This window comes from Corynebacterium stercoris, from assembly GCF_024160105.1.
GTDB classification, from domain to species: Bacteria; Actinomycetota; Actinomycetes; order Mycobacteriales; family Mycobacteriaceae; genus Corynebacterium; species Corynebacterium stercoris.
The window spans coordinates 1-114,359 of sequence record NZ_JAMFTQ010000003.1 but is presented as its reverse complement, the minus strand read 5'-3'; the positions used below and the strand labels follow the sequence as shown (position 1 = coordinate 114,359).

Here is a 114,359-nt window from a genome sequence, read left to right as displayed (position 1 = left end):
CAACCTGGCGCAGTCGAATGCGGAGGCCGGCTCGCCCTACTTCTGGGCGGGGCGCGAGCTGCCGGCGCTTCCCAACCCGAAAGTCGCCCCGATGATCGACGATTCCGATCTCCAGCTCCTGCGCGCCGCCATGGGGTCCGTGAGCTTCACCAACATCGACCAGATGTTCGCAGTTTCCGACATTGAAAAGCTCTACGACATGCTCGTCGACGGGGAGTAGGTGAGCTTTTTACTCTGGCTCCGGTGGGGTTGCTGGGGTAGCGTGGAAGTAAACGTCGTTAATGCACGCAAAGGAGGTTTCCAGTTGAAAACCACATCAACCGGAGAGCGGCTGCTCGATGCCTTCACGGAGATACGGCGCCACGTTGCGGCACGCGGGCAGATGCTGAGCGAGGACGAAGCGATGCGTGTGGCGCTTGAAGAAATAACTCTCGCTCGAGACGAAGGGCAAGTGCACTCGCAAGAGCGAGCGGTGTAGAAACAAGGGGGCTACTCGGGGTGGGGGTTGAAGAGGGGCGGCTGGTAAGGATGGAGACCATGGCGCACGCTGTCACCTTCATCCACACCTCCGACCTGCAGATCGGCATGACCCGCAGTTTCCTGCCCGCCGAAGCGCAATCGCGTTTCGACGATTCCCGCCTCCGCGCGGTTGAGAAACTCGGCGCTTTGGCCACGGAGCACGGCGCCGAGTTCATCGTCGTCGCGGGCGATGTGTTCGAGCACAACGCGCTGGAGCGCGCCACGCTCGGCCGCGCGCTTGAGGCGCTTCGCAAGCTGCCCGTGCCGGTGTACCTGCTGCCCGGCAACCACGACCCGCTGGTGGCGGACTCCATCTTCGCTTCGACGGAGGGCATCGAGGGCGTGACCGTGCTGGGTTCCTCCGAACCGATCCAGGTGCGAGAGGGCGTGGAGATCGTGGCGGCGCCGCTGATGACGAAGTACCCCTCCGAGGACCTCTGCGCCCGCGCGATCCGCGACCTTAAGCCGAGCGAAAACATCCGCATCCTGGTCGGCCACGGCCAGGTGGAGGGCTATGGCAAGGAAGAGACCGCGGCGCTGATCAACCTGCCGTGCCTGGAGGCGGCGCTTGATAACGGCACCATTGACTACGTCGCGCTCGGCGACACGCACTCGTCCCAGTCGCTGGGGGTATCGGGGCGCGTCTGGTTCTCGGGCTCGCCGGAGACGACGGATTTTCTGGAGCGCGAATCCGGCGGCGGTGAGGCGGATTCGGGCAATGCTCTGGTAGTAGGCGTCGAAAAGCAAGGGCTCTCGTCGGATGTGCGGGTGGAGAAGGCGCCGACCGGGGCGTGGGCGTTCGAGGCGCGCGCGTGGGAGGTCGCGGACGCGGCGGACGTTGAGCAGCTCATCGCCGACCTGCGCGAGTACCCGAACAAGGACCGCACCGTGGTGAAGTACGCCATCACCGGCACGCTGGGGCTGGAGGCGAACGCGACGCTGCAGCGCGAGCTCGCCGCGCTGGAGCCGGTGTTCGCGGCGCTGTACGAGCGCGAGCGCCTCGCCGACCTGCGCCTGGCGCCCAGCGACGAGGAGCTGGAAAACGTGCCGCTTTCCGGCTACGCGCGCGAGGCGATGCACGAACTTGTGCAGCGCTCCGCAACTGGTGCCGATCCCGCCGCGCGCGACGCGGTGAACCTGCTGTTCCGCTTGTCGACGGAGGTCTAACCCATGCGCATCCATTCCTTGAACGTTGCGAATTTCCGCGGCATCGAGCACCTGGAACTGAGCGATCTGCCCGAGACTGGCGTGGTGGTGATCCACGGCTGCAACGAGGCGGGCAAGTCGAGTGTGCTCGACGCGCTCGACCTGGTGCTGCGCGAGCGCTCCACCTCGAAGAAGAAAGAGGTGAAAGCGTGCGCGCCGGTGGGGCGCGACGTCGCCCCCGAGGTGACACTTGCGGCCACGGTGGGGGAGTACGACTTCACCATTCGCAAGCGGTGGCTGAAAAGCCCGCAGTCTGAGCTGACGATCACCGCGCCGCGGCCCCGCAAACTCACCGGCCGCGAGGCCGACGACGAGCTGGAGCGCATCCTCGAAACCTCCATGGACCGCGACCTCGCTGCCACCCTATTTCTGCGCCAGGGCCAGCTGGATCCGGGGATCGCGGCGGCGGGAATCCCCTCCATCAGCAAGGCCCTCGAGGCAGCCGCGGGGGACGGCGCGGGCGCCGAGGACACCGAACTCATGGCCGCGGTGGAGAAAGAGTACGCTCGCTACTGGACACCGGGTGCCGCGCCCAAGGCCGGGTACAAGGAGCTGTTTCACGCGGTGGACGCGGCACGCGAGGACCGCGACCGGCTGAAAACCCAGGTGGCGGAGCTGGCGCGCTATGTGGACGAGCACGCCCGCCAGGTGGAGCAGGTCGCCGCCGCCGAGGCCGAGCTGCCCCAGGCCCGCGAGGAGGCCGCGGCGCGCGCCGCGGAGGCCGCCGAGGCCGCGCAGCTGCTCCAGCGCGCCGAGTCAGCGGGGGAGCAGCTCGCCCGCGAGCTGGTGACCTTGCAGCGCGCGGAACAAGACATCGCCGCGCGCGAGACCGTGCGCGAGCGCGCCACGGAGCTTGAGCGCCAGGCAGGCGAGCTGCAAGGGCGCGTGGCACCCGCGCGCGAGGCGGCGGCCGCGGAGGAGACGAAAGCCGCGGAGCTCACTACTGCCCGCGACACCGCAAAAGAGGCCGTGGCCACCGCCCGCGAGGAGGCCCGCCGCGCCGGGCGGGTGCGCGAACTGGTGCGCGTGCGCCGCACGCTTGCGAGCGCCACCGAGCAGCTCCGCCGCGCGGAAGAGGCCGATGCGGAGGTAACCGAGCTGACGGCGGCCGCGCCCGAGCGGCCGGTGAGCGACAAGGACGTGCGCGCCCTCGAAGCGGCCGAGACTGAGGTGGCGCTGCGCCGCACGCTGCTCGACGCCGCCGCCGCGCGCCTTGAGGTCGCCGGCCCAGACGGGGCTTTCGTGCGTGTCGACGGCGCCGAGGTAGCCCTCGACGCGGGGAAGGCCTCAGTGCCTGTCGTGGACGGGACTGAGCTGGCGCTCGGCGATTTCACGGTGGTGTTCAGGCCCTCGCGCGCGGACCGTGGCGGCCAGGATGCCGCCGAGGCGCTCACCAAAGCCGAGCGGGAGCTGCAGGAACTGTTGGAGGCCGTGCGCTGCGCGAGTGTTGCCGAGGCCCGCACCCAGCGCGACCTGCACGCCGAACACGCCGCCGCACTTACCGCGGCGCGCCGCCGCCGGGACGACCTGCTCAGCGGCAAGGACGTGGCGATGATGCGCGCCGAGGTGGCCGCACTCACCGCCCGCGTAGCGGAACTGGCTGAGGCCGCCCCGGGTGTAGATGGGGTGGACGAGGCGGCGGCTGAAGCAAACGTCGATACGCAGGAAGTTGCGCTGAGCAACGCCGAGCGCGAGCTGGAGCAGGCCGAGGCCGCGCTGCGCCCCTACCTCGAGCGTCCCGCGGCGGCCGAGCTCGCGCGCGTGGACGTGCTCGCCGAGGCGAAGGACGCGGAGCTCGCTGCCGCGCGCGCCGAGCTGGCCAAGGCCGAGGAGGCGCAGCCGGGCGACGCGCTCAAGGCTGCGCTGGAGGCGGCGCGCGCTGCGGTGGCGGAGGCGAAGCAGGAGGCGGACGCGCTCGCGGAGGCGGCGCGCGCCGCGCACCCTGAGATTGCGGACGGCCTGGCGCAGGGTGCGGCGAACCGGGTGGCGAGCCTGGAGCAGCGCCACGCGGATGCGCGCAGCAAGATTACGGAGCTTGCCGGGCGCATCGAGATCGCCGCTGGCGTGGCTGAGCGTGCCGACCGTGCCGAGGCCGCGTTGGAGAAGGCGAAGTCCGAGCTCGAGCGCACCACGCGGCGCGCCGAGGCGGCGAAGCTGTTGTACGAGACGATGCGCACCCACCGCGACGCAGCGCGCGCGAAATACGCCGCCCCGTTCAACCAGGCGCTGCGCAAGCACGCGCGGGTGCTCTACGGCCCGAGTGTGGACTTCACCTTTGGCGACGCGTTGGACATCACCGAGCGCACTGTGGACGGCACGCCGATTCCGCTGGCGGAACTCTCCGGCGGCACGAAGGAGCAGCTGGCAATTCTCGCGCGGTTCGCAATCGCGGACGTTGTGAGCGCCAGCGGTGATACCGCGCCCGTGCCGGTGGTGGTGGACGATGCCCTCGGCGCCACGGATCCGGAGCGCTTGCGGCGCATGAACGTGCTGTTCGGGGACGTGGGCAAGCGCGCGCAGGTGTTGGTGTTCACGTGCTTCCCGCAACGCTTCGATATGGTCGATGCAGCGCAGCGCGTGGCCATCGACGATTTGAAGCTCCCGCGGGGGTAGCGGGGGCGAAGTTAGGCAACCCTGAAGAAGTGCTTATTGACGGGACGTGTCAATAAGCGCCTGCCCGGTGTTATATTCTCCGCATGGCAAACACGGCACACTGGCTGACCGACGAAGAGCAGGAGCTTTGGCGGCTCATGATCACTGCGGCGGGCAAGATCTCCCGCACCATCGACGACGCGCTGCAGACCACCTCGAATCTCAGCAGCTCCGAGTTCGCTGTTTTGGTCGTGCTCTCCGAAGGCGAGGATCGGGAGTGCCGCCTCCGCGACCTGTGCACCGCGCTCTCGTGGGACCGCTCCCGCGCCTCCCACCTCGTCTCCCGCATGGAGCGCCGCGGGTTGGTGACGAAGGGCCCGTGCCCGGATGACGCGCGCGGCGTGCTGGTCACCCTTACCGACGAAGGCATGGAGCGCATCGTCGACGCCGCTCCCGACCACGTCGAGGTTGTGCGCCGCCTGGTGTTCGACGGCCTCGAGCTGGTCAACGTCGACGACGTGAAGCGGCTCCTGAACAACATCCTCGAGACGGACGTCTCCGACCTTCTGGCGAAGAACGACGAGACCGACGACGAGGTTGAGGCCGGAAAATCAGGGTGCGTATCGGGGTAAACCCCGTTGCCGTGATCCGTATTACTGCGGACAATGGGGAGTGAAAGCTAAACAAACCCCATTGAAAGGTGAACCACCATGAGCACCCCGTACCCCGCTCCGCAGCCCGAGAAGAAGCTCACCCGCTCCATGACCGACAAGAAGATTGCCGGTGTCTGCGGCGGCATCGCCAACTACCTCGGTGTGGACTCCACGCTGGTCCGCATCGTCTTCGTCATCCTCGCCCTCGGCGGTGTCCTGCCGGGCGTGCTGGCATACGGCATTTCCTGGTTGATCATGCCGGCGGAGTTCTAGGACTTCGCTTTCCGACGACACAAACGCGGCGACCATGTACCGGTCGCCGCGTTTGTTGTTTTTGGGGTCTGAGCACCCCAGTTGGAGTGGCTACTGCTTGATGCCGGATGCCTCGATCTCGATCTCGACCTTCTCGCTGACCAGCATACCGCCAGAGTTCAGCGGGGCCTGGAAGTCGATGCCGAACTCGGTGCGGTTGATGGTGGTGCGAGCCTCGAAGCCGATGCGGGTGTTGCCGAACGGGTCCTCCTCGACACCGAAGGTCTCGACATCGAAGGTGACCGGCTTGGTGGTCTCCTTGATGGTGAGGTCGCCGGTGACGGTGCCGTTACCTGCAGCGTCGACATCGAAGCCGGTGGCGTTGAAGGTCATCTCCGGGTACTGCTCGACGGCGAAGAAGTCCTCGCCGCGCACGTGGGCATCGCGGTCCTCATTGCGGGTATCGATGCTGGCGGTGCGGACGGTGCCGGATGCGGAGCTCTCGGCCGGGTTCTCGGCGATGGTCAGCGTTGCGTCGAAGTCGGAGAACTCGCCACGGACCTTGGTCACCATTGCGTGGCGGACGATAAAGCCGATGGAAGTGTGGGCCGGATCGATGGTGTAGGTGCCGGTCAGGTTGGACATGGGATTCCTCTCGTTACTTGTTGACATGCCACATACGTGCGGCGGCACCGATGCTAGTGCTGGTTCAAAGCTGCGTCAACAAAATCGCCGAGCGAAAATATGTGCTGTTGTCGCAACTTTGCCGGAATCTCTGCCATTGCTGCTACTTCCACTGCTCTCTTGAGCAGCACACACAGCTGCAGCGCTACCCGGAACTTGACTAGTTCAGTGCTCACTGTATAGTTCAGCACATGCTGACTATTGCTTCGCGTCTCGACGTGATGAACCGCCTGGGTCGTGCACTGGCCGACCCCACTCGATCCCGGATCATCTTGACCCTGCTCGACCATCCCGCTTATCCGGCGGAACTGGCTCGAGCTCTGGACCTGACACGCCCGAATGTGTCCAACCACCTGGCATGCCTGCGCGATTGCGGGATCGTCGTCTCCGAGCCCGAGGGTCGTCGGACACGATATGAGATCGCCGATCCGCACCTGGCGCAGGCGCTGACGACACTGGTCGATGTCACCCTGGCAGTAGACGAAGACGCCCCGTGCATGGATCCTGCCTGCACGCTTCCCGGATGCGACGTAGCTGGGGAGAGCGCGTAATGCTCACCACGGTCTTGCAGGCGATAGGCCTGTTCGCAGCTACCAACATCGACGACATCATCGTGCTCTCCCTCTTCTTCGCGCGAGGGGCAGGCCAGAGCGGCACCACCGCCCGTATTCTGGCCGGCCAGTACCTCGGATTTGCCGGCATCCTCGTCGCCGCGATCCTTGTGACCATCGGCGCCGGAGCATTTCTGCCCCCGGCAGCCATTCCATACTTTGGTCTCATCCCTCTGGGCATCGGCCTCTGGGCCGCATGGGAGGCCTGGCGCGGAGACGATGACGACGATGACGACGAGGCCAAGGTTTCCGGCAAGAAGGTCGGCGTAGGGACAGTCGCAGGCGTCACTTTTGCCAATGGCGGCGACAACATCGGTGTCTACACCCCTGTCTTCCTCAGCGTGGAACCTCTCGCAGTAGTCGCCTACTGCGTTATCTTCCTCGCGCTCGTTGCGGTCTTGGTGGCCCTGGCAAAATTCGTCGCCACCCGCCCCCCGATCGCGGAAGTGCTCGAACGCTTTGAGAACATCCTCTTTCCCATCGTTCTCATCGGCCTCGGCATCGTGATCCTCGTCAGCGGCGGAGCTTTCGGGCTCTGACGTAGCGACAGTGTTCCAAACGGCCTCGACCGGGCGCACCCCTCTCGGTTTAGGCCCCAACAACTACCCGCAGCCAGTCCTGCGTGATCGCAGCAACAAGACCGCCATAGAGCGCTGCAAAAACCGCGCCACCAGTTGAACGAGGCCACAGCTTCTGAGTGCACGCGCCCCTACTGGTTTGCCACGGGTTTAGTGGAGGGTGGGAATTTGGGAAAGGAACCCTACATATGCCCTCGAAGTACACCCCTGAGTTGAAGCAGCGCACCATCGAATTGGTGCTGCACGGGCAAGCTCACCCTCACACGTCTCGCGGTGCGATATCCTGCATCGCCGGCGAGCTCGGAATGAGTACGGAAACTCTTCCGCGGCTGGGCCCGCGCTCATAAACAATCCGGCGCGACAACCCGAGCAGGAACGCAGTATTACGACCCCGGCCCTCACGGCACTAAGCGAGGAGGTAATGTTGGCGCTTTTCCCAGGTTATGGTTATGGGACGAAGCTCTAGATAGATTTTTCCCCATACCGCACCTTCCCTGTCTAGCAGTACCCGTTATCATTCGAAGCGTGAACCCACTGCCAAAGCTTGACGGGAGAACGTTGCACCCTCTCGATGCTGCTATCGGCATGACTGCGCGTTCCGAAGAGTTTTCTGCTGCCTACGTAGCCCAGGTTTGCGCCCAGGATGGGTTCCAGTTCATCACGCACCGCCAGGACTATCAGGCAATTGACGGGGACATCGTCTTTCGAGAGACTAACCTGCGTGTGCAGCTGAAAAGCACAACTCAGGAGAAATATTGGAAGGACAATTTCTCGTTCCCTCTCTACAAGGAGTGGCTTGAGAAATGGGCCGTGTCGAAAATCCCAGTAATTCTGGTTCTGGTGGTTATCAACTCGCCGGACGGGATATGGGCAAACCATGATAACGACTTGCTGAGTTTCCCTGTCCGCGGGTATTGGACCCGGGTCGATGACTTCGCGAAGAACAACCTGTATATGGAAGCCCAGTCCAAAGTCGTGAGTTTGGGTACGGAAGATCGCGTGACATCTCATTCCATTCGTGACTGGCACGATGTCGCTATGAGCGCTTTTGGGGGAGGTGTTTAAGCCATGAGCTTCACATTTGAGCGTTCCAACCTTATGGAATGGCTGGCCCAACATGAGTGGTCCGCTGTTTCCCGGGGTGAACTTGGCGAGTTGTGGTCTCGTAAAGGTCAGCCAGAAACCCAAGTGGCAGTACCAAAGTCATTTGACGATGATCCCGGGGCACTTGAAGCGACTGTCGAGCGCTTGGCGTATTGGGAACAGCTGAGTCCTGACATTCTGCGACGCAGTCTACTGCTATGGAATGTGGATGTCAGCGAGTTTCGCTCCAACGTCGGAACCGATACCGACTTCGGTGTATCCGCGGCCCAGCTTAAGGTTGTTAACGACCTGCTCTCTGGGGCAGACCGGATCTGGCGAGCTGTCGCGCATACCGCAATAAAGCAAACGGCTCAGGTTGGAAACTTGTCTGCCGCTGATGAGGTTCGCTACGAATCAGTCATGGCGGGCTTCACGGAGAAAGGTTCCTATAAACTCCCAGTGTACGTCAAGCTGGGCAAACCTACTGTTGACAACGCACTGCCTGTGATAGTTCCGGACGAAAAGCGCGTGATGACGTCTTCCCTAGCCAAGGCGCTTCAGGCAGTCAACGAGTTCGTTATCAAACCACCGACGTTCAACCTCCAAGACGACGACCTACGCGAAATGGTCAATCAAGGCGTAAGCAGAGAACTCATCGTAGGAATCGCTGAAATTCTTTCTGAAGGCTCCAATGATGCAACAACCGAGTTCGAGTGGGCTCCTTCCCACAGTCAAACCGTCGGTGCGAACAGCCTCCCACGTCACTTTGAGTTCTCCGCGTCCTGCCACGACTTGCTCACTGAGACAGCCAATCGACTGACAGTGCAAATTGAACCGGAAAAGAACACATTTGTTGGCAAGCTTCTCGGTGTAGAAAAAGAAGCTCTGGACTCCGACTTGTACCAAATCACACTAGCGGTTCCGAAGAATAGTGAACGGCTCAACCCGGATGCCGAGATGAACTACAAGCTTCAGGTGTCCGTGTCGGAGCAGAACTACGACTTGCGACAGATTTTCAACTGGCTGGAGCAGAAGACCACGGTAAGGGTTCGCGGGGTAGTCAATCGAAATACCACGCCCCGGCACATGGAAAGTCCGGAGAGCTTCGCTCCGATGGGGATTCAAAGCTCGACGGACGACGAACTCAACTCCTGACGCAGACTCGCGAAACGAATCACGCAGCGAAAACGCTACGTGGTGTCGAGGCCCCTTAGTGGATCGAACCGTCCTGTCATCCCCCATCGAATCGCTTACCGCCCCGAGACCCGCTACGAGGTCCGGGGCGATAACCTGCCGGAGCACACAAGTTAGAGCCTCGGCATCCGCTCCGTCACCGAACCGGCAACCAAGTCGGCCCACGAGTCGGAAGAGGCAATGTCGTCCTCGTAGGCAATGAGGTAGCCCCAGGTCTGGTCCTCGTATTCAGGCATGCCAACGAGTTGGCGCACCACGCGCTCGGCGGCTGCACGCTTGACCTGGACCCGCTCGTCGTCTCGGCCGCGGTTCTCTTTCGCTTCGACAATCCAGTGGGTGCCTTCCTTGTCGAAAACAACGAAGTCGGGCACGTATGAGTTGTGCGGTGTGTAGGCCACCCTTGCGCCTTCGTGGGCGTAGATACGTTTCCACCACACGACATTCGGGTCAAGGTCGAGCAAAGCCGCCAGGCGGTATTCACCGGTAAACGAGTCGAAGCGGGCCGCCTCGAACAACCCCTTCTTCCAGGTGCCGTAGAACTCGGCGTCGCTAAAGCCTGCCTTACTCGCGCTCTTCGCTTGCCGGTCAAGCAGTTGCAGCACCTTCTTGTCGAGCTCCAAAACGAACGAGTCGTCAATGGGCAAAGTAACCGGGTGGATAGTCACCGTCGTTCCGGTCTGGGCGTGCGCCTTTTTGGACTCTTCGACCACGAGTTCTTGAAGGTGCCGGGCCGCAGACTCCTTGGCTTTCTCCGTCCATTGGTCAATCTTGGCTGCGTCCATAAAGGCCGGCACAATACGGCGCTTGAGTTGGCTCGTATTTTCTGCCGTTGCGGCAACCGCTCCGGAACCCATCACGCGGCGGATAAGTTCCGCAGCGACTTGGGAGGGAGTCTGCTTGAAACTCGGAACTGCAATGCGTTCGTCGTTGTCGAGTTCGATTTTGTTTCCCTCGTCTGCGACACCAATCTTGGTGCGGGCCAAGTATTCGTTGGTGTCGGTGACTTTGCGTGCTTGCTCGATCACGGCAGCGTTTGTGATGTCAACCAGTTCAAACTGCTTCTTCGTCTTCGTCATTGTCGAGGACGGGAAGTCGAAGGTGGTGCCAGCGAACTCTTTGTTGACGTTGACAACGACCGGTGTGAACACCTCAACGCCCTTTGTAATGTCGTCTTCGTCGGTGAGTGCTCGCGTGCCCACGGTCCGGCCGCCTGGGGCAACAGTCACTTCGTCAGAGGTAAACGTGCCCTCGCCAGCTTGTACCGCCGTGCTGCCAGTCTCGCCGGTGGCAGTGGAGGTACCACCGGCGGTGCCGGTGCCAGGACTTACTTGCGGTGGGTTGGTCGTTCCAGGTGGGGTGATGATTTCTGTGCCGTCGCCGTCTCGCACCGCGTCTTCGATACCGAACTGATTGAGCACGTTCTCCGATTCCAGGAGTTTGACGAAGGACTCGTGCGACAAGATGTCTAGTTCGTCAATGGCAGGAACGCCGGTCAGCGCTCCGAACGGCAGGCGAAGGCCTCGGCCCATGACCTGCTGGGTCAGCACCTCCGAGCCCATTGTGCGCAAAGTACACATCACGGCAATGCGTTTTGTGTCCCAACCCTCGCGCAGCTTGTTGACCGAGACGATAACCCGAACCGGAGAGTGGTCCGTGTCGAGGTAACGAAGGAAGGACTGAGTGGTGCTGTCGTTGTGCTCGTTGTCCACTTGGAGCACCGCCAGCGGGTCGCCCACGAAGCCGGGACCGCGAAGTCGCTCGGCAACCTCGGTGGCGTGAGGCACGCCGGAGCAGACCACGAACAGCAGTGGCTTGGTCTGCTTGCCGTTCGGGTGCGCGGCCCTGTAGTTCGCGTACGCCTCCTCCTTGGCAGCGAGCAACGACAATGCGTCTTGGAGTTGGCGGTCTTCCGAGTCGTAGCCCGAGTCGCGGTAGACCAGCACCGGTTGTTTGACGTAGCCGTCTTGGATGGCACGCCATAGCGGGTAGCGGTAGACAATGTCGTCGCCCTCGTCCGGTGAAGCTGTAAGACCCACAGTCACGGCCGGCTTCAGCGCGGTCAGCGACTTTCTAAACGTCTTTGCGGTGGTACCGAACAAGTGGGACTCGTCGGCAATGATGACCAAGTCTTCCGTGTCAATGAGACGTTGCGCGAGCGCTCCGGAGTCCTCCTGGAATTTCCAAGTTCTGCGGCGAGCCGCTTCGTCGCCAGTTGCGACATTCTTGCCGCCCTCCTTCGGAGGGAAGAGCTGGTGGACGTTGAAAACGTAGAGTGTCGAGGCACCTTCGCCCACAAACAGGTCAGCCGCTGCGTCGTTGACCCTGAGATTCGACACGTCACCCGGAGTGACAAGCCGGGGCGGCACGTCGAAGCCGCCGATGTAGCGGTGAGAGCCTTGCGTGAAGTCGAGGACGGTCTTGTCCTGCACGACTTTCGTCGGTGTGACCACCATGACGTTCGAGTGGCCTTGGCGCCGTAAGTACTCGATAAACGCAGCCATGACGTAGGTCTTGCCGGCGCCCGTTGCGAGGTTGAGCACCAGTGGTTCTAAAGCATCGTAGTTGCCCTCTTCGATTCGCTTCACCAACTCGGTGAGCGTTTCGGCGTTCGGTGCGCGGAGGTCGAACTTGGCGGTTAACTCTGCAACGAGGTTCTCGTCAAAGGAGAGGTTCAATCTCTGTGTCATGGTTACTTCTCCTCATCTGCAACGTCGGAGTACGGGAAGATGTCGAGCGGGACGTGAACAACGCGCGAGCCGTTCCTGAATGACCGGACATGCTCGCGGGCGGCGTCGTCGACCACGGTCGCGGCGAACAGGACGGAGTGGCCGGTTGGAAGGTGGGCCATGACCTCGTCGACCTTCTCTTGGTCGAGGACGCCTTCGACGACGACTAGATGCTCGCGGCCGCGTTTGCCGTCAAAATGCAGGTCGTTCGGGGTGAGTGCAAATCGAAGTTGCGCGGCTACAGAACGCACGAGTAGGTCGCCGGTGGCTTCCTCCGTCAGGGTGGTGAGTGCTACCTCGGGGTCGTAGTCGTAGCAGGCCGGCTCAAGGTGCGCGACAGAGAAGCCTCCGCCGCCTCGCCAGTTGACCACGCCCTTGATCGGCTTGGTCTTGGTCATGGCCTTGAGTTGCTTGACCGCGGGGTTCTTCTTCAGTTCGTCGTTGTCCTTGATGGCCTTGTTGAGCAGTGAGGTGAACTGTTGAGCTTCTTCCGGGGTGAGTCCCTCGGGCAAGCCGTCCTCGGTAGCGTCGGCCCGCTCTTCCTTCTGGAGCGTGATACCACCCTGGTCTTCGCCGTTTACGACCTTCTCCAAGCGCGGGCGGGTAAAGCGGTCAAAGGTGTCCTCTACGAGTTCGCACGTGACCCAGCGGCGGCCCATTTTCTGGGCTACCGCGGCGGTGGTTCCCGAACCGGCGAACACGTCGAGGACAATGTCGCCGGGGTTCGTGGCGATGTGGATGATGCGTTCGAGGAGGCGTTCGGGTTTCGGGGTGGCGAAGGCTGTGGTGCCGGGGAAAAGCGCCTTGATTTCAGACTTTGCAGCGCGGTTGTGTCCAACGGCCTCGTTCCTCCACCAAGTACGTGGCGGTTGACCTTCTGTCGGAGGATATGCCTTAAAACCAAAAGACTTCTCGGTTACGAAGAACTCCGGCCAGTTGCCTTGCTTGATTCGGTCATAAGCACTCGTCGCTCGCTTATCTGGGTCTTTCTCGACGAGGACGTAGTCGGGAACATCTTTTCGTAGTTTTTCAATCGGAATGCCGGACTCTATGCTACGGCGCTGCAAATCGGGTTCTACTGCTACGTACTTTCCGAACTCGTTTAGCGCAGTAAGGTGCCTATCCGTTCCAATAGCCCAGCAACGCCCCTTAGCTGGGTAAACTATCTCACCAGTAATCGGGTGCTGAATCCCATAGACGCTAGGGTGTTGTCGTGACTTAAGCGCTGCGGGCGCGGTTCTGTTATCCGAAAACCAAATTCCGCGTTCGTCCCCGTCTGGGTTGGAAAACCGTGCGTTGTCTGTTGCTGTACGCTCCATTCGATGAAAAGAAGTGTCTTGCGACTTTCCGTACACCAAAATCACATCATGGTCCGCAGAGAAACCAGTTGAATCGTTCCTGGCGGAGTCCGCCTTTTGCCAAACAACCTCGGCCGCGAAGTTGGCGCTCCCAAACACCTCATCAAGCAGCACTCTCATCCTATGGTTTTCCACGTCATCCAGGTGAACCCAGATCGAGCCGTCCTCGCTTATCAAGTCCCGTAGATGCAGCAGCCGGTCTCGCATCATGGTGAGCCAGACGGAGTGCTCTAGGTTGTCCTCGTAGTTCGCGAAGGTCTGAGCGGTGTTGAACGGCGGGTCAATGTAAACGCACTTGACCTTCCCAACGTACTTCTCAGACCACTCCGGCACGCGGGTGAGCGCCTCCAGTACGTCTCCGGACTCGCCCAGAATAAGCAGGTTGTCTGTTTGCGGCTCTAGGTCTGCCCGCTCGGAGTAGGTGGTGCCTTCCTCCCTCTCCGCCCTCGTCCCGGTGACCGTTTCGTCAACCGTTAAGACCCTCGTTTCGCAGTACCGCGGGTCCCGGGGGTCAACCCAGGTGTAGCCGTAACGGCCCTGCTCAGTGGGAATGAGCGCCTTGTCTTTGTTTGTCCAGGTCAGTTCAAGACGTTGCTGTCTGCCCACTTGTGTCTCCTTGGCATTATTCGCGAGTGGTTTCGTCGTCTAACAGGGTAGCCGGGGGCGCGTCATGGGCCAGAGAAAATGGGCTATTGGGGCGAACCTGCTTTCGAATCTCGCACCACCGCAGCTTTTCGGCACCCGACCCTTAAAGGGGACGTTTGGCCACGACTCGGGTGTTCGGCGCCGAGGGCTGCAAGGAGTCTGCACTTTCCCACACTCGAACAAAGCCGGCGTGATGTGTGACGCCCCGAGGCGAGATACGACCAAGCCGGCTTGCGGCTTCACCTACCGTTGATGAAGCCCAATATGACAATGGTGTCCCCGACAGGATTCGAACCTGCGACCTTCGGTACCGGAAACCGATGCTCTAATCCACTGAGCTACGAAGACGCGCTGGCCTCGGGCCGCCATGCGGCGATCATGCCAACGAGGAGAGACTACCACCGGGCGTTGGCAGGCTTGCAATCGCACCCGGCCGCAAGGGCGGGCACAGGGGTTAGCGCTCCAGCTGCTCCACCACGGCCTCGCCGACGCCGGAGGCGCTCATCGGGTTCTGGCCGGTCACCAGGGTGCCGTCGACCACGACGTGCTTGGTCATAGGCACGGTGGCAGTGGAGTACTCGCCGGCCTCGGCCTTGAGTTTGTCTTCGAGGCTGAAGGGGACTTCGTCGGCACGCATGGCCAGCTTTTCCTCGGCCCAGGAGTAGCCGGTGACTTTGAGCCCGGAGAGGAGAGAAGTGCCGTCGGCAAGCGTGACGCCCAGGAGCCCGCACGGGCCGTGGCACACGGCGGAGACGACCTTGCCTGCGTCGGCGAAGTGGGCGACGGCGCGGGAGAGGTCTGCGGAGTCGAAGTCGTACATGGTGCCGTGGCCGCCGTTGAGGAAGATGCCGTCGTAGGCATCGAGGTCCACGTTGGCAATGGCCGGGGTATCGTCGAGCAGGGACATGAACTCCGGGTCCTCGTAGCGCTTGTTCGTGCCACCCATCTGGATAACCGGGGTTTTCAGGCTCACCGGGTCGATCGGGACGACGCCACCGGCGACGCTGGCCAGGTCCACCTCGTGCCCGGCCTCGGTGAGCACGTCGTAAAAGTGGGTGAACTCGCCCAGCCACATGCCGGTGCGGATGCCGGAAGTGGCGTAACGGTGGACGCTTGTTGATACTGCAAGGATCTTCATGCGGCCCATTACAGCACAGCTCGGACTGTGCCAGCTTTCTCGTAAGGAACCGTCCACCAACACACAGCGCAAGGTCATTGCGTCCAAGGGTTGGTCCGCCATAATCACTCTTGCGCGCGATGACAAGCGTGGCACGGGAAACAATGACAGCGAAACGGCCAGTCACTTCCATTCAAGGAGGTGGCTGGCCGCTTCGTTTGCGCCGAAGTTACTGCGCCGCGGTCACTTCACCGACCGGAGCGGTGTCCGGGGTGGCCTCCTCGGCGACCTCGGCCGGCACCTCCGGCTGCATCGCGGGCTGCTGGAAGAAGCCCGGCAAGTCGAGCGGGCCGAAGATGGCGTTGCGCAGGTACTCCACCACGGCCTGGTCGACCGTCTTGTTGCCGGTGCCCACGTGGCCGTGGCCCGGGCCGTGCACGGTCACGAGGTGGGCATTCATCGGCTCGGCGATGCCGAAGCGGCCCTCGAAGATGGTCTGCGGGTCACCGGTGCCGTTGAACTGCAGCGGGCGGGTTGCCAGCTTAGAGCCGTCGAGAGGCACGGTGCCCGTGATCGGGGCGGCGCCGTTGCACTGTAGGCCGGACGCCATGGTGGCGAACGGCGCCTCGAAGGCGTTGCCGGTCTGGCGGGCCCACAGCGCCTTCGGCAGCTGGGTCAGGTCCGGATTTGCCACACCCTCGTTGCACGCCTGGACGGACATGAGCATCACCTGGGCGATGGACTGGCCCTCGTACTCCTCGACCAGCGCCGGATCCGGCTCCGGCATGGTCTCGCCGCGGGCCTCCATCTCCTCGGCCAGGGCCTTGTTCTCCTCCTGCAGGGAACCGTTGGTGGCGCGGGCGATCTGCTCCCACATCATCGGCACGGGCAGGAGCTGGTACGTCATCAGGTACAGCTCGGAATTCGCCTGGTTCGCGCCCGGCTTGAGGAAGCGGGTGGCCACGCCCTCAGCCTCCACGCGCGCCTTGCCGGTGGCGGTGATGGCGTTCGCACCGGCCTGGCCGGTGAACTCGAAGCCCGGCGGCAGGTCACCGATGCGCGCTGGCGGGGGAGTGACGGTCGGGTTCGTGCCGGTCTCGGCCAGGATCTGGTTGTACCAGTACTGGTAGGCCTTGAGCGGGGTGTCGCCCATGTGCAGGGTGTCGTCGTTCGCCGCGACCCACTCGAAGTAGTCGTTGAGCGCGCGCTGGAAGCCCAGCTCCTGGCTCGCGCCGATCTCAGTCCACATCATCGCCGGATCAGCGGCGGAATCGAGCACTAGGCGATCGGTGTGCTCCGGGTACGCGGTGGCGTAGGCGGAGCCGAGGTAGGTGCCGTAGGAGGCGCCGATGATGGAGATTTGCTCCTCGCCGAGCGCCTGGCGCACCTGCTCCCAGTCGCGGACGTTGTTCTCGGTGGTGATGGTGCGGGTGTAGCCCGGACGGCCCTGCTCGCACTGGGTGCGGATGAAGCCGCCGGGGCGGACCATCACGTCGTACTGCAGCTGCAGCATGGCCTGCGGGTTCGCCGGCTCTTCCGGGTCCGGGCACTCCAGCGGGGTGGAGTGGCGCAGGCCGCGCGGCTGCACCGCGACCATGTCGAACTCCTGCAGCACCTCCTGCGGCCACAGCGCGTTCGAGTCGGCGTCGGAGATGTAGCCGTAGGCGTCCACGCCCGGGCCGCCCGGGTTGGTGAAGATGGTGCCGCGGCGGGCAGCCGGGTTCTTCGCCGGCACGCGTACGAAGCCGATGGTGATCTTTTCGCCCTCCGGGTTGGCGTAGTCCATCGGGACCTCCACGCGGCCGCACTGGGCGCCCTTCTCCGTCACGTGCGGCGGGCACTTTTCCCAGGCGATGGGACTTGCGCTTGCCGACGCCGCACCCAGCGGCGCCGCGAGCACAGTCAAACCAGTTGCGAGTGCAGTGCACATGCGGAGGAGTTTGGAGGCCACAGTGGATCCCTTTCGCGTACGTGATATTCCCGCGCGTGATGCTATCGGAATTCTTGGTAAGACGCTGTCAATTCGATCGGAAACGCCGAAGCGGCCGCTCAGCCCCGAATCGTCGGGGCCGAGCGGCCGCTTGAGCTGCGTAATTAGTGGACGACCATCACGATGAGGTCGCGCGGGCCGTGGACGCCCTCGACACGCACGAGCTCAATATCGGAGGTCGCGGAACCGCCGGAAATCATGGTGTTCGGCTTCAGCGGATCCAGGCGGGCCACCAGCTCGGGCACGCCGAAGACCACGGAATCCGGGCGCACGACGACAACGTGGCGGTCCGGCACCAGGGACAGGGAGCGGCGGCCACAAGCGTCGCCCGCCTCGAGCACGATGGTGCCGGTCTGTGCGGAGGTCACCTTCGACTCGGTCACGGCGGCACCGATGTCGTTGAGTTCGCGCGGGTCGCTCGACGGATCGTCGGCACGCGCCTCGCCCTCAAACGCCTCGAAGAGGGAGGCATCCATGCCCGGGGCGTAGACGATGTCGGTCGCACCGCGCTCGGCGAGGATGCCGGCGATGTCCTTCGCCAGGTTCTCCTCGCTCGTCTCAACGACGGTCGCTTTGTAGTCCACGAGGCGGTCGATGAGGATCTCGCGCAGCTCCTCCGTGCTCAGGTCGGACTCGGTGCGGTACTCGCGGATCGCCTCGACGTGGGACGGCGTCTCGGAGAGCTGCTGCGCGTTGCGGATGCGCTGCAGGATCTCCTTCTTCGCGTCCGCGTTCCGACGCTCCTCAGTTGCGTTGTTGCCCGTCACTTTGGTGGTCATAGCTACTGCTCCTCTCCGAGCGTATCCAGGCGGTCAGGGGCATTGTTGGGCTTCGCATCCGGGATGCCCTCGCGGCGGGCCTCGGCGAGCAGCTCCTCGCGCTCCTCAGAATCCCACCACTGGCGGAAGGACTTCTTCGGCGGCACGGCCACATCGCGGTACTCGGTCCAGCCGCTGATCGGCGGCGGCATGGTGCTGATCTCGCCGTTGAAGCCGCCCAGCAGGCGGCCGGCGGCAACCATGCGCACCACGCGGTTCCACAGCGCGCTGTTACCCCACAGGAGGCTGATCATGCCGAATGCCTTGGACTCGAAGAACGGGGTCTCGTTCTTCACCTTCTGGTGGCGCAGCTCCAGCAGGATGTCGGTGATCGGGATGCGCACCGGGCACACCTCGTCGCAGCGGCCGCACAGCGAGGACGCGAACGGCAGGGAGCCGTTCGGGTCATCGGTGGAGTCGATGCCGGTGAGCTGCGGGGTGAGGATGGCACCGATCGGGCCCGGGTAGGTGGAGCCGTAGGAGTGGCCGCCCGCGCGCTCATACACCGGGCACACGTTCAGGCAGGCGGAGCAGCGGATGCACTTCAGTGCCTCGCGGCCGATCTCGTTGGACAGGGCAGCGGTGCGGCCGTTGTCCAGCAGAACGATGTGGAAGTTCTGCGGGCCGTCGCCCTCAGTCACACCGGTCCACAGGGAGGTGTACGGGTTCATGCGCTCGCCGGTGGAGGAACGCGGCAGGAGCTGGAGGAACACGCCGAGGTCGTCGAACGTCGGCAAGAGCTTCTCAATGCCCATCACAGAGATGAGCGTCTCCGGCAGGGTGAGGCACATGCGGCCGTTGCCCTCGGACTCCACGATGGAGACGGTGCCGGTCTCGGCGATACCGAAGTTCACGCCGGAGATGGCCACCTTGGCCTTCATGAACTGCTCGCGCAGGTACTCGCGGGCGGCGGCTGCCAGCTCCGGCGGGTTGGAGGTCAGCGTGTCGTCCGTGTTCGGCATCTTGTCCACGAAGATGTCGCGGATCTCGGCGCGGTTGCGGTGAATCGCCGGCACGAGGATGTGGGAGGGGAAGTCCTCACCGAGCTGCACAATGAGCTCGGCCAGGTCAGTCTCCTGCGCGAAGATGCCGCGCTTCTCCAGCTCCTCGTTGAGCGCGATCTCCTGGGTGGCCATCGACTTGATCTTGACCACGTTCTTCTCGCCGGTTTCCTCGATGAGGCGGGCGATGATTTCGTTGGCTTCCTTGGAGTCGCGTGCCCAGTGCACGTGGCCGCCGCGGGCGGTGACGTTGCGCTCGAACTCCTCGAGCAGCTCCGGCATGCGGGCGGCGACATCCTGCTTGATGGTGGAGCCCGCGGTGCGCAGCTCCTGCCAGTCCTCGCACTCGTCCACCACTGCCTGGCGCTTCACGCGGATGGTGGTGGTGGCGTAGTTGAGGTTGCGGCGCTTGGTTACGTTGTCCAGCTCGCGGTGCGCGGCCTTCTGGAACTTCTGCTCGCCGCGCAGGTGGTTCGGGCCCACTGCGTGCGGCGGCATGGTCGGCTTGCCCAGTGCAACTTTCACAGCATCTTCTCCTTCGAGTACGCGGCCGACGTCGGCGTCCACGGGTGCTCCTTGGTCGACGCCAGGATCTCAGCCATGTGCACGGCGCGGATGCCGCTGTGCTGGCGGCTCATCGCGCCGGCGATGTTCATCAAGCAGGAGGAGTCACCCGCGGTGACGTACTCCGCCTTGGTGTCCTTGATGTGGCGGGTCTTGTCCGACACCATGGCGGCGGAGACCTCGCTCATCTTCACCGCGAAGGTGCCGCCGAAACCGCAGCACTCCTCCTCGTTCGGGAGGTCGACGAGCTCCAGGCCCTCGACAGCGCGCAGCAGGTCCTTCGGGCGCTCGCCCACCTTGATGAAGCGCTTGGAGTGGCAGGAGGCGTGGTAGGTGACGCGGTGCGGGAAGAATGCGCCCACATCGGTCGTGCCCATCACGTCCACGATGAACTCGGACAGGTCGTAGGTCTTGTCTGAGGTCGTCTTCGCGCCGTCGGCAAGCGAGGAGCTGCCGTAACGTTCAGCGATGCGCACGTGCTGCTCGCGCACGGCGCCGGTGCAGGAACCGGACGGGACAACGACGTAGTCAATGGACGGATCGGAGAACGTGTCCACGTACGTCTCAATGATGGGCACCGCCTGCTTCTGGTAGCCGGTGTTGACGTGCATCTGGCCGCAGCAGGTCTGCGACTCCGGGAACACCACTTCGCAGCCGAGGCGCGAAAGCACAAGCGCGGAAGCCTTGTGTGCGTCGGGGAAGAGTGCGTCGCCGATACAAGTAGAGAACAGCGCTACTCGCATGTGGGCTCCTTCATGGTTGGTAATGAGCGGTGGTATGCGGTTTTACAGTCGGTCAAAACTAGCGTGTCCCGCCCACCTGCTGGCGGAGCGGGACACCAACGGCACAGGTGTGATTTTACCCGTTATGTATGCCGAATTGTTGGAGATGGTGGGGTTAGACCACCGGCGCGAGCCCGGAGAGGATGTTCGTCTGCAGGAACACCAGGACACACACTGCGATAAGGAACCCGAAGGACCACGGGAAGACCTTCTTGAAGATCTCGGACTCCTTGCCCTCCATGTTCACCGAGGTGGCGGCGATAGCGAGGGACTGCGGGGAGATCATCTTGCCCACCACACCACCGGTGGTGTTGGCGGCGAGCATGAGGTCCGGGTTGAGGCCGAGGCGATCCGCCGCGGTGACCTGGAGGTTGGCGAACAGCGCGTTGGCGGAGGTGTCGGAGCCGGTGACGGCCACGCCGACCCAGCCGAGGACCGGAGCGAAGAACGCGAAGGCCGGGCCGAGGTTGGCGAAGAACTCACCAATGGTGACGGTCTGGCCGGAGTAGTTCATCACGAACGCGAGCGCGAGGACCAGGAAGATGGTCGCAGCGGACCAGCGCATGCGGTAGGCGGTGTCCACCCACTCCTTGCCAACCTGGCCCCAGGTGAGCTTGTAGCGGCCGTTCTCGTTGAAGATCATGTAGATGATCGCCACGATCAGCGCAGAGATGACCAGCAGGGAACCCGCGTTGTTGATGTAGGCGAAGGAGTAGTCCGTCTTCACTTCGCCGCCGGCGTCGTTGAGCAGCTTGCCCGTCTCGATGCCCGGCCACGGGAAGGAGATCTTGAAGCTCTTCAGCCAGGTCGGGATGGTCGTGCCCAGGTTGGCGATGCCGAAGATCACCACGACGATTGCGTACGGCAGCAGGGCCATGAAGACACGGTTGCCCGGCAGGTGGATCTCGTTGGCGGAGTGGCCCTCAACCTCGAGGCCGAGGCGCTGGCGGGACTCCGCAACACCCTTCGGCTGCCAGAAACGCAGCAGGATGAACGCGGCGCCGAGGGCGACGATGCAGGCCACGACGTCGGTGAGCTGGTACTGGAAGAAGTTCGAGGTCCACCACTGAGCGATACCGAAGGACAGGCCGATGACGGTTGCCGCCGGTGCGGTGTCCTTAACACCCTTCCAGCCATCGACCAGGAAGGCGATGATGAACGGCACGAAGAACGCCAGGAACGGGGTCTGGTGACCAACGATGGCAGCGATGTTCTCGGTCTGCTCGAGGGTCCGGCCACCCACTTCACCAGCGGTGGTAATCGGGATAGCCACGGCACCGAAGGCCACCGGAGCGGTGTTGGCGATCAGCACGATGGTTGCGGCGCGCAGCGGCGGGATGCCCAGGGTGAGGATCATCGTCGCGGTAATGGCAACCGGTGCACCGAAGCCGGCGAGCGCCTCGAGCAGGCCACCGAAGCAGAACGCGATGAGCATTGCCTGGATGCGGACGTCGCCGTTACCCATCTTGTCGAAGACCAGGCGCAGGTCCTCGAAGCGGCCGGATGCCACGGTGATCTGGTAGAACCAGATCGCGCTGAGGATGGTCCAGACGATGGGGAAGAGGCCGTAGAGGCCGCCGCGCAGCGCGGAAGAAAGCGCCATCGCGGTGGGCATGTGGAAGCCGAAGATGGCCACCAGGATTGCCACGACCAGGGCGACGAGCGCCGAGGTGTGGGCGCGGGCCTTCACGCCCAGCAGCATGATGAAGAAGGTGATGAGCGGCAGGGTTGATACCAGTGCCGACAGGCCGACGCTGCCGCCAACAGCGTCGGTGAACACCTGGAATTGGTTCATGAACACGCTCCTTACAAGCGAGTCGGGGGAGCGTGCGGGAGCGCGCTCTCGGGACTTGAAGTCATGGAAATCAGTGACGGCCGGAACGTTCGTGTGGTCCACACCATCCAGGCTCGGCTCCTGTGATCCATGGCGAATTATGTCAGCACATGCAACGTATTCGGAAGCTGTAGCAAACTTTCGCCACGAGATCTTCAACACTTTTCCCAGCAAACACTCATAGCTGGCGTTTTCCGCGCTGGTCGGGGGTAGCCGTGCGGTTCATCCGGGGGTAGGGGGAGGGGCCCCGCCGCCTGAATTACACTTGGCCGTCATGACACCAGCGGACCTTGCAACCACTATCCGGCAGATCACCGTGGACGTCCTGCGTGATCGCGAGTTGGACCACGAGGCGGTCCCGGAGGTGGTCACCGTCGAGCGCCCCCGCAACCCCGAGCACGGCGATTACGCCACCAACGTGGCGCTCCAGGTGGCTAAGAGGGCGGGCATGAACCCGCGCGAGCTGGGGCAGTTGCTTGCCGACGCTCTGTTGGCCCACCCCGCTGTCGAATCCGCCGAGATCGCCGGCCCGGGCTTTATCAACCTGCGCCTGGCAAGTGACGCGCAGGGCCAGCTCGTCGCCCAGATCCTCGAGCAGGGCGAGGCGTACGGCACCTCCGAGCTCTACGACGGGCAGAAGATCAACCTCGAGTTCGTCTCCGCGAACCCGACGGGCCCGATCCACCTGGGCGGCACCCGCTGGGCTGCCGTGGGCGACTCTCTCGGCCGCGTGCTCGAGGCGTCCGGCGCCGACGTGACCCGGGAGTACTACTTCAACGACCACGGCGGCCAGATCGACCGTTTCGCCCGCTCCCTGGTGGCCGCGGCCAAGAACGAGCCGACCCCGGAGGACGGCTACGGCGGCGGATATATCAAGGAGATTGCTCAAGCGGTCGTCGATAAGCGTGGGCCCGAGGTGCTCGACGGTGAGGCTGCCGAGGTGCAGGAGCGCTTCCGCGCGGACGGCGTGGAGATGATGTTCGCGCAGATCAAGGAGTCCCTGCACGATTTCGGCGTGGATTTCGACGTGTACTTCCACGAGAACTCCCTGTTCGAGACAGGCGCGGTGGATAAGGCGATTCAGACGCTGAAGGACAACGGCAACCTCTACGAGGCCGACGGCGCGTGGTGGCTGCGCTCCACCGATTTCGGCGACGACAAGGACCGCGTCGTGATCAAGTCCGACGGCAACGCCGCCTACATCGCCGGCGACATCGCGTACGTGGCCGACAAGTTCGACCGCGGCCACAACCTCGCCATTTACATGCTGGGCGCGGACCACCACGGCTACATCGCGCGCCTCCGCGCGGCGGCTCAGGCGCTGGGCTACGACCCGCAGGCGGTTGAAGTGCTCATCGGCCAGCTGGTGAACCTGGTGCGCGACGGCCAGGCGGTGAAGATGTCCAAGCGCGCCGGCACCGTGATCACGCTCGAGGACCTCGTCGACGCGATCGGCGTGGACGGCGCGCGCTACGCGCTCGTGCGCTCCTCCGTGGACACCAGCCTGGACATCGACCTCGACCTGTGGACGAAGCAGTCCTCCGACAACCCCGTCTATTACGTGCAGTACGGCCACGCGCGCCTGTGCTCCATCGACCGTCGCGCCGCGGAGGCGGGCGTCGGAGGCGACGGGGCGGACGTGGACTACGGCCTGCTCACCCACGAGAAGGAGGGCGACCTGATCCGCACCCTCGGCGAATACCCGGCCGTGGTCAAGGCCGCCGCCGAGTTGCGTGAGCCGCACCGCATCGCCCGCTACGCCGAGGAGCTGGCCAGCGCCTTCCACAAGTTCTACGACTCCTGCCAGATCCTGCCGAAGGCAGGGGAGGACCCGCAGCCGATCCACGCCGCCCGCCTCGCTTTGGCGCGCGCAACGCGCCAGGTGCTGTCCAACGCCCTGGGACTTATCGGCGTCAGCGCGCCGGAGCGGATGTAGGAGTTGTCTCGGTGACTGTATTTATTTCCACTCCGTACGCGGAGGACAAAGGCACCTTCAACGACCTGCCCGCCCACGTGTGGCCGCGCGGTGCCCAGCGCGAGGAAGACGGCGTGATCACGATTGCCGGCGTGCCCCTGCCGGAGATCGCCGAGGAATACGGCACGCCCGTCATGGTGGTTGACGAGGACGACTTCCGCTCCCGCTGCCGTGACATGGCCGAGGCCTTCCGCGGCCCGGAGAACGTGCACTATGCCTCGAAGGCGTTTCTCACCAGGCGCATCGCCACCTGGGTGGACGAGGAAGGTTTGGCGCTTGACGTCGCCAGCGAGAACGAGCTGCGCATCGCGCTCGCCGCGAACTTCCCGCCGGAGCGCATCACCGTGCACGGCAACAACAAGTCGGACGCCTTCCTGCGCCTGTGCGTGGAGTCCGGCGTGGGCCACGTTGTCATCGACTCCCACCAGGAGCTCGCGCAGCTCGAGGCCGTCGCCGGCGAGGTCGGGCGTACCCAGGACGTGTTCATCCGCGTGAAGCCGGGAGTGGACGCGCACACGCACGAGTTCATCGCCACCAGCCACGAGGACCAGAAGTTCGGCATCTCGCTGGCCTCCGGCGAAGCGTACAAGGCAGCCGTCGCCGCGATTGAAGCGGAGCATCTTGAGCTCACCGGCCTGCACTGCCACGTCGGTTCCCAGGTGTTTGACGCCGACGGCTTCAAGCTGGCCGCCGAGCGCGTGCTTGGCCTGTACGCGCAGATCTTCCGCGAGCGCGGCGTGGCGCTTGGGTACCTGGACCTCGGCGGCGGCTACGGCATCGCCTACATGCCGGGCGAGGAGCCGCTGGACGTGGGCCTCGTCGCCCAGGACCTGCTGCACGCGGTGCAGGAGACTGCCGACGAGCTGGGGATCACCGCTCCGACCGTTGTCGTCGAGCCGGGCCGCGCGATTGCCGGCCCCGCCGCCGTCACCGTCTACACCGCGGGCGTGATCAAGGACGTGGACACCTCGTACACCACATCGAGGCGCTACATCGCCGTCGACGGCGGCATGAGCGACAACGTCCGCCCCTCCCTGTACGGCGCGCTGTACGATGCCCGCGTGGCAAACCGATTCACAGAGGGGCAACCGACGGCCACCCGCCTCGTCGGCTCGCACTGCGAGAGCGGCGACATCCTCATCGAGGACGCGAAGTGGCCCGACGACATCGCCCCCGGCGACCTGATTGTGCTGGCAGCGACGGGTGCCTACTGCTACCCGATGGCGTCGAACTACAACTCCTTTGGCCGCCCGGCGGTGGTCAGCGTCCGCGCTGGCCGCGTCACACCGATGGTGCGCCGCGAGACGGTGGAGGACATCCTCGCCCGCGAGTACTAGTCGCGGAGCTCCTCCAAGAGCTCTTCGTGGCTCACGAGATCACCAACCTCAGCATTGCGGGCATCACGGAGATCGAGTGAATCTTCCAGCGCCTCCATTGCCCTGTCGAACAGTTCTGGCGAGATGAGTACTGCCCGGCGGACGGCCCCGCGGGAAAGAATTTCAACAGGCTCGCGTTGCGCAGAGGCAATGTAGAGGCTCTGGTTGGCCCTGAACTCGGAAAGCGAGGCGGAAGTCATGCATGCAATGTTACAAGTTGTACAACTCGGGGGCAAGGGCCGACTGTCAGGATCCGCACAACGCTTACAGGCTAAACTAGCGCGGAGCTGTGCCACTACTGCATCACTGCAAGGAGAACACCACCCATGACCGCCGCTGAAAGCAACGGAAACTTCCCCGGCAAGGGCGCCGGCGCGCCGGTCGGCGTCGCCATCCTCGGCAAGGGCACTGTGGGTACTGGCGTGCTCCAGCTGCTCAGCGAGTTCTCCTACAACTTGGAGCAGCGCATCGGCGGCCCGATTGAGGTGCGCGGTGTGGCTGTGTCGAACGTCGATAAGCACAAGGATGCCCCGGAAGTCCAGGGCCTGTACCTGACCGGCGACGCGACCGAGCTTATCGAGCGCGACGACGTCGACGTTGTCGTCGAGGTGATCGGCGGCATCGATTACCCGCGCGAGCTGGTGCTCAAGGCACTGCGCTCCGGCAAGTCTGTGGTCACCGCGAACAAGGCGCTGGTGGCGGCGCACGGTTCCGAACTTGCCGACGCCGCGAATGAGGCCGGCGTCGACCTCTACTACGAGGCTGCGGTGGCCGCCGCGATTCCGGTTGTGGGCATGCTGCGCCGCTCACTCGCCGGCGACCAGGTGCAGCGCATCTCCGGCATTGTCAACGGCACCACCAACTTCATCCTCGACGCGATGGCGACCACCGGCGCGAGCTACGAGGAGGCGCTGGCGGAGGCGACCCGCCTGGGCTACGCCGAGGCCGACCCGACCGCGGACGTGGAGGGCCACGACGCCGCGTCGAAGGCCGCGATTCTCGCCTCCATGGGCTTCCACACGCGCGTGACCTTCGACGACGTGCACTGCGAGGGCATCACGCAGATTACTGCCGACGACATCGCTGCCGCCAAGCGCGCGAATCAGACCATCAAGCTGCTGGCTATTTGCGAGCGCCTCTTGGACGAGAACGGCAACACCCGCGCCGTGAACGCCCGCGTGCACCCGACGCTGGTGCCCAACGACCACCCGCTGGCCACCGTGGACAAGAGCTACAACGCGATCTTCGTCGAGGCTGAGGCCGCCGGCCGCCTGATGTTCTACGGCAACGGCGCCGGCGGTGCCCCGACCGCGTCCGCTGTGCTCGGCGACCTGGTCGGCGCCGCGCGCAACAAGGTGCACGGCGGCCGCGCCCCGGCCGAGAACCTCTACGCCGACTACCCGGTCGTGGGCTTCGAGGAAGTAGAGACGCGCTACCACATCAACATGACGGTCAACGACCGCGTCGGCGTGCTCGCCGACTTGGCGCGGCAGTTCGCCGACTCCGACGTGTCGCTGTCCGCCGTGCGCCAGGAGGAGTCCGGCGACGAGGCGCACCTCATCGTGGTCACGCACGCCGCGCAGGAGCGCAACCTCCAGGAGATCGTCGAGCGCCTCAAGGGCCACGAGGATGTTCGCAGCGTCAACTCCGTGATCCGCCTCGGCGCGTAGAGGAGGGGCTGAGATATGGCAACTGACCTGCAAGTTGGCCTGAAGGCGACGGTGAAGGTGCCGGGTTCCTCGGCGAACCTGGGCCCGGGATTTGACACCCTCGGCCTCGCCGTGGGTATCTACGACACCGTGGAAGTCGAGGTCACCGCGAGCGGCCTCGAGGTGGAGATCTTCGGCGAGGGCGCGGACGACCTGCCGCGCGACGGCTCCCACCTGGTGGTCAAGGCGATCCGCTCCGGCCTGAAGGCGGCGGACGTCGAGGCACCGGGCCTGCGCGTGGTCTGCCACAACTCGATCCCGCAGTCCCGCGGCCTCGGTTCCTCCGCGGCCGCCGCGGTGGCAGGTGTCGTCGCCGCTAACACGCTCGCGGGCTCCCCGCTTGATAGCGACGCCGTGGTCCAGCTCTCCAGCGAATTCGAGGGCCACCCGGACAACGCGGGCGCTTCTGCGCTCGGCGGCGCCGTGGTGTCCTGGACGGACATCCCCGTCGACGGCCGCTCCAAGCCGCAGTACCGCGCCGTGCGCATCCCGGTCGACTCCTCGATCCACGCGATCGCTCTGGTCCCGGACTTCCACGCCTCCACGAATGCGGTGCGCAAGGTGCTGCCCTCGCACGTCACGCATGTGGATGCGCGCTTCAACGTGTCGCGCACCGCGGTGATGACGGCAGCGCTGCAGTCCCACCCGGAGCTGCTTTGGGAGGGCACCCGCGACCGCCTGCACCAGCCGTACCGCGCGGATGTCCTGCCGGTTACTGCAGAGTGGGTCAACCGCCTGCGCAACCGCGGCTACGCGGCCTACCTCTCCGGCGCCGGCCCGACCGCAATGGTGCTCACCACCGGCGAGACCGACGAGAAGCTCCGGGCCCTGCTTGACGACGCCCGTTCCGCCGGCCTCAAAGTCCACGAGCTCGAGATCGCCGGCCCCGTCACCGCGGAGCTGGTCCGCGACTAGCGCGCCATGCCGCCGCGGAGGCTCGCGATGCCGGTAACGCCGCGGGCTTGAAGCACCGCGACGGCCTCGGCGGATCGCACCCCGGAAGCGCAGACCACGACGGTGCCCGGTGCCGGCTCGGCACGAGTCTCGCCCGCGATAATCTGCCCGAGCGGCACGTTCACTGAACCGGGCAGGTGGAAGGCGGCGAACTCCTCCGGCTCACGCACGTCGAGCACAGGCGCGCCCGGCGGGATTTCAGATACCTCCGGTACTGCCCCGGGCGGGTCGTCGTTCCGCACCCGTTCGGCGACGGCGGGATCGGCGACCAAGGGCACGTATTCCCACGTGCCGGCGAGGCTGTCGTAGTAGCCGATCCTGCCGACTAGCGGCTCGCCCATGCCGGTGACCAGCTTCAACGCTTCGACGGCCATCGCGGAGCCCACCACGCCGACGAGCGGCCCCAACACTCCGGCCTGCGCGCATGACGGCACTGACCCGGGGGCAGGAGGGGCGGGGTAGAGGTCCTCGTAGACCGGGCCGCGGCCGGCCCAGAAGACGCTGAGCTGCGCCTCAAAGCCCAGGATCGAGCCCCACACGTGCGGTACCCCGAGGCGCGCGCAGGCGTGGGAGACCGTGTGGCGGGTGGCGAAGTTGTCGGACCCGTCGAGCACCACGTCGGCGCCGCGCAGGACATCGACGGCATCGGGCCAGGTCAACCGCTCGCGCACCACGTCGACGGGCACCTCGGGGTTCAATCCAGCGAGCCGCTCGGCGGCGGAGTCAACCTTCGCGCGTCCTACGTCGGCGGTCGAGTGGACGATTTGGCGGTGGAGGTTGGTGAGGTCGATGGAATCGTCGTCGATAAGCGTGATGCCCCCGATACCAGCGGCCGCGAGGTAGAGGAGCGCGGGGGAGCCGAGGCCGCCGGCGCCGACGACGGCGACACGCGCGGCGCGGATGCGCGACTGGGCCTCGGCGCCGATGAGCGCGACCTGGCGGGCGTACCTATCCATTGAGCCCCACCCACTCGGTGGTGCCGTCCGCCATGGTCTGCTCCTTCCAGATCGGCACCTCGGCCTTCACGCGGTCGGCGGCGGCCTGGCAGGCGGTGAAGGCGTCGCCGCGGTGGGCGGCCGCAGCCACGACCACGAACGCGAGTTCACCGATCGGGACCGGGCCGACGCGGTGCGCGGCGCCGATGCGCACGGGGTGCACGGCGGCGACCTCGGTAAGCACGCGGGTGAGCTCGACCTCCGCGCTTGGGTGGGCCTCGTAGGTCAGTGCTGCAACAGGGTCGCCGTGGTCGTGGTTGCGGACGATGCCGTCGAAACGCACGAGCGCGCCCATCGCTTGGGTCACGGCATCGGCGGCCAGCGCCTCGGGGTCGAGCGGCGCATCGGTGACCACGCCGCCCACCACCTGGCCGGTCTGCGCGGCGACGTAGTCCGGGTCCGGCTTCGGGTGGGCCGCGGTGCCGTGGGCGAGCTCCACGATGTGCTCGAGGATCGGCTCGAGCACAGTGCAGCCGTCGCGCACGCCGCCGGTGGAGCCGGGCAGCGTCATCACGAACGTCGACCCGGCCATCCCGGCGACGGCGCGGGAAAGTACTGCCGTCGGCACGTGCTGCGCTCCGTGCGCGTAGAACGCGTGGACCACGCCGGGCAGCTCGCGGTCGATGAAGGGGGTGACGGCCTCGACGGTGGCGTCGTCAGGCGAAATGCCTGTGCCCCCGGAGGTGAGCAGCACGGCGGGGCGGCGGGCGAGTGCGGCGCGCACGGCAGCACCGATCTCGGCGTCCGCGACCACGGTGGCGTCAGGCGTGTCGAAGCCCATCCGGCGCAGGAAGTCGACGGCGATGGGGCCGGAGCGGTCCTCGTAGATGCCGGCGGCGGCGCGGGTGGAGGCGACGATGACGGCGGCGGTGCGCGGCGTAGTGGTCATAGCCGCATGTTAGAGCGGATAGGTGAGCACGAGGTCACCGGGGTTACGGCGCGCACCCGCCGGCACGCGGATGAGGCAGGTCGCGGCGGTCGCCTGCACGATGAGATGGGAACCGGCGCCGCCGATGGGCAGCGCACAGCCGTCCTCGATGCGGGCGCGCAAAAATTGCTCTTTGCTGTCCAGCCCGCGCACATCGCGTGCCGACGGATGCAGCTTTACCCACACCGGCTCCGGCGCGTAACCCAGGACCGGTGCGACGTAGAGGCGGAAGCTCACCAGCGTTGAGACGGGGTTACCCGGCAGCGAAATGACGGGGATGTCTTGGAAGGTGCTCAGACCTTGCGGGCCGCCCGGCTGCTGCGCGACGTGGCCGTACCAGGCGTTGCCCGTGAACACCTGGCGCACCACTTCGAACTTGCCGTGGCTGATGCCGCCGGAAGTGACAATCGCCTCGACACCGCCCGCCGCCGCGATCGCGTCGGCTACGGCGGTGCGGAGGGCGTCGGGGGAGTCGTCGGTGCGCACGTGGCCCGCGACCTCGATGCCGGCGCGGTCGGCGAGCGCGCGCAGCATCGGCGAGTTCGAGTCGGGGATGCTCGCCGCCCCCGCACTGCCGATCTCGCGGCCGCCGGTAATGAGCAGGATGCGCGCGGGCGCGACCACTTCGACCGTGTCGATGCCCTGGCTGGCCAGCGCCGCCACCAGCGCCGGGTCGACGCGGGTGCCCGCGGGGGCGATCATGCTGCCGGCAGGCGCGTCGGCACCTTGGGGACGCACGAACTGGCCGGCGCCGCCTTCGGGCAGCGTGACCTGATCGCCGGCGGGGAGAAACTCGGCCGGTTCGCAGCGCTCGACGGGCGCGACGCGGACGGTGCCGCGCGGCAGTTTTGAGCCCGTCATCACGGGCGCCGCCAGCTCGCCTAAGCCCCCCGGGTAGAGCTGGTCCGGGTCCACACCCGCGGGCACGGTGGGGCCGACCGGCGCCGCGCCGGCACCGGTGAACCCCACCGCGTAGCCGTCCATCTGCGAGTTATCGAACGCCGGCGAATCCACGACTGCCGCCACGTCGTGTGCGAGTGCGGCGCGGATGGAAGCGGCGTCGAGAAGCGGCATGCTCCGCGTGGCGCGCGCGGGGACCAGGGCGCGCACGGCGGTGAGGTGGGCTTCGGGGGTGCGGTGCATGGCCGTTACTCTAGCCACATGCGTATCCACTATTTCGCCGCCGCACGCGCTGCCGCCGGGGTCAGCGAGGAAGCCGCCGGGGAGCACGCCACCCTGGAACTTGTGCTTGCCGACGCCTGCCAGCGCCACCCCGAGCTCGAGCCCATCCTGCCGCGGTGTTCTTTCCTGGTCGACGGGATGCGGGCGGAGCTGGACGCCTCGCTTGCGGGCGCTGAGCGTGTCGACGTACTGCCGCCGTTCGCGGGAGGTTAATCAGCGAGGTAGAGCCTGGTTTGGGCGGGGTCGACGGAGAACGTGACCGCCTGGCCGGGTTCGAGTCCGCCGTCGAGTGCGTCTGCGCGGGGAAGCGGGAGGGTGATCGACTCGGATTCGCTGAGGGTGAGTTCGACGGTGGCGTCGCCGGTCGGGGCGATGTCGACGGCGCTGACGGTTGCGCGGAGATCACCGCCGAGCGCGGCCGCTGCCGGCGGGAAAACGGCGACCGCGGGGGTGCCGGGTGCGATGGGGGTGGCGGCGGTGCCGGCGATGTTGCCGGCGGGGGATGCGAGCGTTGCATCGTCGGTCGCCGTGCCCGTAACGCGGTTCACGCCCACGAGGCGGGCAGCGAAACCCGTTGCGGGCCGTGCGAAGGCTCCGGCGGTGGGGGTGAGGCTCACCACCTCGCCGCGTTCCATCACCGCGACATGGTCGGCGAGCGTCGCGATGTCCAAGGCGTTGTGGGTGACCAGCACCGTCGTCCGGTCGGCGGCGGTTGCGCGCAGGAGGTGGCGCCACTGGCGGGCGGAGGCGACGTCGATGGCGGCGAAGGGTTCGTCGAGAAGCAAGACGCGGGGGCGGGCGGCGAGGGCGCGCAGGAGGGAGACCTGGGAGGCTTGGCCACCGGAAAGCGCGCCGACGGGCACGTCCGCGAGCTCGGCGAGGCCGGCCGCGGCGAGGAGTTCGGCGGCGCGGGCGGCATCCCCGGTGACCATCGCGATGGCGCCGCGGGCGGTGGTCGTCGGCGGCAAACCGGGGTTCTGGGTCAAAAGGACAACGCCGCGGCGGTGCGCTGGGACGGGGTTGGCGCCGGGGCCGTCGTAACGCGCGTTGCCTACGGCAACGTCCGCGTCGCTGGTGAGGCGCCCCGCGATGCGTCCGACGAGCGTCGTTTTCCCCGCGCCGTTCGGCCCGATGAGCGCGGTGGTGGCGCCGGCGGGGAAGACGCAGTTGCCGATGCGGACCGGTTCGGGTGCGCCGTCGGGAAGCGTGAGGCGCCGAAGTGCTTCTATGTCGGCGGCGCCGGTGGCGCGTGCGCGCTGCGGCGGGGTGCGGCGCGGGATGAGGGTGGGCAGGGCTGCGGCGGCGAGGGTGAGCACGGCGAGACCGACGAGGATCGCCGAAAGCCCGTAGGCGACCGATTGGTCGATCTCGCGCGCGAGGTAAATGCCCAGCGGCATGGTGCGCGTCACACCGGGCATGGAGCCGGCGAAGGTGAGCGTGGTGCCGAACTCGCCCAGCGAGCGCGCGAACGCCAGGCCCGCCGCGGTGACCAGCGCCGGGGCAATCGCGGGCAGCACGATGCGGCGCGTCGCGGTGCCCGGGCTGATGCCGACGGCGGCCGCTGAATCGGTGATTTCCGGGTCGAGCTGGCGCAGCGCCGCATCGAGGGTAATCACCACGAACGGCAGCGCGATGAACACGTGCGCCGCGACGACGCCCGGGAACGCGAAGGCGAATTGCCAGTTCAAGTCGTCGAGTAGCGGGGCGGCGATGCCGCGGCGGCCGATGAATGCGCTTAAGGCGAGGCCCGCCACCACCGGCGGCAGCGCGAGCGGGAGGAGGACCAGCAGGCGCGCGAGGGCCGCGCCTTTGCGCAAGTTGCGCATCCACAGCGCGAGCGGGGTGCCCAGCGCCACGGCGATGATCGTGGCGAGCACCGCCGAGCCGAGCGTGACGCGCAGCAGCTCGCGCGTTTCCGGCGCCGCGAGGATGTCGCCGAGGTCCGGCCACGGCACGCGCACGCCGAGCGCGACGATCGGTAGGACGATCAGCGCGAGCGCCAGGGCAGCGAGTGCTCTGACCGCGCCCGGGGTGGGGCGGGCGGCAGGACGGATCTCGGATGGCACGCGGGGACCCTACTTCGCCGCTGTCTTGGCCGGAGTGAAGCCGTGCTGCTGCCACACGGGCGCCATTTCGGGGCTGCCGAGCAGCGCGACGAGCTGCGCCGCCAGCTCCGGGTGCGCACTTTCACTGACGACGGCTGTGACCAGCGAGTTCGGGAACTCCTCGGCGCGCGGGATGTCGATCACTTCGACGGCGTCGCCGGCAGCGGCCGCGTCGGTGCGGTAGACAAACCCGGCATCCGCCTCGCCGGAGACGACCTTGCCGAGCGTGTCGGAGACGCTGTGCTCCAGGGAAACTGGGGCGACGCGCAGGCTGTTCGCATCGATGAGCTTTTGCGATACCGCTCCGCACGGCACCTGCACGTCGCAGAGGACGAGGTTCACGTCGCCGCGCTGCACGTCAGCGACGTTTCCGATGCCGGCCGGGTTCCCCTTCGGTACCACCAAGACCATGGAGTTGGCGGCCACCACCTGCGGGTTTTGGGCTACACCGGCCTCGACGGCATCGTTCATGTTCTTTTCGTCGGCGGTAATCAGCACGTCGCCCGGCGCGCCGTCGCGCAGTTGCTGCACAAGGGCCGAGGAACCCGCGTTGACAAAGGTGAGGTTCTCCGGGAAGAGCGCGCCGAGATCGTCGTTGAGCACGCGTGTCGACGCCGCCCCCAGCACCAGCACGTTCGGGGCAGCGGCATCGTCGGGCGCGGTAACCGGGGACGGGGTGCCCGAGGAGCAGGCTGCGAGCCCCAGCCCGAGGCAGAGCGCCCCGGCGGCGAATCGTGCAATGCGCATGGTGTCTAAAGGTAACACTGCCTACAGATCGACTTGGCCGAGCTCCGCGAGCTCGGCGGGCGTATCGTAGTCGCGCTCCGCGCCAGTGCCCGGCACGGTGACGTGCCCGCCGGCGGCGCGGACGAGCCGCATGACGGAGGCATCGCGGGCGGGGACCTGCGTCAGCGCCCTCGAGAGCGCGTCGCGGCGCCACAGCGCGCACAGGGGCTGGAGGCGTCCGTCGGCGGATTCGACGAGGGCCGCGTCAGCGGTGCCGGCCGCCCGCTCGAGCGCTTCCGCCAGTGCGGGCACGAGGTTCGCGGCATGCGGTGCGTCGACGGCGAGGATCGCAATGAGGTCCGGCACCGCGCCGGCGCAAGCGCGCTCCAGGTGGGACAGCCCCGCCGCAATGCCCGCGACCGGGCCGCCGAAGGGCGGGTCCTCGCTCACGGTTGGCGTTCCGCGAAGCCCCAGGTCGACGGGGCTGACCACCACGCGGGGCCATGCGGGCGGGAGGGTGGAAAGAAGAACGTCGATAAGCCGGGTGCCGTCGACGCGCACCTGCGCCTTGTCCGCGCCCATGCGCGAGGAGCGGCCGCCGGCGAGGACGATCGCGCCGATGTCCGCCATTTACGCGCCCGGCAGGTCGCGGGACCAGTCGCCGGAGCGGCCGCCGGATTTCGCGGTAATGCCCATGCGGCGGATGAATGCGGTCCGGTCCACGCCCTTGACCATGTCGATGACGTTGAGAGCGGCGACGCTCACGGCGGTGAGCGCCTCCATTTCGACACCGGTGCGGTCGGCCGTGCGGACGGTCGCTTCGATGAACACGTGGTCGTCGGCAAGCGAAAGCTCCACCGCGCACCCGTGCACGCCGATGGTGTGGGCCAGCGGGAGCAGCTCGGGCACGCGCTTGGCGGCGGCGATGCCGGCGACGCGGGCCACCGCGAGGACGTCGCCCTTGGGCACGGTGCCGTCGCGCAGCGCCTGCATCACCTCGGGCGAGCAGGCGACCTCGCCCTGCGCGGTGGCCTGGCGGACGGTGGGCTGTTTCGCGGTGACGTCGACCATGTAGGCCTCGCCGCTGCCGTTGAGATGCGTGAACTCCATGGGGCAGAGACTACGGGACGCAATCAGGGTGGATATCAGGGTGATCCCCCTCGCGACTGGACAGTGACGAGCGTTTAATAACAGCTATGGAACAATCCTCTCGGACGCGCACGGCGGCAACCGTGCGGTACCTCGCCCCGGACGTCGCGCGCGGCATGGCGCTCCTCGGCATCATCCTGGCGAACGTCCCCTCTGCGTGGCTGCCGCACTACGGCGTCGAGCACGCGGAGCACTTCGGCGGCTACACCGGGGAGCCGACGCTTGCGGAGGAGCTGCTCATCATCTTCCAAGCCATGTTTGTGCACGTCCGCGGCCTGCCCATGTTCTCCACCCTGCTGGGCGTGGGCATCGGGATGATCGCCGTGAGCCTGCACAAACGCGGCTACACCCCGAAGGCGGCCCGGCGCCTGATGATCCGGCGCTACGGGTGGCTGCTCGCACTCGGCGCGGTGCACATGGCGCTGCTGTTCGGCGGCGACATCATGGTCACCTACGGCTGCCTAGGCATCATCGTCGCCTTCCTGCTCACCCGCAGCGACAAGGTGCTGTGGTGGATCGCCGGCACCTGCTTCGCGATCATGGCCGTGGGCACGGCAACGCCCGTGATCACCATGGGCCCGGGCGAGGATTTCCTGATGGAGAAGGCCGGGACCCTCCCGATCGACGCGCCCACCACCTTCAGCGAACTCGCCGACAACCTCATGGTGGTGCTCATCTCCGTCGCTGCCACGCCGTTTTTCGCACTGCTGCTCCTGCCACCGGTGCTCATGGGCTTCATGTGGGGCCGCGCCGGCGTGCTGGGCAACGTGGCGCACTACCGCCGGATGCTCACGCGCTGGGTGCTCGTCGCTGCGGCAGTGATCCTGCTCATCGGCCTGCCGTGGGGCTTGAGCGCCATCGGGGTGCTGCCCGAGGCATGGGAGCCCTCGCTGCACTCCGCCAATGTGGTCATTGGGCTGCTCACCGGCCCCGGCATCGTGGCCGCGGTGGCGCTGGCGCTCGAGCCGGTGCAGCGTAGCGTTGCCGCCGGCGCCGCCACGCCGTGGTGGCTGCGGCCCTTCGTCGCACTTGGCAAGCGCTCCATGAGCGGTTACGTCGGCCAATCGCTCATCATGGTGCCCATTCTGCTCACCGTCCCGGCCTCGACGCTGCTCGCGCTGAGCATCCCGCAGCAAATGTGGCTCGGCGTGCTCGTGTGGGGGCTCACCCTCGTCGCCGCGTGCCTGCTGGAACTCGCAGGCCAGCCCGGCCCCTTCGAGCGCCTCCACCGCCGCCTCTCCTACGGCAAACAGGGGCTCAAACCTCAGATCAGTAGCACCGGGACGTCGGAGCTTTCGCGTGCCGACGCCTCCACCAACGCCAACCCGTCAATACCCACCAGCGAGGCAACCATGTGGGAACCCGGCGCGGCCGGGGAGAACGCTTGGGCGCGCGGGGTGTCGCCGGCGTAATCCACCCGCACCGGCACGACGTGGGTGGCGCTGTGGTGGGGGCGAGGCAGCGTCTCGCCCGCGCGGGCCGTCACACGCGGGCGCTCGGCGTACGCGAGGCCTGCGGTTGCGCCGGCCGCGGCCCGAATGAGCGGGGTGAGGTAGAGGTGCGCTGAGACGAAGGCGGCCACGGGATTGCCGGGCAGGCACACCACCGGGGTCTCGCGGAAGGTGGTGAGGCCCTGCGGCCCGCCGGGGCGTTGGGCGACGCGGCCGAACCACGCGTCACCGGTGCCGCCGGATTCGAGCACCTCGCGCACGACGTCGAAGGCGCCGGCGCTCACCCCGCCGGAGGTGACCACGATGTTGTGGGCGGCGCACGCGTGATCGAGCGCGGCGCGGAACTCGCCGGTGCCATCGGGCACGTGGAGAGCATGCACCTCTGCGCCGGCCGCACGCGCGATGGCGGCGAGCATCGGCATGTTGGAGTTCGGGATCTGCGCGCCGGTGATCTCGCTGGGCCAGGCGACGAGCTCGTCGCCGGTGGCCAGCACCGCCACGCTCGGGGTGCGCACGATGTCGACCTCGCGCACGCCGGTGGCGACGAGGGCGGCCAGAAGACCTGCGTCGATACATTCGCCGGGGCCTGCGACCTGCGCGCCGGCCGCGACGTTCGACCCCGCCCACCGAATGTGGTCCCGACCAGCGTGCACATCGTGAATGGTCACGTGCTCCGGCAGCGGCACCGGACCGCGGGGGATATCCGTCTGCTCGACGGGCACCACTACGATGCCTTCACCGGGCGGGACGGGAGCGCCCGTCATCACTCGCACCGCGCAGCCGGCGGGCAAGAGGCAAGCCTCGGCGCCGGCCGGGATGTCGCCCGCGACGGGCAGCGTGGCCGGTAGTGCCGCGAGGTCTGCGGCGTGGACGAGGAATCCATCCATCGCGGCGTTGTCGAAGGGCGGCACGGCGAAGCGGGCGGTTGCGGGGGCGGCGAGGTGGCGGCCAAAGGCGTCGGCAAGTGGGAGGCGCTGCGTGCCGGGGTGCGCGAGCCCAGCGAGTGCCAGGACGGCGGCGGCGTGCTCGGCGATTGAGCGGGGCGCGGTGTGCGGGGCCATGCGCCTAGCCGCCGATCTCGCTCATGAGGCGCTCCGGCTTTAAGAATCCGGGGTCGTCGATGCCGTGACCGGGCTTCTTCGCCCACATCGCGCCGGCCCAAAGCTCGGCGAGCTCGTCGTCGGTGGCGCCGGCGCGCATAGCGTCGCGCAGCGAAACCTCGTCGGCGGCCGCGGAGAAGAGGCAGGAACGCACCGCGCCGTCGGTGGTGAGCCGGGTGCGGTCGCATGCCCCGCAGAACGGGTGGGTGACGGAGGCGATGATGCCCACGCGCCCCGTGCGCCCGGTGGCGGGGTTGGTGATGCGCCAGCGCTCGGCTGGGGCGGGGCCGCGCGGCTCAGCGTCGGGGGCGAGCTCGAAGCGCTCGGTGAGCCGCTGGAGAATTTGCTCCGCGGTGACCATCTGCGAGCGATCCCACTTCTCGCGAGGGCCCAGCGGCATCTGCTCAATAAACCGCAGCTCCAGCCCGCGCTCGAGTGCGAACGCGGCCAGCTCGGGCACCGCGTCCTCGTTGATGCCCGGCATCACCACCGCGTTGAGCTTCACCGGGGCGAGCCCGGCGCTAAGTGCGGCATCGATGCCGGCGAACACGTCGTCCAGCCGGTCGCGCCGGGTCAGCCGTGCATACTGCTCGGGGTCGGGGGTGTCCAGCGAGATGTTGATCCGGTCGAGCCCCGCGGCCGCGAGCCCCGCCGCGCGCCGGTCCAGCCCGAGCGCGTTGGTGGTCAGGGCGGTTGTGGGGGCTTTGCCTTCGTCGGTACGCAGTTGCGCCGTGGCGCGCACGATGTCCTCGAGTGAGCGGCGCAAAAGCGGCTCGCCGCCGGTGAAGCGCACCTGGCGGATGCCCAGCTGCTCGGCTGCGATGCGGATGAGGCGGATAACTTCGTCGTCGGAAAGCGAGTGCTCCGTGGGCATCCACTCGAGGCCCTCGGCCGGCATGCAGTAGGTGCAGCGCAGGTTGCAGCGGTCGGTGAGGCTCACGCGCAGGTCGCGCGCAGTGCGGCCGTAGCGGTCGACGAGGGTGGTAGGGGCCATAGTGCGCCCAATGATAGGCGCGGGTTGCGTGCCGACGTTAGTCCGCAGCCGCGTCCGGCCGCGTCCCCGTCTCCACCTTCCGCGAGCGCGCACCCGGGCCGGGCAGCGCGATGATGTCGAATTCCTCGCGCTTCAAGTGCTTGCGCAGGTCCTTTTTGTCGAACTTGCCCACACTCGTCTTGTCGATGGACTTCACGAATGTCCAGTACTCCGGGGCCATCCAGCGCGGCAGCACGTCTGCGAGGCCCTCGCGCAGAGCGGCGGCCGTCTCGGGCGTCGGCTCGAACTCGGGGTGCAGCACCGTCACCGCGAGCGGGCGCTCGCCCCACTTCTTGTCCGGGATGCCGATCACGGCGCACTCGATCACGGCGTCCGCCTCCATGATGAGGTTCTCCACCTGGGCGGAGTAGATCCACTCGCCGCCGGAGCGGATGACGTCGCGGGCGCGGTCGTAGAGCGTCATGAAGCCGTCGTGCGTCACGGTGCCCACGTCGCCGGTGCGCAACCAGCCGTCGGCAGTGAAGTGCTCGTGCTCATCGGTGATGGACTCGCCGCGGAACTCGCTGGCCAGCTGGCCGGCCTCCTGCGTGGGGGAGTGGTAGTAGCCCTTGGCCACCAGGTTGCCGCGCACCTGGATCTCGCCCTGGGTGAGGTCGTTGGCGGCCATGACTCGGCCGTCGTTGACCACGCGGTATTCCAGCCACGGCGCGAAGCGGCCCTGGGACACGCGGTACGCCCAGCGCGCCTCACCCGCCGCGCCCGACGGGGGACGTGCGACCGTGCCTACCGACGACGTCTCCGTCATACCCCACACGTGCACGACATCCACGCCGTAGCGCTCCTCCCACACCTTGATCAGCGCGGGCGGGGCGGGGGAACCGCCGACGTAGATCTCCTGCAAACTCATGCGCTCCGGCGGATTGTTCAGGTAGTGGACCATGAGCTGGATCCACAGCGTGGGCACGCCGTGCGCCACGCGCGGGTGGGTCGACGCGATGAGCTTCGCCAGCGTCGGCGCGGACACGTCCGAATCCGGCAGCACCAGCGGGGTGCCGGCGAGGAACGCCGCGAACGGCACGCCCCAGCTCAGCACGTGGTAGATCGGGATGCAGCAGAGGAACGACTCGCCGTGCGCGACCGCGAGCGAGTCCGTGGCGCGCAGGCTCATCGCCTCCAGCCACAGCGAGCGGTGGGAATACGCCACGCCCTTCGGCGCGCCCGTGGTGGCGGTGGAATACACCAGCGCCGCCGCGGTGGTCTCCGGCAGCGTGGGCCACGCGAACACCGTGGAGCGCCCGTCGAGCAGCGCTTCGTAGCTGTGCGTATCGACGTTCGCAGGCAGCGCCTGCGCCAGTTCCTCCAGCGGCTCCACGCCCGTGAACGCCACGGACTGCACCTTGGGGCAGCGCTCCAAAACGCGGCCGAGCTTCGGGGCCAGGCGCGGATCGGCGACGATCACCTGCGCCTCGGAGTGGTTGACAATGAAGGCGATCTGATCCTCCATTAGCTGGATATTCAGCGGCGTGAACACCGCGCCCATCGCGGCGACGGCGAACATCACCTCCACGTGCTCGGAGCAGTTGTAGAGGAACGTGGCCACCCGCTGGTCCCCGTCAATCCCCAACTCATCCTTCAGCGCGTTCGCACACGCTCCGGCGCGCGCCCCAATCGTTGCGAAGGTAGTTTCCTCCGCTCCGCCCGGGCGCCACGTGGTGCACTTGGTGGATCCGTGCGTGGTGGACCCGTACTCCAGGATCCGGGCGACGGAAAACGGCACCTCCTGCATCGTTGAAAGCATGACGCTCACTCTAGCGCGGGCCGCGGGGCGGGTCGGAGATATGAATGTATGCCGTGTGCGCTATAGTGTGCGCAGGATCCCCGCACCGCTGTATGCAAGGCTAAGCACGCGGGGTTCGCGGCCGCCGCTTCATCGCGGCCCCGGACACGACCCGCCTCCCGCAGCGAGGGATGCGCGCGGCGCGATCCGCCCCCTTCACGCTTCGCCCCGGTGATGGCCCTGCCCGCCGGATACCTGAAGCGGGGGCTCACAGAAATTTGCACATTGCACACGAAAGCTACCGGTGCGGGCCCTATAGCCTGCGCAGAGCGAATGCCGGCAGGCTCACAATTGTTGAGAGTGCGGCGCCGCGCCAGGTACGCGACGAAAGGACTTCCGTGACTGAAACGGGCAACGCGGCTAACGGCCGCGACCTCGCTGCATTGAAGCTTCCCGAGCTCCGCAAGATTGCGTCCGAGCAGGGACTCAAGGGGATTTCGACCCTGCGCAAGGGGGAACTGATTCAGGCGATCACCACCGGCCAGGTGCCGGCGAAGGCGAACGCAAAGGCCGCCGCAGCAGATGCTGCCGGCGAGCAGGCAGCGCAGACGAACGTCGAGCAGCGTGGCGCAGAGCAGCAGGACGGCGCGCAGGAGCGCGAGGGCGACGCCGGCGAGGGGGATGCGCAGCAGCGCCACGAGTCCCGCGCCGCGGCGCGCCGCAACCGCCGGAACCGTTCCCGCGCACAGCACCTGGAGGACGGCGGCGAGCAGCAGGAGCAGCCGCAGAGCGAGCGCGAGCAGCGCGCTGAGCGCCCGGAGCGCACCGAGCGCCACGACGACGGCGAGCGCGAGCAGCGCGACGGGGGCCGCGACCAGAACCGCGAGCGCCGCGAGGACAACCGCGAGCAGCGCGACGGTGGGCGCGAGCAGAACCGCGAGCGCCGCGAGGGTGGCCGCGACAATAACCGCGAGGGAGGCCGCGAGCAGCGCGACGGCCGCGAGGGCAACCGCGACGACAACAACGAGGGCGGCCGCCGCGGCCGCCGTGGGCGGCGCAACCGCAACCGCAATCGCGACGGACGCGACGGGGGCCGCGAGAACCAGAACGGGCGCGACAACAACAACGACAACAACCAGTCCTTCGAGCCGGAGGAGCTGCAGGAAGTCGCTGGCATCGTGGACGTGGTGGACAACAACACCGCGTTCATCCGCACCACCGGATACCGCCAGAACTCCGCGGACGTGTTCGTGAACAACAAGCTGGTGCGCCAGAACGGCCTGCGCTCCGGCGATGCGGTCATCGGCCAGGTGCGGGCGAACGGCCAGGGCCACTCGCACGGCAACGGCCGCAACCGCCAGCGCTTCAACCAGCTGGTGCGCGTGGATTCCGTCAACGGCATGACCCCGGAAGAGGCGAAGGGCCGCAAGGAGTTCCACAAGCTCACCCCGCTGTACCCGAACAAGCGCCTGCGTCTGGAGACCGAGCCGAACATCCTGACCACCCGCGTCATCGACCTGGTCATGCCGATTGGCAAGGGCCAGCGCGCGCTGATCGTGTCCCCGCCGAAGGCCGGTAAGACCACGATTCTGCAGAACATCGCCAACGCGATCGCCACCAACAACCCGGAGTGCTACCTCATGGTGGTGCTGGTGGACGAGCGTCCGGAGGAAGTGACCGACATGCAGCGCAGCGTGCGCGGCGAGGTCATTGCATCCACCTTCGACCGCCCGCCGTCAGAGCACACCGCAGTGGCGGAGCTGGCGATCGAGCGCGCGAAGCGCCTCGTGGAGATGGGCCAGGACGTTGTGGTCCTGCTCGACTCGATCACCCGCCTGGGCCGCGCGTACAACAACTCCTCCCCGGCGTCCGGCCGCATCCTCTCCGGTGGTGTGGACTCCAACGCGCTGTACCCGCCGAAGCGCTTCCTGGGCGCCGCCCGCAACATCGAGGAAGGCGGCTCGCTCACCATCATCGCCACCGCGATGGTGGAGACCGGCTCCGCCGGCGACACCGTGATCTTCGAGGAGTTCAAGGGCACCGGTAACGCCGAGCTCAAGCTGGACCGCAAGATCGCCGAGCGCCGCGTGTTCCCGGCCGTGGACGTCAACCCGTCCGGTACCCGCAAGGACGAGCTGCTGATGAGCCCGGAGGAGGCCCGCGTCATGCACAAGCTGCGCCGCATCCTCTCCGCGCTCGACCCGCAGCAGTCCATCGACATGCTGATCAAGCAGCTGAAGAAGACGAAGACCAACGGCGAGTTCCTCATCGGCGTGGCCAACTCCGCGCCGATGGCTGCGAGCCAGACCGAGGAGGATTACGTCTAATGGCAGGGGCGAACGTTTCACTCGTCGACGATTACGTCTCCGAGTACGAGGGCATCCAGGCTCAAATGGGCGACCCGGACGTGGCCGCCGACCAGGACCAGTTCCGCAAGCTGTCGAAGCGCTACGCCGAGCTGCAGCCGATCATCAAGGTCAACTCCGAGCTTGTGCAGGCCCGCGAGGACCACGAGGTCGCGGCCGAGATGGCGGCGGAGGACAAGGAATTCGCCGAGGAGGCCACCCGCCTCGAGGGCGAGATCGTGCGCCTCGAAGAAGAGCTCGCCGACCTGCTCGCCCCGCGCGACGAGCACGACGGCGACGACATCATCATGGAGCTCAAGGCTGGCGCCGGCGGCGAGGAAGCCGCCCTCTTCGCGGGCGATCTGGCCCGCATGTACCAGAAGTATTGCGAGAAGAACGGCCTGACCTGGGAAGTGCTTGACGTAGCGGAGTCCGACCTCGGCGGCGTCAAGGACATGACCGTGGCCGTGAAGGCGAAGACCCCGTCGCGCGACGGCGCCTGGTCCAAGCTCAAGTTCGAGGGCGGCGTGCACCGCGTGCAGCGCATCCCCGTGACCGAGTCGCAGGGCCGCATCCAGACGTCCGCAGCTGGCGTCTACGTCTTCCCGGAGGCGGACGAGGTGGAGAGCGTCAACATCGACGAGAAGGATCTCCGCGTCGACGTGTACCGCTCCTCCGGCAAGGGCGGCCAGGGCGTGAACACCACCGACTCTGCGGTGCGCATCACGCACTTGCCGACTGGCATCGTGGTGACCTGCCAGAACGAGCGCTCCCAGATCCAGAACCGCGCCCGCGCCATGCAGGTGCTCCAGGCCCGCCTGGACCAGCTGGAGCGCGAGAAGGTCGAGGCCGCCGAGGCCGAGGGCCGCGCCTCCCAGGTCCGCACCATGGACCGCTCCGAGCGCATCCGCACCTACAACTGGCCGGAGAACCGCATCTCGGATCACCGCATCAACTACAAGGCCAACAACTTGGATACGGTGCTGGACGGCAACATGGATGAGCTGATCACCGCGCTGCAGACGCACGAACGCCAGGAGCGACTTGAGGCTGAATAAGCCGGATGCGAGCACGCGGGAGCTCGTCGCAGCCGCGGCACGCACGCTTGCCGACGCCGCCGTGCCCACCCCCGAGGTTGACGCGCGTCTCATCGCCGCGCACCTCATGGGTGTGGGCCCGCTCGAGGTGTTCTTCGCCGACCCGCCGGCTGGCTTCGCGGACGCATTTTCTGCCGCGATCGCACGCCGTTCCGCGCGCGAGCCGCTGCAGCACATTCTCGGCGAGGCCCCGTTCGGCCCGCTCACACTCACCGTGGGTCCTGGGGTATTCATCCCGCGCCCCGAGACCGAGGTGCTCGCAGACTGGGCCGTGCGCACGCTTGCCGACGCTCAGTTGGCCGCGCCCACCGTCGTCGACCTCGGCACCGGCTCTGGGGCGCTCGCGATCTACATCGCGCACGCGTACCCGAACGCCGAGGTGATCGCAGTCGAGCGCTCCGAAACGGCCCGTCGCGCTGCGGCGGAGAACGCGGCGAGGAACCGAACGTCGGTACGCGTGGTGGAAGGGGACATGACCGACCTCGCGCTGCTCGCGGAGCTTTCCGGTCGCGTTGACCTTGTGGTGGCGAACCCGCCGTACGTGCCCGAGACCCCCGACCTCGAGCCGGAGGTGTACCGCGACCCGCACGAGGCTGTTTTCTCCGGCGCCGACGGCATGGACGCGATCCGCGGCCTCATCCCCGTCGCGGCGCGCCTTTTGAAGCCGAGCGGGGCGCTCGGCATCGAGCACGACGACACCACCTCCCGCGCCGTGCAGGAGCTTGTGCTTGCCGACGGCTCGTTCGCCGGCGTCCAGCCCATGGCCGACCTGACCGGCCGGGCTCGGTTTGTCACGGCGAGTAAGGTAAGCCCGTAACGAAAACGGTCAGGAGGATTGCTATGGCGAGCACGATCTACAACTGCCTGTCGCCCGAGGGCCGCGAGGACGGCCTGCGCGCCGCGACGGACGCGGTGCGCGCGGGACAGTGCGTCGTGCTGCCCACCGACACCGTCTACGGCATCGGCGCCGACGCTTTCAACAACGCCGCCGTGGCGCAGCTCCTGGCCACGAAGCGGCGCGGGCCGGACATGCCGGTACCCGTGCTGGTCGGATCCTGGATCACCATCCAGGGCCTCGTGCGCGAATTTACCGAGACCGCGAAGACGCTGGTCGAGGCATTTTGGCCCGGCGGGCTGTCCATCATCGTTCCGGAGGCGCCGAGCCTGCCGTGGAACCTGGGCGACACCCGCGGCACCGTGCTGCTGCGCATGCCCAACCAGCCGTTGGCGCTGGAGCTGCTGCAGGAGACCGGCCCGCTGGCCGTGAGCTCCGCGAACATCTCCGGCAACGCGCCGGCGCTCACCGCCTCGGAGGCGAAGCAGCAGTTCGGCGACGCCGTGGGTGTGTACCTCGACGGCGGCCCGGCGGAAGTGGGGGAGCCGTCCACCATCATCGACATCTCCCGCAGCGAGCCCGTGATCTTGCGCGAGGGGGCGATCCCCACCGAGCGCATCGGTGAAGTCTTGGGCCTCGAGCCCGAGCAGCTGCGGAGGAAGTAGATGGGTTCGGCCGGCGTCCCACTGCGCGAGCTGGGCCTCGTGCTGCTCGTCGCTGCCGCGATCACCTACCTGGCTACCGGCCTGGTGCGCTCGGTGCTGGTGCGCACCGGCCGCGTCGCCGAGATCCGGCAGCGCGACGTGCACACCCAGCCGACACCCTCCGTCGGCGGCGTGGCCATGTTTACGGGCATGCTCTGCGCCGTCTTCCTCGCCCAGCAGCTGCCGGCCCTGACCCGCGGCTTCGCGCCCGTGACACCGGAGATGACGGCGGTGGTGGCGGGCACCTTCGCCATCGTGATCGTCGGCGTGATCGACGACCTCTACGAGCTCGGCGCGCTGGCGAAGCTCGCCGGGCAATGCTTCGCCGCGCTGCTCATGGCGTTTCTGGGCATTGCGTTCACCGTGTTCTACCTGCCCTTCGGCGGGGGCACGACGCTGATTTTGGACCAAGTCCAGGGAGTGGCCTTGTCTGCGCTGTTCACGGTGATGCTCATCAACGCCGTGAACTTCGTCGACGGCATTGACGGCCTCGCCGCTGGCCTGGGCATGATCGCGGGCGCGGCCATCCTGCTGTTCTCGCTCACGGTGTTGCACGACCAGGGCGGGGCGGTGTCCGCGTACCCGCCCGCCATCATCTGTGCGACGCTCGTCGGCATTTGCGCCGGCTTCCTGCCGCACAACTTCGAGCCGGCGCGCATCTTCATGGGGGATTCCGGCGCGATGCTCATCGGGCTCATGCTCTCCGCGGCGAGCGTGTCTGCTTCCGGCAAGATCAACATGTCGCTGTACGGTGTCGCGGACATCGTGGCGCTCATGAGCCCCGTCATTGTGGTGCTCGCCGCCATCGCGCTGCCGGTGCTCGACCTGGTCTGGGCCGTCGTGCGACGCCTCGCCCGGGGCCAGCGGCCGTGGGAGGCCGACGCCGGCCACTTCCACCACCGCCTGTTGGCGCTCGGCCACACGCACCGCCGCACGGTGCTGGTGCTCTACATGTGGGTTTCTGCCGTCGCCCTCGGGGCGGTGAGCTTCTCCGTGGTGCCCACCCGCTACGCGGCCGGATTTACGGTGATCGCGCTGGTGATTGCTTTCGTCGCAACGCTTGTGCCCCTCGCCAAGGGCAAGATCGGCCCCAGGGAAGGGTAGGGTGAACTGCCATGACCGCTGAGCAGCCTGACCTGACCGTGCGCGACACCGCCGAGTTCGAAGACCACCGGCGCCCGCTGCAGCGCGCGCTGAAGTTCGGCGGGTGGGCGCTCGTGGCCCTCACCATCATCTCGCTCATGGCCTGGGGCGCGACGCGTGACCTTCCCGGCATCTACGGCGTGCTCATGGGTGTGGGCATCGGCGGCGGTTTCGTGCTGGCGACGGCGCTGACCGTCCTCGCCACCTCCAACTCCTCGCCGACCGCCACCATGGCCGTCGTGCTCGGCGGATGGCTGGTGAAGATGGTGGTCCTCGTGCTGCTCCTCCTGTGGCTCAAGGGCTTCGACTTTTACGACGGGACCGCCTTCGGCGTGACGACGATCGCAGCTTTGGTGGTTGCTCTCGCAGCCGAAACGTGGGGTGTCATTACGTCGCGAACCGCGTACGTCGGCTAGCAAAGTCGTACCTGTGACTGAGATAACAGGAACGTGGATAGTTCCTGTACCAGCACACACAGGACCATGTCTGATTTGGGGGTGAGCTGGGGCGCGCGGCAAGCCCCCCTGAGGCGCGAAAATCGTTATCCACCTGTTAGGCTATCCGCTGGGTTTACTTGAGGAAGGGGATGCCCGACATACCGGGCAGCGCCGCCGAAAGAAACATCCCCTGTCCCGCGGTAGCAGATGTGCGACGGAGTCCGCCGCGGAGACAGTCTTCGTGAAGACGTCCATCGCACCGCATTCCCTTCGGATGCGGCCCGAGAACGGGAGAGAACGCTGAGCGTTACGACTTTGGCCATGAAGGGTACTTTCCACGCACCCCAGCTTGGTCCAGAATTTTTCCCGGGGCACACGTACGGCCAGTTCATTGGTGAGGACTTCGCCAATGGTTGGTTTGCGCTGGATCGCATCATGCTTGTCCGCCTGTTCGTGGCGGCCATCCTGGTGCTCCTCTTTGTTATCGCCTTTAGGAAGCCGCAGCTGGTTCCTAAGGGCCTGCAAAACTTCGCCGAGATGGGCGTGGACTTTGTCCGCGTCCACATCGCTGAAGACACGCTGGGCAAGAAGGACGGTAAGCGATTCCTTCCGGTGATCGCCACCATCTTCTTCACAATCCTGTTCATGAATGCGGCCACGATCATCCCGGGCCTCAACATCTCGCCTAACTCGCGCATCGGCATGCCGATCGTGCTGGCGGGTGTGGCTTATGTGGCGATGATCTACGCGGGCGTACAGCGTTACGGCCTGGCCTACTTCAAGCACTCGACTGTGATTCCGGGGCTTCCCCCGGCACTCCACCTCCTGGTGGTGCCCATCGAGATTTTCTCGACCTTCATTCTGCGACCGGTCACCCTGGCGCTTCGTCTCATGGCGAACTTCCTGGCCGGCCACATCATCCTCGTCCTGCTGTACTCCGCCACGAACTTCTTCTTCTGGCAGCTGAACGCATGGACGGCGGTGAGCGGCCTGACCCTGATCGCCGCGATTCTGTTCACCCTGTACGAGCTGATCATCATCTTCCTGCAGGCGTACATCTTCGCCCTCCTCACGGCGGTGTACATCGAGCTGTCGCTGCACGCAGATGCGCACTAACAAAGCGCTTACCTACCGGCCAAACTGAATAACCCCCACACACTGTCACTCGCGCCGCGGCGTTTCTAGACACTCGGGAGCTTGAAACCTCCCAGCCGCTGCGCACCAAGAAAGGGAACGACTTTCACATGAACGACATCATCCTTGCTCAGGCAGCTGACACCGTGAACACCGTGAACACCTACAACGGTCTTGGCACCATCGGCTACGGCCTCGCCACCATCGGCCCGGGCATCGGCATCGGCATGCTCGTCGGCAAGACCGTCGAGGGCATGGCTCGCCAGCCGGAGATGGCCGGTCAGCTCCGCACCACCATGTTCCTGGGTATCGCCTTCGTCGAGGCGCTCGCCCTCATCGGCCTCGTTGCCGGCTTCCTGTTCTAAAAAACACGCGCGTTTTTCTAACCCCGTAACACTTTTTAGATCAGGAGCACCCAATGACTAACGTCAACGCATTTATCGTGGCCCAAGACGGCCACGAGACGCTGCCGCTGGAGACGACCCCGTCGATCCTCCTGCCGGCCGCGTACGACGTGGTCTGGTCGCTTGTCGTCTTCATCATCGTTTTCCTGCTCTTCTGGAAGTACGTCCTTCCGAAGTTCCAGGAAGTGCTGGCGGAGCGCGAAGACCGGATCAAGGGCGGCATTGAGCGTGCTGAGGTCGCCCAGAAGGAAGCAAAGGCTGCCCTGGAGAAGAACAACGCCGAACTCGCCGAGGCACGCGCCGAGGCGGCCGAGATCCGCGAGGCTGCGCGTGCGCGCGGCAAGGAGATCGAGGCCGAGTCCCGCGCCCGTGCTGAGGAAGAGTCCCGTCGCATCGTCGAGGCCGGCGAGAAGCAGCTGCTCGCATCCCGCGAGCAGGTTGTTTCCGAGCTGCGCAACGAGATGGGCCAGAACTCGATCAACCTGGCTGAGCGCCTGCTGGGCACCGAGCTTTCGGACTCCACCCGCCGCTCCACCACGATCGACGACTTCCTGTCTGAGCTCGACAACGTGTCGACGAGGAAGTAGGCGAAATGAAGGCAGCTAGTCGCGAAGCACAGACGACCGTCGCAGATCAGCTCGATCAGCTGATCCAGCACTCCGACAACGCCGTCGCCGTTGCCGCGCAGGTGGGCACCGAACTGTTCCTCATCGTGGACCAGCTCGACGCCGAGCGCTCGCTGCGTGTCGCTGTTGCAGACCCCTCCCTTGAAGCCTCCCAGCGCGAAGGCATCATTGGGGATGTCTTCGGCGCGAAGGTCGCCGAGCCCACGAAGCACATCATCACCACCGCAGCGGCGCAGGAATGGTCCACGCCGCGAGAGTTCCGCACCGGCCTGGTCAACCTCGGTCGCCACGCGCTGATGCGCGGCGCCCAGGAGCAGGGCCAGCTGGAGCAGGTGGAGGACGAGCTGTACCAGCTCTCCGTGCTGCTGGAATCCGAGAAGGAGCTCACCCAGCACCTGTCCGACCGCACCGCCACCGCTGCCCAGAAGCGCGGCCTGTTGGCCAGCGTCATCTACGGCAAGGTGAGCATGTTCACCGAGGCGCTCGCGCTGCAGGTGATCGGCCGCCCGGAGCACAACCCGGTGGACGACCTGGCGGCGCTCGCCGAGCAGGTTGCGGAGCTGAGGGGCAAGGCTGTGGCACGCGTCGTCGCAGCGGAGGAGCTTTCTCCTTCTCAGCGCGAGGCCCTCGCACAGAAGCTTGAGAACATTTACGGTCGCGAGATGGCCATCCATGCCGAGGTTGACCCCAGCCTCCTCGGCGGGATGATCGTCCGGGTAGGCGACGAGGAGATCGACGGTTCCACGCGTGGCAAGCTCACGCGTCTGCGCACCGACCTCGCCGCAAGCACGACCTTTAACTAAGAACACATGCTGGAAGAATCTACCGAGAGCAGGAAGAACATGGCGGAGCTGACGATCTCCTCCGATGAGATCCGTAGCGCGATAGCGAACTACACCTCGAGCTACTCCGCGGAGGCCTCCCGTGAGGAGGTCGGCGTGGTGACTTCGGCTGCAGATGGTATTGCCCAGGTTTCCGGGCTGCCAGGTTGCATGACGAACGAGCTGCTCGAGTTCCCGAACGGCGTCATCGGCGTCGCGCAGAACCTCGACACCGACAAGATCGGCGTTGTGGTCCTGGGTAACTTCGAGTCCCTCCACGAGGGCGACAAAGTCAAGAGGACCGGCGAGGTCCTGTCCGTACCGGTCGGCGAGAACTTCCTCGGCCGCGTCATCAACCCCCTGGGTCAGCCGATCGACGGCCTCGGCCCGATCGAGTCCAACGAAGAGCGTGCCCTGGAACTCCAGGCAGCAGGCGTGCTCGACCGCCAGCCGGTCGAGGAGCCGATGCAGACCGGTCTCAAGGCTATCGACGCCATGACCCCGATCGGCCGCGGCCAGCGTCAGCTCATCATTGGCGACCGCAAGACCGGCAAGACCGCCGTCTGCATCGACACCATCCTCAACCAGAAGGCATTCTGGGAGACCGGTGACCCGTCGAAGCAGGTGCGCTGCATCTACGTCGCCGTGGGCCAGAAGGGCTCCACCATCGCCGGCGTGCGCCAGACCCTCGAGGAGGCGGGCGCACTCGAGTACACCACCATCGTTGCCGCGCCGGCATCCGACTCCGCCGGCTTCAAGTGGCTCGCTCCGTTCACCGGTGCAGCCCTTGGCCAGCACTGGATGTACCAGGGCAAGCACGTGCTGGTGATCTACGATGACCTGACCAAGCAGGCCGAGGCCTACCGCGCCATCTCCCTGCTGCTGCGCCGCCCGCCGGGCCGCGAGGCTTACCCGGGTGACGTGTTCTACCTGCACTCCCGCCTCCTGGAGCGCGCTGCCAAGCTCAACGACGAGCTCGGCGCCGGCTCCCTGACCGCGCTGCCGATCATCGAGACCAAGGCGAACGACGTGGGTGCCTTCATCCCGACGAACGTCATCTCGATTACCGACGGCCAGGTCTTCCTCCAGTCCGACCTGTTCAACCAGGGTGTGCGCCCGGCTATCGACGTCGGTATCTCCGTCTCCCGTGTCGGTGGCGCCGCGCAGACCAAGGGCATGAAGAAGGTCGCCGGTAACCTGCGTCTGGACCTCGCCGCATACCGCGACCTCGAGTCCTTCGCGGCCTTCGCGTCCGACCTCGATGCCGCTTCCAAGAAGCAGCTCGAGCGCGGCCAGCGCCTGGTCGAGCTGCTCAAGCAGCCCGAGAACTCCCCGCAGCCAGTTGAGTTCCAGATCGTCTCGATCTGGGCCGCCAACCAGGGCGTCTTCGATCCCGTTCCCGTCGAGGACGTCCGTCGTTACGAGCGCGAGCTGCAGGAGCAGATCCGCGCTACGGCTCCGGAGGTGTACGAGCAGATCGCCGGCGGCAAGGCGCTCGACGAGCAGTCCCAGGCCGCGATCCTGCGCGTGAACGAGGACTTCGCCCGCTCCTTCCAGGCAACTTCCGGCGAGCGCATCGTGCGCGAGCCGGAGGCTAAGGCTCTGGACGCAGGCCAGGTGTCCAAGAACCAGCTCAAAGTCGCCCGCTCCTAAATCTGTGCAGTTCACTGACCAGATGAAGGAACCCAACATAAAGGAAGGGAGGAAGTAAACCATGGCAACACTTCGCGAATTGCGCGACCGAATTAGGTCGGTCAACTCCACGAAGAAAATCACTAAGGCCCAGGAACTGATCGCGACGTCGCAGATCACCAAGGCCCAGCAGCGCGTGGCGGCGGCCAAGCCGTACGCCGACGAGCTGAAGGACGTCATGGAACGCCTCGCGGCCGCGAGCTCCCTCGACCACCCCATGCTCCACGAGCGTGAGAACGGTCGAGTCGCGGCGATCCTCGTGGTCACCTCCGACCGCGGCATGGCCGGCGGCTACAACCACAACGTGCTGAAGAAGGCTGCGCAGCTTGAGCGCATGCTGAACGACGCAGGGTATGAGGTTGTGCGTTACGTGACCGGTAACAAGGGTGTCACCCACTACCGGTTCCGCGACATGGACATCGCAGGCTCCTGGACCGGCTGGTCCCAGAAGCCCGACTGGGAGGCGACGCACGACGTTCGCCGCCACATGATCGACGGCTTCATGGCAGGCTCCGAGGGCACCGTCAAGTGGCGCGAGGGTGTCACCGCACCCGAGGGCCAAGAGGTGCGCGGCTTCGACCAGGTGCACGTGGTGTACACCGAGTTCGTCTCCATGCTGTCGCAGGAGGCTCGCGTGCACCAGCTGCTGCCGATCGAGCCGGTGCTCGAGGAGTACAAGTACGAAGAGGAGCACATGCTCTCCTCCAAGGAGGGCGTTGAGCCGGACATGGCCTTCGAGCCGGACCCGGACACCCTCATGGAGGAGCTGCTCCCGGTGTACGTGTCCCGATCGCTGTACTCCATCTTCTTGGAGTCCTCCGCATCGGAGTCCGCGTCCCGACGTACGGCCATGAAGAACGCGACCGACAACGCGACCGAATTGGCAAACAACCTGTCTCGTGAGGCTAACCAAGCCCGTCAGGCAAAGATCACCCAGGAAATCACCGAGATTATCGGCGGCGCCGGCGCGCTGTCCGGTAGCGAAGAAAGTGACTAAATCATGACTACTGCTCACAATTTTGCTGAGCGCAACGATGAGGCGGCGGGCGAGGCCACGACTCAGGCTGAGGTCGGCGAGGCACGCACCGAAGCCCGCGTGGAGAACACGCAGAACCCGCGCGGTTCTGAGAACGGCCGTGTAGTCCGCGTCATCGGTGCTGTCGTCGACGTGGAATTCCCGCGCGGCGAGCTGCCTGCGCTCTACAACGCGCTCGAGGTCCACATCGACCTCGGCGAAATGTCCCGCGACATCATCCTCGAGGTGGCCCAGTTCCTGGGTGACAACCTCGTGCGCACCATCGCCATGGCGCCGACCGACGGCCTCGTCCGCGGCGCTCAGGTGACGGACTCCGGTAACCCGATCTCCGTGCCGGTCGGCGACCAGGTCAAGGGCCACGTGTTCAACGCGCTCGGCCAGTGCCTGGACGATCCGTCGGTAGGCCAGGACGGGGAGCGCTGGGGCATCCACCGCGAGCCGCCGGCCTTCAAGGACCTCGAGGGTAAGACCGAGATCCTCGAGACCGGTATCAAGGTCATCGACCTGCTCACCCCGTACGTGAAGGGCGGCAAGATCGGCCTGTTCGGTGGTGCAGGTGTGGGCAAGACCGTGCTCATCCAGGAGATGATTACGCGTATTGCCCGCGAGTTCTCCGGTACCTCCGTGTTCGCCGGCGTCGGCGAGCGCACCCGTGAGGGCACCGACCTGTTCCTCGAGATGGAGGACATGGGCGTGCTCCCGGATACCGCGCTTGTCTTCGGCCAGATGGATGAGCCGCCAGGAGTCCGTATGCGCGTGGCGCTGTCCGGCCTGACCATGGCGGAGTACTTCCGCGATGTGCAGAACCAGGACGTGCTGCTGTTCATCGACAACATCTTCCGTTTCACCCAGGCCGGTTCCGAGGTGTCGACCCTTTTGGGCCGCATGCCTTCGGCCGTGGGTTACCAGCCGACGCTGGCAGACGAGATGGGTGTGCTGCAGGAGCGCATTACCTCCACCAAGGGCCGCTCCATTACCTCTCTGCAGGCCGTGTACGTGCCGGCCGACGACTACACCGACCCGGCACCGGCAACCACCTTCGCCCACCTGGATGCGACCACCGAGCTTTCGCGTTCCATCGCCTCGAAGGGTATTTACCCGGCTGTGGACCCGCTGACCTCGACTTCCCGCATCCTGGAGCCGGGCATCGTGGGCGAGCGCCACTACGAGGTTGCGCAGAAGGTCATCGCCATCCTGCAGAAGAACAAGGAGCTGCAGGACATCATCGCCATCCTCGGTATGGACGAGCTGTCCGAAGAGGACAAGATCACCGTCATGCGCGCGCGTAAGATCCAGCGCTTCCTCGGCCAGAACTTCTTCGTCGCGAAGAAGTTCACCGGCGACGAGGGTTCCTACGTGCCGCTCGAGGAGACCATCGAGGCCTTCGACAAGCTGGCCTCCGGCGAGTTCGACGCCTACCCGGAGCAGGCGTTCAACAACCTCGGCGGTCTCGACGATGTCGAGGCTGCATACAAGAAGCTGCAGGAAGCGTAGGGATTCACCATGGCTGAACTTACCGCTCAACTGGTCTCGGTCGACCGCATGCTCTGGTCCGGTCAGGCGAGCATCGTCACCGCCCAGACCACCGAAGGTGAGATCGGCATCCTGCCCGGTCACGAGCCGCTCCTTGGCCAGCTCAGGGACAACGGCGTGGTGACCATCCGTCCGGTTGACGGCGACCGCATCGTCGCCGCCGTCCAGGGCGGGTTCCTCGCAGTGCAGGGCGACCGCGTCACGATCCTCGCGGATTACGCGGTCTTCGCCAACGAGGTCGACTCCGCCGCGGCGGAGAGCGGGCTGAACACCGACGACGCCACCGCCAAGGCGCGCTCCGAAGCTGAGCTCGCCGCAGTGCGCCGCGCGTCGAGGTAAGGCCCACTCGACAACCTCATCTTTGTTCCGCTTCCGCCCCCGCTCCCGGTTCACGCCGGGGGTCGGGGGCGGTTCGCGTTTCGACGTTCGTCGGCACGCATTTTGCTCCGGCGAAGCGCTAAGATTGTGCGAAACGCGTTGACCGGAGGGCATGCAGATGGAGATTGTCGGCTACCTGCTTGTACTGTTTTGCGCGCTCGGCGGTATTGCGGTCCTCTGGCGCTTCATGATGTTCCGCAACGCCGGCGCCCAAGGGCTCGTACGCAGCCTGCCCGCGGAGGGGGTGCACGGGTGGCGCCACGGGGTGGTGCGCTACGTGGGCGAGGAGGCGCGCTTTTACAAGTTGCGTTCGCTGTCTTTCAACTACGACAGGGCGATTGACCGCCGCTACGTCACCTTCAACGGTATGCGCGAGGTGACCGAGGCGGAGCGCGAGATCATGCCGGACATCGAGTCGGTGCTGCAGCTCACCGGTCCGGACGGGGATTTCGAGTTCGCGGGCGCGCAGCCGGTGGAGATGGCGCTGATCTCCTGGATCGAGTCGGCGCCGGACAGCCGCACGCAGCGAGAAGACATGAACGCGCTCGAGGAGCGGGCGAACCGGGGGAGGCGCCTGCAGCGCTAGGGGGTAGGGTGTACTGCCATGCGCCTTGTCATCGCCCGTTGCTCTGTGGATTACGTCGGCAGGCTGGATGCCCACCTGCCGGAGGCGCTGCGCCTCATCCTGATCAAGGCGGACGGCTCCGTGTCCATTCACGCGGACGACCGCGCCTACAAGCCGCTGAACTGGATGACCCCGCCGTGCACCCTCCGTCAGGAGGCCGTGGTGGACCTGGACGGGGAGGACACGGGCGAGCAGCTGTGGATCGTGGAGAACCCGAAGGGGGAGCAGCTGCGCATCAGCATCGCTGAGGTGCTTGCCGACGACACGTTTGAGCTCGGCGTCGATCCCGGCCTGGTCAAGGACGGTGTTGAGGCGCACCTGCAGAAGCTATTGGCGGATCATATCGGGGTGCTCGGAGACGGCTTCACGCTGGTGCGCCGCGAGTACCCGACGGCGATCGGGCCGGTGGACCTTTTGGCGCGCGACGCCGCCGGCGGCACTGTAGCTGTGGAGGTGAAGCGCCGCGGCGGCATTGACGGAGTGGAACAGCTCTCGCGCTACGTGGAGTTGCTGAACCGCGACGAGCTGCTGCGCCCCGTCACCGGCGTGTTCGCGGCGCAGGAAATCAAGCCGCAGGCGCGCACCTTGGCCGCGGACAGGGGTTTCCGATGCGTCACACTGAACTACGACGAGCTGCGCGGCATCGAGTCCGACGAGCTGCGGCTGTTCTAGGGGGCGCTGGAGAGATGGGGCGGAAGAACCGGCGGATGAACGTGACCCCGGCGTACGTGCTGCCGCGCGACGGCTCGACGTTCATCGGCACCCAGGAGATGGAGGGGCCGAGCTGGACGCACGGGGAGATCTACAAGGTGCGCCAGATCGGCTCGGCTGCGGCGACGAAGTTCTACGTGTGCCCGGGCTGCAACCAGAACATCCCGCCGGGTGTGGCGCACGTCGTGGCGTGGCCGCGGGATGTCGGCGGGGGTGTGGACGATCGTCGGCACTGGCACCGGCACTGCTGGGACCGGCGGTAGGCTGGGGCGCATGATTGCTGCTTTCTCCGTCGCGCCGACGGTGACCGAGGGCGCGAACGCCGAGATGTCGGCGGCCGTCGCCCGCGCGGTGCGGGTGGTGCGCGAGTCCGGCCTGCCGAATGAGACGACCGCGATGTTCACCACCGTCGAGGGCGAGTGGGACGAGGTCATGGACGTGATCAAGCGTGCCACCGAGGCAGTCGCGGAGGTCTCGCCGCGGGTGTCGCTGGTGATCAAGGCCGACATCCGCGAGGGCTACACGGACATGCTCCACCAGAAGATGGCGTCGCTGGAGAAGCACTTCGACCACGAGGAGGGTTAAGAATGACAGAGTTCAACCAGGCGTTCACGGGCGGTGCGGTGGACCTCGGGGAGGTCGCGCGCCAGGCGGAGTCGCGCCGCGAGTTGGAGCAGGGCGGGTTCGAGCCGTTCGTGACTGTCGACGAAAAGACCATCGAGACCCAGGCCTTCGAGCGCTCTGCGCAGGTGCCGGTGGTGCTCATGTTCGGCAGCGCGCGCTCGGCGGATTCGGAGGCGCTCAAGGCCGACCTGGAGCGGCTCGCGGCGGGGCAGCGGGGCTTCATGGTCGCCTACGTGGATACCGATGCGTCCCCGCAGCTCGCGGGTGCGATCGGCGTGCGAGCGGTGCCGACGGTGGTAGCGCTCGCCGGCGGCCGTCCGGTGACCAGCTTCGAGGGCGCGCAGCCCGCGGACCAGCTCGAGGCGTGGGTGGGCAACCTGGTCGCGCAGCTCGGCCCGCAGCTCCAAGGCCTCGGCGGGGAGCCGGGGGAGGAGGCGCCCGCCGAGGATCCGCGCCTCGACGCCGCCACCGCTGCACTCAACGCCGGGGACTTCGCCGGGGCACGCGCGATGTACGACGACATCTTGGCCGACCCGAACGTCACTCCTGACCTGAAGGCGAACGTGAAGCAGGCGAAGGCCACCGTGGCGGTCATTGAGCGCTTCGACCCGGCGAACCGGACGTCGGATCCGATTGCGGATGCTGAGGCGGATCCTGCGGACGTCGGGAAGCAGTTCGCGGCGGCGGATGCGGAGGTGCTTGCGGGTGCCCCGGAGCGCGCCTTCGACCGGTTGCTCGCGCTGGTGAAGGCGGAGCCGGCCGCGAAGGAGCGCCTGCTGGAGCTGTTCACGCTCTTCGAGCCGGGGGACGCGCGAGTGAAGGCGGCGCGCACCCGGCTCGCGAGCGCGCTGTTCTAACTCTTCGCGTCTAACTCTTCGCGCGTACTACCGCACCGGCGTGTACCACTGCACGCTGAGCGCCGGGATGGTCAGCGCCGCGGACTGCTCGAAGCCGTCCCAGCCGGTCTCCTCGGTGTGGATGCGCTCGGGGATCTCGTTGCCCGCGCCGCCGTAGATGGCTTGGTCGGTGTTGATCAAAAGCTGCCACTCGCCACCCTGGGGGAAGCCGAGGCGGTAGGACTGCTGCGTGTTGCCGGAAAGGTTCACCACAGCCACCAGCGGCTGCCCGTCCGCGCCCCAGCGGGTGTAGGCGAGGAGGTTGTTCTCCCCGTCGTCGCCCTTGAGCCACTGGAAGCCCATGGGGGAGTTGTCCTGGGAGAACAGGGCGGAATTGTCGCGGTAGACAAAGTTGAGGTCGCGGACCAGGCGCTGGATGCCGCGGTGGTACTCGTGGCCCCAGCTGTCGCCGACGTTGTCCCAGTTGATGGAGTGCGCCTCGTCCCACTCGGTGGTCTGGCCCCACTCGCAGCCCATGAACATGAGCTGCTTGCCCGGGTGGGAGAACATGTAGCCATAGAGGGTGCGAAGGCCTGCGGCTTTGTTCCAGTCGTCGCCAGGCATGCGCTCCCAGAGCGAGCCCTTGCCGTGCACGACCTCGTCGTGGCTGAACGGCAGCACAAAACGCTCCGAGAAGGCGTAGACCAGGGAGAACGTGATCTCGTTGTGGTGGAAGGAGCGGTAGATCGGGTCGAGGGAGAAGTACTCGAGGGTGTCGTTCATCCAGCCCATGTTCCACTTCAGGTTGAAGCCCAGGCCGTCCGCCTCGGTCTGCGCGGTCACGCCCGGCCACGCGGTGGATTCCTCGGCGATGGTGAGCACGCCCGGGTGGGCGCGCTGCACGGTGGCGTTCATCTCCTGGAGGAACTGCACGGCCTCCCAGTGCTCGCGGCCGCCGTACTGGTTGGGCAGCCACTCGCCCGGCTCGCGGGAGTAGTCGAGGTAGAGCATGGAGGCCACCGCGTCCACGCGCAGGCCGTCGAGGTGGAACTCCTCGAACCAGTACAGCGCGTTGGCCACGAGGAAGTTGCGGACCTCCGCGCGGCCGAAATTGAACACGTAGGTGCCCCAGTCCTTCTGCTCGCCGCGGCGCCAGTCGGGGTGCTCGTAGAGGGCGGTGCCGTCGAAACGCGCGAGTGCCCAGGCATCCTTGGGGAAGTGGGCCGGCACCCAGTCGACGATCACGCCGATGCCGTGCTCGTGGCATGCGTCCACGAGCGCGCGGAACTCGTCCGGGGTGCCCCAGCGCGCGGTCGGCGCGTAGTAGCCGGTGACCTGGTAGCCCCAGGAGCCGCCGAAGGGGTGCTCCGCCACGGGGAGGAACTCCACGTGCGTGAAGCCATTCTCCACCAGGTAAGGCACGAGCTCCTCGCGCATGGTGGTGAAGTTCGCGCCCTGCTTCCAGGAGCCGATGTGGCACTCGTAGATGCTCATCGGCGCGTTGGTGGCGTCGACGCCGACGCGGTTGCGCATCCAGTCCCCGTCGTTCCACTGGTACTCGGTGCTGGAGGCCACCACGGAGACCGTCTCCGGCGGGGCCATGGTCTGCTTGGCCAGCGGGTCGGCCTTGTCCACGCGCACGCCGTCCGACGTCTGCACCGCGAACTTATAGGCGGTGCCCGCGCCGATGCCGGGGATGAAGATCTCCCACACGCCGGTCGAGCCGAGGGAGCGCATCGGGTACTGGTTGGCGTTCCACTCGCAGAAGTCGCCCACCACGGCCACGCCCTGCGCGTTCGGCGCCCACACGGCGAACGCGGTGCCGGATACTTCGCCCATCGCCGTGGTGTAGGTGCGTTCGTTGGCGCCGAGCACATCCCAGAGGCGCTCGTGGCGGCCCTCGCTGATCAGGTGCAGGTCGAATGAGCTCAGCGTCGGCAGGAAGTGGTACGGATCGGCCACGACCTGCGGCTCCGCGCCCGGGTACGTCACCTTGAGGCGGTAGTCGGGGGCGCGCTCGGAGTCGAGGCCGGCCACCCAAATGTCGTCGCCGATTGGCTGCATGGGCACCTCGATATCCTCGAGCACCAGCGTGACCGCCTCGGCGCCGAGGAGGCGGGTGCGCACCACGGAGCCGGAGGCGGCGGCGTGCCAGCCGTAGAAATCGTGCGGCGCGTGGTGCTTGCACTCGGTCAGCCGCTGGCGGTCCTGCTCAGGGATCAGCAGGGTGGGATCGATCTCGTGCGGGGCGGGCGAGGTCATAGGGGGACAGTCCTTACTTCAAGGTTCGCGTTTTGCTACTAGGGTACCGGGGGCGGTTGCGGGCTACGGCCGGTAGTCGTGGTCGGAGATGCGTCGGAAAGCAAGTGCTTCCCGACGCTCGCTTGCCACATCAGGCAGCTTGAACACGTGCGCCACGTTGACCTGCGGTGCGAGGCGGATGTAGTTCTCGCCGGAGGACCAGGTGTAGCGCTCGCCCGTGATCTGGTCGTGCACCTCGAAGGGCTCGCCCGGGTTGAGGCCCACCTCGGAGACGTCGAGGCGCAGCATGCCCTCCTGGGTGGAGTAGGGATCCAGGTTGATCACCACGAGCACGGCGTTGCCGGTCACCGCGTCCACCTTGGAGTAGGCGATGAGCTTCTCGTTGGAGATGTCGTGGAAGCGGATGTTGCGCAGCTGCTGCAGCGCCGGGTTTTCGCGGCGGATGCGGTTGAGCAGGGTGATGTAGGGCTCGAGCGACTCGCCGCGCTCCAGCGCCGCGGCAAAGTCGCGCGGGCGCAGCTGGTACTTCTCGGAATCGAGGTACTCTTCGGAACCCTGGGTGACGGGCTCGTGCTCGTAGAGCTCGTAGCCGGAGTACACGCCCCACAGCGGGCTCATGGTCGCGGCGAGGGTGGCGCGCAGCGCGAACGCGGCCGGGCCGCCCTTCTGCAGGGACTCGTGGAGGATGTCCGGGGTGTTCACGAAAAGGTTCGGGCGGCTGACGTCGGCGACGTCCACGAGCAGCTGGGCGAAGTCGGTCAGCTCCGCCTTCGTGGTCTTCCAGGTGAAGTGGGTGTAGGACTGGCTGAATCCGGCCTTGGACAGGCCGTACATGCGCGGCGGGCGGGTGAACGCCTCGGCGAGGAAGATCACGTCCGGGTCGGTCTCGTGCACCTTGGCAATCAGCCAGTGCCAGAAATCCAGCGGCTTGGTGTGCGGGTTGTCCACGCGGAAGGTGGTGATGCCCAGGTCCACCCAGTACATGACGACGCGGTAGATCTCCTCGTAGATCGTCTCGCGCGCGTTATCGAAATTGATGGGGTAGATGTCCTGGTACTTCTTCGGCGGGTTCTCGGCGTAGGCGATGGTGCCGTCGGCGAGCACGGTGAAGAAGTCCGGGTGCGCCGCGGCCCACGGGTGGTCCGGCGCGGCCTGCAGGGCCAGGTCGAGGGCGACCTCGAGGCCCAGCTCGTCGGCGTGGTCGAGCATGTCCAGGAACTCCGCCTCGCCGCCGAGCGCCGGGTGGAACGCGTCGTGGCCGCCGTCCTTGGAGCCGATCGCCCACGGGGAGCCCACGTCGTGCTCCTCCGGGGTCAGGGTGTTGTTGCGGCCCTTGCGGTTCACCTCGCCGATGGGGTGGATCGGCGGGAAGTAGACGGTGTCGAAGCCCATCGCGGCGACACGGTCGAGCGCCGCGGCGGTGGTGGCCCAGGTGCCGTGCACCGGCTCGCCGTTCTCGTCCCACCCGCCGGTGGAGCGCGGGAACAGCTCGTACCAGGAGCTCACGAGTGCTTTCCGACGTTCGACCAAGACATCGCAAATCGGGCCGTGCGTCACCAGCTCGCGCAGCGGGTAGGCGTCGAGCACCTCGAGCACCTCGTCGGCGAGGCCGGCTTCGATGCGGGTGCGCAGGGGCAGGGTGTCGTCGGCAAGCGTGGTGCGCGCGGATTCGAGCACCTCGCGCGCGCCGGCGGGGGTCTGCGCGGCGGCCGCGGCGAAGAGGTCGATGCCGTGGTGGATGTCGTTGGCCAGCTCCTCGGCGCTCTGCCCGGCAAGCAGCTTCTTGCTCACCGCGTTGCGCCAGGTGGCCATGACATCGCTCCAGGCGTCGACGCGGAAGCGCCACAGGCCCTGCTCATCCGGCACGAACACGGCGTGCACGTAATCGGGGCGGTAGACCTCCTGCTGCATGTGCACCGAGTACTGCTCGCCGCTGGGCGAGGTCAAAAGCAGCGTCGCGCCGATCGCGTCGTGGCCTTCGCGCCACACCAGGGCGGAGACGGGGATCACCTCGCCGACCACCGCCTTGGAAGGCAGGGTGCGCCCCGAAACCTGGGGGCGGACATCATCAATGCCGAAGCGTGCAACCATGGGTACCTCTTTGCGGGGTTTGGTGGTGATGTTCACACCCAGCGTAGCCAAGCGCGCCACTTCAGACCCGCCGAAACTTCAGCTTCACCACAAGGGCGGGCAAATAGTCCACAATGGGAGGGGTGAGCAAGGAAACGACTACGGACCCGGACCTGCTGATCGATTTCCAGGGGGTCTCCTTCATCCGCGGCGGCAACACCCTGGTCGGACCGGTCGACTGGCAGGTGGAGCTGGATGAGCGCTGGGTGGTCATCGGCCCGAACGGCGCCGGCAAGACCACGCTGATTCGCATGGCGGCGGCGCAGGAGTTTCCGTCGCAAGGCGTTGCGTTCGTGCTCGGGGAGCGCGTCGGCCGCACGGACATGCGCGACCTGCGCGCCTCCATCGGCTTGACGTCCTCAGCGCTGGCGGGGCGCGTGCCTGACGACGAAAAAGTGGGGGACCTCGTCGTCTCCGCCGGCTACGCCATTGTGGGCCGCTGGCGCGAGGAGTACGACGAGGCCGATTACGAGCAGGCCGTCGAGGTGCTCGAGCAGGTCGGCGCGATGCACCTGGTGGACCGCACGTGGGGCACGCTTTCCGACGGCGAGAAGAAGCGCGTCCTCGTCGCCCGCGCCGTGATGACGAACCCGGAGCTTTTGATCCTCGACGAGCCGGCCGCGGGCATGGATCTGGGCGGGCGCGAGGACCTCATCGCCTACCTGGGCGAGCTGGCGCTCGACCCGGATGCCCCGGCGATTGTGATGATCACGCACCACCTCGAGGAAATTCCCTACGGCTTCACCCACGCGATGCTCCTGGATGAGGGCTCCGTGGTGGCGCAAGGTCTCATCGAGGACGTGCTGACCTCGGAGAACGTGACCAAGGCGTACCACCAGCCGATAGAGGTGACGTACGACGACGGCCGCTTCTTCGCCCGCCGCGCCCGCACCAAGCGCTCCGGGGCGCACCGGAAGTAGCTTTCCCCGGGAACGGGCCCGCTGGTCCCCGCCGGCCGCGGTACCTGCCCGCCGACCCACGCCGCATGAGGAGGTGATCGCGATAGTGCAGTCGAACCAGCGCGCCACAACCGGCGCCGTCTCCGCCGACGCGGGCGACGCTATCGACGTCACCGAGACCCGCGGCCTCGGCGGCGCGCGCCTGTCGGCAACCGTGATCCTCATGCGCGATGCCCCAGACGGGCCTGAGGTGTGGATGCAGGAGCGGGTTCTTTCTATGCCGAACTACCCGGGCATCACCGTCTTCCCCGGCGGCGGGGTGGACACGCGCGACTTTCCGGGCCGCTCCTGGGACGACGGCGAGCTGTGGACCGGCCGCAGCGGCGTCGCCCTTGCCCGCCAGCTCGGGCTGACCAAGTACAAGGCCCACGCGGTGATGTTCGCGGCGGTGCGCGAGCTGTTCGAGGAGACCGGCATCTTCCTGGTGGTCGACCACTACGGTAACCTGCTCGACGACGCGAGCATCTACCACGAGCACCGCCTCGCGCTGGAGTCGCACTCGTTGTCGCTGACCGACGTGCTGCAGCACAACGACCTCGTAGTCAGCGGCGATCTGCTGCTGCCGTACGGGCGGTGGGTCGGCAAATCCGAGCGCGGCACCTGGTTCGACACTTTCAGCTTCCTCGCCGCTCACCCGGAGGGCCAGGAACCGGACGGCAACACCGGCGAGGCCGACGACGCGAACTGGTTCCCGCCGGGCCTGCTCATCGAGGGCTGGCGCCACGGCCTCGTGCGCTTCGCCCCCTCCACATGGATGCAGCTGGTGGAACTCGCCGCCCACGACACCGTCGCAGACGCGCTCAAGGCGGCGCGCGACCGCACCATCACCCCGATCGTCGGCGACCCGGTGGATGATGAGCGCATGGAGGAATACTTCCACCGCGCCCCGAAAGACCGGATCGGGCGGCACCTGTGAGCTTCACCGTTGAAGAGGTCGCCTTCCTCGCCGCGCACGCCGCACGCATCGGGGAGGTCGCACCCGAGATCTCGCTGACCAAAAAGTCCGTGTTCGCCGACCGTGCGGTGCTGGAACGGGAATTCGGAGCCGAATACGCGCGCGCCGTTTCGGTGCTTATTGCGGCGCGCCGTGCGGGCGCGGGCAAGTTCCCGGCCGACTGGCTCACGGATTACGACGCCGCCCAGCAGGCCACCCCGCGCCCCGTCGCCGACATCCGCGCCCAACGCATCGCGGCGGCCGGGTTCGACGTGGTGCACGATGTGACGTGCTCGGTGGGCACGGAAGCGCCGTCGTTTAGCAGTGCGGGCGTGGGCTGGCTCGGCTCCGACCTGGACCGCTCCCGCCTCGCCATGGCCCGCCACAACCTCGGGCGGGATGCGTGGCTGGCCTGTGCCGATGCCCTCGCGCCCGTTTCGAACGCGCAGGTGATAGTCGCCGACCCCGCGCGCCGCGCCGACGGCCGCCGCATCACCGACCCCGCCAAGCTCATGCCGCCGCTGCCCGCGCTGCTCGACGCCCACGCCGGCCGCGAGATGGCGGTCAAGTGCGCGCCGGGCATCGACTACTCGGAGTGGGACGGGCTGGTCAGCGTCGTCTCGCTCGACGGCGGGGTGAGGGAAGCCTGCCTCTACACCCCGGGCATCGCCGGCCGCGGGCGCGAAGCCGTGGTGCTGCGCTCGGACGGCGTCGCGGAGCATTGCGTATCGACGGACGATGACACCGCCCCCGTCGCCGACCCCGGCCCCTACATCGTGGAACCCGACGGGGCGATCGTGCGCGCCGGGCTGGTGCGCCACTGGGCCGCGCGCCACGGCTTGTGGATGCTCGACGAGCACATCGCGTTTCTCAGCGGCGATGCGGTGCCCGCGGGTTACAGCGGTTTCCCGTTCCTCGAGGCGGTGCCGCTGAAGCGGCTGAAGTCGGCGCTTGCCGGGTACGGCGCGGGCAGCGTCGAGATCCTGGTGCGCGGCGTGGACGTGGACCCTGACAAGCTGCGCGCCAAGCTGAAGCTCAAGGGCACCGGCAAGGGCCGACCGATGGCCGTGGTGGTGGCGCGCATCGGCGATGCGGCCGTCGCGCACATCTGCGGTCCGCGGGAGCACGTGCCGGCGGCGCTAGGGTAGGGGCATGCATGCCTCTGCCTCGCACGACTCCGTCTACCTCGACCACGCCGCCACGACCCCGATGCGCCAGTGCGCCATCGATGCCTGGGTGGAGCACGCGCACGCTGTGAACCCCGGCAGCCAGTACGCCGCCGGCCGCGCCGCCAACGCGGTGCTGCAGGAGGCGCGCGAGCAGGTCGCGGCGCTGCTCGGCGCCGATCCGGTCGAGGTGATCTTCACCGGTTCCGGCACCGAGGCGGACAATATTGCGGTGCGCGGTCTTTACGCGGCATCGGTGCGCGAGGGCGCCCCGCAGCGCGTGGTGGCCAGCACCATCGAGCACCCCGCGGTGCTGGAGCCAGTGCGGGCGCTCGAGGCCGAGGGCGCAGAGGTCGCGTGGCTCGAGGCGGGGCGCGACGGGCACGTCGCCGACCTCGCCGCGCTGGATCAGCCGGCGGCCGTGGCGGCGCTGATGTGGGCGAACAACGAGACGGGCGCGATCCAGCCGGTCGCCGAGGCCGCCGAGCGCGCCGCCGCCGCGGGCACGCCGCTGCACGTCGACGCGGTGCAGGCCGTGGGCAAAGTCCCGGTGGACTTCAAGGGCCTAGGCTTGACGACGCTCGCAGCAAGCGCCCACAAGTTCGGCGGCCCCCGCGGTTGCGGCATCCTGCTGGCGCGCCGCTCGCCGGTGCCGGTGCCCTTGGTGCTCGGCGGCGGGCAGGAGCGCGGGCTGCGCTCGGGCACGGTGGACGTGGCCGCCGCGGCGGCGACGGCGGCGGCGCTGGCCGAGGCGGTCGGGGAGATGGAGGCGGAGCAGGCGCGCGTGCGGGAGCTGCGGGATCAGCTGGTCGCGCGGGTGCGCTCGGCGGTGCCGGGTGCGGTGCTCACCACGTCGGAGCCCGCGCTGGCGGGGCACGCGCACTTCATGTTCCCGGGTGCGAACGCGGACGCCATGATCATGCTGCTCGACGGGCTGGGCATTGCGGCGTCGGCGGGTTCGGCGTGCGCCGCGGGCGTGGTGCGCCTGAGCCCGGTGCTCGAGGCGATGGGCATTCCCGACGAGGAGGGCATGGGCGCGCTCCGGCTCACGCTCGGCCGCACGACGACGGAAGAGGATGTGGCGCGCGCCGCTACCGAGATCGGGGACGTGGTGGAGAAGGCGCGCGCGGTGGGGCGGTTGTGAGACGTGTGGCACATGCGACTCGTGTGATTTGTGTGTCGCGTGTGGTTTAAGGGGTTTCTGTGGTTTAAGCTTCGGGCCATGCGTGTCTCCTCCCTGCCTCGCGGTGTGCACCGCGGTTTGAACACTGTCGTCGCGACGCTTGTGGCGTGCGTGCTGGCGCTGACAGCAGCCGTCGTCACGCAGCGCGAGGAAGCGCACGCGCTGCCCGCGCTGCCGGGCCTCGTCTCTGGCGTGGATGTCGCGGGCCACCAGCGCCCGGGCGGCGCGCCCATCAACTGGCGCATGGTTGCGGGTCCGGGTGGGCAGCAGTTCGCGTTTGTGAAGGCGTCGGAAGGCACGGACTGGAAGAACGTGTTCTACGACGAGGACGCGCGCGCCGCCGCCGACGCCGGCATGCAGGTCGGCGCGTACCACTACGCGCGCCCGGGCAGCGACCCGATCGCGCAGGCGCGCTTCTTCGCAGACGTGATCAACGCCGGCCCAGCGCTGAGCCTCCCGCCCGTGCTGGACCTAGAGGTCGATGAGGGTCTTGGCCCCGTCGCGCTCGCCGCCTGGACCACGGTGTTTCTCAAGGAGCTGGAGCTGCGCACCGGCAAGCGCCCGATGATCTACACGTACCGCTACTTCTGGTACGAGCACATGAACAACACCAACGCGTTCACCTCTTACCCGTTGTGGCTCGCCGCGTACCAGAACCAGCCCCCGCGGCCGGTCGGCGGCTGGGACAAGCTGAGTTTCTGGCAGCGCAGCGACTCGGGCCGCGTGGCGGGCATTAACACCCCGGTGGACATGAACCTGTTCAACGGCACCGCGGCGCAGCTGCGCGACTTCGCGGGCGGCAACCTGCGCGCCGGCGGCGGCGTGCTGGAAACCTTCCAGGTGCCGGATTCCGGCGAGCTGCGCGTGCTGGAGCAGGACAACACCGCGCTCGTGCTCGCGATCCTCGGCCTCGCCGCCGGTGTGCTCGGCTTCGCGCAGCTTAACGACGCCGCCGCGCAGGCCGGCTTCAACCCGACCGACGCGCGCAACATCGCGGGCCACGTGCAGAACCTCGCCGCCCGCGGCGACCTCCCGCTCGATGACCTGGCGAAGATGGTCGCGGGCCAGTATCAGGTCGGCGACTTGCTCATCCTCTTGGACAACGCAGCGAAGTAGGCGCGAAGTAACTCCTACACCTCGTCGTCGCCGCGCGCTGTGCCCTGTTCGGCCAGCGCGCGGCACCATGCTTCGGGGGCGAACTTCGCCGGCACCGCGCCTTTGAGCAGGTTGCGGGTGAGCTCAGGCGAGGCTTCCAGCGGCCGGTTCGCCCCGATGAGCACGATGTTGCCGTAGCGGCGGCCCTTCAGCATGGGCGGATCCGCGATGGCTGCGACGTGCGGCCACACGGTGAGCATCCCGGCGAGCTCGTCCTTGGCCTCCTTCAGGTCCGCATGGGAGCCGCAGTTGGCGAGGTAGTAGCCGTCGTCGGCAAGGCTCGTGCGCGCGGCCCGGAAGAATTCCACCGTGGTCAGGGAGCGCGGGGTAGTGGCGGAGCTGAACACGTCGCGGATGATCACGTCCCGGGTGGCGGGTTTGAACCCGTCGGTGGCCTCGCGGGCGTCGGCGGTGCGGATTTTCACGGCGGGGGAGCGGGGAACGTCGAAAAGCTCGCGCGCGAGGATCGCCAGCTCCGAATCGATCTCCACCACGGTGCTGCGCGAACCCGGCCACGCGGCGGCGAAGTAGCGGGCCAGGGTGCAGGCGCCGCCGCCGAGGTGGGTCAGGCGCGCCTTCGGGCGGGCACCGGCCGGGTACGCCGCGTCGAGGAAGTCGGCGATCCAGCGCATGTACTCGAAATCGAGCCGCAGCGGGTCGCCCGGCACGATGTGGGAGCTGGGAACGCCGTTGACCAGCAGCACCATGGAGCCGTCCGGTTCGTGCAACACCTCAGCGACGCCGGTGTCGATCTCGTGGAATTCGCTTTTTCCCGCCATGGTGGGTGAGGGTACCCGGCCAGGAATCAATCACGCGTTGGTACTGCGTCGCGTCACCTGGACCGCTCGAGTATCCGCTCGGTAGCTTTTTGGGGAGTGAGGTCGAGGCGGCGGAGCAGTTGAGCGTTGAGCGCGACGATGACGGTTGAGGCGGACATCAAGATCGCGCCGACGCTCATTGGCATGACAAACCCGACAGGGGCGAGGATGCCGGCCGCCAGTGGCACCGACAGGAGGTTGTAGCCGGCCGCCCACCAGAGGTTCTGCTTCATCTTCCGGTAGCTCTCGCGCGAGAGCTCGATGACCGAGAGCACCGATCGCGGATCTGAGCTTGCCAGGATGACCTCCGCTGAGCCGATGGCCACGTCGGTGCCCGCACCGATTGCGACGCCGACATCGGCCTGGGCCAGCGCCGGTGCATCATTGACACCGTCGCCGACCATGGCAACCTTGTGGCCCTCGCTCTGCAGCTCCTTGACCTTGGCGGCCTTGTCCTCGGGCCGCACACCCGCAAAGACCCGATCAATGCCCAATTCGCCCGCAACGGTGTTCGCGACGGCCTGCGCGTCGCCTGTGATCATCACGACTTCAACACCCGAGGAGTGCAGTGCGTCGACGGCGTCGCGCGACTCCGGACGGATCTCGTCGGCAAGCCGCAGCGCTCCGATCACGTCCCCGTCCGCGAGGACGTGGAGGATGATCGCGCCCTCCTCGCGCCACTTGTCCGCGACCGGAAGCTCCTCGGCGGCGTGCTGGTCAAGCAGGTAGGGGCCACCAACCTCGATCACCGCGCCGTTGACAGTTGCTTTCACGCCCACGGCTGGCGACGAAGAGAAGTCGGTGGCTTGGGGCACGGCCACATCCTCGGCCTGAGCCGCCCCGGTGATGGCACGCGCCAGCGGGTGCTCGCTGTCGGCTTCGGCGGCTGCTGCTAGGGCGAGCACCTCCTTCTTATCGCGCCCGCCTACAGGATCGATCGCGGTGACGGTTGGCTCGCCTTTAGTCAACGTGCCGGTTTTGTCGAACAAGACGGCGTCGACCGAGCGCATCGTCTCGAGCGCCAGCCGGTCTTTGATAAGCACCCCTCCGCGTGCCGCGCGCTCAGTCGCGATAGAAACGACAAGCGGGATTGCAAGGCCGAGGGCGTGGGGGCAGGCGATGACGAGCACGGTGATGGCGCGCACCACGGCATCGTCGGGCTGACCGAGCAGCGTCCACACGACGGCAGTCACAATGGCCGCGCCGAGCGCGAACCAGAACAGCCACGCGGCGGCGGTGTCGGCCAGGCGTTGTGTGCGGGAGGACGAGGCCTGGGCGTCCGCGACAAGTTGCTGGATGCCAGCTAGAGCAGTATCCCCGCCCGTGGCTGTGACCTCGACTCTGAGACCGGAGTCAGTTGCGATGGTGCCGGCGACCACATTGTCGCCCTCACCGCGGCGCACCGTCCTCGACTCTCCGGTAACCATCGACTCGTCCATGGCGGCGTAGCCGTCGACAATTATGCCGTCGGCAGGCACGGACGCTCCGGGCCGCACGATCACGACATCGCCGACCTGCAGGTCCGCCGGTGCGACCTTGACAACTTCCTCGCCGGTGATCTTCTCGGCCTCATCGGGCAAAAGCGCAGCCAGCGAATCCAAGGCGGAAGTGGTTTGAGCAAGGGAGCGCATCTCGATCCAGTGCCCCAGCAGCATGATCACTACCAGCAGCGCCAGTTCCCACCAGAAGTTCAGCTCGCGGTCCAAAATGTGGAGGGTCGAACCCCAAGACGCGACGAAGGCGACAGTGATGGCGAGGGTGATCAACAGCATCATGCCGGGCTTGCGAGAGCGGATCTCGGAGGCAGCGCCCGTTAAAAACGGCCGGCCTCCCCAGAAGTACATGACGGTACCCAACAGTGGCGAGACCCACCGAAGCCATTCCGAGTCGGGCAGCTGGTAGCCGATGAGGTGGGCAAAGGTCTCGTTCAATCCGACGACTGGTACTGCAAGGACCAGCATGATCCAAAAGAGCCGGCGGAACTGGCCTACATGATCACCGTGGCCGCCGTGGCCCCCGTGGTTGCCGTGGCCCCCGTGGCCCCCGTGTGCACTCTGGTCGCCGTGGTCCCCGTGGCCCCCGTGTGCACTCTGATCCTCGTGGTCGTCGTGTGGACCGTGGTCCTCGTGATTGCCGTGGTGCGTGTGGTCTTGTGCGTGCATGTGCTCGTCAGTCATGTTGGGGCCCTTCCTTCCGGCTCAACTCAGCTACTCTCGACATGCGCAGAATGCAGGCTACACGGCCTAGCTCGCCCTGCATGCCACCACGGCCGTTGCGGCCTCAAACGCGAGTACGGACAGGTCCCGCCGCACAGGAGTCCTCATCCCAACTCCATCTACGGGCGAGTCGAATAGTTCAAGCCCTCCCAGGACTATGTTTCGCCTTTCCTAGGTGTAGGACTACACTCCCGCCACATGCGAGTGCTGGTGGCAATGAGCGGGGGAGTGGACTCCTCCGTTGCGGCCGCGCGCCTTGTGGAGGCGGGCCACGACGTCGTCGGCGTGCACCTCGCCCTGTCCAAGGACGCACGCCAGACCCGGGAGTCCGCCCGCGGCTGCTGCTCGCTCGAGGATGCCGCCGATGCGCGCCGTGTCTGCGACAAGCTGGGCATTCCCTTTTACGTGTGGGACTTTTCGGACCGGTTCAAAGAGGACGTGATCGACGATTTTGTTGACAGTTACGCCCGCGGCGAGACACCGAACCCGTGCCTGCGCTGCAACGAGAAGATCAAGTTCTCGGCGCTGTTGGAGCGGGCCGTTGCGCTGGGCTTCGACGCGGTGGCAACAGGGCACTACGCGCGTATCGACGACGCCGGCAATCTCCGCCGCTCCACCGACCCCCTCAAGGACCAGTCCTACGTGCTGGGCGTACTGACCCGCGAGGAGCTGGACCACTGCCTTTTCCCGGTCGGCGACACGGAGAAGCCGCAGATCCGGGAGGAGGCGGCGCGCTACGGCTTCAGCACCGCCTCGAAGCCGGACTCCTACGACATCTGCTTCATTCCCGACGGCAACACCCAGGCCTTCCTGGGCAGCCACATCGGCCTGCGCCCGGGCATGGTCGTGGACCAGGACGGCACCGAGCTCAAGGAGCACGACGGCGCGTTCCAGTACACCATCGGCCAGCGCAAGGGCCTCAACATCCGCGTCCCGGCCGCCGACGGCAAGCCGCGCTACGTCACCGAGGTCGACGCCGCCTCCGGCACTGTCACCGTCGGTCCGCGCGAGGCACTTCGCGTATCGACGATCAGAGCAGACCGCCTCAAAGTCCTCCACCCAGCCATGACGAGCGCAGCGAGCGCGCCTGCGAGTGCCGGTGCCATGGAAGCACTCGTGCAGATCCGCGCCCACGGCGGCGTTGTCGGGTGCACGGCTGTGGTTGACCCGGAGGCGGGCAATGGCGGGGAAATGGAGCTCAGCCTGCACGAACCGCTCGAGGGCGTGGCCCGCGGGCAGGCGGCAGTGCTCTATCTCCCGGACCCGGACGGGCTGGGGGATGTGGTGCTGGGTTCCGGCACGATCTGCGGCACGGCGTAGCGGGCACGGCGTAGCGCAAGCTAAAACGGCGGCTGCGACGGGTCCATTGGTGGGTCAGTCATGGTCCCGGCGCCAGCTGGGGGCCCGCTACCTCCCGGGGGTTCGGCTACGGGGAAGAGCGGGGGATCGGGCTCGGTGGGCGCTGGGCGATGCTGGGCCACGGCGCGCTGGCGCAACTTGGATCCGGCCGCATCGTGTGTGCCCAGGGACTCGTTGAATTCGATGGAACCGTCCGGGGCGACAACTCCGACGCGTCCCGTGGCGGGATCCCGGTCGACGTGATGCCGGCCGTTCGCCCCGTCCCTTCTGTCGTTGTTGTGCCCGTGGTGTTGGCGGCATAACCCGATGAGGTTTTCGATGTCGGTGGGTCCGCCCTCAATGTAGGGGATGATGTGGTGGATCTCGGCTTCCGTGAAGGGTTTGGAGCACCCGGTCCAGGCGCACACGCCCTGCATCGCAAGCAAAGCGATGCGCTGGTGCACTGTCGCCAGCCGCGCCCGGCCCATCGACAGCGGCAGGTGGGTGAGACGGTCGAACTGCACGATGAAGTCGGTGCCGGTAAGCCCCAGGCGCAGCAGATCGGTGGCGGTGAGGTCGATGCCGGTATTCGTCGGGAAGGCGGTGTCCGGGCCGGCGCTCTCGACATCGTCGAGCGTGATCGACAGCACCACAGACGCGGCGCCGCGGTGCTGGGTCTGCCGCGAATCCTCGTAACCGGTGAGCATCTTCCGAAGCTGGTCGTAACGACGCTGGTTCGGCGTCCGCGAATCCTCCTGCGTCGGCCCGTCGAAGTTCACGCCGGGCGCGTTGCCGGCTTCGGTCAGCGCGGTCCACAGCGCGCCGTCGCCGGGCGGGAAAAGGATGGTGGTCTCGAACATGCCGTCGTTACGCTCGCGGAGCGGCCCAACACTGCGCGCAGCCCAGGTGGCGTTCGGGTCAGGCGCGGCGTGGGCGGCATTCGCCTGCTTTACCAGGCGCTCGGTGTAGCGGCGCACGTCCTCGGGCTTGTGGGTGGTAGCGTAAGCCATGGCCTCGTCGAAAATGCGCTGGCGCTCGCAGCTCGCAGGCGCGGTAAGGCCCATCAGCGCGCGGTTGATAATGCGCTGCTTCTCCTCGCTCACGGAACGCGAGTTCTTGCGGTTCTTCTCCTTCCGGGAGGGCTCGGGCTGCTCTTCCGCGCCGGGCGTATCGACGTTCGGGGCTTCAGTCTCCGGCTCATTTTCCGGCTCCGGCTCGGGCCCGTACATGTCGCGGGCTCGGCTGAGGCGGCTGGCAGCTTCGGCCTTGGAGAGACCGAGCTTCCGCTTCAGGTACTCGTTGGCGTACGTCGCGCCGACTACTGTGCCGGCACCGTCGCGATCACAAATAAACGCAAAGCTCACATCCGTGATCGCCTTGAGGGATGTGACGGACTCGAACCGCTCGAGATCCTCGTGAATGTCGTCAAAATGCAGTTGGGAAGGATCTTCCATGGCGTCGGCAAGCGCGCTCATGGCGGCGAGCGCATCATCGACGAGCTGGGTAATGTTCATGGCGAACCCTCCTTCCTGACGTGTTACTGCAACGTTATCGAAACAGTCGACACTTACGCAAGAAGCGCAACATAACAAAACGGTTACAGTCGGAAACGGCTGGGTATAGCAAGATCAAGCATCAAATCATCATTCACTCAGATCACAAACGAAACGCCAATCGCATCGGGTACAATGCAAGCCGTGCAGAACACCCCACCAGCAGCGTTCGGTCTCGGCCCCGTCCCGGGTGCTACGTCGGCGGATTTCGCCGAGGCAGCGGACATCATCCTCTCCGAGACACCGTTGCCGCACGTCCCGCAGCTGCTGGCGCGCGGCATTGGGGCGGACGCTATCGGGCGCACGGCCGCGCTGCTCGACATTCCGGTCGACCGCGGCCCCCGCGGGTGGCGCGTCGCACCCCGCCCAACCACACGCGCGATGTACCGCGACATGCTCGACCGCGACCTAGACATCCTCGAAGAACTCTGGGCCCGCAAGGTCGACCGGGTGAAAGTCCAGCTCACCGGTCCGTGGACGCTGGCATCGGAGATCGAGATGGCCAACGGCCACCGCATGATCACGGATCCCGGCGCGCTGCGCGACATCACTGAGGCGCTGCTGGAGGCTGCGGGGGCGCATAAATCGGACGTCGGCAAGCGAATTGCCCCGGCGGTGCTGCAGCTGGACGAGCCGCGCCTCGCCGATGTCATGGCGGGCAGCCTGCCGGGCACGTCGAAGTTCGAAACCATCCGCGCGTATCCGGAGCCGGAGGAGCGGCTCGCGCCGTTCGAGGCGCTCATCAACGCCCCCGTGCTTATCGACGCTGCATGGCAGACCGCCAAGAACCCGGACAAGGACCAGTTGGCGGGACTGCTGGATCGGGGATCGCGGGTGGCGTTGCCGGTGATGCCGCGGCAGGAGTTCTTACGCCTCTTCGACGAGTTGCAGCTCGACCCGGCGGAGTGCGCGATCGACGTGTACGCGTCTGCCGGGGCGAGCCTCAATGAGACCGCGGCGAACTACCGCGCGGCGCGGGAGATGGCGGAGGGCATCGCTTAGCCCACGGACTAGCCGATCATCGGCCAGCTCAGCGAGCAGTTGGAGATGTCCTTGCCTTGCCCGGTGAGGTAGCGTCGGCGGTCTTCCTGCAGCTTGTAGTGCTCGACGGCCTGGAACTCCATGAGCGCGCCCGTGTCCATCTGGGTCAGCTCCGGCCACTGGCGCACTTGCTTCCAGGCAATGCGGGCGGCGGCCATGGCATCGGAGGTGGCCTCGTGGGCGTTGTCGATGCGCACGCCGTAGACCTCGCACATGTCGCCCAGGCGGCGCGACCCTTTGCGGTAGCGGTCCTTCGCGCGGTCGATGAGCAGGGGATCGTAGACGGGGCCGGTGACGGTGAAATCACCGGTGAGTTGGCGCAACACGGTCAGATCGTACGGCGCGTTGAACACGATCAGGGTCAGGCCCGCGTCCCACGCCTCTTTGATGGACTGCACCGTCTCGCGCAGCACGTCCTCGTGCGGGCGGCCCTCGGCGCGGGCCTTCTCGGTGCTAATCCCGTGTACCGCCGCCGCCTCCGCCGGGATCTCGATGCCGGGATCGGCGAGGGACTCGGCGGCGTGTACGTCGCGTCCGTCGATACGCACCAGCGCACTGGTCACAATGCGCGCCTCGTGCGGGTTCGCCGAAGTGGTCTCGAGGTCGAACGAGAGCATGCGGGACGCGTCGAAAGTGGCCATGGGCGTTATTGTAATCAGCCTTCCGATGTGGGCCCGGCGATGTCCAAACACCTTACGAACTCCGTAAGCGCTTAAGGATCACGGTTTTCATCAAACTTCTGAAGCAGTCTGATGTACTCCCGCTTATCGAGGTTCCAGTCATATTCCCACTCGTGAGGCCGGCGTGATTGCTCAACCTGTGCTGCGGCAAAAATCAGATCGGCCATTAAACGGGTTGCCCGGCCGTTCCCGTCGGTGAATGGGTGAATGCGTACTAGCTCAGCGTGGGTCGCGATCCCCAGCTGGCGCGCGTTGTGGACGTTGGTTTCCCGCCATTGATAGCGCAGATTATCCATAGCGACGTACACCTCAGTCTCGATGAGGTGGGGATCCGAACCGATGTTGAGCAGGGTTCGCCGAAACTTCCCTGCCCACGTCCAGATGCCAGCGAAGAGACCGCGATGCCACTCCTTGAGGAACGCGACAGTCAGTAAGTCGTCTACCCGCAGTTCGCCAGCGTCTACTTCCTCGAGAAGGATAAGTCTTGAACCTACGAGCAGGGTCGATTCTAGGTCGAATACATCTGCCTTTCCCGGAGGCTCGGCGAACTCCTCGAGAAGTCTGGGCTCGAGCGCGTCAAGCTCCTCACCGTCGAGTGGAGTTTCCCCGTAGCTCGGCCCTACGCCCAACCACGATCCTCCGCGAGGAGCGAAAGCATGCGTGCAGTGTCCTTGGAGCGCACGTAACCATCTGGAAGCGCGCGACCCTCGAGCTTCATGCTCGCTCGCGTAGCTGAACTTAGCCGGAGCTTTCGATCGCCTTTGAAGAGGACAGGCTGAATGCGTTGATCCATCTCTAGCTCCTCCTTAGCCGCTATGCCGGTCACAACCACTCCTATCCTAACGCGATTGGGAAAACTACACTTGCTGTCTATGACCGAAGCACCGGAAAACGCCCCGGAAACCAACGACGATCTCCAAGACCTGCACCGCGAGTGGGACGAACTCGCCCAGGAGGTCCGCCGCCACCGGGACCTCTACTACAACGGACAGCCGGTGATTTCGGACGCGGAGTTCGACGAACTGTTCCGCCGCCTGCAGGCATTCGAGGAGGCGCACCCGGAACTGGCGGTGCCGGACTCGCCGACGATGGAGGTCGGCGCACCGGTCAGTGACGCCTTCGCGGACGTCACCCACCTCGAGCGGATGATGAGCCTGGACAACGTCTTCTCCACGGAGGAGATGCAGGAATGGCTGGACAAGACTCCTGGCCCGTACCTCACCGAGCTGAAGATCGACGGTCTGTCCATCGACTTGGTCTACGAAAACGGCGAACTCACCCGCGCCGCCACCCGCGGCGACGGCCGCGTGGGCGAAGACATCACCGCCAACGCAAAAGTGATCCCGGACATCCCGCACACGCTCCACGGCGATTACCCCGCGCTGGTGGAGGTGCGCGGGGAGGTGTTCATCCGCCCCGAGGACTTCCCGGAGCTCAACGAGCAGCGCATCGCCGAGGGCGGCAAGCCCTTCGCCAACCCCCGCAACACGGCGGCCGGCGGCCTGCGCCAGAAGAACCCCGAGGACGTGAAGAAGCGCAAGCTGCGCATGATCTGCCACGGCATCGGCGCTCGCGAGGGCTTCAGCCCGCAGACGCAGCACGAAGCGTACGAGGCGCTCGCCAGCTGGGGCCTGCCGGTCTCCGAATACACCAAGCGCGCGGAGACCGCGGAGGAGGTCCAAGAGGCCGTCGCCTACTGGGCCGACCACCGCCACGACGCCATCCATGAGATGGACGGCCTGGTGATCAAGGTGGACAGCATCGCGGCCCAGCGCGAGCTCGGCGCTACCTCGCGCGCCCCGCGCTGGGCCGTCGCCTACAAGTACCCGCCGGAGGAGGTGACTACGAAGCTCAACGATATCGCCGTCTCCATCGGCCGCACCGGCCGCGCGACTCCGTTCGCGGTGCTTGAGCCGGTGTTCGTCTCCGGCTCCACCGTCTCCATGGCGACCCTGCACAACCAGCACGAGGTCAAGCGCAAGGGCGTGCTCATCGGCGACACGGTGGTGATCCGCAAGGCCGGCGAGATCATCCCCGAGGTCCTCGGCCCCGTCGCCGACCTGCGCGACGGCAGCGAGCGCGAGTTCGTCTTCCCTGAAACCTGCCCGGTGTGCGGCACCGAGCTCGCGCCCGCCAAGGAGGGCGACGCGGACTGGCGCTGCCCCAACACCCGCTCCTGCCCGGCACAGCTCGGGGCGCGCCTGGAATATATCGCCTCGCGCGGCGCGTTCGACATCGAGGCGCTCGGTGAAAAGGGCGCGCGCGACCTCATCGCCTCCGGCGTTCTCGAGGACGAGGGCTGCCTCTTCGACCTCACCGAGGAGGACCTGAAGAAGTCCAACGCCTACACCCGCAAGGACGGCCAGGTCAACGCCGCCGGCAAGAAACTCCTCACAAACTTGGAAACCGCCAAGGATCGCGACCTGTGGCGCGTACTCGTCGGGCTCTCCATCCGCCACGTCGGCCCGACCGCTGCACGCGCGCTTGCGGCGCGTTTCAAGAGCATGCAGGCGCTTCTCGACGCCAGTGTTGAAGACCTCGCGGACACCGAGGGCGTCGGCAGCATCATCGCCGAGAGCTTCAAGGACTGGTTCGAGGTTGATTGGCACCGGGATATCGTCGAGAAGTGGGCCGCCGCGGGCGTGACCATGGAGGACGAAGCCGGAGAGGAACTGCCGCAGACCCTGGAGGGTCTCACCGTCGTGGTGACCGGCACGCTCGAAGACTTCACCCGCGACGAGGTCAAGGAAGCGATCATGTCCCGCGGAGGCAAAGCCGCGGGCAGCGTGTCCAAGACAACCGACTACGTGGTGGTGGGGGAGAACGCCGGCTCCAAGGCTGCGAAGGCAGAGGAGCTCGGCCGCCCCATCCTCAACGAGGGGCAGTTGAAGGCGCTTCTCGACGGAGGCCCCGAGGCGCTGCAGTAGCCGGAGCGGGCGCCTAGCTCAGCATCGCCCCGATGATCGCGCCGAGATCGCCAATGTGCGTCACCTCGGAGGCGAGATAATCCGGCCCGCCGACGCGGCCGACCACCAGCACGAGGTCGGTGCCGGGCAGGGGAGCGGAGCACAGCGCGGTGTCCAGCAGGCCCCATGCCTCCGGAACCCAGGTCTCAGTCTCGGGGTCGAGCACGCGCGGGCCGTCGAGCTCGAGCTTGGGCGGGCGGGACCCGTCGTCGCCGGGGGCGGCCTGGGAGGCGGCGACGCGCTCCATGCCGTCTTCGGTGTTGCGCAGCACGACAGCCCACGACGAGGTCATGGTGCGGGGCACCAGCCCGACGAGCTCTTCGAGAGCGCCCGAGAGGTTGTCCGTCTGCGCTGCGACGCGGGCCAGCATCTTGACCTGTCCGCGGCGGTCCACGCGGCCGGTGAATGGGCGGATCGAATCCACGTCTACGCCCTCGATGGAGCCGGCGGCGGTGACCACGGTGTCGATCATGGTCCCGGTGGGCATTTCCACGACAATGTCGTCGGTGACCAGGCCGTCTGGGGTCGTCTGCACAATGTCCACCGACTGGATGTTCGCGCCGACCAGACCGAAAGCTTCGGCCAGCTCGCCGAGGCTTCCTGGGACATCCGGGAGCGACACGCGGATCAGGTACGACATGGCTCCTTTTATAACATCAGTCGAAAGTTAGGGGCGCGGGGTGCGCGCCGGGCCGTGCCGTAAGATGAAGCCGTTGCCACAAAACACGCGAGGAGATTGGAATCACATTGGCTGAGATTTCACGCGACGAGGTGTCGCGCATCGCCCGTCTGGCGCGCATTGCGCTGAATGAGGACGAGCTCGACGACATCGCCCAGCAGCTGGACACCATTATTGAGGCGGTGTCGAAAGTGCAGCAGGTCGATACCGAAGGTGTGACGCCGATGAGCCACCCGCACTCCATCGACGCCGGCATGCGCGAGGATGTGCAGCGCACCACGCTGACCCAGGAGCAGGCGCTCGACCAGGCTCCGGCGGTTGAGGAAGATCGTTTCGTGGTTCCGCAGATTCTTGGAGAGGGTGGAGAGTAAGTGACTGCATACACGCTGCCGACTGAGGGCCTGGTTTCCAAGCCGGCCCACGAGCTCGCCCGCATGATCCAGGCCGGCGAGGTCACCTCCCGCGAGGTCACCCAGGCGTTCCTGGACCGCATCGCCGAGACCGACGGCGACCTCGGCGCTTTCCTCCACGTCGGGGCCGAAGAGGCGCTGGCTGCCGCCGACGCGGTGGACGCGCAGGTCGGCGCCGGCGAGGCCCCGGCATCCGCGCTGGCCGGCGTGCCGCTGGCGCTGAAGGACCTCCTGGTCACCACCGACGCGCCGACCACGGCCGCGTCCAAGATGCTCGAGGGCTACATGAGCCCGTATGACGCGACCGTCGTGACGCGTCTGCGCGAGGCCGGCATCCCGATCCTGGGCAAGACCAACTTGGACGAGTTCGCGATGGGCTCCTCGACGGAGAACTCCGCGTACAAGAAGACGAAGAACCCGCACGACCTCGAGCGCGTCCCGGGCGGCTCCGGCGGCGGCACCGCAGCGGCGCTGGCTGCCGGCCAGGCCCCGCTGGGCATCGGTACGGACACCGGCGGCTCGATCCGCCAGCCGGCGTCGCTGACCGGCACCGTGGGCGTGAAGCCGACGTACGGCGGCGTCTCCCGCTACGGCGTCATCGCCTGCGCGTCCTCCCTCGACCAGGTCGGCCCGTGCGCCAACAACGTGCTGGACACGGCGCTGCTCCACGAGATCATCGCCGGGCACGACGAGTTCGATGCAACGAGCGTCGATACGCCGGTGCCCGCGCTTGCCGACGCCGCCCGCGAGGGCGCGAAGGGCGACCTGAGCGGCGTGAAGATCGGTCGCGTGAAGCAGTTCAACCGCCCGGGTACGCAGGACGGCGTGCTGGAGCTGATTGATGCCGCGTTTGCGCAGCTGGAGCAGCAGGGTGCAGAGATCGTGGAGATCGACTGCCCCAGCTTCGACGACGTGATGGGTGCCTACTACATCATCCAGATGTCTGAGGTCAGCTCGAACCTCGCGCGCTTCGACGGCATGCGTTACGGCCTGCGCGCGGGCGACGAAGGCACCCACAGCGCTGAGGAGGTCATGGCGCTCACCCGCGGCGAGGGCTTCGGTGCGGAGGTGAAGCGCCGCATCATCCTGGGCACCTACGCGCTGTCCGTGGGCTACTACGACGCGTACTACCTGCAGGCCCAGCGCGTGCGCACCCTCATTGCCCGCGACTTCGACCGCGCCTTCGAGCAGGTCGACGTGATCGCCGGCCCGACGGTGCCGTCGACCGCGTTCAAGCTCGGCGAGAAGGTCGACGACCCGCTGGCGATGTACAACTTCGACCTGTTCACGCTGCCGCTGAACCTCGCCGGTCTGCCGGGCATGTCCGTGCCTGCGGGCATGGCCTCCGATACCGGCCTGCCGGTCGGCCTGCAGCTGATCGCCCCGGCGTTCGAGGACGACCGCCTCTACCGGGTGGGGGCCGCGTTTGAAGCGGGCCGCGACTAGCCCCTGGAATACCCTCGCAGCCTTGGCTGCGGGGTATTTTTGTGTGCTCTTCGACCAGGGCTTCATGCCCGTTGTCACACCGCTGCTGCCGTTCGGCGTGAACAACTCGGTGTGGCTCACCAGTGTCTTTCTGCTGTGCTCCGTCGCGCCGATGCCGGCGGCCGGGCGGATGGGGGACGCCTACGGGCAGCGCCGCATGTTCCTCGTCGGCCTCGCTATCACCGCCGCGGCGCTCCTTCTCGGCGCCGCCTCCTGGTCTTTCGGCGCGCTCGTGTTTGCCCGAGCCTTGCAAGGCATCGGCGTCGCTCTGTTCCTGCCGCAGGCGTTCGGGTTGATTCCGCGCGTGCTGCCGCCGGAACGGCACGGACGCGCGTTCGCGGTGTGGGGCATTGTCGGGTCGATAGCGTCGCTGCTCGGGCCGGTCCTCGGCGGCGCGATCGCGCAGGCGCAGGGCTGGCGCGCGGGATTTCTCCTCCAAGCCGCGCTGTGCCTGATCGCCCTGGCCGCAACCGCCGCGTGGGTGCCGCGCCTGCCGGTGAGCGGGGCACGCGTGCCGCTCGTCCCGGTGCTGCTCTCGCTCGCGGGGCTCGGGGCGCTGGTCTACGGCATCCAGTTCGGCAATTGGGTGGGCGTGCTCGTCGGCGCAATCAGCCTCGCGGCGCTTCTCATTGCGGCGCGCACAGGGGAGGACCAGGGCTTCCTCCCGCTGCACCTCTTCCGGGAGCGCACGTTTGCGCTCGGGACCGTAGGCGTGACGACGATGGGTTTCGCCGCCGCCTCCATGTTCATCCCGCTCATGTACTGGCTGCAGACCGCAGCCGGCGCGAGCCCGTCGACGGCCGGCCTCATCGCCGCGCCGATGTCGGTGCTGGCGCTGGTAGCCACACCGGTCGCGGGGCACCTGACGGACACCGCAGATCCGCGGATGCTCTGCATCACCGGGTTCTGCGTGCAGGCGGCGGGCCTCGCGCTCGCGGCCGGTCTCATCCTGCTGGGTGCGGCACCCGGGTGGTTCGCCATCGCCACCGCGCTGCTGGGCCTGGGCAGCGCGTGCGTGTGGGCGCCCAACGCGGCGATCACCATGCGCCGGATCCCGCCGTCGGATGCCGGTGCCGCCTCGGGGCTCTACAACACGGTGCGCCAGGTGGGCAGCGTCGTCGGTGTCGCGCTCGTCGGCGCGGTGCTCGCTGCCGGGAAGATTGAGGACACCGCCGCATTCGCGCTGGCCCTGCCGTTGGGCGCGTTCGTCGTCGGAGGTGTCAGCGCAGCGCTTCTGGGGCCGATCCCGGCGGGTGGTGCGAGCACTGCCAGCGGGCACGCTTCGCGCTAGGCTGGCAGGTATGCGACTTGCCACGTTGACCTCCGGAGGCGACTGCCCGGGCCTGAACGCCGTTATCCGCGGCATCGTCCGGACGGCGAATGCAGAATACGGATCCACCGTCGTGGGCTACCTCGACGGCTGGGTAGGGCTCATGGAGGATCGCCGCATCGATTTGTACGACGATGCATACATCGACTCGATCCTCCTGCGCGGCGGCACCATCCTGGGCACCGGCCGCCTGCACCCTGACAAGTTCAAGGCGGGCATCGACCAGATCAAGGCCAACCTCGACGATGCCGGCATCGACGCGCTGATCGCCATCGGCGGCGAGGGCACCTTGAAGGGCGCGAAGTGGCTCTCCGATAACGGCATCCCGGTGGTCGGCGTGCCGAAGACCATCGACAACGACGTGGCGGCGACGGACTACACCTTCGGCTTCGACACCGCCGTGTCCGTGGCCACCGACGCGATCGACCGCCTCCACACCACCGCGGAGTCGCACAACCGCATCCTCATCGTTGAGGTCATGGGCCGCCACGTGGGCTGGATCGCGCTCCACGCCGGCATGGCGGGCGGCGCGCACTACACCGTGATCCCGGAAGAGCCGTTCGACATCGCGGACATCTGCAAGGCCATGGAGCGCCGTTTCCAGATGGGAGAGAAGTACGGCATCATCGTCGTCGCCGAGGGCGCGGTGCCCAAGGAGGGCACGATGGAAGGCGGCCTCGGCGAGGAGGACGAGTTCGGCCACAAGACGTTCACCGGCATGGGCCAGATCATCGCCGACGAAATCAAGGCGCGCCTGGGCTACGATGTCCGCACCACCGTGCTCGGCCACATCCAGCGCGGCGGCACCCCGACGGCGTACGACCGCGTGCTGGCCACCCGCTACGGCGTCCACGCCGCCCGCGCGGCGCACGAGGGCAACTTCGACACCTGCGTCGCGCTCCGCGGCGAGAACATCGACCTGGTGCCGCTCGAGTCCGCCGTCGCGCACCTCAAGCAGGTGCCGGAGGAGAGGTACAAGACGGCCCGGAGCATGTTCGGCTAAGTGCACGACCGCATTCCGGACCCCTGCCGCCTGCTCATCGTCGGCATCAACCCGGGCGCCCGCTCTGAGGAGGTGGATGCGCCCTTCGCGCACCCCGGGAACCGCTTCTGGCCCGCGCTCGAGGCCGCCGGCATCACGCCCTACCGCGTCCGCGCGGATCAGGGCTTCTCGCTTGACGACGAAACCATGCTGGCCGCCCGCGGCATCGGTTTCACCAACTTGGCCGCCCGCATGACGCCGAAGGCGTCGGATCTCACCCGCGATGAGTTGCGGGACGGGGCGGCGCGCTTGGAAACGATCGTCGAAAAGCACAAGCCGAAGGCGCTCATGGTCGCGGGGATCGGGGCGTTCCGCGACGCGTTCCGACGTCCGAAAGCTACCCGCGGGCTGCAACCCGAGACCATTGCCGGGGTGCCGGTGTGGGTGGTGGGCAACCCGAGCGGGCTGAACGCGCACGAGACGGTGGCGACGCTTGCGGAGAGTTACCGCGAGGTGTGGGAGTCCACGCGCTGACCCCAGCGCTGGCATTTCCACTAGGTGGAACTATAATCCCGCACCATGAACAGTTCGCCCGCTCCCGCTGTCAACCATTCCGCGGAACGCTCCGCCCTCATCGCGTCCGTCGCGTTCCCGATCCTGATCATCATCGGCGGCCTCGTCGGGTACTTCGCGCCCACCGTTGTGGAGCCGGTGTCCGGCTGGACCACCTGGCTGCTCGGCGCGGTCATGTTCGGCATGGGCCTGACACTGAAAGTGCAGGACTTCGCCGTGATCGCCAAGAAGCCGCTGCCGGTGGTCATCGGCGTCATCGCCCAGTTCGTGATCATGCCGCTGATCGCGGTGCTGGTGACCTGGCTGCTGCGCCTGCCGCCGGAGATCGCCGCCGGAGTCATCCTCGTCGGCTGCGCCCCGGGCGGCACGACCTCGAACGTGGTCACCTTCCTCTCCCGCGGCGACGTGGCGCTCTCCGTCGCCATGACCTCGGTGTCCACGCTGCTGGCGCCGATCATGACCCCGCTGCTCACGCTCTGGCTGGCGGGACAGTACCTGCCGGTCAGCGCGGGTTCGATGGCGGTTTCCACCGTGAAGATGGTGCTCATCCCGGTTGTGCTGGGTCTCACCATCACCTTCTTCCTGCCCAAGTTCGCCCAGCTGATTACGCCTGCGCTGCCGTGGATCTCGGTTGTGGCGATCGCCATGATCGTGGCCATCATCGTGCGCGGCTCCCGCGAGCAGATCCCGCAGGCCGGCCTCATCGTGCTCGTCGCGGTGATGATCCACAACCTGCTCGGCTACGCGCTCGGCTACCTCACCGGCAAGGCAACGGGCCAGAACGAATCCACCTCCCGCACCATCGCCGTCGAGGTGGGCATGCAGAACTCCGGCCTCGCCGCGACGCTGGCCAACGCCTACATGACGCCGCTGGCCGCGCTGCCCGGCGTCCTCTTCTCCGTCTGGCACACCCTCTCCGGCTCGCTGTTCGCCATGACGATGCGCGTCAAAGACGACAAGGCGCGCAAAGCCGCCGCTACCGTCTAGCCCATGAGCAGCGACTACTTCGCCGCCCCGGTGCTCGCCAACCAGTGGGTGACCCTGGAACCGCTCGCGCCCGCGCACGCGGACGATCTGGCGGCTGCGGTCGGGCAGCTGCACACGCTGTGGTATCTCGACCACATCCCCGCGGAAGGCGACGTGCCCGCCTACATCGACGGGCTGCTCGCCGAGAAAGATCGCGTCGCGTGGGCGATCGTCGCCCCGACGGGCGAGGCCGTGGGCGTGACCACCTACCTCCACCTGGATCCGGTAAACCGCAACCTCGAGATCGGCTCGACATGGGTCGGGGCAGCGCACCAGGGCTCCCGCATCAACCCGGCCGCGAAGCTGTTGCTGCTCACGCGCGCTTTCGAGGAGCTCGGCTGCCTGCGCGTCGAGATCCGCACGCACTTCATGAACCAGCAGTCCCGCCGTGCAATCGAGAAGCTCGGCGCGCGTCTCGACGGCGTCCTGCGCCGCCACAAAATCCTGGCCAGCGGGCTGGTGCGCGACACCTGCGTGTACTCGATTGTCAACAGCGAATGGCCCGAGGTGAAGGCGGGGCTTGCGGCCCGTCTGCGTTAGCGCACGCTTGCCGACGGCGCTATTCAGCCGCGTCGAGGCCGATATCCAGAATCGTCACCGAGTGCGTGAGCCCGCCGACGGCCAGGAAGTCCACGCCGGTCTCCGCGTAGTCGCGGGCGACGTCGAGGGTGAGGCCGCCGGATGATTCGAGCTTGGTGGCGGGGGAGAGAGTGTCGCGAAGCGCAACACCCTCGCGGGTGAGCTCCACCGAGAAGTTGTCCAGCATCACCATGTCCGGCTGGAACCTGAGCACATCGCGGAGCTGTTCTAAGTCGTCGACCTCGACCTCGCGGGGGAGGTTGGGGAACTGTTCAGTCGTGCGGCGGTAGGCTTCGGCAACGCTGCCGACGGAAGCGACGTGGTTGTCCTTGATCAGCACCTCGTCGCCGAGGCTCATGCGGTGGTTCACGCCGCCGCCGCAGCGTACCGCGTACTTCGCCAGATCCCGGTAACCGGGCAGCGTCTTGCGTGAATCGCGCACCTTCGCTTTCGTGCCGGCGAGCTCCTCAGTCCACTTGTGCGTCTGCGTTGCGATGCCGCTGCCGTAGGTCAAAAGGTTCAGCGCGGTGCGCTCCGCGCTCAAGATTGCCCGCGTGGGGCCGCTGACCGTGGCGAGCACATCGCCGGGTTCGACGACGTCGCCGTCGGTGGCGTAGACCGTGACCTCAATCTCCGGGGAGATCTCGTGCATCGTCCACGCGATGACCTCCAAACCGGCGACCACGCCGGGCTTGCGGGGGACGAAGTTCGCGGTCGTGTGCGCGTCTTCGTCGATCGTCGCCACGGTTGTGGCATCGGGGCCGTGCGCGAAATCCTCCTCGAGACCGAGGCGGATGAGCCGAAGGGTGGAGTCTTTGTGCAACATGGGTTGGGCCTTTCGTCGCGAAGCGGGTGCTCTCCACGCTACGTGGTGCGCGGGTATCCCTCCTGGGCATACCTGCAGGTCAGGTTCCGGGGCAGGTATTCCGGGGCATGTCACAAGCTCGGGGCGCATTTTTCAATAGCGCCTACCGTAATGAAAAATATGGACTGACCAGCAAATCTGCCCCTGAATACCTGCCCGTAAACACCTGCCCCGGAACTTGGGGACAGGGGGCGGGCGCTAGATTGGCACGCATGACTGAGATCGGCCTGCTGGAGGAGATGGCGAGCGCCTACGAGGCGTGGATGCCGCGCAAGCTGCGTGAGTGGTACTCACCTGAGGAGCTGCGCGAGCTCGCCAGGAAGGAGATGCAGCCGCAGGCAGAGCACGTGGGCAACGCCGAGTTCGGCGAGGGGTTTCGCGACTACGTGGAGGAGCTCGGCGGACCGGATGTGGCTGACCCGCTGGAATGGGTGAACAAGCGCGTCGAGTTCACAGACGGCAACTGGTGCGTGTGCGGGATCCGCTTCCTCGGCATGGACCCGGCGAAACCGTTCGTCAGTGTGGCGGCGACATCCGTGCCGCCGGAGCTCGCGGCGCTGGAACCCTACGCCGAGCAGCTGCACCGCGAGTACACCGCCTTCGGCCCGCTGGCGATCCGCTTCGATCTGCCAGACGCGCCGGAGGGCGCCGACGTGGACCAGTGGGTTGTCGCAGGGCTGGTGTCCGAGCTGCGCGAGTACCCGCGGCGCCCGCAGACCGCGCGCATGCAGCTTGTGCGCGCGGAACCGGACGAGGTCGTGGCGTACGCGGATCGGGTGCTGGCGAACGTCGTGAAGCAGAACCCCGATGTCGCCGTGTGGACGGAAACGGCGACACTTGATCAGCTCCATAACTGCGCGGAAACCGGGTCGCTGCGCGCGATTGAGATCGACGGGCAGCGTTCGGGCATCATCGCCGCGGCGCGCGACGACGCGCACGGCATGCGCGGTTTCCAGGTATACGAGTTTCTGCTCGACGACCACGCCCGCGGCCGGGGGCACGCACCTGCGATTATGCAGCTGCTATGCGACGAGCTGCCGGCCGAGGACGGCGACACGCTGTGGGGCACTATCCACGCGGGAAATGTGCCGTCGATAGGCAATGCCCTCGCAGTGGGCCGCGAGAAAATTGCGGCGCACGTGTGGGTGGGCCGGCGCGGCGAGCTGTAGCGCGGTCGCTTCAGGCGGGGAAGTAGACTGGCCAGCATGACTGCGTACGACCTGATGGATTACGACGAGGTACTGGAGAAGTACGACCCGGTCATGGGTCTTGAGGTACACGTCGAGCTGGCCACGGAGACGAAGATGTTCTCGACCTCCTCCGCGCACTTCGGCGCGGAGCCGAACACCAACATTGACCCGGTGTCGCTTGGCCTGCCGGGCGCGCTGCCGGTGGTCAACGCCAAGGGTGTGGAGTGGGCCATCAAGATCGGGCTCGCACTGAATTGCCAGATCGCCGAGTCCTCCCGCTTCGCTCGCAAGAACTATTTTTACCCGGACCAGCCGAAGAACTACCAGATCTCGCAGTACGACGAGCCGATTGCGTACGACGGCTACCTCGACGTCGTGCTCGAGGACGGCACCGAGTGGCGCGTCGAGATCGAGCGCGCCCACATGGAGGAGGACACCGGCAAACTCACCCACCTGGGCTCCGCCTCCGGCCGCATCACCGGCGCCACCGCCTCCCTGGTGGACTGCAACCGCGCCGGCATACCGCTCATCGAGATCGTGACTAAGCCGATCCTCGGCGCGGGCGAGCGGGCGCCCGAGGTTGCGAAGGCGTACGTCGGCGCGCTGCGCGAGCTGGTCAAGGCGCTTGGCGTGTCCGACGCGCGCATGGACCAGGGCTCCATGCGCTGCGATGCGAACGTGTCCCTGCGCCCGATCGGCCAGGAGGAGTTCGGCACCCGCACCGAGACGAAGAACATCAACTCCCTGAAGTCCGTCGAGCAGGCCGTGCGCTTCGAGATGCAGCGCCAGGCCGCAGCGCTGGAGAACGGCGAGGAGATTGTCCAGGAGACCCGCCACTACCAGGAGAAGGACGGCACCACATCTAAGGGCCGCCCGAAGGAAGAGGCCTCCGACTACCGCTACTTCAACGACCCGGATCTGCCGCCGGTGATCGCGAAGCCGGAGTGGGTTGAAGAGATTCGGGCCACGCTGCCGGAGCTGCCGTGGGTGCGCCGCGCGCGCATTCAGGAGGAGTGGCAGCTGCCGGAGAAGGAGTTCCGCGACCTAGTCAACGCCGGTGCGCTCGACCTGATCGTCGACACTGTAGAGGCGGGCACCACGCCGGACGAGGCCCGCGCTTGGTGGGTCAGCTACATCAACGGCAAGGCCAACGAGCTGGGCAAGGACCTCGACGCTCTCGGCGTCGCGCCGGCTGATGTCGCCCGCGTGGTTGCACTGGTCAAGGAAGGCAAGCTGACCACTAAGCTCGGCCGCCAGGCCATCGACGGCGTCATCGCCGGCGAGGGCTCGGTCGACGAGGTTGTCGCTGCTCGCGGGCTCGAGGTCGTGCGTGACGACGGCGCTATTGAGCGCGCCGTCGACGAAGCGCTGGCCGCGAACCCGGACATCGTGGAGAAGTACCGCGCCGGCAACACGAAGGTCACCGGCGCGATCGTGGGCGCTGTGATGAAGGCGACCCAGGGCAAGGCTGACCCGGGTCAGGTGAACAAGCTCATCGCCCAGAAGTTGGCTCAGTAGTCAGCAACTGACAGAGCCCCGCAGCGCGCAGTGCGGCTTGCGGGGCTCATCGCTTTATTGCTTGGCTTCCGGCTTCACTGCCGGGAACTCGCCGGTGCGGTACATCTCGTCGTACGCGCGCCAGTGAATCTCGTCGCCCGGGGTATCGGGGGCGCCGTCGTACTCCGCGGATTCCGGGTCGAGGGCGGGGACGTCCTTGAGGTTGAAGTCGCTTGCGGCGTCGGCGTCGAGGTCGGCCGCGACTTCCTCCTGCACGGACTGCCACAGCTCCTTGCTGGCGACGTGGGAGTCGGAGACAAGCTCTTCAACCTCGGCGCGCTCGCGGGAGGAAAGATCATCGGTGGCGGGATCCAACTGCGCCTCAGCCAGCTCCGCGAGGCGCTCGCGGCGGCCCGTCTCCTCCTTGATGTCTTGACGGTCGCGGAACCAGGCAGCGCCCATCACCACGGCAAGGACGAGGCCGAGGTAACCCAGGAGCGGGTAGACCCAGCCAACAAGGTCTGCGAAGCCGATGAAGGAGAGCGCGAAGCCGACGAGTACCACGGCGAAGTAGTAGGGGCGGAACTTGCCGGGTTTGTCGTGGCTGAGGCGGCGGCCGAGGGCGTACAGGAGGCCGACCGCGGTGTTGTAGATCATCAGGTAGATGACAATGGAAACCAATGTGCCGACGGTCGGGTGCATGGTGTCAAAGACCATGAGCAGCGGCATGTCCGCGCCCATGATGTTCTCCATGTTGAAGAACAGAATGAACACCAGAATCATCAGGAGCACCGCGAAGATGATGCCGCCGAGGAGCCCGCCCTTACCGGCCTGCGCGGGGTTCATGTGGGAGCCCGCGAACACCAGCATCATTGAGGTATCCATAATCATGACGAGCGTGGCGTAGTTCAACGCGGTGATCAGCCAGTTGTTGAACGTGCCCGAGGCGTGCGGGTTCTGCTGGGCCAGTTCATTCAGCTGCCCGACGTTGTCCGGCATGTTCATCAGGGTGATGACAAAGGCGCCGAGCAGGCAGACGATCAGCAGCGGCGTGATGAATGAGATGACGCTGGTCAGCTTGTCAATGTCCAAGAATCCGGACCCGATGAGAAGCGCGACCATGATCGCCGCGCCCATCCACGTCGGTAGGCCGAATTGCTGCTCGAGGTTGGCGCCTGCGCCGGCGATCATGACGAAGCCGATACAGAACAGGGTGAACATAGTGGTGATATCCATGAACCGAGCCACCCACGGGCGCGAGACGCTGCGGAACACTGCACTGTGGTCGTCTGCGAGGTAGTAGGAGCCCAGCTGGTATACCGAGGCGCTGAACACGGCGATTGTGATGCCGGCGACAGCCGCGCCGACGATGCCCCAGTAGCCGAACGAGAGGAAGTACTGGATAACTTCCTGCCCGGAGGCAAAGCCCGCGCCGACGGTGAGGCCGACGAGGGCGAGTGCCACTTTCAGTGTTTTACTCATGCGGGTGCGGTCCTTCCCTAACGGTGGTCAAAACGGCACCGATGGTAACACTACTTCGCGTGGTCCCGGATCTTTGTCAGGATTGCTTTGAGCTGGTCCGCCTCTTCCACCGACACGGCCTCGAAGATCGATGCCTGCAGGGTGTGGATGAGATCCGGTGTCGCGTGCACCATGAACTCCACGCCTTCCGGGGTGAGGGACGCGATAGTGGAGCGGCGGTCTTGGGTGCTGCGGTGGCGCTCCGTCAGGCCGCGACTCTCGAGGCGGTCCATGACGTGGGACAGGCGGGAAGGGGACATGTGCGTCCCACCGGCGAGCTGGGACATCGTGGTGCGGTGGTTCTCAGCCTGGGCGATGGCGAGCATGGTGAGGTAGTCGACAAAGGCCATCTTATGGGTCGACTTCAGGTGCTCGTCGAAGTGAGAGGGCACCCAGGTGATGAAATCCCACAAGGTGGTCCAGACGTCCGCATCATGCTCGTCCAGCCAGTGAAAACGTTCCATGGTGGAAACTGTAACCCACACTCGCGGGGGCTATTCTTTCAACCTATGATGACAATCCGCCCGGCGACCGAAGCCGACGTGCCCGGGATCTTTCGCATGATCAATGAGTTGGCTGAGTACGAGAAGCAGCCGCAAGACGTCACGTCGACGGAGGAGGACGTGCGCGAGCACCTGTTCGCCGACAACCCGAAGGTCTTCGCGCACGTGGCCGTCGTCGACGGCGACATCGCCGGCATGGCGCTGTGGTTCTTGAACTACTCCACGTGGCAGGGCCGCCACGGCATCTGGCTGGAGGACTTGTACGTCCGCGAGTCGGCGCGCGGCAACGGCATCGGCACCGCGCTGCTCAAGGAGCTGGCGAAGATCGCGGTGGAGAACGACTACCGACGCGTCGAGTGGTCGGTGCTGAAGTGGAACACCCCGTCGATCGGTTTTTACACATCGATCGGCGCCAACGACATGGGGGACTGGTCGACCATGCGTCTCGACGGCGAGGCTCTGCAGGTCCTCGGCTCCTAACTGGCGGGCAGCCACGCCGATTCGGCTCCACCATGGCTGCGCGCGCGTCGCTTAGATTGCTAGACATGGCATCGAATACCCGCGACGCGCGCCCCGAAGACTTTGACGCTTTCGACGTTCCCACCTACCAACCCACCGCAAACTCCGAGCCGACCGAGGTCATCCCCGCCACCGGCGGCTCGACCGCGGCGAACATCTCGGACCGCGTAGACACCACGAGCTTCGCAGCCGCCCCGGCGGCTCCGGCAGCTCCCGGCGTGTACACCACCGAGACCACCGCGTTGGACCGCGAGCCGGTCTATATCGCCCCGGCTGATCCGGTGTACGAAGAGGTCGCTGTGGTCAGCGAGCCGGCGGTGGAAACGAACGTCGAAAAGCGCGGCACCATCGACCTCGGGCTGCTCCTGCTGCGCCTGCTGTTCGGTGGGTACCTGATTCTGCAGTCGCTGAGCACGTTCTTCCGCTTCGGCGGCTCCGACGGTATCGCCGGGCTGGAAACCGCGTTCGCGGGCTACCCGTACGCGGACGGCCTGGCGATCATGGTGCCGACGCTGCAGCTCGCAGCCGGCGTTTTCCTGCTCCTGGGCCTAATCACGCCGGTGGCGGCGGCGGTGGCGGTGGCCGTGACGGCGTTCATGGCGCTGCACGCGATCACGGCGTCGGACCTCGGCTGGAACGTACTGACCTGGAACGCGGGCGTGTGGCTCCCGGTGCTGCTGCTGGGCATCGCCATTGTGCTGCAGTTCACCGGCCCGGGCCTGTACGGCGTCGATGCCGGCCGCAGCTGGGCGCGGCGCCCGCTCGCATCCTCCTGGATCTGGCTGGTCGTCGGCCTGGCGCTCGCGGGCGTGGTCTGGTGGTTCGGCACCGGCATCAACCCGCTGCAGCCGGCGGCATAGCGCAGCTACGAAGGTAGGAGGCCCGCCCCACAAGGATCGTGGAGCGGGCCTCGCCGATTACGCGGTCCGGATTAGTCGATCTGGCGAACTGCGCCCTTGTCGGCGGAGGTCGCCATCTTCGCGTACGCGCGCAGCGCCTTGGACACCTCGCGGACGCGGTTCGGGGTCCACGGGCGTTCCGACGCCTCCATTGCGGCGCGGCGCTCCGCGAGAACCTCGTCGTCCACATCCAGCGTGAGGGAGCGGTTGGACACGGAGATCGATATGGTGTCGCCGTTTTCCACCAGGCCGATGAGGCCGCCGTGGGCCGCCTCGGGGGAGATGTGGCCGATCGACAAGCCGGACGTGCCGCCGGAGAAGCGGCCGTCGGTGATCAGGGCGCACTTCTTGCCCAGGCCGGCGCCCTTGAGGAAGGACGTCGGGTGAAGCATTTCCTGCATGCCCGGGCCGCCGGAGGGGCCCTCGTAGCGGATCACCACGACTTCGCCCTCGAGCACCTCGCGGGCCAGGATCATGGACACGGCCTGCTCCTGCGAATCCACCACGCGGGCCGGGCCGGAGAACTCCCACAGGCCCTCTTCAACGCCGGCGGTCTTGAGGATGGCACCGTCCGGTGCGAGATTGCCGCGGAGCACCACAAGGCCGCCGTCGGAAGTAATGGGGTGCTCGACGTCGTGGATTACGCCATTCGCGGCATCGGTGTCCAGCGACTCCCAGCGCGCGGACTGGGAGAACGCCTCCGTGGTGCGCTGGCCGCCCGGGGCGGCGTGGAAGAGCTCCACAGCCTCGTCTGTAGCGTTGCCGCCGCGGATGTCCCAATCGCTGAGCCAAGCGTCGAAGGAGTCGTAGGCCACCGTGTGCACGTTGGTGTTCAGCAAGCCGCCGCGGTGCAGCTCGCCCAGGATGGCGGGGATGCCGCCGGCGCGGTGCACGTCTTCCACGTGCGCCTCGCCGTTGGGCGCCACCTTGGACAGGCACGGGATGCGGTGGGAGAGCGCGTCGATGTCCGTGAGGTCGAAGTCCACCTCACCCTCCTGCGCCGCGGCCAGGATGTGGAGGATCGTGTTGGTGGATCCGCCCATGGCCATATCCAGCGCCATCGCGTTCTGGAACGCCTCGACGGTGGCGATGGAGCGCGGCAGCACCGACTCGTCGCCCTGGCCGTAGTAGCGCTCGCAGAGCTCCACAATGCGGGTGCCGGCCTTCTCGAACAGGTCGCGGCGCGCGGTGTGGGTGGCCAGGGTGGTGCCGTTGCCCGGCAGGGAGAGGCCGAGTGCCTCGGTGAGGCAGTTCATCGAGTTGGCGGTGAACATGCCGGAGCAGGAGCCGCAGGTGGGGCAGGCGTGGTTGGCAATGTCGTCGAGCTCGGCGTCGGAGACGGCGTCGTTGGCGGACAGCGCGATTGCGTCGATGAGGTCCGACTTCGGCTTGACCACGCCGCCGGCGTTGATCGCCTTGCCGGCCTCCATCGGGCCGCCGGAGACGAACACGGCCGGGATGTTCAGGCGCATCGCCGCGTTGAGCATGCCCGGGGTGATCTTGTCGCAGTTGGAGATGCACACCATCGCGTCGACGGTGTGCGCGTTGCACATGTACTCCACCGAGTCGGAGATGATCTCGCGGCTGGGCAGGGAGTAGAGCATGCCGGCGTGGCCCATGGCAATGCCGTCATCCACCGCGATGGTGTTGAACTCCTTGGGCACGCCGCCGGCTGCGCGGATCGCGTCCGCCACAATGTCGCCGACGTTCTTCAGGTGCACGTGGCCGGGCACGAACTGGGTGTAAGAGTTGACCACGGCCACGATGGGCTTGCCAAACTCCTGCTCGGCTGTGCCGGTGGCGCGCCACAGCGCGCGGGCACCTGCGGCTTGGCGGCCGACGGTGGTGACTCGGGAACGAAGCGGAATCACTTGGTCTCTCCTTGCGGGTTCGGTGCGGTAGGGCGCGGGCCGGGGATGTCCGGGTGCGTCTTCAGATACTCGTCATACTCTTCGCGCGTGAGCAGGACGCCGCGGCCTTCCTTATCGATGATCTCGTATTTGCCGTCGGCAGCCTCCTGCGCCTGGGTGATCACGTCGGTGATGCGGCCGCGCGAGGCCTCGGCGAGATCCGGCAGCGAGTTGAAGGTTACGCCCGGCATGGGGTATTCCTCGCCGGTCTTAGTAGTGGCCTGCGCCTTCGACCCGGTGAAGCCAACGCCGGCGAGGTCGTCCCAGCCAACTTTCGCGTCCTTGCGGAACAGGTAAGTCATTGCCAAACCGTCCTCGCCCACGGTGGTGGAGGATTTGTACACCCACGCAAGCGCGATCACGGGGATAATCAGCAGCCAGCCGAGCACGAGCGGCGCCCAAGAGATGCCGATGAGCGCAATGCCCGTCATCAACACAATCGCGATGACATGCTCGCGGGAGGGCCGGAAAACCTTGGGCTCGTCGCTCATGCGTGCAATGCTAGTCAAGGCGTTCTCGTCCGCGAACTGGGTCCAGGTTCTGCGTCGCATTCTTCGATTCGGTGCTTGTTGCGGTGGTGGTCTCCCCGGTCGTGGTCGGCGTCGGCTCGCTCGTCGCCGTGTTCTCGCTGCGCGGCGTCGGCTGCGGCGACGGCTCCGGGCTCGTCGCGCTCTCCGGCACAGGGGCCGGCCGCGTGCCGACGCTCGTTTCCTCCGCAGTCGTCGTCACCGCTGTCCGCGGCGGGGGAGCGAGCACACCCGCGTTCGCCGATTCGCTGTCCGGGTCCAGCGTCATCCCGCGCACGAGCAGCGCCACGCCGAACGCGACCAGCAGCCACATGGTGCTCACGCGCATCAGCCCGTCGAACACCGTCTTCGGTGCCTGCTCGTCGGTCTCTGCATCCTCCGCGGTGTCCGCGACGCCTTCCGTCTCTACCGCGGGGTCGTCCGCGGGCTTTGGCTTTGCGACGACCGGTTCCATCCGCTCCGTCGGCGGGTACGCCTCCGGATCGATCCCGGGCGCGGCTGGGAGCGGGGTGGTCTGCTTGCTGGCGTCGGCAAGCGGGAAAAGCGCCGGCGGGCGGCCGTACTCCTCCCAGAACTCGTCGAGGATGGCGATGCGGATGGCGCGCTCAACCATCCACTGGCTGAGCGGCTCGACGCGCACCATGAAGCGCATGTCCACCGTCCACGGCAGGCCGGCCGCGGTCGGCGGATTGACCTCGACGGCGGGGTGGACCTGCAGCTCGCCGATGACCTTCTCGTGGATCTCGGGACGCGAGATGGCGCGGCGCGTCGCGCGTTCGGCGCGTTCGATGGCGTGCTCGGCGGACTCGGAGCCGTCGAGGGGCACGGGCATAACCACCAGCGCGTTGACCCAGTAGTTGGACTGGTTGATGTAGATGCGCGCGGCGGAGTTGGGGACCGTCACCGTCGCCTGGTTGAGGGTGCGGATCTGGGTGGCACGCATCGTGATCTGGATGACATCGCCGTTGATGTCTAGCCCGTTGCCCTTGAAGGTGACGTTATCGCCCACGCCGTACTGCTTCTCGGTGAGGATGAAGAAGCCCGCCAGGAAGTCGGCGATGATGCTCTGCGCGCCGAAACCGATGGCGGCGGAGGCGACGGTGGCAGGGATTGCCGCGCCGGCGAGCGAGAAGCCGAGCTGCTGCAGGATGAAGATGAAGATGAGGAAGTATGCGATCAGCTGGATGATGTACACACCCACGCCCGCCACCGCGAGCTGGCTCTTGCCCTCGTTGGGGTCCGCGGACTCGCGCACCCGGCGCCCGAGGACGCGTTTGGTGAAACGCCCTGCTCGCGGCACCAGCAGCGCCATGAGGACGAGCAGCACGAGGTTGATGCCCGTGTCAGCGAACCAGCGCCAGACTTCCTGGAAGATGTAGGCAAACGGCATAGTGCATAAAACCCTAGCCCCAGTTGCTTACACGGGGCTAGGGGATGTGTATGATCTAGCGCATGATCACCACGCGACTTGCTGTAGTAGTACTTCCGATGCGGCGCTTGCCGTAGCGGTCACTGCATCAAGCCGTTAAAACAAGCGCCCTCGAGAGCATCTGTGCTCGCTCGGGGGCTTTTGTTTTGAGATCTGAAATTTCCTGCTTCGACCATCTGTGACGCGAGGAGACGTGTAACGTGGCAACCCCAACCCAGCCCGTTGGGCCCGGCGCAGCCGCCGGGAACCCGCAGGGCCACAAGGGCGCCGGCGCTCAGGGCACCGACAGCCCCCAGACTGAAGTTCTCACCGGCGCCGCCGCGACGGTGCGCAGCCTTGAGGAGCTTGGCGTAGAGACCGTCTTCGGCCTGCCGGGCGGCGCGGTGCTCCCGCTGTACGACGCGCTGGCGCACGCCGCCAAGCTCCGCCACGTCCTCGTCCGCCACGAGCAGGGCGCCGGCCACGCCGCCGAGGGCTACGCCTTGGCCTCCGGCAAGGTGGGCGTGTGCATCGCCACCTCCGGCCCGGGCGCGACCAACCTGGTCACCGCGCTGGCCGATGCGTACCTGGACTCCGTGCCCATCATCGCGATCACCGGCCAGGTCGGCTCCCCGCTGATCGGCACCGACGCCTTCCAGGAGGCAGACATCCGCGGCATCACCATGCCGATCACCAAGCACAACATCATGGTGACCCGCACCGAGGACATCCCGGCCGCGCTCGCCGCCGCGCACCACATCGCGTCCACGGGCCGCCCGGGCCCGGTGCTGGTGGATATTCCGAAAGATGTCCAGGCCAACGAGGCGCCGTTCATCTGGCCGCCGCACGTTGACCTGCCCGGCTACAAGCCGAACACCAAGCCGCACAACCGCCAGATCTCCCAGGCCGCGAAGATGATCTCCCAGGCCGAACGCCCGGTGCTCTACATCGGCGGCGGCGTGGTCAAGGCCAACGCCCACATGGAGCTGCTGGAGTTTGCTGAGCTCACCGGCATCCCGGTCGTGACCACCCTGATGGCGCTCGGTGCGTTCCCGCAGCACCACCCGCTGTACATGGGCATGCCGGGCATGCACGGCTCAGTCCCGGCCGTCGGTGCGCTGCAGGAATCCGATCTGCTCATCGCCATCGGCACGCGTTTCGACGATCGTGTCACCGGCGACACCAGCTCCTTCGCACCCCTGGCAAAGACCATCCACGCCGATATCGACCCCGCCGAGGTGGGCAAGATCCGCGCCGTCGACGTGCCGATCGTCGGCGACGCGAAGCGCGTGCTCGCGCAGCTGACTGACGCGTTCAAGGACGCTAAGCGCAACGCCGCCCCGGAGATCGATGCCTGGATCGCGCGCCTCGGCGAGCTCAAGGAGCGCTTCCCGCGCGGCTACGACGAGCAGTCCGACGGCAAACTCTCCCCGCAGTTCGTTATCGAGACCTTGTCCAAAGTTGTCGGCCCCGAGGCGATCTACGTGGCCGGCGTCGGCCAGCACCAGATGTGGTCCGCCCAGTTCATCGATTTCGACCGCCCGCGCCACTGGCTCAACTCCGGCGGCTTGGGCACCATGGGCTACGCCATCCCGGCGGCGCTCGGCGCGAAGGCCGGCTGCCCGGAGAAGGAAGTGTGGGCCGTCGACGGCGACGGCTGCTTCCAGATGACCAACCAGGAGATCACCACCGCCGCCCTCGAAGGCTTCCCGTTCAAGGTGGCGCTGATCAACAACGGCAACCTGGGCATGGTTCGCCAGTGGCAGACCCTCTTCTACGAGGGCACCTACTCCCACACCAAGCTCGGCGGCGAGACCGCCTACGTCCCCGACTTCGTCAAGCTCAGCGAAGCGCTCGGTGCCGAGGCCATCCGCGTGACGACGGAAGAGGAGGTCGTGCCCGCTATCGAGCGCGCCCGCGAGATCAACGACCGCCCCGTGGTCGTCGAATTCATCGTCGGCGAGGATGCCCAGGTGTGGCCGATGATTGCCGCCGGCGCATCGAACTCCGACATGCAGTACGCCCTCGGCATGCGCCCGTTCTTCGACATGGAGGAGTCCGCGGGCGAGACCCCGGAGGCCATCCACGACACCATTGACGCGATTACCGACGCTCAGGATCACACTCACCAGGAGGGGAACCAGTAATGGCTCACGAAGACGAACACACTCGCAACATCCTCTCCGTCCTGGTGCAGGACGTGGACGGCATCATCACCCGCGTGACCGCCCTGTTCACCCGCCGCGGCTACAACCTGGTCTCCCTGGTTTCCGCGAAGACCGAGACCGAGGGCATCAACCGCCTCACCATCGTGGTGGACGCTTCCGAGTACGCCATCGAGCAGATCACCAAGCAGCTGAACAAGCTGATCCAGGTAATCAAGGTCCTGCGCCTGGAGGACGACACCACCATTGCCCGCTCTCTGATGCTGGTGAAGGTCAACGCCTCCAACCAGACGCGAGCCCAGGTGGTGGAGACCGCGAACATCTTCCGCGCCCGCGTGGTCGATGTGTCCCCGGATTCCGTTGTGATCGAGGCGACCGGCACCCCGGCCAAGCTGCGCGCGTTCCTGGACGTCATCGAGACGTTCGGCATCCGCGAGCTGATCCAGTCCGGACAGGTAGCCCTGACCCGCGGCTCCAAGACCATGGCGCCGTCCAAGAAGAACAACTAAAAACAATCGACCGCGGGACGGTTCGGCACACGGCGGTGTGCCATAATATGAAACGACCGTCCCAATCTATAGGAAAGGTGAGTGTTCCACTCATGGCTATTGAAGTGCTGTACGACCGCGACGCGGACCTGTCGATCATCCAGGGCAAGAAGGTCGCCATCATCGGCTACGGCTCCCAGGGCCACGCCCACGCGCAGAACCTGCGCGAGTCCGGCGTCGAGGTGGTCATCGGCCTGCGCGACGGTTCCAAGTCCGCCGAGAAGGCGAAGGAAGCCGGCTTCGAGGTCAAGAACAACGCCGACGCAGCTGCGTGGGCAGACGTCGTCATGCTCCTGGCTCCGGACACCTCCCAGGCCGAGATCTTCAAGAACGACATCGAGCCGAACCTCAACGCCGGCGACGCGCTCTTCTTCGGACACGGCCTGAACATCCACTTCAAGCTCATCGAGCCGGCCGAGGACATCACCGTCGCCATGGTCGCTCCGAAGGGCCCGGGCCACCTCGTGCGCCGCACCTTCGCCGACGGCAAGGGCGTGCCGACGCTCATCGCAGTCGAGCAGGACCCGAACGGCAACGGCCGCGACCTCGCACTGTCCTACGCTGCAGCGATCGGCGGCGCCCGCGCCGGCGTCATCCCGACCACCTTCGAGGCAGAGACCGTCACCGACCTCTTCGGCGAGCAGGCCGTGCTCTGCGGCGGCCTCGAGGACCTGATCATGTCCGGCTTCGAGGTGCTGACTGAGGCTGGCTACGAGCCGGAGATGGCCTACTTCGAGTGCCTTCACGAGATGAAGCTCATCGTCGACCTGGTCTACGAAGGTGGCCTGGCCAACATGAACTACTCCATCTCCGACACCGCTGAGTTCGGCGGTTACTTGGCTGGCCCGCGCGTCATCGACGCTGGCGCCAAGGACCGCATGCGCGACATCCTGAAGGAGATCCAGGACGGCACCTTCACCAAGCGCCTCGTCGCCAACGTGGAGAACGGCAACAAGGAGCTCGAGGACCTGCGCGCTAAGGTTTCCTCCCACCCAATCGAGAAGACCGGTGCTGAGCTGCGCGACATGATGAGCTGGGTCAAGAACCCGCTCAACGAGACTGCGTAGGTTTTTGGCGCATCTCGCGCGCCTAGCGCACAGCTAACGCCCGCCCCCGAAAGCTCGGAGGGCGGGCGTTGTCGTAGAAATCGTCCTTGGGATCGCGCGACGCGGACTTATGTGAGGCCCTTCGTGGAAATAGGGGGATTTTTACGAGCCGACGGACTCCGCCGGCGGACCAATCCAGCGCACCTTGCGCAAAAGCGCCCCTCCCGCTCGCACTGGGCGAGGGGAGGGGCGCGAAGCTACGTCGTAAAGACGCTGCGGCGACCTTTCGGTCGCTCAGGGCCAACTAGCTGGTAGCCGGTGCAGCCTCGGACGGAGCGATGGTGTTGGTGACCTCGGAAACAACCTCGGTCTCGGTGACGGTTGCGTCGGCAGCCGGGGACTCGGTCACGGTGCCGCTCTCGACGGTGGTGGTCTCCTCGACGACCTCGGTAGCCGCGGTGGTGGTGGAGGTCGTGGTGGTGGCAGCGTTGTCGTTGCCGTTGAAGAGGGAGAACAGCAGCCAGATCAGCAGCAGGGCAACGAGTGCGCCCAGCAGCCACTTCCACCAGCCGCCGCCACCGTTGTTCTCCTCGGTCACAGCGGTGGAGCCGGAGGTTGCGCGGACCGGCTGGGTCGTGGTGGTGCGCTCGGTGGTGACGTGGGTGGTCTCCGGGGTGGACTCCACGCGGCGGGTGGTGGACTCGGTGCCGCGCAGGGTCGGATCGACCTCAGAGTTGAGGTTCGGGTCGATGTTGCGGTTCGGATCGTTCGGGTTAGGAGTGGTCACGGGAGTGTCCTTTCGTTCTAAGTTTGCAGACCTTGTGGCCAATGACACGCCACCGTACCAAAAGTCTCACCTCAACTATCAAGTCGTAGTTGAAGATTTAGCTACCTATTCCGGCATTTCTGCACGTCACGTCGGCAAAGCCGCTGTCGGCCCTGGTTTTCAATAACTTGTCAATAAGGTGAATGCATTCCTAAACTCGGTCGTATGAGCACCGCGCACGTCGAGCCCCACCACCATCACCACGGCCATGCGCACGGCCACAACCACCACCACGGGGTGGTGGACGCGCCGCTGCGTGCGCTCGTCACGGCACTTTCCATTACGACGATCGTGTTCGTCGCCGAAATCATCGGCGGCTGGATCTCCGGCTCGATGGCGCTCATCGCGGATGCCATGCACATGCTCTCGGACGCGGCCGGGCTGATTATTGCTGTCCTTGCGGTCTTGGCCGGGCGTCGGAAAGCATCAGGCACCGCCACCTTCGGCTACCGACGGGTGGAGGTGCTCGCGGCGCTGGTGAACGCGGCGACAGTGATCGGTATTGCCCTTGTCATTGTGGTGGAGGCGGTGCGGCGTCTGCGGTTCCCGGAGCCGGTGGAGCCGAGAACGATGATGGGCGTGGCGGTGATCGGCCTGGTGGCCAACATCGCGTCGGCGTGGGTGCTGTCGCGCCACCGCGGGACGTCGATCAACGTGGAGGGTGCCTACCTCCACGTGCTCGTGGACCTGCTGGGGTCGGTGGCGGTCATCGTCGCGGGCGTGGTCATCATGCTCACCGATTTCACCGCGGCGGATGTTGTGGCCTCGCTGGTGATTGCGGCGATGGTGCTGCCGCGCGCGTGGCAGCTGCTGCGCAACTCCGCGCAGGTGCTGCTGGAGCAGGTGCCCCCGGGTTTTGCGGCGGATGAGGTGGAGCCCGCCCTGCGCGACGTGCCTGGCGTGGCCGGCATCCACGATCTGCACCTCTGGTCGCTCGACGGCGTCTCGGTCCTCGCCACGGTGCACGTGGTGGTGGAGGACGACACGGATGCCGGCGCGCTGCTGGACGCGGTGCAGGAGCGCCTCCACGCCCTCGGCATCGACCACTCGACCATCCAGCTTGAGCGCCCTGAGCACCTACATCACGAGAGCATTTGCCAGAACTGATCTACAGTTTGGGGCATGGGCTTTACCACGCCGAGTTATTCACTGATCGATCTCTTCGCCAGGGCAGAGCGCGGCGAGCTGCAGCTGCCCGACTTCCAGCGCGAGTACATCTGGGATGTCGACCGCATTCGCACCCTTATTACTTCGGTGCTGCGCGGTTACCCAGTCGGTTCGTTCCTCGCGCTGGACACCCGCAACTCCCCGGTCCGCTTCCGTCCGCGCCCGCTTGCAGGGCTCGACGTGCAGGGTGCGCAGCCGGGACTTCTGCTTCTCGACGGTCAACAGCGCCTCACCTCCCTGTACCACGCATTCAAGGGCGAGGGCTTGATTCCGACGGTGGATTACCTCGGCGAGCCGATCAACCGGCGATTCTTCGTCGACGTGCGCGCGGCGGTCGCTTCTGACCCGATGCCTGTGGAGTCCGTCTTCGCGGTGGATGAGGAAGGTCGGATCCGCTCCCACTTCGGCCCGGTGATCGACGGCGGCATCACCACCCGCGAGGACATGCTGCGCCACGGCGTCATTCCCGTCTCGCTGCTCCTGTGGAAGCAGGGTAACGACTTGCTCATCGACATGGCGGCGGGGGCGGAGGACCCCGAGATGCGCGAGGCAGTGAAGAAGTTCCAGAACGAGGTGCTGCGCTGGCTGCCGGCCTACGACGTGCCGGTGATCCGCGTCGACCGCGACACGTCCCGCGTCGGCGTCGGCCAGATCTTCGCCCACGCCAACTCGGCCGGCGTGCAGATGGATGTCTTCGAACTCCTCACGGCGATGTTCGCCTCTCAGGACCCGGATTTCGTGCTCGCGGAGCACTGGGCGAACGTCGAGAAGCAGTTGCGTGCGTACCCTGCGTTGGACCGCATCGGCCGCATCGAGTTTCTCCGGGCGCTCGCCCTGCTCGTGTCCAGCCGCCGCGGCCACGCGACGGGCCACCGCGGCGACATCCTCGCGATCTCGCTCGACGAGTACCGCGCGCACGCCGACGAGGTGCTGAACGCATTTGTCCAGGTAGCCGAGTTCCTGGCGGACCGCAGCATCTTCACCGTGGAGCAGGTGCCGTACTCGGCCCAGCTCGTGCCGCTGGCGACCATCCTGGCGCGCCTCGCCGAGCACCCGGGCGCGCTGGAGAATCAGGATGCCCAGGACCGCCTGAACCGCTGGTTCTGGTCCGGCGTGTTCGGCGAGCTCTATGGCGCCCACGCGCCGACCATTCGCGCTGGTCTCGATGTCACCGAGGTCACCCCGTGGGTGCTGGGCGAGACCGACGAGGTGCCTAACACCGTGGCGGACGCGGAATTCGCGACATCCCGTCTGCTTTCCGCGACGGCGGACAGCGGGATTTACCGCGGCATGTTCGCTCTGCTCATGGCTCGCGGCGCGCGGGATTGGCGCACCGGCAAGGCGTTCGACAGGGAAACGATCGCGGAATTGCAGCCGTCCTTTAATACTGTCTTCCCGCCGAACTTCTGCGCGAGCATCGGCGCCGACTCTGCGCTGGCGAACTCGGTGCTGAACCGCACGCCGATGGGCCGCCGCACCGAGGTGGTCATCGAGAACAACGCGCCGAAGCGCTACCTCCCGCGCCTGCAGTCCAAGTCGCTGCTCGACGACGCCGAGTTCGACGCCGTCATCGAGGGCCACGAGATCAACGCGAACCACCTCCTGGCCTCCGACTGGGAGGCGTTCTTGGAGGATCGCCTCACCCGCTTGATCGGCATGGTGGAGTACGCGCTGGACAAGCCGGTGATCCGCGACCTCGACTGCATTGCAGCCGAGCCGCACGGCGACGGCGCGAACGATGGCGCCCCGACCATGGCGGATCACGTGGACACCGCCGGGCATAATGACGGGCACGATGCCGAGCAGTAAATACGCCACCCGTTCCAGAGCTGCCCGCGCTGTCACAGCCCTCGTCGCCGGGGCATTGACTCTGGCGACCGCTACAGCGTGCGGCGGAGAGCAGAAGAGCCTGGACCCGCTGAGCCAGGCCATCGCAGTGAATGAGTCGCGCCACGTGGACACCCGGTTCGACGAGCGCCCGGTAGTCATCGACGACTCGAAAGGCATTACCAGCCTGCGCCACTTCTTCCGCAACTCCGAGACACTCGTGGTCTCCGACGACACCATTGCCGCGCAGCTGCGTGCCGCATCGATCGCTGTGGCCGCGCACGCGCCCATGATTGTCTACGACCCGGCCCGCCACCAGGAGATCTCCCACGAAGTCGAGCGGTTGAGCACCCACACCGTGCTCACGGTCGGCGAGGTCAACCTCGCGCGCACCTCCGGCCGCGTGCGCGTGCACCGCGATCCAGGCGGTCTCGAAGCGCTGGGGGAGATGATGTCGGTGCGTTTCGACGAATCCCTGGTGGCCTCCCCGCAAGACGCGGCCGCGGCGGTGGCGGGCCTGAACCCGAACGAGCCGACGTGGGCGCGCGCAGCGTGGGCGGACCCCAAGGTGATGGTTGGCGCGGAGGCGAAGCCATTTCCCATCATGTCGCGGCGCGACGCCGACATGGCTCCCGTGGTGGTGGCGACGGCCGAGAGCTCCATCGCCTCGATCGCGAACGCGCGCAGCTTCGGCGCACAGGTGACGATTGTGGATGACGCGGATCCCCGAGCGTCGGAAAGTGCACTGTTCGCGATGGCGGGTCTCTCCGACGAGCCACTCATCGCCCTTGGCGGGCAGTTCGGCACCGACAAGGAGCTGGCGGCGAGGATTATGCAGGCGGAAGAAATTTATTTGCAGCGCAATAGCGACAAGGCGAGGTAAGCGCACTAAGGTATGCGGGGAACTATTCACCCCGCTCTCACAGGAGATGGAATTCCCGTGGCTAAACCCGTCGTTCTCATTGCAGACAAGCTCGCCCAATCCACCGTTGAAGCCCTCGGAGACGCGGTGGAGGTGCGCTGGGTCGACGGCCCGAATCGCGCCGAGCTGTTGGCCGCCGTGCCTGAGGCGGATGCGCTTCTCGTGCGCTCCGCAACGACGGTGGACCGCGAAGTCATCGAGGCTGCGCCGAACCTGAAGATCATTGGCCGTGCGGGCGTGGGCCTGGACAACGTGGACATCGCCACCGCCACCGAGCGCGGCGTCATGGTTGCGAACGCCCCGACCTCCAACATCCACTCCGCCTGCGAGCACGCCATCGCGCTGCTGCTTTCCACGGCCCGCCAGATCCCGGCCGCGGAGAAGACCCTGCGGGGCGGCGAGTGGAAGCGCTCCGCGTTCAAGGGCGTGGAGATTTTCGGCAAGACCGTCGGCATCGTCGGCTTCGGCCACATCGGCCAGCTCTTCGCGCAGCGTCTGAGCGCGTTCGAGACCACCATCATCGCGTACGACCCGTACGCGAACCCGGCCCGCGCAGCCCAGCTCGGCGTTGAGCTCGTCGAGCTGGAGGAGCTCATGGCGCGCGCGGATTTCGTGACCATCCACCTGCCGAAGACCAAGGAAACCGCGGGCATGTTCAACGCGGACCTGCTGGCCAAGTCCAAGCCGGGCCAAATCATCATCAACGCTGCCCGAGGCGGCCTCGTCGACGAGCAGGCGCTTGCCGACGCCATCAAGGAGGGCCGCATCCGCGGCGCCGGCTTCGATGTGTTCGAGACCGAACCGTGCACGGATTCTCCGCTGTTCGCCCTCGAGGAGGTTGTGATGACCCCGCACCTGGGCGCGTCCACCGTCGAGGCGCAGGACCGCGCGGGTACCGATGTCGCCGATTCCGTGCTCAAGGCGCTCGCCGGCGAGTTCGTGGCTGACGCAGTGAACGTCACCGGCGGCAAGGTGGGCGAAGAGGTCGCCGGCTGGCTCGACCTCGCCCGCAAGCTGGGCCTACTTGCCGGCAAGCTGCTCGACGAGGCGCCGGTGTCCCTCAAGGTCACCGCCCGCGGCGAGCTGTCGACCGAGAACGTCGAGTCCCTCGGCCTCTCCGCTGTGCGGGGCCTGTTCTCCGGCATCGTGTCGGAGCAGGTGACCTTCGTTAACGCGCCGCAGATCGCCGAGTCCCGCGGCCTCGAGTACACCGTGGCCACCGAGACCGAGGCCCGCGCGCACCGCAGCGCGCTCGAGGTGCAGGTTGTCGGCGCGACCGGCGAGGTTGCCACGGTGGTCGGCGCGCTGACCGGCCTGGAGAGCGTGGAGAAGATCGTGCGCATCAACGGCCGCGGCGTGGACATGCGCGCCCAGGGCCGCAACCTGTTCCTGCGCTACACCGATGCCCCGGGTGCCCTGGGCAAGGTGGGCAGCAAGCTGGGCGATGCCGGCATCAACATCGAGGCCGCTGCGCTCACCCAGGCCGCCAAGGGCGACGGCGCGGTGCTGATCCTCCGCGTCGAGTCCGAGGTGCCGGAGGATCTCGAGGCTGCGATCGCCGAATCCATCGGCGCGCAGTCCATCCAGATCGACCTGGACTAGGGGCTATACCTGGGGTGCGCGGTCCTGACAACCGCGCGCATGTCTTCGACAATGGACAGCGAACCTGTTTCCAACCATTGCTAAGGAGATCCCCATGGATAAGAAGAAGGCTGTCGTTCTCGGCGGTACCGGCCTGCTCGGATTCGCAACGGTGCAGGAGCTGGCACAGCGCGGCTACGACGTGTTCTCGGTTGCGCTCGACCTGCCTTCCGACGACTTGTTCGCAGGTCTGGAGGACAGCGTCCACTCCGTGATCGCGGACGTCAACGACATGTCGGACGACGAGATTCGCGAGAAGCTCGAGGGAGTCTACGCGCTCTTCTACGCCATCGGCGCCGACGAGCGCGTGCTGCCGGATGCCCCAGCTACCCGCTTCTTCTACGAGGCCAACGTGCTGCCCACTCAGCGCCTGGCCCGCCTCGCCCGTGAGGCGGGGGTGAAAAAGTTCGTGGTCTACGGCTCCTACTTCGCCGAGTTCGCGGAGCGCCTGCACGAGACCGACCTCATCCACGAGGGCTACCCGCTGACGCGCCTCATGCAGGAGCAGGTCGCCTTCGCGGAGGGCGACGGCGCAATGGACGTGACCTCCCTGCGCCTGCCGTACATCTTCGGACACATGCCGGGCCGCATGCCACTGTGGAAGATGTTCTCCGACCAGATGAAGCAGACCGAGGTCTTCCCGGTGCACCCGGGCGGTAAGACCGCCGCTGTGACCGTCAAGCAGGTCGCGCAGGCGGCCGTCGGCGCGGCAGAGCAGGGCAAGCACCGCGGCACGTACGCGATCAGCGAGTACAACCTGCCGTTCACGGAGTTCTACCAGATGTTCATCGACAAGATGGGCCTGGACACCAAGCTCATGGAAATGCCGTACGAGGCCGTGCGCGAGCAGATGGCGCAGCTGGACCAGCACGCTGCATCCGAGGGTAAGGAGCACGGCATCAAGATGGAGCTCGCTGGCGAGCTGCGCGCGATGGACCTCTCCATCGATCCGGCCGAGACCAAGGAGACGCTCGGCTACGAGGACGATGACGTGATCGCGGCAATTGAGGAGACCATCGACTACATCATCGAGCACGAGTAGTCGCCCGCGACTGCTAGGCGGGCTGATACCCTCGGGACACATACAAAGTGTCCACCTAGTAGGAAAGGCGTCTCAAGATATGAAGATCGCAGTGATCGCCGGCGACGGCATCGGCACCGAGGTCATGGCGGAGGGACTGAAAGTCCTCCACACCGTCCGCGACGACGTGGAGACCACCGAGTACGACCTCGGCGCACGCCGCTACCTCAAGAACGGCGAGCTGCTGACCGACGATGACTTGGCCAGCCTCAAGGAGCACGACGCGATTCTCCTCGGCGCCGTCGGCGACCCGGAGCGCGTCCCGGCCGGCATCTTGGAGCGCGGCCTGCTCCTTCCGCTCCGCTTCAAGCTGGACCACTACGTGAACCTGCGCCCGTCGCGTCTGTACCCGACGTCGATTAGCCCGCTCGCGAACCCCGGCGACATCGACTTTGTTGTGGTGCGCGAGGGCACCGAGGGCCTCTACGCGGGCAACGGCGGCACCCTGCGTCAGGGCACCCCGCACGAGGTGGCGTCCGAGGTCAGCCAGAACACCTACTACGGCGCGGAGCGCGTGGTGCGCTACGCCTTCGAGCTGGCCATGACGCGCCGCAAGAAGGTCACGCTGGTGCACAAGACCAACGTGCTGGTCAACGCCGGCGGCCTGTGGCAGCGCGTCGTCGACGAGGTGGCGACCGAGTTCCCCGAGGTCGAAGTGGATTACAACCACATCGACGCGGCCACCATTTACATGGTGCAGGACCCGGCGCGTTACGACGTCATCGTCACCGACAACCTTTTCGGCGACATCCTCACCGACCTCGCCGGTGCCGTCGCGGGCGGCGTGGGCCAGGCCTGCTCGGGCAACATCAACGCGTCGCGCGAGATGCCGTCCATGTTCGAGCCGGTCCACGGCTCCGCGCCGGACATTGCTGGCCAGGGCATCGCGGACCCGACCGCCATGATCCTGTCCGTGGCGATGATGCTGCGCTTCCTCGGCGACGAGGCCAATGCCACGCGCATCGAGGAGGCCGTCGAGGCCGATGTCGCCTCCCGCGACAAGACTGCGGTCCGAACCGCCGAGTTCGGTGACCGCATCGCGGCCGCACTGCGCTAGTCTGCGCACCATGCTGTATCGCCCCTCCCGTCCCCGCACCGTCGTAATCATGGCCGCCGCGAGCCTCGTGCTCGCCGGCTGCGGGGAGGAGGGGCCTTTGCTTGCCGACGGCGCGAAAGAGCCCGCCAAGCTAGAGATGACCGGCCCCGAGGTGATCCAGGACCCGGACGGCACCGGCATTGAGGTATCCCAGCGTTTGTACGAGGCGTCGGACGTGGTCGTCGTGGCCGATCCATCGCGTGAGGATCAGATGCGCGCCGCCGCGCTGGCGCTCGAGCTGGGTGCCCCGATGCTGGTGCGCCACCCGGGCCACGAGGAAGCCGTAGATGGGGAAATCTCCCGCCTCGGAGCCGACCGCGTGATTGAGGTGCCGGGGGATACCGATACCGACGACGCGGCCGCGATCGAGGCGGCCGAGCCGGTGGCCACCGATACGCTCAGCGATGTCGCGGCCATCGCCGCCCAGGAGGCTGCGAAGCCGATCGACCTCATCCTGCCGCCGATGCTCGCCACCGACGAAACCTCCCGCGCCGCGGCTGCCACCGCCCGCGCCGCCGGCGCCGAGATCGAGGTGCTCGCTGCCGCGGACCCCAGAGCGACGTCGGAAAGCATGCGTACCGTGAGCGAGCAGGACACGCTCGCGCTCGGCCGGCAGTTCGGCAGCGACGAGGATTACGCGGCGCGCGTGGCGCTGGCCGGCAACGGCGAGCTGCCGGGCGGCGGCGGACTGGTGTTCCCGGGCCGCAGGATGATCGCGCTCTACGGCCACCCGTACGGCCCGGAGCTGGGTGTGATGGGTGAGCAGGGCCCCGCCGAGGCCGCTGCGCTGGCCGCCGAGTACGCCTCCTGGTACGCGCCGCTCGACGAGCAGCCGGTGATCCCCGCGTTCGAGGTCATCGCCTCAGTCGCCTCGGAGTTCCCGGGGGAGGACGGCAACTACTCCAACGAAACGCCGGCGGAGGATCTCGTGCCGTACATCGACGCGATCCTGGATGCCGGCGGCTACGCCGTCATCGACCTCCAGCCCGGCCAGGGCAACTTCCTCGAGCAGGCGAAGATTTACGAGGAGCTGCTCAAGCGCCCCAACGTGGGCCTCGCACTCGACGCGGAGTGGAAGCTCAACCCGGGCGAGCGGCCGCTCAGCCGCATTGGCAGCGCAACTGCGGCGGAGATCAACGAGGTGGCCGACTGGCTCGCCCAGCTCGTGCGGGACAACAACCTGCCGCAGAAGATGCTCATCCTGCACCAGTTCCAGCTGGCGATGTACCCGGACCGCGAGAACATCGTCACCGGCCAGCCGGAGCTCGCCTGGGTGCTGCACGCGGACGGCCACGGCGTTCCGGGCCAGAAGTTCGAGACCTGGGACGCGCTACGCCAAGACCTCGACCCGGCGTACTTCATGGCGTGGAAGAACTTCATCGACGAGGACACCCCGACGTTCACCCCGGAAGACACCTACGGCACCGTAGACCCGCGGCCGTGGTTTGTGAGCTACCAGTAAAAACCGGCCCGCGAGTGCATTTGCCCACGCTAATGTGAGTGCATGTCAGTCGAACTGGACGAGGTCTACACCTTCATCGCCCGGCACGAGCCGTTCAGCCACCTGCCCGAGGAGACGCTGAAAACCCTCCCGCCCACAATGGGCATCACCTACGTGCGCCGCGGGGACGTCGTCATCGCCCCCGGCCAGGTGAACGACACCCTCTACATCATCCGTTCAGGCGCGGTCGACGTGGTGGGGGAGGATAACCTGCTGCTGGACCGCCGCGAGGCCGGCCTCAATTTCGGCTACTCCACCCTGGTGGGCGAGCCGGAATCGCGCTACACCATGCAGGCGGTCGAGGACAGCGTCCTGCTCATGCTCCCGCGCGACGCCTTCGCCGCGCTGCTGGCCGAGCACCCGGACCTGGACCGCTTCTTCCAAACCGCGTCGCGCCGCGTGCGCGCCGCGGCCGACGATGTCCGCGACACCAGCTCGGCCGAGGTGCTGCGCACCCCGCTGAGCGACCTCATTGCCGGCCGCGAGCTAATCACCCGGCCCCAGTCCATCACCATCTCCGAAGCCGCCCAGGCCATGGACCAGCACAAGGTCACCTGCCTCGTGCTGCAGGGCGAGGGAAAGCCGGGCATCCTCACCGACCGCGACCTGCGATCCCGCGTCGTCGCCAAGAGCGTGGACCCGGCCCGCCCCGTCGCCGAGGTCATGACCTCGCCCGTGCGCACCATCGCCACCGACTCGCTGGTCTTCGAGGCGATGCTGGTGATGAGCGAGCTCGGCATCCACCACCTCCCAGTCGAAGGCCAGGGAGGCATCGTCGGCGTGGTCACCTCATCGGATATCCTGCGCCTCCTGCAGACGGATCCGATCTACCTTGCCGCCGACGTGGAGACGAGCACCCTCGAAGAACTCGAAGGCGCCTACGGCCGCGCGGCAGAAGTCGCCGTCCGGTTCTTCGAACGCGGCGCATCCGCTGCCGAAACCCAGCGGCTGCTCACTTCCATCGCCGACTCGGTGGCGAGGCGGCTCTTTGTTCTCGCCGTCGAAAAGCTCGGGCCCCCGCCCGTACCCTTCGCCTTCGTCGCGGTCGGCTCCCAAGCCCGCGGCGAAATGGGGCCGGCCTCCGACCAGGACAACGCGCTGGTGCTCTCCAACGAGTACGACGAGGCCGCGCACGGCGCCTACTTCGCCGAGCTGTCCGACTTCATCTGCCAGGGCCTCGCGCGGGCCGGCCAAGCGCTGTGTCCGGGCGACATGATGGCGTCGAACCCGGCTTGGCGCATGACGGAGGCGCAGTGGGACCAGACCTTCCACGGCTGGGTCACCGCGCCGGAGCCGAACGCGCTGCTGCACGCGCAGGTGTTCTTCGATTTCCGCGCGATCCTCGGCGCGGGCGACGGCTGGCGCGAGATGGTGGACCGCGTGCACGACGCGGCCCTCGTGTCCGCGCAGGGGTCGCGCCGCCTGCACACGCACCTCGCCGCCCTGGCGACGTTCCGTGAGCCGCCGATCGGCTTCTTCCGCGGCCTCGTGGTGGAGCGCTCGGGCGAGTACGCCTCTACGTTGGATATCAAGAAGGGCGGCACCGCTGCGGTGGTGCAGATGGGCCGCCTCTACGCCATTACCGCTGGCAGCGGAGAGGTAGACACGCTGTCCCGCATCCGCGCAGCGGCCGGCAACACGGTGTCCGCAAAGGGGGCGGCGGACCTCATCGATGCCTACGAGTACCTGGCCAACCTGGCCATGCGCCACCAGGTCGCGCAGGTCCGCGCGGGCCAGCGGCCGGACTACCACATCGACCCGAAGGCCCTGCCCGAGCGCGACCGCGGCGCACTGCGCGACGCGTTCGGCGTGATCAAGTCCCTCCAGAACGCGCTGGCCAACAAGTACCCGACCAGGGCGGTGTAGCGTGTTCGGCCTGTTCAAGCGCCCCCAGGAGCGCACGCTTGCCGACGGCGCATACCTCGCCGTCGACGTCGAAACAACCGGCCTGAAACCCGAGCGCGACCAGCTCGTATCCATCGGGTGGGTGCCGGTGAACGGCAACGTGATTGACCTGTCCGGCGCGGAGTACTACGTCTTCGCCGGCGCGACGGTGGGGAATTCCGCCACCATCCACGGCGTGACCGACGACGACGTATCTCGCCTCGGCCAGGATCCGGCGGTAGTGCTCGCTGCGTTCGAGCGTGCCTTTGAAGGCCGGGCGCTGCTCGCGCATTTCGCGCAGATGGAGACCGGGTTCATTGCCAAGCTCTACCGCGACGTGCGCGCGGAGAAGTGGAAGCTTCCCGAACGCGAAGTCGTCGACACCTTCGCGCTGGAGCGCCGCCACATGGAGCGCATGGGCACCTACCCCCGGGGCGAGGATCTCCGCCTCGCCCGCGTGCGCGAGCGCTACAACCTCCCGCGCTACGAGAACCACAACGCGCTCACCGACGCCATCGCCTGCGCGGAACTTTTCCTGGCCCTCGAGGCGCAGCGCCGCGACAAGAAGTAATCGCCTCCCGCCCCCATGCCGCGCGGTATGCTCGTGCGCATGCGTTTTGGACGAATTGCCACACCAGAGGGGATGACCTTCGCGGTCATCGATGACGAGGGGACCACCGCGAAGGCCATCGCCGGCACCCCGTTCACCGAGCCGGAGTACACCGGCAAGGAATGGGCGCTCGAGGATGTCCGCCTCCTCGCTCCGACCCTGCCGTCGAAAATCGTGGCCGTCGGCCGCAACTACGCCGACCACGTCGCCGAGGTGTTCAAGCAGTCCGCCGAGCACCTGCCGCCGACCATCTTCATCAAGCCGTCCACGTGCGTCGTCGGCCCGGGCGCCCCGATCAAGATCCCGGACTTCGCCACCGGCGTGGAGTTCGAGGGTGAGCTGGCGATTGTCTACGGCGTCCCCTGCAAGAACGTGAAGGCCTCCGAGTGGAAGTCCGTGGTTCGCGGCGTGACCATCATCAACGATGTCTCCTCCCGCGACCTGCAGTTCCAAGACGGCCAGTGGGCGCGTGCGAAGGGCATGGACACCTTCGGCCCGATCGGCCCGTGGATCGAGACCGACCTGGATAAGTTCGATTTCGAGAACCTGCCCATCAAGGCGCACCTGACCCACGACGGGAAGACCGAGACCAAGCAGGACTCCAACTCGAACCAGATGATCATGAGCATCGGCGAGATGGTGGAGTGGGTCACCGCGTCCTTCACCATGCTGCCGGGTGACGTGCAGGCCACCGGCTCCCCGGCCGGCACCGCCGTGATGGTGCCGGGAGACTACATCGAGGTTGAGATCCCGGGCATCGGCAGCCTGGGCAACCCGGTCGAGCGCGCCTAAAGCCCGAGCGCGCCGAGGATGGTGCGCAGCTTCGCCGTCGTCTCGTCGAGCTCGGCTTGGGGGTCCGAGTCCGCGACGAGGCCGCCGCCCGCCCACGCGCGCGCCACGGTCCCGTCGCCGTTGACCTCGGCGCAGCGGATCGCCACCATGAATTCCCCGTCACCCGCCGCGTCGCAGTACCCTACCGCGCCGGCGTAGAAGCCACGGGGCGATTCGGTGGCGTCGATAAGCTCGAATGCCCCCGCGGACGGGGTGCCGCACACTGCGGGCGTGGGATACAGCAGGCGCGCGAGCTCCAGCGCGCTCGGGGCGGGCTCCCGCAGCGTGCCGACGACCGGAGTAGCCAGATGCCACATCTCATTCGTGCGCTCCAGAATCGGGCGCGCGGGTATGTCGAGGTGCGTGCACAGCGGCTCGAGGAGTGCGCGGATGTGCTCGACGACGTAGGCGTGCTCGTCGAGGTCCTTCGCCGACGTCGCCAGCCGCGCACCCGCCTCCCGGTCCGCGGCGGGGTCACCGTGGATGCGCGCAGCCGAACCCGCGAGCGGGTACGACGTGACCGTGTTCCCGACGCGTTTGACCAGCACCTCCGGCGACGAGCCGACCAAGAAGTGGCCTGCGCGACCCGCGGGCGTCAGGTCCGCGATGAAACCGTCCCTTGAAGCGGAGAGTTCGATGAGGCGCGCGGCGACCAAGCGCGGATCTACCGGCGGATCGAACGCGATGTCCACCGCCCGGGCGAGCACGACCTTTTTCAGGTCCGTGTTCTTGATCGTGTCCACCGCCGCAGCGACGCGGCCCAGGTGCTCGTCCGGCTGCGGGTCCACTCCGGCGAGGCGGGCGCTGAGCTGGGCGCCCGGGCCCCGGCGGTAGTAAGGGTGCGGATGGAGCGCGCCCGGCTCGCGGATGATGTGCTCTGGGACGGTGAGCGCCGCCGGCGCGGCGGCGTCGAACGGGAGCGCGCCGACCACCAGCTCGGCTTCTCCGCTGTTCAGGGCCTCCTGTGCCGCGTCCGCGTCGGTGAACGTCTGCGTTGCCCCCTGCGTGCGCACCGACCCGGCCGCGCGGGACAGCAGAAAGTCCGGCGCGCTTAGCGGGCGCGCCGGGTCGGCGGGATTGCTGGACGCTGGCTCAGACACGTGGATTGAGTCTATCGGGGCACGCGGGCGACCCCTCCGCCAACCCAGACCCCCATAGTGGGTACCCCATAGTGACGCGGCGGTGTCATGCGGTGTTTGCGCCACGTTTGAATACTTCGTGGAGTATCTCACGTGGGGTTGCGCCGTTGAGGATTTGGCGGGGTGTTTCATTGAGCTCGTTTTGCACCCAGGCCACGTGTT

At 66.7% G+C, this 114,359-nt stretch carries 101 protein-coding genes, 1 tRNA gene and 1 pseudogene (1 of these 103 running past the window's edge); 66 read left to right on the top strand and 37 right to left on the bottom strand.

Annotated features, from left to right (window positions below):
- From M5J20_RS04020 to M5J20_RS04000, 5 genes are all read left to right on the top strand, one after another.
- Positions 1-220, top strand: the end of a protein-coding gene (locus M5J20_RS04020; protein WP_253576572.1) for an SWIM zinc finger family protein. Its footprint begins 602 nt before the window's first position; the window shows 220 of its 822 coding nt (coding positions 603-822); the start codon falls outside the window, past its left edge; its stop codon occupies positions 218-220.
- Between the two features lie 308 nt (positions 221-528).
- Positions 529-1,686 (top strand): metallophosphoesterase family protein, encoded by a 1,158-nt coding sequence (locus M5J20_RS04015; RefSeq protein WP_253576942.1) that lies wholly within the window; start codon positions 529-531, stop codon positions 1,684-1,686.
- A 3-nt stretch (positions 1,687-1,689) separates the two neighbouring features.
- Entirely contained in the window at positions 1,690-4,338 is a 2,649-nt protein-coding gene (locus M5J20_RS04010; protein ID WP_253576569.1) for an AAA family ATPase, read from the top strand.
- 83 nt (positions 4,339-4,421) lie between these two features.
- A complete protein-coding gene (locus tag M5J20_RS04005) occupies positions 4,422-4,949 on the top strand; it encodes a MarR family winged helix-turn-helix transcriptional regulator (protein ID WP_253576568.1) in 528 nt (175 codons plus the stop codon).
- A gap of 78 nt (positions 4,950-5,027) precedes the next feature.
- The gene (locus M5J20_RS04000; RefSeq protein WP_253576566.1) at positions 5,028-5,243 is read left to right on the top strand and encodes a PspC domain-containing protein; all 216 of its coding nucleotides are present in this window, start codon (positions 5,028-5,030) and stop codon (positions 5,241-5,243) included.
- Positions 5,244-5,333: 90 nt separating this feature from the next.
- Here the strand turns inward: M5J20_RS04000 and M5J20_RS03995 are convergent, their stop codons facing one another.
- Positions 5,334-5,867, bottom strand: a complete 534-nt coding sequence (locus tag M5J20_RS03995; RefSeq protein WP_253576564.1) for a YceI family protein — start codon at positions 5,865-5,867, stop codon at positions 5,334-5,336.
- A gap of 230 nt (positions 5,868-6,097) precedes the next feature.
- On the opposite strand from M5J20_RS03995, the gene cmtR reads away from it, so the two are divergent.
- The 4 genes from cmtR (at position 6,098) to M5J20_RS03975 (ending at position 9,333) form a co-directional block, all read left to right on the top strand.
- A complete protein-coding gene (cmtR, locus tag M5J20_RS03990; protein ID WP_253576562.1) occupies positions 6,098-6,457 on the top strand; it encodes a Cd(II)/Pb(II)-sensing metalloregulatory transcriptional regulator CmtR in 360 nt (119 codons plus the stop codon).
- Positions 6,457-7,056: a cadmium resistance transporter gene (locus M5J20_RS03985; protein ID WP_253576560.1), complete on the top strand. Its 600-nt coding sequence runs from the start codon at positions 6,457-6,459 to the stop codon at positions 7,054-7,056. The genes cmtR and M5J20_RS03985 overlap by 1 nt, the downstream gene beginning before the upstream one ends.
- A 564-nt stretch (positions 7,057-7,620) precedes the next feature.
- Positions 7,621-8,160: a DUF4365 domain-containing protein gene (locus tag M5J20_RS03980; protein WP_253576558.1), complete on the top strand. Its 540-nt coding sequence runs from the start codon at positions 7,621-7,623 to the stop codon at positions 8,158-8,160.
- A 3-nt stretch (positions 8,161-8,163) separates the two neighbouring features.
- Entirely contained in the window at positions 8,164-9,333 is a 1,170-nt protein-coding gene (locus M5J20_RS03975; protein WP_253576556.1) for a hypothetical protein, read from the top strand.
- A gap of 152 nt (positions 9,334-9,485) precedes the next feature.
- Here M5J20_RS03975 and M5J20_RS03970 read toward each other — a convergent pair whose 3' ends face one another.
- The 9 genes from M5J20_RS03970 to M5J20_RS03930 all read right to left on the bottom strand — a co-directional run bounded on the left by M5J20_RS03970 (position 9,486) and on the right by M5J20_RS03930 (position 22,168).
- The gene (locus M5J20_RS03970) at positions 9,486-12,059 is read right to left on the bottom strand and encodes a DEAD/DEAH box helicase (protein ID WP_253576554.1); all 2,574 of its coding nucleotides are present in this window, start codon (positions 12,057-12,059) and stop codon (positions 9,486-9,488) included.
- A 2-nt stretch (positions 12,060-12,061) separates the two neighbouring features.
- Positions 12,062-14,062, bottom strand: a complete 2,001-nt coding sequence (locus tag M5J20_RS03965) for a site-specific DNA-methyltransferase (RefSeq protein WP_253576552.1) — start codon at positions 14,060-14,062, stop codon at positions 12,062-12,064.
- Positions 14,063-14,372: 310 nt separating this feature from the next.
- A tRNA-Arg gene (locus tag M5J20_RS03960) sits at positions 14,373-14,449 on the bottom strand.
- 106 nt (positions 14,450-14,555) lie between these two features.
- On the bottom strand, positions 14,556-15,239 hold the full coding sequence (locus tag M5J20_RS03955) for a type 1 glutamine amidotransferase domain-containing protein (protein ID WP_253576550.1): 684 nt from the start codon (positions 15,237-15,239) through the stop codon (positions 14,556-14,558).
- Positions 15,240-15,447: 208 nt separating this feature from the next.
- A complete protein-coding gene (locus tag M5J20_RS03950; protein ID WP_253576548.1) occupies positions 15,448-17,148 on the bottom strand; it encodes an alpha/beta fold hydrolase in 1,701 nt (566 codons plus the stop codon).
- Between the two features lie 164 nt (positions 17,149-17,312).
- Positions 17,313-17,987, bottom strand: a complete 675-nt coding sequence (locus M5J20_RS03945) for a LutC/YkgG family protein (RefSeq protein WP_253576546.1) — start codon at positions 17,985-17,987, stop codon at positions 17,313-17,315.
- A 2-nt stretch (positions 17,988-17,989) separates the two neighbouring features.
- Positions 17,990-19,552: a LutB/LldF family L-lactate oxidation iron-sulfur protein gene (locus M5J20_RS03940; RefSeq protein WP_253576544.1), complete on the bottom strand. Its 1,563-nt coding sequence runs from the start codon at positions 19,550-19,552 to the stop codon at positions 17,990-17,992.
- Complete coding sequence (locus tag M5J20_RS03935; protein ID WP_253576542.1) at positions 19,549-20,334, bottom strand: (Fe-S)-binding protein; 786 nt, start codon at positions 20,332-20,334, stop codon at positions 19,549-19,551. Before M5J20_RS03935 ends, M5J20_RS03940 begins: the two co-directional genes overlap by 4 nt.
- A gap of 154 nt (positions 20,335-20,488) precedes the next feature.
- Positions 20,489-22,168 (bottom strand): L-lactate permease, encoded by a 1,680-nt coding sequence (locus M5J20_RS03930; protein WP_253576540.1) that lies wholly within the window; start codon positions 22,166-22,168, stop codon positions 20,489-20,491.
- Positions 22,169-22,481: 313 nt separating this feature from the next.
- Here M5J20_RS03930 and argS point away from each other — a divergent pair, with 313 nt between their 5' ends.
- Both argS and lysA read left to right on the top strand, forming a co-directional pair.
- Complete coding sequence (argS, locus tag M5J20_RS03925) at positions 22,482-24,143, top strand: arginine--tRNA ligase (RefSeq protein WP_253576538.1); 1,662 nt, start codon at positions 22,482-22,484, stop codon at positions 24,141-24,143.
- 11 nt (positions 24,144-24,154) lie between these two features.
- On the top strand, positions 24,155-25,519 hold the full coding sequence (gene lysA, locus M5J20_RS03920) for a diaminopimelate decarboxylase (RefSeq protein WP_253576536.1): 1,365 nt from the start codon (positions 24,155-24,157) through the stop codon (positions 25,517-25,519).
- On the opposite strand, the gene M5J20_RS03915 is transcribed toward lysA, so the two are convergent.
- The gene (locus M5J20_RS03915) at positions 25,516-25,758 is read right to left on the bottom strand and encodes a type II toxin-antitoxin system prevent-host-death family antitoxin (RefSeq protein ID WP_253576534.1); all 243 of its coding nucleotides are present in this window, start codon (positions 25,756-25,758) and stop codon (positions 25,516-25,518) included. The genes lysA and M5J20_RS03915 overlap by 4 nt on opposite strands.
- Positions 25,759-25,884: 126 nt before the next feature.
- On the opposite strand from M5J20_RS03915, the gene M5J20_RS03910 reads away from it, so the two are divergent.
- Positions 25,885-27,228 (top strand): homoserine dehydrogenase, encoded by a 1,344-nt coding sequence (locus tag M5J20_RS03910; protein WP_253576532.1) that lies wholly within the window; start codon positions 25,885-25,887, stop codon positions 27,226-27,228.
- Between the two features lie 15 nt (positions 27,229-27,243).
- Positions 27,244-28,182, top strand: coding sequence for a homoserine kinase (gene thrB, locus M5J20_RS03905; RefSeq protein ID WP_253576530.1), 939 nt, complete (start codon positions 27,244-27,246; stop codon positions 28,180-28,182).
- Here the strand turns inward: thrB and M5J20_RS03900 are convergent.
- Genes M5J20_RS03900 through M5J20_RS03885 form a run of 3 tightly spaced genes read right to left on the bottom strand, consistent with a single transcriptional unit; the run spans position 28,179 to position 31,287 of the window.
- On the bottom strand, positions 28,179-29,177 hold the full coding sequence (locus M5J20_RS03900) for a ThiF family adenylyltransferase (RefSeq protein WP_253576528.1): 999 nt from the start codon (positions 29,175-29,177) through the stop codon (positions 28,179-28,181). The two genes, thrB and M5J20_RS03900, sit on opposite strands and share 4 nt — an antisense overlap.
- Complete coding sequence (locus M5J20_RS11340) at positions 29,170-30,105, bottom strand: molybdenum cofactor biosynthesis protein MoaE (protein ID WP_256478070.1); 936 nt, start codon at positions 30,103-30,105, stop codon at positions 29,170-29,172. Before M5J20_RS11340 ends, M5J20_RS03900 begins: the two co-directional genes overlap by 8 nt.
- Before the next feature lie 9 nt (positions 30,106-30,114).
- Positions 30,115-31,287 carry a molybdopterin molybdotransferase MoeA gene (locus M5J20_RS03885; protein WP_253576525.1) on the bottom strand — a complete coding sequence of 391 codons (1,173 nt, stop codon included), beginning with the start codon at positions 31,285-31,287 and terminating at the stop codon, positions 30,115-30,117.
- A gap of 18 nt (positions 31,288-31,305) precedes the next feature.
- Between M5J20_RS03885 and M5J20_RS03880 the strand changes: the two genes are divergently transcribed.
- Positions 31,306-31,539 (top strand): MoaD/ThiS family protein, encoded by a 234-nt coding sequence (locus M5J20_RS03880; RefSeq protein ID WP_253576523.1) that lies wholly within the window; start codon positions 31,306-31,308, stop codon positions 31,537-31,539.
- Here M5J20_RS03880 and M5J20_RS03875 read toward each other — a convergent pair.
- Genes M5J20_RS03875 through moaC form a run of 4 tightly spaced genes read right to left on the bottom strand, consistent with a single transcriptional unit; the run spans position 31,536 to position 35,267 of the window.
- A complete protein-coding gene (locus M5J20_RS03875) occupies positions 31,536-33,392 on the bottom strand; it encodes an ATP-binding cassette domain-containing protein (RefSeq protein ID WP_253576522.1) in 1,857 nt (618 codons plus the stop codon). The genes M5J20_RS03880 and M5J20_RS03875 overlap by 4 nt on opposite strands.
- Before the next feature lie 9 nt (positions 33,393-33,401).
- Positions 33,402-34,178, bottom strand: a complete 777-nt coding sequence (gene modA, locus M5J20_RS03870; RefSeq protein WP_253576520.1) for a molybdate ABC transporter substrate-binding protein — start codon at positions 34,176-34,178, stop codon at positions 33,402-33,404.
- Between the two features lie 21 nt (positions 34,179-34,199).
- Positions 34,200-34,787 carry a molybdenum cofactor guanylyltransferase gene (gene mobA / locus M5J20_RS03865; RefSeq protein ID WP_253576518.1) on the bottom strand — a complete coding sequence of 196 codons (588 nt, stop codon included), beginning with the start codon at positions 34,785-34,787 and terminating at the stop codon, positions 34,200-34,202.
- Complete coding sequence (gene moaC, locus M5J20_RS03860; RefSeq protein WP_253576516.1) at positions 34,788-35,267, bottom strand: cyclic pyranopterin monophosphate synthase MoaC; 480 nt, start codon at positions 35,265-35,267, stop codon at positions 34,788-34,790.
- Between the two features lie 86 nt (positions 35,268-35,353).
- On the opposite strand from moaC, the pseudogene M5J20_RS11470 reads away from it, so the two are divergent.
- Positions 35,354-36,544 (top strand): annotated as a pseudogene (locus M5J20_RS11470) (DUF418 domain-containing protein); the annotation flags it as partial.
- Between the two features lie 26 nt (positions 36,545-36,570).
- Here the strand turns inward: M5J20_RS11470 and M5J20_RS03850 are convergent.
- The 3 genes from M5J20_RS03850 to M5J20_RS03840 are packed head-to-tail and all read right to left on the bottom strand — an operon-like array spanning position 36,571 to position 40,649.
- Positions 36,571-37,818, bottom strand: a complete 1,248-nt coding sequence (locus tag M5J20_RS03850) for a molybdopterin molybdotransferase MoeA (protein WP_253576515.1) — start codon at positions 37,816-37,818, stop codon at positions 36,571-36,573.
- A gap of 4 nt (positions 37,819-37,822) precedes the next feature.
- Positions 37,823-38,851: a GTP 3',8-cyclase MoaA gene (moaA, locus tag M5J20_RS03845; RefSeq protein ID WP_253576514.1), complete on the bottom strand. Its 1,029-nt coding sequence runs from the start codon at positions 38,849-38,851 to the stop codon at positions 37,823-37,825.
- Between the two features lie 37 nt (positions 38,852-38,888).
- Complete coding sequence (locus M5J20_RS03840; protein WP_253576512.1) at positions 38,889-40,649, bottom strand: long-chain fatty-acid--CoA ligase; 1,761 nt, start codon at positions 40,647-40,649, stop codon at positions 38,889-38,891.
- A 377-nt stretch (positions 40,650-41,026) separates the two neighbouring features.
- On the opposite strand from M5J20_RS03840, the gene rho reads away from it, so the two are divergent.
- The 19 genes from rho to M5J20_RS03745 all read left to right on the top strand — a co-directional run bounded on the left by rho (position 41,027) and on the right by M5J20_RS03745 (position 57,630).
- Positions 41,027-42,955 carry a transcription termination factor Rho gene (rho, locus tag M5J20_RS03835; RefSeq protein ID WP_253576510.1) on the top strand — a complete coding sequence of 643 codons (1,929 nt, stop codon included), beginning with the start codon at positions 41,027-41,029 and terminating at the stop codon, positions 42,953-42,955.
- On the top strand, positions 42,955-44,031 hold the full coding sequence (gene prfA / locus M5J20_RS03830; protein ID WP_253576508.1) for a peptide chain release factor 1: 1,077 nt from the start codon (positions 42,955-42,957) through the stop codon (positions 44,029-44,031). Before rho ends, prfA begins: the two co-directional genes overlap by 1 nt.
- Positions 44,018-44,887, top strand: a complete 870-nt coding sequence (prmC, locus tag M5J20_RS03825; protein ID WP_253576506.1) for a peptide chain release factor N(5)-glutamine methyltransferase — start codon at positions 44,018-44,020, stop codon at positions 44,885-44,887. The genes prfA and prmC overlap by 14 nt, the downstream gene beginning before the upstream one ends.
- A 23-nt stretch (positions 44,888-44,910) precedes the next feature.
- Positions 44,911-45,570 (top strand): L-threonylcarbamoyladenylate synthase, encoded by a 660-nt coding sequence (locus M5J20_RS03820; RefSeq protein WP_253576504.1) that lies wholly within the window; start codon positions 44,911-44,913, stop codon positions 45,568-45,570.
- Positions 45,571-46,713, top strand: a complete 1,143-nt coding sequence (locus M5J20_RS03815) for a glycosyltransferase family 4 protein (protein WP_253576502.1) — start codon at positions 45,571-45,573, stop codon at positions 46,711-46,713.
- Positions 46,714-46,724: 11 nt separating this feature from the next.
- Positions 46,725-47,168, top strand: a complete 444-nt coding sequence (locus M5J20_RS03810; RefSeq protein WP_253576500.1) for a Cg1360 family ATP-synthase-associated protein — start codon at positions 46,725-46,727, stop codon at positions 47,166-47,168.
- 342 nt (positions 47,169-47,510) lie between these two features.
- Positions 47,511-48,305, top strand: coding sequence for a F0F1 ATP synthase subunit A (gene atpB / locus M5J20_RS03805; protein ID WP_253576498.1), 795 nt, complete (start codon positions 47,511-47,513; stop codon positions 48,303-48,305).
- Positions 48,306-48,433: 128 nt separating this feature from the next.
- Positions 48,434-48,688: an ATP synthase F0 subunit C gene (locus tag M5J20_RS03800; protein ID WP_253576496.1), complete on the top strand. Its 255-nt coding sequence runs from the start codon at positions 48,434-48,436 to the stop codon at positions 48,686-48,688.
- A gap of 53 nt (positions 48,689-48,741) precedes the next feature.
- On the top strand, positions 48,742-49,314 hold the full coding sequence (locus M5J20_RS03795; RefSeq protein WP_253576489.1) for a F0F1 ATP synthase subunit B: 573 nt from the start codon (positions 48,742-48,744) through the stop codon (positions 49,312-49,314).
- 5 nt (positions 49,315-49,319) lie between these two features.
- Positions 49,320-50,156 (top strand): F0F1 ATP synthase subunit delta, encoded by an 837-nt coding sequence (locus M5J20_RS03790; RefSeq protein ID WP_253576487.1) that lies wholly within the window; start codon positions 49,320-49,322, stop codon positions 50,154-50,156.
- 6 nt (positions 50,157-50,162) lie between these two features.
- Entirely contained in the window at positions 50,163-51,827 is a 1,665-nt protein-coding gene (gene atpA / locus M5J20_RS03785) for a F0F1 ATP synthase subunit alpha (protein WP_253576485.1), read from the top strand.
- Positions 51,828-51,888: 61 nt separating this feature from the next.
- Positions 51,889-52,863 (top strand): F0F1 ATP synthase subunit gamma, encoded by a 975-nt coding sequence (locus M5J20_RS03780; RefSeq protein WP_253576483.1) that lies wholly within the window; start codon positions 51,889-51,891, stop codon positions 52,861-52,863.
- Between the two features lie 3 nt (positions 52,864-52,866).
- Positions 52,867-54,396, top strand: coding sequence for a F0F1 ATP synthase subunit beta (gene atpD / locus M5J20_RS03775; RefSeq protein WP_253576481.1), 1,530 nt, complete (start codon positions 52,867-52,869; stop codon positions 54,394-54,396).
- 9 nt (positions 54,397-54,405) lie between these two features.
- Complete coding sequence (locus M5J20_RS03770) at positions 54,406-54,774, top strand: F0F1 ATP synthase subunit epsilon (RefSeq protein WP_253576479.1); 369 nt, start codon at positions 54,406-54,408, stop codon at positions 54,772-54,774.
- Positions 54,775-54,925: 151 nt separating this feature from the next.
- Complete coding sequence (locus tag M5J20_RS03765; RefSeq protein WP_253576477.1) at positions 54,926-55,399, top strand: DUF2550 domain-containing protein; 474 nt, start codon at positions 54,926-54,928, stop codon at positions 55,397-55,399.
- 18 nt (positions 55,400-55,417) lie between these two features.
- Entirely contained in the window at positions 55,418-56,110 is a 693-nt protein-coding gene (gene nucS, locus M5J20_RS03760; RefSeq protein ID WP_253576475.1) for an endonuclease NucS, read from the top strand.
- A 14-nt stretch (positions 56,111-56,124) separates the two neighbouring features.
- Positions 56,125-56,412, top strand: coding sequence for an Rv1322 family protein (locus M5J20_RS03755; protein WP_253576473.1), 288 nt, complete (start codon positions 56,125-56,127; stop codon positions 56,410-56,412).
- Positions 56,413-56,422: 10 nt separating this feature from the next.
- On the top strand, positions 56,423-56,734 hold the full coding sequence (locus tag M5J20_RS03750; protein WP_253576471.1) for a thiamine-binding protein: 312 nt from the start codon (positions 56,423-56,425) through the stop codon (positions 56,732-56,734).
- 2 nt (positions 56,735-56,736) lie between these two features.
- Entirely contained in the window at positions 56,737-57,630 is an 894-nt protein-coding gene (locus tag M5J20_RS03745; RefSeq protein WP_253576469.1) for a tetratricopeptide repeat protein, read from the top strand.
- 27 nt (positions 57,631-57,657) lie between these two features.
- Here the strand turns inward: M5J20_RS03745 and glgB are convergent, their stop codons facing one another.
- Together glgB and M5J20_RS03735 are read right to left on the bottom strand one after the other, a co-directional pair.
- The gene (gene glgB / locus M5J20_RS03740) at positions 57,658-59,871 is read right to left on the bottom strand and encodes a 1,4-alpha-glucan branching protein GlgB (RefSeq protein ID WP_253576468.1); all 2,214 of its coding nucleotides are present in this window, start codon (positions 59,869-59,871) and stop codon (positions 57,658-57,660) included.
- Between the two features lie 63 nt (positions 59,872-59,934).
- Entirely contained in the window at positions 59,935-61,962 is a 2,028-nt protein-coding gene (locus tag M5J20_RS03735) for a maltotransferase domain-containing protein (protein WP_253576937.1), read from the bottom strand.
- Between the two features lie 122 nt (positions 61,963-62,084).
- Between M5J20_RS03735 and M5J20_RS03730 the strand changes: the two genes are divergently transcribed.
- From M5J20_RS03730 to M5J20_RS03710, 5 genes are all read left to right on the top strand, one after another.
- Complete coding sequence (locus M5J20_RS03730) at positions 62,085-62,921, top strand: ABC transporter ATP-binding protein (protein ID WP_253576466.1); 837 nt, start codon at positions 62,085-62,087, stop codon at positions 62,919-62,921.
- An 85-nt stretch (positions 62,922-63,006) separates the two neighbouring features.
- A complete protein-coding gene (locus M5J20_RS03725) occupies positions 63,007-63,876 on the top strand; it encodes an NUDIX hydrolase (RefSeq protein WP_253576464.1) in 870 nt (289 codons plus the stop codon).
- Positions 63,873-65,042, top strand: a complete 1,170-nt coding sequence (locus M5J20_RS03720; RefSeq protein WP_253576462.1) for a THUMP-like domain-containing protein — start codon at positions 63,873-63,875, stop codon at positions 65,040-65,042. The genes M5J20_RS03725 and M5J20_RS03720 overlap by 4 nt, the downstream gene beginning before the upstream one ends.
- Before the next feature lie 4 nt (positions 65,043-65,046).
- Positions 65,047-66,204: a cysteine desulfurase family protein gene (locus tag M5J20_RS03715; protein WP_253576460.1), complete on the top strand. Its 1,158-nt coding sequence runs from the start codon at positions 65,047-65,049 to the stop codon at positions 66,202-66,204.
- A gap of 78 nt (positions 66,205-66,282) precedes the next feature.
- Complete coding sequence (locus M5J20_RS03710) at positions 66,283-67,359, top strand: glycoside hydrolase family 25 protein (RefSeq protein ID WP_253576458.1); 1,077 nt, start codon at positions 66,283-66,285, stop codon at positions 67,357-67,359.
- 14 nt (positions 67,360-67,373) lie between these two features.
- Here the strand turns inward: M5J20_RS03710 and M5J20_RS03705 are convergent, their stop codons facing one another.
- Together M5J20_RS03705 and M5J20_RS03700 are read right to left on the bottom strand one after the other, a co-directional pair.
- Positions 67,374-68,177, bottom strand: a complete 804-nt coding sequence (locus M5J20_RS03705) for a spermidine synthase (protein WP_253576456.1) — start codon at positions 68,175-68,177, stop codon at positions 67,374-67,376.
- A gap of 53 nt (positions 68,178-68,230) precedes the next feature.
- Positions 68,231-70,393 (bottom strand): heavy metal translocating P-type ATPase, encoded by a 2,163-nt coding sequence (locus M5J20_RS03700; protein ID WP_253576454.1) that lies wholly within the window; start codon positions 70,391-70,393, stop codon positions 68,231-68,233.
- Positions 70,394-70,630: 237 nt separating this feature from the next.
- On the opposite strand from M5J20_RS03700, the gene mnmA reads away from it, so the two are divergent.
- Positions 70,631-71,752 carry a tRNA 2-thiouridine(34) synthase MnmA gene (gene mnmA, locus M5J20_RS03695; RefSeq protein WP_253576452.1) on the top strand — a complete coding sequence of 374 codons (1,122 nt, stop codon included), beginning with the start codon at positions 70,631-70,633 and terminating at the stop codon, positions 71,750-71,752.
- A gap of 20 nt (positions 71,753-71,772) precedes the next feature.
- On the opposite strand, the gene M5J20_RS03690 is transcribed toward mnmA, so the two are convergent.
- Positions 71,773-73,284 (bottom strand): HNH endonuclease signature motif containing protein, encoded by a 1,512-nt coding sequence (locus M5J20_RS03690; protein WP_253576450.1) that lies wholly within the window; start codon positions 73,282-73,284, stop codon positions 71,773-71,775.
- Positions 73,285-73,467: 183 nt separating this feature from the next.
- Between M5J20_RS03690 and M5J20_RS03685 the strand changes: the two genes are divergently transcribed.
- Positions 73,468-74,325, top strand: coding sequence for a uroporphyrinogen decarboxylase/cobalamine-independent methonine synthase family protein (locus M5J20_RS03685; protein ID WP_253576448.1), 858 nt, complete (start codon positions 73,468-73,470; stop codon positions 74,323-74,325).
- 8 nt (positions 74,326-74,333) lie between these two features.
- Here the strand turns inward: M5J20_RS03685 and M5J20_RS03680 are convergent, their stop codons facing one another.
- Both M5J20_RS03680 and M5J20_RS03675 read right to left on the bottom strand, forming a co-directional pair.
- A complete protein-coding gene (locus M5J20_RS03680; protein ID WP_253576446.1) occupies positions 74,334-75,005 on the bottom strand; it encodes a 3'-5' exonuclease in 672 nt (223 codons plus the stop codon).
- Between the two features lie 71 nt (positions 75,006-75,076).
- The gene (locus M5J20_RS03675; protein WP_253576444.1) at positions 75,077-75,673 is read right to left on the bottom strand and encodes a Fic family protein; all 597 of its coding nucleotides are present in this window, start codon (positions 75,671-75,673) and stop codon (positions 75,077-75,079) included.
- Between the two features lie 243 nt (positions 75,674-75,916).
- Between M5J20_RS03675 and ligA the strand changes: the two genes are divergently transcribed.
- A complete protein-coding gene (ligA, locus tag M5J20_RS03670) occupies positions 75,917-77,971 on the top strand; it encodes an NAD-dependent DNA ligase LigA (RefSeq protein WP_253576442.1) in 2,055 nt (684 codons plus the stop codon).
- A gap of 13 nt (positions 77,972-77,984) precedes the next feature.
- Here ligA and M5J20_RS03665 read toward each other — a convergent pair whose 3' ends face one another.
- Entirely contained in the window at positions 77,985-78,650 is a 666-nt protein-coding gene (locus M5J20_RS03665; protein ID WP_253576440.1) for an ACT domain-containing protein, read from the bottom strand.
- Positions 78,651-78,757: 107 nt separating this feature from the next.
- Between M5J20_RS03665 and gatC the strand changes: the two genes are divergently transcribed.
- From gatC to M5J20_RS03630, 7 genes are all read left to right on the top strand, one after another.
- Positions 78,758-79,060, top strand: a complete 303-nt coding sequence (gene gatC, locus M5J20_RS03660) for an Asp-tRNA(Asn)/Glu-tRNA(Gln) amidotransferase subunit GatC (RefSeq protein WP_253576438.1) — start codon at positions 78,758-78,760, stop codon at positions 79,058-79,060.
- A 63-nt stretch (positions 79,061-79,123) separates the two neighbouring features.
- A complete protein-coding gene (gatA, locus tag M5J20_RS03655) occupies positions 79,124-80,545 on the top strand; it encodes an Asp-tRNA(Asn)/Glu-tRNA(Gln) amidotransferase subunit GatA (RefSeq protein WP_253576923.1) in 1,422 nt (473 codons plus the stop codon).
- A gap of 22 nt (positions 80,546-80,567) precedes the next feature.
- Complete coding sequence (locus M5J20_RS03650) at positions 80,568-81,875, top strand: MFS transporter (protein ID WP_253576436.1); 1,308 nt, start codon at positions 80,568-80,570, stop codon at positions 81,873-81,875.
- A 10-nt stretch (positions 81,876-81,885) separates the two neighbouring features.
- Entirely contained in the window at positions 81,886-82,917 is a 1,032-nt protein-coding gene (locus tag M5J20_RS03645; RefSeq protein ID WP_253576434.1) for a 6-phosphofructokinase, read from the top strand.
- Entirely contained in the window at positions 82,918-83,430 is a 513-nt protein-coding gene (locus M5J20_RS03640) for a mismatch-specific DNA-glycosylase (protein WP_253576432.1), read from the top strand.
- A 45-nt stretch (positions 83,431-83,475) separates the two neighbouring features.
- Positions 83,476-84,456 (top strand): bile acid:sodium symporter family protein, encoded by a 981-nt coding sequence (locus tag M5J20_RS03635; RefSeq protein WP_253576430.1) that lies wholly within the window; start codon positions 83,476-83,478, stop codon positions 84,454-84,456.
- 3 nt (positions 84,457-84,459) lie between these two features.
- Positions 84,460-85,035: a GNAT family N-acetyltransferase gene (locus tag M5J20_RS03630; RefSeq protein ID WP_253576428.1), complete on the top strand. Its 576-nt coding sequence runs from the start codon at positions 84,460-84,462 to the stop codon at positions 85,033-85,035.
- 19 nt (positions 85,036-85,054) lie between these two features.
- Here the strand turns inward: M5J20_RS03630 and nadC are convergent, their stop codons facing one another.
- Positions 85,055-85,900 (bottom strand): carboxylating nicotinate-nucleotide diphosphorylase, encoded by an 846-nt coding sequence (nadC, locus tag M5J20_RS03625; RefSeq protein WP_253576427.1) that lies wholly within the window; start codon positions 85,898-85,900, stop codon positions 85,055-85,057.
- A 251-nt stretch (positions 85,901-86,151) separates the two neighbouring features.
- On the opposite strand from nadC, the gene M5J20_RS03620 reads away from it, so the two are divergent.
- Positions 86,152-87,108 carry a hypothetical protein gene (locus M5J20_RS03620; protein ID WP_253576425.1) on the top strand — a complete coding sequence of 319 codons (957 nt, stop codon included), beginning with the start codon at positions 86,152-86,154 and terminating at the stop codon, positions 87,106-87,108.
- A 36-nt stretch (positions 87,109-87,144) separates the two neighbouring features.
- Positions 87,145-88,647 (top strand): Asp-tRNA(Asn)/Glu-tRNA(Gln) amidotransferase subunit GatB, encoded by a 1,503-nt coding sequence (gene gatB, locus M5J20_RS03615; protein WP_253576422.1) that lies wholly within the window; start codon positions 87,145-87,147, stop codon positions 88,645-88,647.
- Positions 88,648-88,701: 54 nt separating this feature from the next.
- Here gatB and M5J20_RS03610 read toward each other — a convergent pair whose 3' ends face one another.
- Both M5J20_RS03610 and M5J20_RS03605 read right to left on the bottom strand, forming a co-directional pair.
- Entirely contained in the window at positions 88,702-90,108 is a 1,407-nt protein-coding gene (locus M5J20_RS03610) for a YkvI family membrane protein (RefSeq protein WP_253576420.1), read from the bottom strand.
- A 50-nt stretch (positions 90,109-90,158) separates the two neighbouring features.
- Positions 90,159-90,611 (bottom strand): MarR family winged helix-turn-helix transcriptional regulator, encoded by a 453-nt coding sequence (locus M5J20_RS03605; RefSeq protein WP_253576418.1) that lies wholly within the window; start codon positions 90,609-90,611, stop codon positions 90,159-90,161.
- A 45-nt stretch (positions 90,612-90,656) separates the two neighbouring features.
- Here M5J20_RS03605 and M5J20_RS03600 point away from each other — a divergent pair, with 45 nt between their 5' ends.
- Positions 90,657-91,130 (top strand): GNAT family N-acetyltransferase, encoded by a 474-nt coding sequence (locus M5J20_RS03600; protein ID WP_437177615.1) that lies wholly within the window; start codon positions 90,657-90,659, stop codon positions 91,128-91,130.
- 65 nt (positions 91,131-91,195) lie between these two features.
- Positions 91,196-92,029, top strand: a complete 834-nt coding sequence (locus tag M5J20_RS03595; RefSeq protein WP_253576416.1) for a DoxX family protein — start codon at positions 91,196-91,198, stop codon at positions 92,027-92,029.
- 71 nt (positions 92,030-92,100) lie between these two features.
- Here M5J20_RS03595 and ilvD read toward each other — a convergent pair whose 3' ends face one another.
- The 3 genes from ilvD to M5J20_RS03580 are packed head-to-tail and all read right to left on the bottom strand — an operon-like array spanning position 92,101 to position 95,895.
- On the bottom strand, positions 92,101-93,939 hold the full coding sequence (gene ilvD / locus M5J20_RS03590) for a dihydroxy-acid dehydratase (protein ID WP_253576414.1): 1,839 nt from the start codon (positions 93,937-93,939) through the stop codon (positions 92,101-92,103).
- Entirely contained in the window at positions 93,936-94,469 is a 534-nt protein-coding gene (locus M5J20_RS03585) for a PH domain-containing protein (protein ID WP_253576412.1), read from the bottom strand. Before M5J20_RS03585 ends, ilvD begins: the two co-directional genes overlap by 4 nt.
- A 10-nt stretch (positions 94,470-94,479) precedes the next feature.
- Positions 94,480-95,895 (bottom strand): mechanosensitive ion channel family protein, encoded by a 1,416-nt coding sequence (locus tag M5J20_RS03580; protein WP_253576410.1) that lies wholly within the window; start codon positions 95,893-95,895, stop codon positions 94,480-94,482.
- 365 nt (positions 95,896-96,260) lie between these two features.
- On the opposite strand from M5J20_RS03580, the gene M5J20_RS03575 reads away from it, so the two are divergent.
- From M5J20_RS03575 to ilvC, 3 genes are all read left to right on the top strand, one after another.
- Complete coding sequence (locus M5J20_RS03575; protein WP_253576917.1) at positions 96,261-98,060, top strand: acetolactate synthase large subunit; 1,800 nt, start codon at positions 96,261-96,263, stop codon at positions 98,058-98,060.
- Positions 98,060-98,587 carry an acetolactate synthase small subunit gene (gene ilvN / locus M5J20_RS03570; protein ID WP_253576408.1) on the top strand — a complete coding sequence of 176 codons (528 nt, stop codon included), beginning with the start codon at positions 98,060-98,062 and terminating at the stop codon, positions 98,585-98,587. The genes M5J20_RS03575 and ilvN overlap by 1 nt, the downstream gene beginning before the upstream one ends.
- A 92-nt stretch (positions 98,588-98,679) precedes the next feature.
- Positions 98,680-99,693, top strand: coding sequence for a ketol-acid reductoisomerase (gene ilvC, locus M5J20_RS03565; protein ID WP_253576400.1), 1,014 nt, complete (start codon positions 98,680-98,682; stop codon positions 99,691-99,693).
- A gap of 283 nt (positions 99,694-99,976) precedes the next feature.
- Here the strand turns inward: ilvC and M5J20_RS03560 are convergent, their stop codons facing one another.
- On the bottom strand, positions 99,977-100,459 hold the full coding sequence (locus M5J20_RS03560) for a hypothetical protein (RefSeq protein ID WP_253576398.1): 483 nt from the start codon (positions 100,457-100,459) through the stop codon (positions 99,977-99,979).
- 204 nt (positions 100,460-100,663) lie between these two features.
- Here M5J20_RS03560 and M5J20_RS03555 point away from each other — a divergent pair, with 204 nt between their 5' ends.
- The 10 genes from M5J20_RS03555 to M5J20_RS03510 all read left to right on the top strand — a co-directional run bounded on the left by M5J20_RS03555 (position 100,664) and on the right by M5J20_RS03510 (position 113,019).
- Positions 100,664-101,605 (top strand): cation diffusion facilitator family transporter, encoded by a 942-nt coding sequence (locus M5J20_RS03555; protein WP_253576396.1) that lies wholly within the window; start codon positions 100,664-100,666, stop codon positions 101,603-101,605.
- 15 nt (positions 101,606-101,620) lie between these two features.
- A complete protein-coding gene (locus M5J20_RS03550; protein ID WP_253576394.1) occupies positions 101,621-103,474 on the top strand; it encodes a DUF262 domain-containing protein in 1,854 nt (617 codons plus the stop codon).
- Complete coding sequence (locus M5J20_RS03545; protein ID WP_253576393.1) at positions 103,461-104,375, top strand: hypothetical protein; 915 nt, start codon at positions 103,461-103,463, stop codon at positions 104,373-104,375. Before M5J20_RS03550 ends, M5J20_RS03545 begins: the two co-directional genes overlap by 14 nt.
- A gap of 57 nt (positions 104,376-104,432) precedes the next feature.
- Positions 104,433-106,016 (top strand): phosphoglycerate dehydrogenase, encoded by a 1,584-nt coding sequence (serA, locus tag M5J20_RS03540; protein WP_253576392.1) that lies wholly within the window; start codon positions 104,433-104,435, stop codon positions 106,014-106,016.
- Positions 106,017-106,110: 94 nt separating this feature from the next.
- Positions 106,111-107,097, top strand: a complete 987-nt coding sequence (locus M5J20_RS03535) for an NAD-dependent epimerase/dehydratase family protein (protein WP_253576390.1) — start codon at positions 106,111-106,113, stop codon at positions 107,095-107,097.
- 79 nt (positions 107,098-107,176) lie between these two features.
- Complete coding sequence (locus M5J20_RS03530; protein WP_253576382.1) at positions 107,177-108,193, top strand: 3-isopropylmalate dehydrogenase; 1,017 nt, start codon at positions 107,177-107,179, stop codon at positions 108,191-108,193.
- Positions 108,194-108,203: 10 nt separating this feature from the next.
- Positions 108,204-109,694 (top strand): cell wall-binding repeat-containing protein, encoded by a 1,491-nt coding sequence (locus M5J20_RS03525; RefSeq protein WP_253576381.1) that lies wholly within the window; start codon positions 108,204-108,206, stop codon positions 109,692-109,694.
- 42 nt (positions 109,695-109,736) lie between these two features.
- On the top strand, positions 109,737-111,599 hold the full coding sequence (locus tag M5J20_RS03520) for a DUF294 nucleotidyltransferase-like domain-containing protein (RefSeq protein WP_253576379.1): 1,863 nt from the start codon (positions 109,737-109,739) through the stop codon (positions 111,597-111,599).
- 1 nt (position 111,600) lies between these two features.
- The gene (locus M5J20_RS03515) at positions 111,601-112,188 is read left to right on the top strand and encodes a 3'-5' exonuclease (RefSeq protein WP_253576377.1); all 588 of its coding nucleotides are present in this window, start codon (positions 111,601-111,603) and stop codon (positions 112,186-112,188) included.
- A 39-nt stretch (positions 112,189-112,227) separates the two neighbouring features.
- Complete coding sequence (locus M5J20_RS03510; RefSeq protein WP_253576375.1) at positions 112,228-113,019, top strand: fumarylacetoacetate hydrolase family protein; 792 nt, start codon at positions 112,228-112,230, stop codon at positions 113,017-113,019.
- Here the strand turns inward: M5J20_RS03510 and M5J20_RS03505 are convergent.
- Positions 113,016-114,158, bottom strand: coding sequence for an isochorismate synthase (locus M5J20_RS03505; protein WP_253576373.1), 1,143 nt, complete (start codon positions 114,156-114,158; stop codon positions 113,016-113,018). The genes M5J20_RS03510 and M5J20_RS03505 overlap by 4 nt on opposite strands.
- Positions 114,159-114,359: the final 201 nt, after the last annotated feature.

Excerpts from the sequence above, each read along its gene's own strand:
- M5J20_RS04015 (WP_253576942.1), top strand. The coding sequence starts at position 529 with ATGGAGACCATGGCGCACGCTGTCACCTTCATCCACACCTCCGACCTG.
- M5J20_RS04010 (WP_253576569.1), top strand. The coding sequence starts at position 1,690 with ATGCGCATCCATTCCTTGAACGTTGCGAATTTCCGCGGCATCGAGCAC.
- M5J20_RS04005 (WP_253576568.1), top strand. The coding sequence starts at position 4,422 with ATGGCAAACACGGCACACTGGCTGACCGACGAAGAGCAGGAGCTTTGG.
- M5J20_RS04000 (WP_253576566.1), top strand. The coding sequence starts at position 5,028 with ATGAGCACCCCGTACCCCGCTCCGCAGCCCGAGAAGAAGCTCACCCGC.
- M5J20_RS03995 (WP_253576564.1), bottom strand. The coding sequence starts at position 5,867 with ATGTCCAACCTGACCGGCACCTACACCATCGATCCGGCCCACACTTCC.
- cmtR (WP_253576562.1), top strand. The coding sequence starts at position 6,098 with ATGCTGACTATTGCTTCGCGTCTCGACGTGATGAACCGCCTGGGTCGT.
- M5J20_RS03985 (WP_253576560.1), top strand. The coding sequence starts at position 6,457 with ATGCTCACCACGGTCTTGCAGGCGATAGGCCTGTTCGCAGCTACCAAC.
- M5J20_RS03975 (WP_253576556.1), top strand. The coding sequence starts at position 8,164 with ATGAGCTTCACATTTGAGCGTTCCAACCTTATGGAATGGCTGGCCCAA.
- M5J20_RS03970 (WP_253576554.1), bottom strand. The coding sequence starts at position 12,059 with ATGACACAGAGATTGAACCTCTCCTTTGACGAGAACCTCGTTGCAGAG.
- M5J20_RS03955 (WP_253576550.1), bottom strand. The coding sequence starts at position 15,239 with ATGAAGATCCTTGCAGTATCAACAAGCGTCCACCGTTACGCCACTTCC.
- M5J20_RS03950 (WP_253576548.1), bottom strand. The coding sequence starts at position 17,148 with ATGTGCACTGCACTCGCAACTGGTTTGACTGTGCTCGCGGCGCCGCTG.
- M5J20_RS03945 (WP_253576546.1), bottom strand. The coding sequence starts at position 17,987 with ATGACCACCAAAGTGACGGGCAACAACGCAACTGAGGAGCGTCGGAAC.
- M5J20_RS03935 (WP_253576542.1), bottom strand. The coding sequence starts at position 20,334 with ATGCGAGTAGCGCTGTTCTCTACTTGTATCGGCGACGCACTCTTCCCC.
- M5J20_RS03930 (WP_253576540.1), bottom strand. The coding sequence starts at position 22,168 with ATGAACCAATTCCAGGTGTTCACCGACGCTGTTGGCGGCAGCGTCGGC.
- argS (WP_253576538.1), top strand. The coding sequence starts at position 22,482 with ATGACACCAGCGGACCTTGCAACCACTATCCGGCAGATCACCGTGGAC.
- M5J20_RS03915 (WP_253576534.1), bottom strand. The coding sequence starts at position 25,758 with ATGACTTCCGCCTCGCTTTCCGAGTTCAGGGCCAACCAGAGCCTCTAC.
- M5J20_RS03910 (WP_253576532.1), top strand. The coding sequence starts at position 25,885 with ATGACCGCCGCTGAAAGCAACGGAAACTTCCCCGGCAAGGGCGCCGGC.
- thrB (WP_253576530.1), top strand. The coding sequence starts at position 27,244 with ATGGCAACTGACCTGCAAGTTGGCCTGAAGGCGACGGTGAAGGTGCCG.
- M5J20_RS03900 (WP_253576528.1), bottom strand. The coding sequence starts at position 29,177 with ATGGATAGGTACGCCCGCCAGGTCGCGCTCATCGGCGCCGAGGCCCAG.
- M5J20_RS11340 (WP_256478070.1), bottom strand. The coding sequence starts at position 30,105 with ATGACCACTACGCCGCGCACCGCCGCCGTCATCGTCGCCTCCACCCGC.
- M5J20_RS03885 (WP_253576525.1), bottom strand. The coding sequence starts at position 31,287 with ATGCACCGCACCCCCGAAGCCCACCTCACCGCCGTGCGCGCCCTGGTC.
- M5J20_RS03880 (WP_253576523.1), top strand. The coding sequence starts at position 31,306 with ATGCGTATCCACTATTTCGCCGCCGCACGCGCTGCCGCCGGGGTCAGC.
- modA (WP_253576520.1), bottom strand. The coding sequence starts at position 34,178 with ATGCGCATTGCACGATTCGCCGCCGGGGCGCTCTGCCTCGGGCTGGGG.
- mobA (WP_253576518.1), bottom strand. The coding sequence starts at position 34,787 with ATGGCGGACATCGGCGCGATCGTCCTCGCCGGCGGCCGCTCCTCGCGC.
- moaC (WP_253576516.1), bottom strand. The coding sequence starts at position 35,267 with ATGGAGTTCACGCATCTCAACGGCAGCGGCGAGGCCTACATGGTCGAC.
- M5J20_RS03850 (WP_253576515.1), bottom strand. The coding sequence starts at position 37,818 with ATGGCCCCGCACACCGCGCCCCGCTCAATCGCCGAGCACGCCGCCGCC.
- moaA (WP_253576514.1), bottom strand. The coding sequence starts at position 38,851 with ATGGCCCCTACCACCCTCGTCGACCGCTACGGCCGCACTGCGCGCGAC.
- M5J20_RS03840 (WP_253576512.1), bottom strand. The coding sequence starts at position 40,649 with ATGCTTTCAACGATGCAGGAGGTGCCGTTTTCCGTCGCCCGGATCCTG.
- prfA (WP_253576508.1), top strand. The coding sequence starts at position 42,955 with ATGGCAGGGGCGAACGTTTCACTCGTCGACGATTACGTCTCCGAGTAC.
- M5J20_RS03820 (WP_253576504.1), top strand. The coding sequence starts at position 44,911 with ATGGCGAGCACGATCTACAACTGCCTGTCGCCCGAGGGCCGCGAGGAC.
- M5J20_RS03815 (WP_253576502.1), top strand. The coding sequence starts at position 45,571 with ATGGGTTCGGCCGGCGTCCCACTGCGCGAGCTGGGCCTCGTGCTGCTC.
- M5J20_RS03810 (WP_253576500.1), top strand. The coding sequence starts at position 46,725 with ATGACCGCTGAGCAGCCTGACCTGACCGTGCGCGACACCGCCGAGTTC.
- atpB (WP_253576498.1), top strand. The coding sequence starts at position 47,511 with ATGAAGGGTACTTTCCACGCACCCCAGCTTGGTCCAGAATTTTTCCCG.
- M5J20_RS03800 (WP_253576496.1), top strand. The coding sequence starts at position 48,434 with ATGAACGACATCATCCTTGCTCAGGCAGCTGACACCGTGAACACCGTG.
- M5J20_RS03795 (WP_253576489.1), top strand. The coding sequence starts at position 48,742 with ATGACTAACGTCAACGCATTTATCGTGGCCCAAGACGGCCACGAGACG.
- M5J20_RS03790 (WP_253576487.1), top strand. The coding sequence starts at position 49,320 with ATGAAGGCAGCTAGTCGCGAAGCACAGACGACCGTCGCAGATCAGCTC.
- atpA (WP_253576485.1), top strand. The coding sequence starts at position 50,163 with ATGCTGGAAGAATCTACCGAGAGCAGGAAGAACATGGCGGAGCTGACG.
- M5J20_RS03780 (WP_253576483.1), top strand. The coding sequence starts at position 51,889 with ATGGCAACACTTCGCGAATTGCGCGACCGAATTAGGTCGGTCAACTCC.
- atpD (WP_253576481.1), top strand. The coding sequence starts at position 52,867 with ATGACTACTGCTCACAATTTTGCTGAGCGCAACGATGAGGCGGCGGGC.
- M5J20_RS03770 (WP_253576479.1), top strand. The coding sequence starts at position 54,406 with ATGGCTGAACTTACCGCTCAACTGGTCTCGGTCGACCGCATGCTCTGG.
- M5J20_RS03765 (WP_253576477.1), top strand. The coding sequence starts at position 54,926 with ATGCAGATGGAGATTGTCGGCTACCTGCTTGTACTGTTTTGCGCGCTC.
- nucS (WP_253576475.1), top strand. The coding sequence starts at position 55,418 with ATGCGCCTTGTCATCGCCCGTTGCTCTGTGGATTACGTCGGCAGGCTG.
- M5J20_RS03755 (WP_253576473.1), top strand. The coding sequence starts at position 56,125 with ATGGGGCGGAAGAACCGGCGGATGAACGTGACCCCGGCGTACGTGCTG.
- M5J20_RS03750 (WP_253576471.1), top strand. The coding sequence starts at position 56,423 with ATGATTGCTGCTTTCTCCGTCGCGCCGACGGTGACCGAGGGCGCGAAC.
- M5J20_RS03745 (WP_253576469.1), top strand. The coding sequence starts at position 56,737 with ATGACAGAGTTCAACCAGGCGTTCACGGGCGGTGCGGTGGACCTCGGG.
- glgB (WP_253576468.1), bottom strand. The coding sequence starts at position 59,871 with ATGACCTCGCCCGCCCCGCACGAGATCGATCCCACCCTGCTGATCCCT.
- M5J20_RS03735 (WP_253576937.1), bottom strand. The coding sequence starts at position 61,962 with ATGGTTGCACGCTTCGGCATTGATGATGTCCGCCCCCAGGTTTCGGGG.
- M5J20_RS03715 (WP_253576460.1), top strand. The coding sequence starts at position 65,047 with ATGCATGCCTCTGCCTCGCACGACTCCGTCTACCTCGACCACGCCGCC.
- M5J20_RS03710 (WP_253576458.1), top strand. The coding sequence starts at position 66,283 with ATGCGTGTCTCCTCCCTGCCTCGCGGTGTGCACCGCGGTTTGAACACT.
- M5J20_RS03705 (WP_253576456.1), bottom strand. The coding sequence starts at position 68,177 with ATGGCGGGAAAAAGCGAATTCCACGAGATCGACACCGGCGTCGCTGAG.
- M5J20_RS03700 (WP_253576454.1), bottom strand. The coding sequence starts at position 70,393 with ATGACTGACGAGCACATGCACGCACAAGACCACACGCACCACGGCAAT.
- mnmA (WP_253576452.1), top strand. The coding sequence starts at position 70,631 with ATGCGAGTGCTGGTGGCAATGAGCGGGGGAGTGGACTCCTCCGTTGCG.
- M5J20_RS03690 (WP_253576450.1), bottom strand. The coding sequence starts at position 73,284 with ATGAACATTACCCAGCTCGTCGATGATGCGCTCGCCGCCATGAGCGCG.
- M5J20_RS03680 (WP_253576446.1), bottom strand. The coding sequence starts at position 75,005 with ATGGCCACTTTCGACGCGTCCCGCATGCTCTCGTTCGACCTCGAGACC.
- ligA (WP_253576442.1), top strand. The coding sequence starts at position 75,917 with ATGACCGAAGCACCGGAAAACGCCCCGGAAACCAACGACGATCTCCAA.
- M5J20_RS03665 (WP_253576440.1), bottom strand. The coding sequence starts at position 78,650 with ATGTCGTACCTGATCCGCGTGTCGCTCCCGGATGTCCCAGGAAGCCTC.
- gatA (WP_253576923.1), top strand. The coding sequence starts at position 79,124 with ATGATCCAGGCCGGCGAGGTCACCTCCCGCGAGGTCACCCAGGCGTTC.
- M5J20_RS03645 (WP_253576434.1), top strand. The coding sequence starts at position 81,886 with ATGCGACTTGCCACGTTGACCTCCGGAGGCGACTGCCCGGGCCTGAAC.
- M5J20_RS03635 (WP_253576430.1), top strand. The coding sequence starts at position 83,476 with ATGAACAGTTCGCCCGCTCCCGCTGTCAACCATTCCGCGGAACGCTCC.
- M5J20_RS03630 (WP_253576428.1), top strand. The coding sequence starts at position 84,460 with ATGAGCAGCGACTACTTCGCCGCCCCGGTGCTCGCCAACCAGTGGGTG.
- nadC (WP_253576427.1), bottom strand. The coding sequence starts at position 85,900 with ATGTTGCACAAAGACTCCACCCTTCGGCTCATCCGCCTCGGTCTCGAG.
- M5J20_RS03620 (WP_253576425.1), top strand. The coding sequence starts at position 86,152 with ATGACTGAGATCGGCCTGCTGGAGGAGATGGCGAGCGCCTACGAGGCG.
- gatB (WP_253576422.1), top strand. The coding sequence starts at position 87,145 with ATGACTGCGTACGACCTGATGGATTACGACGAGGTACTGGAGAAGTAC.
- M5J20_RS03610 (WP_253576420.1), bottom strand. The coding sequence starts at position 90,108 with ATGAGTAAAACACTGAAAGTGGCACTCGCCCTCGTCGGCCTCACCGTC.
- M5J20_RS03605 (WP_253576418.1), bottom strand. The coding sequence starts at position 90,611 with ATGGAACGTTTTCACTGGCTGGACGAGCATGATGCGGACGTCTGGACC.
- M5J20_RS03600 (WP_437177615.1), top strand. The coding sequence starts at position 90,657 with ATGATGACAATCCGCCCGGCGACCGAAGCCGACGTGCCCGGGATCTTT.
- M5J20_RS03595 (WP_253576416.1), top strand. The coding sequence starts at position 91,196 with ATGGCATCGAATACCCGCGACGCGCGCCCCGAAGACTTTGACGCTTTC.
- M5J20_RS03585 (WP_253576412.1), bottom strand. The coding sequence starts at position 94,469 with ATGAGCGACGAGCCCAAGGTTTTCCGGCCCTCCCGCGAGCATGTCATC.
- M5J20_RS03580 (WP_253576410.1), bottom strand. The coding sequence starts at position 95,895 with ATGCCGTTTGCCTACATCTTCCAGGAAGTCTGGCGCTGGTTCGCTGAC.
- ilvN (WP_253576408.1), top strand. The coding sequence starts at position 98,060 with ATGGCTCACGAAGACGAACACACTCGCAACATCCTCTCCGTCCTGGTG.
- ilvC (WP_253576400.1), top strand. The coding sequence starts at position 98,680 with ATGGCTATTGAAGTGCTGTACGACCGCGACGCGGACCTGTCGATCATC.
- M5J20_RS03555 (WP_253576396.1), top strand. The coding sequence starts at position 100,664 with ATGAGCACCGCGCACGTCGAGCCCCACCACCATCACCACGGCCATGCG.
- M5J20_RS03550 (WP_253576394.1), top strand. The coding sequence starts at position 101,621 with ATGGGCTTTACCACGCCGAGTTATTCACTGATCGATCTCTTCGCCAGG.
- M5J20_RS03545 (WP_253576393.1), top strand. The coding sequence starts at position 103,461 with ATGCCGAGCAGTAAATACGCCACCCGTTCCAGAGCTGCCCGCGCTGTC.
- M5J20_RS03535 (WP_253576390.1), top strand. The coding sequence starts at position 106,111 with ATGGATAAGAAGAAGGCTGTCGTTCTCGGCGGTACCGGCCTGCTCGGA.
- M5J20_RS03530 (WP_253576382.1), top strand. The coding sequence starts at position 107,177 with ATGAAGATCGCAGTGATCGCCGGCGACGGCATCGGCACCGAGGTCATG.
- M5J20_RS03525 (WP_253576381.1), top strand. The coding sequence starts at position 108,204 with ATGCTGTATCGCCCCTCCCGTCCCCGCACCGTCGTAATCATGGCCGCC.
- M5J20_RS03520 (WP_253576379.1), top strand. The coding sequence starts at position 109,737 with ATGTCAGTCGAACTGGACGAGGTCTACACCTTCATCGCCCGGCACGAG.
- M5J20_RS03510 (WP_253576375.1), top strand. The coding sequence starts at position 112,228 with ATGCGTTTTGGACGAATTGCCACACCAGAGGGGATGACCTTCGCGGTC.